The 112,297-nt window shown below is 60.9% G+C and carries 110 protein-coding genes, 1 pseudogene and 2 riboswitches (2 of these 113 running past the window's edge); of the genes and pseudogenes, 54 read left to right on the top strand and 57 right to left on the bottom strand.

The genetic code is table 11. The features are described from left to right. On the bottom strand, nt 1-207 hold the 5' end (the start) of the coding sequence (locus AC25BC_RS11545) for a sensor histidine kinase (RefSeq protein ID WP_128438408.1). The gene continues 1,329 nt to the left of window position 1, outside the view; the window shows 207 of its 1,536 coding nt (coding positions 1-207); the start codon lies at nt 205-207; its stop codon lies off the left edge, out of view. Between the two features lie 106 nt (nt 208-313). Between AC25BC_RS11545 and AC25BC_RS11540 the strand changes: the two genes are divergently transcribed. From AC25BC_RS11540 to AC25BC_RS11525, 4 genes are all read left to right on the top strand, one after another. After that, the gene (locus AC25BC_RS11540; protein WP_012757787.1) at nt 314-871 is read left to right on the top strand and encodes a thermonuclease family protein; all 558 of its coding nucleotides are present in this window, start codon (nt 314-316) and stop codon (nt 869-871) included. 4 nt (nt 872-875) lie between these two features. Continuing rightward, nucleotides 876-1,508 carry a uracil-DNA glycosylase family protein gene (locus tag AC25BC_RS11535; protein WP_128438409.1) on the top strand — a complete coding sequence of 211 codons (633 nt, stop codon included), beginning with the start codon at nt 876-878 and terminating at the stop codon, nt 1,506-1,508. Between the two features lie 69 nt (nt 1,509-1,577). Further along, nucleotides 1,578-2,066, top strand: a complete 489-nt coding sequence (locus AC25BC_RS11530; protein ID WP_003540387.1) for an Lrp/AsnC family transcriptional regulator — start codon at nt 1,578-1,580, stop codon at nt 2,064-2,066. Between the two features lie 706 nt (nt 2,067-2,772). Beyond that, nucleotides 2,773-3,795 (top strand): porin, encoded by a 1,023-nt coding sequence (locus tag AC25BC_RS11525; protein WP_487778555.1) that lies wholly within the window; start codon nt 2,773-2,775, stop codon nt 3,793-3,795. Between the two features lie 72 nt (nt 3,796-3,867). Here AC25BC_RS11525 and AC25BC_RS11520 read toward each other — a convergent pair whose 3' ends face one another. Further along, nucleotides 3,868-4,221 carry a hypothetical protein gene (locus tag AC25BC_RS11520; protein WP_128408013.1) on the bottom strand — a complete coding sequence of 118 codons (354 nt, stop codon included), beginning with the start codon at nt 4,219-4,221 and terminating at the stop codon, nt 3,868-3,870. 25 nt (nt 4,222-4,246) lie between these two features. On the opposite strand from AC25BC_RS11520, the gene AC25BC_RS11515 reads away from it, so the two are divergent. Continuing rightward, nucleotides 4,247-5,143, top strand: coding sequence for a LysR substrate-binding domain-containing protein (locus AC25BC_RS11515; protein WP_017994334.1), 897 nt, complete (start codon nt 4,247-4,249; stop codon nt 5,141-5,143). Between the two features lie 298 nt (nt 5,144-5,441). On the opposite strand, the gene AC25BC_RS11510 is transcribed toward AC25BC_RS11515, so the two are convergent. Together AC25BC_RS11510 and AC25BC_RS11505 are read right to left on the bottom strand one after the other, a co-directional pair. Further along, complete coding sequence (locus AC25BC_RS11510) at nt 5,442-6,125, bottom strand: DNA alkylation repair protein (RefSeq protein WP_128438410.1); 684 nt, start codon at nt 6,123-6,125, stop codon at nt 5,442-5,444. Beyond that, nucleotides 6,122-6,991: an NAD(P)-dependent oxidoreductase gene (locus tag AC25BC_RS11505; RefSeq protein WP_012757782.1), complete on the bottom strand. Its 870-nt coding sequence runs from the start codon at nt 6,989-6,991 to the stop codon at nt 6,122-6,124. The genes AC25BC_RS11510 and AC25BC_RS11505 overlap by 4 nt, the downstream gene beginning before the upstream one ends. Nucleotides 6,992-7,154: 163 nt before the next feature. Between AC25BC_RS11505 and AC25BC_RS11500 the strand changes: the two genes are divergently transcribed. From AC25BC_RS11500 to AC25BC_RS11455, 10 genes are all read left to right on the top strand, one after another. Then, a complete protein-coding gene (locus AC25BC_RS11500; RefSeq protein WP_012757781.1) occupies nt 7,155-7,523 on the top strand; it encodes a hypothetical protein in 369 nt (122 codons plus the stop codon). A gap of 199 nt (nt 7,524-7,722) precedes the next feature. After that, a complete protein-coding gene (locus AC25BC_RS11495) occupies nt 7,723-8,688 on the top strand; it encodes an aliphatic sulfonate ABC transporter substrate-binding protein (protein ID WP_113548310.1) in 966 nt (321 codons plus the stop codon). A 360-nt stretch (nt 8,689-9,048) separates the two neighbouring features. Continuing rightward, on the top strand, nt 9,049-10,236 hold the full coding sequence (ssuD, locus tag AC25BC_RS11490; RefSeq protein WP_128438411.1) for an FMNH2-dependent alkanesulfonate monooxygenase: 1,188 nt from the start codon (nt 9,049-9,051) through the stop codon (nt 10,234-10,236). Between the two features lie 86 nt (nt 10,237-10,322). Next, nucleotides 10,323-11,159: an aliphatic sulfonate ABC transporter permease SsuC gene (gene ssuC, locus AC25BC_RS11485; RefSeq protein ID WP_128438412.1), complete on the top strand. Its 837-nt coding sequence runs from the start codon at nt 10,323-10,325 to the stop codon at nt 11,157-11,159. A 10-nt stretch (nt 11,160-11,169) separates the two neighbouring features. Then, entirely contained in the window at nt 11,170-11,997 is an 828-nt protein-coding gene (locus AC25BC_RS11480) for an ATP-binding cassette domain-containing protein (protein ID WP_128438413.1), read from the top strand. A gap of 249 nt (nt 11,998-12,246) precedes the next feature. Then, nucleotides 12,247-12,570 carry an ArsR/SmtB family transcription factor gene (locus AC25BC_RS11475; protein WP_128438414.1) on the top strand — a complete coding sequence of 108 codons (324 nt, stop codon included), beginning with the start codon at nt 12,247-12,249 and terminating at the stop codon, nt 12,568-12,570. Further along, entirely contained in the window at nt 12,567-12,977 is a 411-nt protein-coding gene (locus AC25BC_RS11470; protein ID WP_012757776.1) for an SRPBCC family protein, read from the top strand. Before AC25BC_RS11475 ends, AC25BC_RS11470 begins: the two co-directional genes overlap by 4 nt. A gap of 57 nt (nt 12,978-13,034) precedes the next feature. Beyond that, complete coding sequence (locus tag AC25BC_RS11465) at nt 13,035-13,256, top strand: hypothetical protein (protein ID WP_128438415.1); 222 nt, start codon at nt 13,035-13,037, stop codon at nt 13,254-13,256. 11 nt (nt 13,257-13,267) lie between these two features. Continuing rightward, a complete protein-coding gene (locus AC25BC_RS11460; protein WP_128438416.1) occupies nt 13,268-13,738 on the top strand; it encodes a DUF1801 domain-containing protein in 471 nt (156 codons plus the stop codon). Nucleotides 13,739-13,837: 99 nt separating this feature from the next. Next, nucleotides 13,838-14,305: a DUF1801 domain-containing protein gene (locus AC25BC_RS11455; protein ID WP_128438417.1), complete on the top strand. Its 468-nt coding sequence runs from the start codon at nt 13,838-13,840 to the stop codon at nt 14,303-14,305. Nucleotides 14,306-14,383: 78 nt separating this feature from the next. Here the strand turns inward: AC25BC_RS11455 and AC25BC_RS11450 are convergent, their stop codons facing one another. The 4 genes from AC25BC_RS11450 to AC25BC_RS11435 all read right to left on the bottom strand — a co-directional run bounded on the left by AC25BC_RS11450 (nt 14,384) and on the right by AC25BC_RS11435 (nt 16,828). Continuing rightward, nucleotides 14,384-14,860, bottom strand: coding sequence for an SRPBCC family protein (locus AC25BC_RS11450; RefSeq protein ID WP_012757772.1), 477 nt, complete (start codon nt 14,858-14,860; stop codon nt 14,384-14,386). Further along, nucleotides 14,857-15,198, bottom strand: coding sequence for an ArsR/SmtB family transcription factor (locus AC25BC_RS11445; protein ID WP_113548316.1), 342 nt, complete (start codon nt 15,196-15,198; stop codon nt 14,857-14,859). Before AC25BC_RS11445 ends, AC25BC_RS11450 begins: the two co-directional genes overlap by 4 nt. Next, nucleotides 15,195-15,881 carry a glutathione S-transferase family protein gene (locus AC25BC_RS11440; RefSeq protein ID WP_012757770.1) on the bottom strand — a complete coding sequence of 229 codons (687 nt, stop codon included), beginning with the start codon at nt 15,879-15,881 and terminating at the stop codon, nt 15,195-15,197. Before AC25BC_RS11440 ends, AC25BC_RS11445 begins: the two co-directional genes overlap by 4 nt. A 128-nt stretch (nt 15,882-16,009) precedes the next feature. Beyond that, nucleotides 16,010-16,828, bottom strand: a complete 819-nt coding sequence (locus AC25BC_RS11435) for a class I SAM-dependent DNA methyltransferase (RefSeq protein ID WP_012757769.1) — start codon at nt 16,826-16,828, stop codon at nt 16,010-16,012. Nucleotides 16,829-16,943: 115 nt separating this feature from the next. Here AC25BC_RS11435 and AC25BC_RS11430 point away from each other — a divergent pair, with 115 nt between their 5' ends. Then, entirely contained in the window at nt 16,944-17,669 is a 726-nt protein-coding gene (locus AC25BC_RS11430) for a DUF2270 domain-containing protein (RefSeq protein ID WP_012757768.1), read from the top strand. Nucleotides 17,670-17,733: 64 nt separating this feature from the next. Here the strand turns inward: AC25BC_RS11430 and AC25BC_RS11425 are convergent, their stop codons facing one another. The 4 genes from AC25BC_RS11425 to AC25BC_RS11410 form a co-directional block, all read right to left on the bottom strand. Continuing rightward, on the bottom strand, nt 17,734-18,000 hold the full coding sequence (locus AC25BC_RS11425; protein WP_012757767.1) for an usg protein: 267 nt from the start codon (nt 17,998-18,000) through the stop codon (nt 17,734-17,736). Nucleotides 18,001-18,162: 162 nt separating this feature from the next. Then, entirely contained in the window at nt 18,163-18,993 is an 831-nt protein-coding gene (locus AC25BC_RS11420; protein WP_012757766.1) for an ABC transporter permease, read from the bottom strand. Beyond that, nucleotides 18,990-19,796 (bottom strand): ABC transporter permease, encoded by an 807-nt coding sequence (locus AC25BC_RS11415; protein ID WP_003560027.1) that lies wholly within the window; start codon nt 19,794-19,796, stop codon nt 18,990-18,992. The genes AC25BC_RS11420 and AC25BC_RS11415 overlap by 4 nt, the downstream gene beginning before the upstream one ends. A 113-nt stretch (nt 19,797-19,909) precedes the next feature. Further along, complete coding sequence (locus AC25BC_RS11410) at nt 19,910-20,683, bottom strand: transporter substrate-binding domain-containing protein (protein WP_003560025.1); 774 nt, start codon at nt 20,681-20,683, stop codon at nt 19,910-19,912. Between the two features lie 331 nt (nt 20,684-21,014). Between AC25BC_RS11410 and AC25BC_RS11405 the strand changes: the two genes are divergently transcribed. Continuing rightward, a complete protein-coding gene (locus AC25BC_RS11405) occupies nt 21,015-23,249 on the top strand; it encodes an OmpA family protein (RefSeq protein WP_128438418.1) in 2,235 nt (744 codons plus the stop codon). Between the two features lie 274 nt (nt 23,250-23,523). On the opposite strand, the gene AC25BC_RS11400 is transcribed toward AC25BC_RS11405, so the two are convergent. The 11 genes from AC25BC_RS11400 to AC25BC_RS11350 all read right to left on the bottom strand — a co-directional run bounded on the left by AC25BC_RS11400 (nt 23,524) and on the right by AC25BC_RS11350 (nt 37,098). Continuing rightward, nucleotides 23,524-24,612, bottom strand: coding sequence for an ABC transporter ATP-binding protein (locus tag AC25BC_RS11400; RefSeq protein ID WP_128438419.1), 1,089 nt, complete (start codon nt 24,610-24,612; stop codon nt 23,524-23,526). 216 nt (nt 24,613-24,828) lie between these two features. Further along, nucleotides 24,829-26,283, bottom strand: coding sequence for an extracellular solute-binding protein (locus tag AC25BC_RS11395; protein WP_128438420.1), 1,455 nt, complete (start codon nt 26,281-26,283; stop codon nt 24,829-24,831). Nucleotides 26,284-26,327: 44 nt separating this feature from the next. Further along, nucleotides 26,328-27,356 carry a carbohydrate ABC transporter permease gene (locus AC25BC_RS11390; protein WP_112846370.1) on the bottom strand — a complete coding sequence of 343 codons (1,029 nt, stop codon included), beginning with the start codon at nt 27,354-27,356 and terminating at the stop codon, nt 26,328-26,330. Then, a complete protein-coding gene (locus tag AC25BC_RS11385) occupies nt 27,353-28,228 on the bottom strand; it encodes a carbohydrate ABC transporter permease (RefSeq protein ID WP_128438421.1) in 876 nt (291 codons plus the stop codon). Before AC25BC_RS11385 ends, AC25BC_RS11390 begins: the two co-directional genes overlap by 4 nt. Beyond that, nucleotides 28,225-29,157 (bottom strand): ribokinase, encoded by a 933-nt coding sequence (rbsK, locus tag AC25BC_RS11380; protein WP_113548320.1) that lies wholly within the window; start codon nt 29,155-29,157, stop codon nt 28,225-28,227. The genes AC25BC_RS11385 and rbsK overlap by 4 nt, the downstream gene beginning before the upstream one ends. 12 nt (nt 29,158-29,169) lie before the next feature. Beyond that, nucleotides 29,170-29,625 (bottom strand): RbsD/FucU family protein, encoded by a 456-nt coding sequence (locus tag AC25BC_RS11375; protein ID WP_113548321.1) that lies wholly within the window; start codon nt 29,623-29,625, stop codon nt 29,170-29,172. 159 nt (nt 29,626-29,784) lie between these two features. Next, on the bottom strand, nt 29,785-32,172 hold the full coding sequence (locus AC25BC_RS11370; RefSeq protein WP_012757758.1) for an aldehyde dehydrogenase family protein: 2,388 nt from the start codon (nt 32,170-32,172) through the stop codon (nt 29,785-29,787). Nucleotides 32,173-32,177: 5 nt separating this feature from the next. After that, a complete protein-coding gene (gene deoC, locus AC25BC_RS11365; RefSeq protein ID WP_041935535.1) occupies nt 32,178-33,206 on the bottom strand; it encodes a deoxyribose-phosphate aldolase in 1,029 nt (342 codons plus the stop codon). 176 nt (nt 33,207-33,382) lie between these two features. After that, nucleotides 33,383-34,105 (bottom strand): DeoR family transcriptional regulator, encoded by a 723-nt coding sequence (locus AC25BC_RS11360; protein WP_012757756.1) that lies wholly within the window; start codon nt 34,103-34,105, stop codon nt 33,383-33,385. A 403-nt stretch (nt 34,106-34,508) separates the two neighbouring features. After that, nucleotides 34,509-35,267, bottom strand: a complete 759-nt coding sequence (locus AC25BC_RS11355) for an alpha/beta fold hydrolase (protein WP_012757755.1) — start codon at nt 35,265-35,267, stop codon at nt 34,509-34,511. Between the two features lie 55 nt (nt 35,268-35,322). After that, the gene (locus tag AC25BC_RS11350) at nt 35,323-37,098 is read right to left on the bottom strand and encodes a cytochrome c biogenesis protein DipZ (RefSeq protein WP_128438446.1); all 1,776 of its coding nucleotides are present in this window, start codon (nt 37,096-37,098) and stop codon (nt 35,323-35,325) included. Nucleotides 37,099-37,448: 350 nt separating this feature from the next. Between AC25BC_RS11350 and AC25BC_RS11345 the strand changes: the two genes are divergently transcribed. The 6 genes from AC25BC_RS11345 to maiA all read left to right on the top strand — a co-directional run bounded on the left by AC25BC_RS11345 (nt 37,449) and on the right by maiA (nt 42,204). Beyond that, on the top strand, nt 37,449-38,498 hold the full coding sequence (locus AC25BC_RS11345) for an alpha/beta fold hydrolase (protein ID WP_012757753.1): 1,050 nt from the start codon (nt 37,449-37,451) through the stop codon (nt 38,496-38,498). Between the two features lie 123 nt (nt 38,499-38,621). Then, entirely contained in the window at nt 38,622-39,362 is a 741-nt protein-coding gene (locus AC25BC_RS11340) for a response regulator (protein ID WP_012757752.1), read from the top strand. After that, on the top strand, nt 39,359-40,681 hold the full coding sequence (locus tag AC25BC_RS11335; RefSeq protein WP_012757751.1) for a sensor histidine kinase: 1,323 nt from the start codon (nt 39,359-39,361) through the stop codon (nt 40,679-40,681). Before AC25BC_RS11340 ends, AC25BC_RS11335 begins: the two co-directional genes overlap by 4 nt. A gap of 191 nt (nt 40,682-40,872) precedes the next feature. Continuing rightward, nucleotides 40,873-41,289: an organic hydroperoxide resistance protein gene (locus AC25BC_RS11330; protein WP_012757750.1), complete on the top strand. Its 417-nt coding sequence runs from the start codon at nt 40,873-40,875 to the stop codon at nt 41,287-41,289. Between the two features lie 103 nt (nt 41,290-41,392). After that, entirely contained in the window at nt 41,393-41,572 is a 180-nt protein-coding gene (locus AC25BC_RS11325) for a hypothetical protein (protein WP_080518574.1), read from the top strand. Further along, entirely contained in the window at nt 41,569-42,204 is a 636-nt protein-coding gene (gene maiA, locus AC25BC_RS11320) for a maleylacetoacetate isomerase (protein ID WP_012757749.1), read from the top strand. Before AC25BC_RS11325 ends, maiA begins: the two co-directional genes overlap by 4 nt. An 88-nt stretch (nt 42,205-42,292) precedes the next feature. Here maiA and AC25BC_RS11315 read toward each other — a convergent pair whose 3' ends face one another. Together AC25BC_RS11315 and AC25BC_RS11310 are read right to left on the bottom strand one after the other, a co-directional pair. Continuing rightward, entirely contained in the window at nt 42,293-43,282 is a 990-nt protein-coding gene (locus AC25BC_RS11315) for an aldo/keto reductase (protein ID WP_012757748.1), read from the bottom strand. 14 nt (nt 43,283-43,296) lie between these two features. Continuing rightward, nucleotides 43,297-43,692, bottom strand: a complete 396-nt coding sequence (locus tag AC25BC_RS11310; RefSeq protein ID WP_128438422.1) for a (R)-mandelonitrile lyase — start codon at nt 43,690-43,692, stop codon at nt 43,297-43,299. 134 nt (nt 43,693-43,826) lie between these two features. On the opposite strand from AC25BC_RS11310, the gene AC25BC_RS11305 reads away from it, so the two are divergent. From AC25BC_RS11305 to AC25BC_RS11295, 3 genes are all read left to right on the top strand, one after another. After that, nucleotides 43,827-44,720, top strand: coding sequence for a LysR family transcriptional regulator (locus AC25BC_RS11305; RefSeq protein WP_012757746.1), 894 nt, complete (start codon nt 43,827-43,829; stop codon nt 44,718-44,720). A 135-nt stretch (nt 44,721-44,855) separates the two neighbouring features. Then, complete coding sequence (locus AC25BC_RS11300; protein ID WP_012757745.1) at nt 44,856-46,367, top strand: ATPase domain-containing protein; 1,512 nt, start codon at nt 44,856-44,858, stop codon at nt 46,365-46,367. Then, nucleotides 46,342-48,507: a PAS domain-containing hybrid sensor histidine kinase/response regulator gene (locus tag AC25BC_RS11295; RefSeq protein WP_128438423.1), complete on the top strand. Its 2,166-nt coding sequence runs from the start codon at nt 46,342-46,344 to the stop codon at nt 48,505-48,507. The genes AC25BC_RS11300 and AC25BC_RS11295 overlap by 26 nt, the downstream gene beginning before the upstream one ends. Here the strand turns inward: AC25BC_RS11295 and mobB are convergent. From mobB to AC25BC_RS11280, 3 genes are read right to left on the bottom strand one after another with little or no spacing between them, the layout of a single operon-like run. After that, nucleotides 48,439-48,960 (bottom strand): molybdopterin-guanine dinucleotide biosynthesis protein B, encoded by a 522-nt coding sequence (mobB, locus tag AC25BC_RS11290; RefSeq protein ID WP_128438424.1) that lies wholly within the window; start codon nt 48,958-48,960, stop codon nt 48,439-48,441. The two genes, AC25BC_RS11295 and mobB, sit on opposite strands and share 69 nt — an antisense overlap. Next, nucleotides 48,957-49,586, bottom strand: coding sequence for a molybdenum cofactor guanylyltransferase MobA (gene mobA, locus AC25BC_RS11285; protein ID WP_012757742.1), 630 nt, complete (start codon nt 49,584-49,586; stop codon nt 48,957-48,959). Before mobA ends, mobB begins: the two co-directional genes overlap by 4 nt. A gap of 9 nt (nt 49,587-49,595) precedes the next feature. Next, nucleotides 49,596-50,504, bottom strand: coding sequence for a DMT family transporter (locus AC25BC_RS11280; RefSeq protein ID WP_012757741.1), 909 nt, complete (start codon nt 50,502-50,504; stop codon nt 49,596-49,598). Nucleotides 50,505-50,832: 328 nt separating this feature from the next. On the opposite strand from AC25BC_RS11280, the gene AC25BC_RS11275 reads away from it, so the two are divergent. Further along, on the top strand, nt 50,833-51,600 hold the full coding sequence (locus tag AC25BC_RS11275) for an SDR family oxidoreductase (protein WP_128438425.1): 768 nt from the start codon (nt 50,833-50,835) through the stop codon (nt 51,598-51,600). Nucleotides 51,601-51,829: 229 nt separating this feature from the next. Here the strand turns inward: AC25BC_RS11275 and ribB are convergent, their stop codons facing one another. From ribB to AC25BC_RS11240, 7 genes are all read right to left on the bottom strand, one after another. Further along, a complete protein-coding gene (gene ribB, locus AC25BC_RS11270) occupies nt 51,830-52,465 on the bottom strand; it encodes a 3,4-dihydroxy-2-butanone-4-phosphate synthase (protein ID WP_128438426.1) in 636 nt (211 codons plus the stop codon). Nucleotides 52,466-52,591: 126 nt separating this feature from the next. Further along, nucleotides 52,592-52,742, bottom strand: a riboswitch (FMN riboswitch). A gap of 192 nt (nt 52,743-52,934) precedes the next feature. Beyond that, a complete protein-coding gene (locus AC25BC_RS11265) occupies nt 52,935-53,717 on the bottom strand; it encodes a glucose 1-dehydrogenase (RefSeq protein WP_128438427.1) in 783 nt (260 codons plus the stop codon). A 57-nt stretch (nt 53,718-53,774) separates the two neighbouring features. Next, complete coding sequence (locus AC25BC_RS11260; RefSeq protein ID WP_128438428.1) at nt 53,775-53,966, bottom strand: triose-phosphate isomerase; 192 nt, start codon at nt 53,964-53,966, stop codon at nt 53,775-53,777. A gap of 28 nt (nt 53,967-53,994) precedes the next feature. After that, nucleotides 53,995-54,783 carry an SDR family oxidoreductase gene (locus AC25BC_RS11255; RefSeq protein ID WP_128438429.1) on the bottom strand — a complete coding sequence of 263 codons (789 nt, stop codon included), beginning with the start codon at nt 54,781-54,783 and terminating at the stop codon, nt 53,995-53,997. A 22-nt stretch (nt 54,784-54,805) separates the two neighbouring features. Beyond that, nucleotides 54,806-56,284, bottom strand: coding sequence for a sugar ABC transporter ATP-binding protein (locus tag AC25BC_RS11250; RefSeq protein ID WP_128438430.1), 1,479 nt, complete (start codon nt 56,282-56,284; stop codon nt 54,806-54,808). A 28-nt stretch (nt 56,285-56,312) separates the two neighbouring features. Further along, entirely contained in the window at nt 56,313-57,242 is a 930-nt protein-coding gene (locus tag AC25BC_RS11245; RefSeq protein ID WP_003540275.1) for a sugar ABC transporter substrate-binding protein, read from the bottom strand. A 117-nt stretch (nt 57,243-57,359) separates the two neighbouring features. Continuing rightward, on the bottom strand, nt 57,360-58,340 hold the full coding sequence (locus AC25BC_RS11240; protein ID WP_003540274.1) for an ABC transporter permease: 981 nt from the start codon (nt 58,338-58,340) through the stop codon (nt 57,360-57,362). Nucleotides 58,341-58,545: 205 nt separating this feature from the next. Between AC25BC_RS11240 and AC25BC_RS11235 the strand changes: the two genes are divergently transcribed. From AC25BC_RS11235 to AC25BC_RS11220, 4 genes are all read left to right on the top strand, one after another. Beyond that, complete coding sequence (locus AC25BC_RS11235; protein ID WP_029870790.1) at nt 58,546-59,355, top strand: transketolase; 810 nt, start codon at nt 58,546-58,548, stop codon at nt 59,353-59,355. Continuing rightward, nucleotides 59,355-60,311, top strand: a complete 957-nt coding sequence (locus AC25BC_RS11230) for a transketolase family protein (RefSeq protein ID WP_128438431.1) — start codon at nt 59,355-59,357, stop codon at nt 60,309-60,311. Before AC25BC_RS11235 ends, AC25BC_RS11230 begins: the two co-directional genes overlap by 1 nt. A gap of 68 nt (nt 60,312-60,379) precedes the next feature. Beyond that, nucleotides 60,380-61,846 (top strand): FGGY family carbohydrate kinase, encoded by a 1,467-nt coding sequence (locus AC25BC_RS11225; protein WP_128438432.1) that lies wholly within the window; start codon nt 60,380-60,382, stop codon nt 61,844-61,846. Nucleotides 61,847-61,867: 21 nt separating this feature from the next. Further along, a complete protein-coding gene (locus tag AC25BC_RS11220) occupies nt 61,868-62,818 on the top strand; it encodes a sugar-binding transcriptional regulator (protein ID WP_003540269.1) in 951 nt (316 codons plus the stop codon). Nucleotides 62,819-62,839: 21 nt separating this feature from the next. Here the strand turns inward: AC25BC_RS11220 and AC25BC_RS11215 are convergent, their stop codons facing one another. From AC25BC_RS11215 to AC25BC_RS11205, 3 genes are read right to left on the bottom strand one after another with little or no spacing between them, the layout of a single operon-like run. After that, nucleotides 62,840-63,592, bottom strand: a complete 753-nt coding sequence (locus AC25BC_RS11215; RefSeq protein WP_128438433.1) for an ABC transporter ATP-binding protein — start codon at nt 63,590-63,592, stop codon at nt 62,840-62,842. Beyond that, nucleotides 63,586-64,656: a FecCD family ABC transporter permease gene (locus AC25BC_RS11210; RefSeq protein WP_029870793.1), complete on the bottom strand. Its 1,071-nt coding sequence runs from the start codon at nt 64,654-64,656 to the stop codon at nt 63,586-63,588. Before AC25BC_RS11210 ends, AC25BC_RS11215 begins: the two co-directional genes overlap by 7 nt. A 6-nt stretch (nt 64,657-64,662) precedes the next feature. Further along, nucleotides 64,663-65,799 carry an ABC transporter substrate-binding protein gene (locus AC25BC_RS11205; RefSeq protein ID WP_128438434.1) on the bottom strand — a complete coding sequence of 379 codons (1,137 nt, stop codon included), beginning with the start codon at nt 65,797-65,799 and terminating at the stop codon, nt 64,663-64,665. A 115-nt stretch (nt 65,800-65,914) separates the two neighbouring features. Here AC25BC_RS11205 and AC25BC_RS11200 point away from each other — a divergent pair, with 115 nt between their 5' ends. Next, nucleotides 65,915-66,700 carry a class I SAM-dependent methyltransferase gene (locus AC25BC_RS11200; RefSeq protein ID WP_012757727.1) on the top strand — a complete coding sequence of 262 codons (786 nt, stop codon included), beginning with the start codon at nt 65,915-65,917 and terminating at the stop codon, nt 66,698-66,700. Nucleotides 66,701-66,852: 152 nt separating this feature from the next. Here the strand turns inward: AC25BC_RS11200 and moaA are convergent, their stop codons facing one another. After that, nucleotides 66,853-67,899: a GTP 3',8-cyclase MoaA gene (gene moaA, locus AC25BC_RS11195; RefSeq protein WP_012757726.1), complete on the bottom strand. Its 1,047-nt coding sequence runs from the start codon at nt 67,897-67,899 to the stop codon at nt 66,853-66,855. Nucleotides 67,900-68,035: 136 nt separating this feature from the next. Between moaA and AC25BC_RS11190 the strand changes: the two genes are divergently transcribed. Continuing rightward, nucleotides 68,036-68,410, top strand: a complete 375-nt coding sequence (locus AC25BC_RS11190) for a gamma-butyrobetaine hydroxylase family protein (protein ID WP_032996649.1) — start codon at nt 68,036-68,038, stop codon at nt 68,408-68,410. Nucleotides 68,411-68,469: 59 nt separating this feature from the next. After that, on the top strand, nt 68,470-69,660 hold the full coding sequence (locus AC25BC_RS11185; protein WP_128438435.1) for a low temperature requirement protein A: 1,191 nt from the start codon (nt 68,470-68,472) through the stop codon (nt 69,658-69,660). Nucleotides 69,661-69,663: 3 nt separating this feature from the next. On the opposite strand, the gene AC25BC_RS11180 is transcribed toward AC25BC_RS11185, so the two are convergent. After that, complete coding sequence (locus AC25BC_RS11180; protein WP_011652244.1) at nt 69,664-70,131, bottom strand: MarR family winged helix-turn-helix transcriptional regulator; 468 nt, start codon at nt 70,129-70,131, stop codon at nt 69,664-69,666. Between the two features lie 47 nt (nt 70,132-70,178). Between AC25BC_RS11180 and AC25BC_RS11175 the strand changes: the two genes are divergently transcribed. Then, the gene (locus AC25BC_RS11175; protein ID WP_017994279.1) at nt 70,179-71,159 is read left to right on the top strand and encodes an alpha/beta hydrolase; all 981 of its coding nucleotides are present in this window, start codon (nt 70,179-70,181) and stop codon (nt 71,157-71,159) included. Between the two features lie 37 nt (nt 71,160-71,196). Further along, nucleotides 71,197-71,808 (top strand): pyridoxamine 5'-phosphate oxidase family protein, encoded by a 612-nt coding sequence (locus AC25BC_RS11170; protein WP_017994278.1) that lies wholly within the window; start codon nt 71,197-71,199, stop codon nt 71,806-71,808. A gap of 295 nt (nt 71,809-72,103) precedes the next feature. On the opposite strand, the gene AC25BC_RS11165 is transcribed toward AC25BC_RS11170, so the two are convergent. Continuing rightward, nucleotides 72,104-73,171: a GGDEF domain-containing protein gene (locus AC25BC_RS11165; protein ID WP_128407319.1), complete on the bottom strand. Its 1,068-nt coding sequence runs from the start codon at nt 73,169-73,171 to the stop codon at nt 72,104-72,106. 347 nt (nt 73,172-73,518) lie between these two features. Here AC25BC_RS11165 and AC25BC_RS11160 point away from each other — a divergent pair, with 347 nt between their 5' ends. Then, nucleotides 73,519-73,725: a hypothetical protein gene (locus AC25BC_RS11160; RefSeq protein ID WP_128438436.1), complete on the top strand. Its 207-nt coding sequence runs from the start codon at nt 73,519-73,521 to the stop codon at nt 73,723-73,725. A 20-nt stretch (nt 73,726-73,745) separates the two neighbouring features. On the opposite strand, the gene AC25BC_RS11155 is transcribed toward AC25BC_RS11160, so the two are convergent. Then, the gene (locus tag AC25BC_RS11155; protein ID WP_113548339.1) at nt 73,746-75,353 is read right to left on the bottom strand and encodes a fumarate hydratase; all 1,608 of its coding nucleotides are present in this window, start codon (nt 75,351-75,353) and stop codon (nt 73,746-73,748) included. 255 nt (nt 75,354-75,608) lie between these two features. Here AC25BC_RS11155 and AC25BC_RS11150 point away from each other — a divergent pair, with 255 nt between their 5' ends. Continuing rightward, on the top strand, nt 75,609-76,442 hold the full coding sequence (locus AC25BC_RS11150) for a VCBS domain-containing protein (protein ID WP_128438437.1): 834 nt from the start codon (nt 75,609-75,611) through the stop codon (nt 76,440-76,442). Between the two features lie 91 nt (nt 76,443-76,533). Here the strand turns inward: AC25BC_RS11150 and fumC are convergent, their stop codons facing one another. Further along, the gene (gene fumC / locus AC25BC_RS11145; RefSeq protein ID WP_047621340.1) at nt 76,534-77,925 is read right to left on the bottom strand and encodes a class II fumarate hydratase; all 1,392 of its coding nucleotides are present in this window, start codon (nt 77,923-77,925) and stop codon (nt 76,534-76,536) included. Between the two features lie 61 nt (nt 77,926-77,986). Here fumC and AC25BC_RS11140 point away from each other — a divergent pair, with 61 nt between their 5' ends. The 3 genes from AC25BC_RS11140 to AC25BC_RS11130 all read left to right on the top strand — a co-directional run bounded on the left by AC25BC_RS11140 (nt 77,987) and on the right by AC25BC_RS11130 (nt 81,810). Next, the gene (locus AC25BC_RS11140) at nt 77,987-78,253 is read left to right on the top strand and encodes a hypothetical protein (RefSeq protein ID WP_128438438.1); all 267 of its coding nucleotides are present in this window, start codon (nt 77,987-77,989) and stop codon (nt 78,251-78,253) included. 94 nt (nt 78,254-78,347) lie between these two features. Further along, nucleotides 78,348-80,261 (top strand): L,D-transpeptidase family protein, encoded by a 1,914-nt coding sequence (locus tag AC25BC_RS11135; protein ID WP_128438439.1) that lies wholly within the window; start codon nt 78,348-78,350, stop codon nt 80,259-80,261. A gap of 340 nt (nt 80,262-80,601) precedes the next feature. Further along, complete coding sequence (locus AC25BC_RS11130) at nt 80,602-81,810, top strand: helix-turn-helix domain-containing protein (protein ID WP_487778554.1); 1,209 nt, start codon at nt 80,602-80,604, stop codon at nt 81,808-81,810. Between the two features lie 101 nt (nt 81,811-81,911). Here AC25BC_RS11130 and AC25BC_RS11125 read toward each other — a convergent pair whose 3' ends face one another. Further along, the gene (locus tag AC25BC_RS11125) at nt 81,912-82,628 is read right to left on the bottom strand and encodes an HAD family hydrolase (protein WP_206642410.1); all 717 of its coding nucleotides are present in this window, start codon (nt 82,626-82,628) and stop codon (nt 81,912-81,914) included. Nucleotides 82,629-82,853: 225 nt separating this feature from the next. On the opposite strand from AC25BC_RS11125, the gene rpiA reads away from it, so the two are divergent. The 3 genes from rpiA to AC25BC_RS11110 all read left to right on the top strand — a co-directional run bounded on the left by rpiA (nt 82,854) and on the right by AC25BC_RS11110 (nt 84,512). After that, nucleotides 82,854-83,552, top strand: a complete 699-nt coding sequence (gene rpiA, locus AC25BC_RS11120; protein ID WP_012757713.1) for a ribose-5-phosphate isomerase RpiA — start codon at nt 82,854-82,856, stop codon at nt 83,550-83,552. A 15-nt stretch (nt 83,553-83,567) separates the two neighbouring features. Next, nucleotides 83,568-84,131, top strand: coding sequence for a DUF2059 domain-containing protein (locus tag AC25BC_RS11115; protein WP_012757712.1), 564 nt, complete (start codon nt 83,568-83,570; stop codon nt 84,129-84,131). Between the two features lie 96 nt (nt 84,132-84,227). Then, the gene (locus AC25BC_RS11110; RefSeq protein WP_041935664.1) at nt 84,228-84,512 is read left to right on the top strand and encodes an acylphosphatase; all 285 of its coding nucleotides are present in this window, start codon (nt 84,228-84,230) and stop codon (nt 84,510-84,512) included. Between the two features lie 57 nt (nt 84,513-84,569). On the opposite strand, the gene AC25BC_RS11105 is transcribed toward AC25BC_RS11110, so the two are convergent. Then, nucleotides 84,570-84,782 carry a hypothetical protein gene (locus AC25BC_RS11105; RefSeq protein ID WP_003540246.1) on the bottom strand — a complete coding sequence of 71 codons (213 nt, stop codon included), beginning with the start codon at nt 84,780-84,782 and terminating at the stop codon, nt 84,570-84,572. A 291-nt stretch (nt 84,783-85,073) separates the two neighbouring features. Here AC25BC_RS11105 and gor point away from each other — a divergent pair, with 291 nt between their 5' ends. Next, nucleotides 85,074-86,459 carry a glutathione-disulfide reductase gene (gor, locus tag AC25BC_RS11100; RefSeq protein WP_012757710.1) on the top strand — a complete coding sequence of 462 codons (1,386 nt, stop codon included), beginning with the start codon at nt 85,074-85,076 and terminating at the stop codon, nt 86,457-86,459. Between the two features lie 170 nt (nt 86,460-86,629). Here gor and AC25BC_RS11095 read toward each other — a convergent pair whose 3' ends face one another. Continuing rightward, nucleotides 86,630-87,919: a TadE/TadG family type IV pilus assembly protein gene (locus AC25BC_RS11095; RefSeq protein ID WP_128440204.1), complete on the bottom strand. Its 1,290-nt coding sequence runs from the start codon at nt 87,917-87,919 to the stop codon at nt 86,630-86,632. A gap of 219 nt (nt 87,920-88,138) precedes the next feature. Here AC25BC_RS11095 and AC25BC_RS11090 point away from each other — a divergent pair, with 219 nt between their 5' ends. After that, nucleotides 88,139-89,512, top strand: coding sequence for a class II 3-deoxy-7-phosphoheptulonate synthase (locus AC25BC_RS11090; RefSeq protein ID WP_003540243.1), 1,374 nt, complete (start codon nt 88,139-88,141; stop codon nt 89,510-89,512). 73 nt (nt 89,513-89,585) lie between these two features. Here the strand turns inward: AC25BC_RS11090 and AC25BC_RS11085 are convergent, their stop codons facing one another. After that, nucleotides 89,586-91,424 carry an ABC transporter ATP-binding protein gene (locus AC25BC_RS11085; RefSeq protein WP_012757708.1) on the bottom strand — a complete coding sequence of 613 codons (1,839 nt, stop codon included), beginning with the start codon at nt 91,422-91,424 and terminating at the stop codon, nt 89,586-89,588. A gap of 295 nt (nt 91,425-91,719) precedes the next feature. Between AC25BC_RS11085 and AC25BC_RS11080 the strand changes: the two genes are divergently transcribed. Continuing rightward, entirely contained in the window at nt 91,720-92,142 is a 423-nt protein-coding gene (locus AC25BC_RS11080) for a GFA family protein (protein ID WP_012757707.1), read from the top strand. A 101-nt stretch (nt 92,143-92,243) separates the two neighbouring features. Then, nucleotides 92,244-92,891 carry a VOC family protein gene (locus AC25BC_RS11075; protein WP_012757706.1) on the top strand — a complete coding sequence of 216 codons (648 nt, stop codon included), beginning with the start codon at nt 92,244-92,246 and terminating at the stop codon, nt 92,889-92,891. 22 nt (nt 92,892-92,913) lie between these two features. On the opposite strand, the gene AC25BC_RS11070 is transcribed toward AC25BC_RS11075, so the two are convergent. Continuing rightward, the gene (locus AC25BC_RS11070; RefSeq protein WP_003540234.1) at nt 92,914-93,444 is read right to left on the bottom strand and encodes a DUF1003 domain-containing protein; all 531 of its coding nucleotides are present in this window, start codon (nt 93,442-93,444) and stop codon (nt 92,914-92,916) included. Nucleotides 93,445-93,636: 192 nt separating this feature from the next. On the opposite strand from AC25BC_RS11070, the gene AC25BC_RS11065 reads away from it, so the two are divergent. Together AC25BC_RS11065 and AC25BC_RS11060 are read left to right on the top strand one after the other, a co-directional pair. Further along, nucleotides 93,637-95,316, top strand: coding sequence for an NAD+ synthase (locus AC25BC_RS11065; protein ID WP_128440205.1), 1,680 nt, complete (start codon nt 93,637-93,639; stop codon nt 95,314-95,316). 42 nt (nt 95,317-95,358) lie between these two features. Beyond that, complete coding sequence (locus tag AC25BC_RS11060) at nt 95,359-96,186, top strand: TolB family protein (RefSeq protein WP_012757704.1); 828 nt, start codon at nt 95,359-95,361, stop codon at nt 96,184-96,186. Here AC25BC_RS11060 and AC25BC_RS11055 read toward each other — a convergent pair. The 6 genes and pseudogenes from AC25BC_RS11055 to AC25BC_RS11030 all read right to left on the bottom strand — a co-directional run bounded on the left by AC25BC_RS11055 (nt 96,183) and on the right by AC25BC_RS11030 (nt 104,352). Then, entirely contained in the window at nt 96,183-97,244 is a 1,062-nt protein-coding gene (locus AC25BC_RS11055) for a 3-deoxy-7-phosphoheptulonate synthase (RefSeq protein ID WP_128440206.1), read from the bottom strand. The genes AC25BC_RS11060 and AC25BC_RS11055 overlap by 4 nt on opposite strands. Nucleotides 97,245-97,331: 87 nt before the next feature. After that, complete coding sequence (locus tag AC25BC_RS11050; RefSeq protein WP_245459907.1) at nt 97,332-98,210, bottom strand: hypothetical protein; 879 nt, start codon at nt 98,208-98,210, stop codon at nt 97,332-97,334. Between the two features lie 175 nt (nt 98,211-98,385). Next, nucleotides 98,386-98,967 (bottom strand): hypothetical protein, encoded by a 582-nt coding sequence (locus AC25BC_RS11045; protein ID WP_012757701.1) that lies wholly within the window; start codon nt 98,965-98,967, stop codon nt 98,386-98,388. A gap of 60 nt (nt 98,968-99,027) precedes the next feature. Further along, nucleotides 99,028-100,902, bottom strand: coding sequence for a methyl-accepting chemotaxis protein (locus AC25BC_RS11040; RefSeq protein ID WP_128440207.1), 1,875 nt, complete (start codon nt 100,900-100,902; stop codon nt 99,028-99,030). Nucleotides 100,903-101,183: 281 nt separating this feature from the next. Then, nucleotides 101,184-102,587, bottom strand: a complete 1,404-nt coding sequence (locus tag AC25BC_RS11035) for an MFS transporter (protein WP_017994254.1) — start codon at nt 102,585-102,587, stop codon at nt 101,184-101,186. A 218-nt stretch (nt 102,588-102,805) separates the two neighbouring features. Further along, nucleotides 102,806-104,352: pseudogene (locus AC25BC_RS11030) on the bottom strand (MFS transporter). Between the two features lie 148 nt (nt 104,353-104,500). On the opposite strand from AC25BC_RS11030, the gene AC25BC_RS11025 reads away from it, so the two are divergent. The 3 genes from AC25BC_RS11025 (at nt 104,501) to AC25BC_RS11015 (ending at nt 107,263) form a co-directional block, all read left to right on the top strand. Beyond that, nucleotides 104,501-105,412 (top strand): LysR family transcriptional regulator, encoded by a 912-nt coding sequence (locus AC25BC_RS11025; RefSeq protein WP_162770403.1) that lies wholly within the window; start codon nt 104,501-104,503, stop codon nt 105,410-105,412. Continuing rightward, nucleotides 105,411-105,597: riboswitch (cobalamin riboswitch) on the top strand. It overlaps the preceding gene by 2 nt. Before the next feature lie 42 nt (nt 105,598-105,639). Beyond that, nucleotides 105,640-106,326, top strand: a complete 687-nt coding sequence (gene bluB, locus AC25BC_RS11020) for a 5,6-dimethylbenzimidazole synthase (protein ID WP_017994251.1) — start codon at nt 105,640-105,642, stop codon at nt 106,324-106,326. 190 nt (nt 106,327-106,516) lie between these two features. Then, a complete protein-coding gene (locus AC25BC_RS11015; protein WP_128440208.1) occupies nt 106,517-107,263 on the top strand; it encodes an SDR family NAD(P)-dependent oxidoreductase in 747 nt (248 codons plus the stop codon). A 114-nt stretch (nt 107,264-107,377) separates the two neighbouring features. Here AC25BC_RS11015 and AC25BC_RS11010 read toward each other — a convergent pair whose 3' ends face one another. Further along, complete coding sequence (locus tag AC25BC_RS11010) at nt 107,378-108,478, bottom strand: DUF2865 domain-containing protein (protein WP_128440209.1); 1,101 nt, start codon at nt 108,476-108,478, stop codon at nt 107,378-107,380. Between the two features lie 250 nt (nt 108,479-108,728). On the opposite strand from AC25BC_RS11010, the gene AC25BC_RS11005 reads away from it, so the two are divergent. Continuing rightward, a complete protein-coding gene (locus AC25BC_RS11005; protein ID WP_128440217.1) occupies nt 108,729-109,262 on the top strand; it encodes a ribonuclease H family protein in 534 nt (177 codons plus the stop codon). 63 nt (nt 109,263-109,325) lie between these two features. On the opposite strand, the gene AC25BC_RS11000 is transcribed toward AC25BC_RS11005, so the two are convergent. Both AC25BC_RS11000 and AC25BC_RS10995 read right to left on the bottom strand, forming a co-directional pair. Further along, nucleotides 109,326-111,638, bottom strand: coding sequence for an NADP-dependent malic enzyme (locus AC25BC_RS11000; protein ID WP_487778553.1), 2,313 nt, complete (start codon nt 111,636-111,638; stop codon nt 109,326-109,328). A 155-nt stretch (nt 111,639-111,793) separates the two neighbouring features. Further along, nucleotides 111,794-112,297 carry the 3' portion of an NADPH-dependent F420 reductase gene (locus tag AC25BC_RS10995; RefSeq protein WP_128440210.1) on the bottom strand. 117 nt of this gene lie beyond the right edge of the window, so only the last 504 of its 621 coding nucleotides appear in the window; its start codon lies off the right edge, out of view; the stop codon is at nt 111,794-111,796.

Here is a 112,297-nt window from a genome sequence, read left to right as displayed (position 1 = left end):
GACGAAGAGCGGCATGAGCGACGCGCTCTGCAGCACCGATGCCACATACATGTTGAGCACGTCACGATCGAAGGAGGAATTTGACGCATGACCGGACTGAAGACGTTCGCGCGTCTGCCGCACGGCCTTGGAAACGGCCTTGTTGCGGTGGCTGCGCGACCTGTCGACGATGATCTTGTCGGTCGATGTGCTTACGCCGGTACTCATGTGCACGTTGAAACTTCATCCCAGGGTGGATAAGAGCTTAACCGACAATTCTTAAGAAGATGTTTGCCATCTTTGCCAAGGATTTGTTTTTTAAGGAGGCGAAAGCGTGACACGGGGCCTGCGCCTGATTCGCGACGGCGTGACCGCTTTTGCCCTGCTGGTGCTCGTGGCGCTGATCGCCGCCAAGCTCAACGATGCAGCAAAAATCGAGCATGCCGGCGCCTTTCATGCTGCCGACGGTGACAGTCTGGCGTTGGGAGGCGAACGGTTGCGCCTCGAAGGCATCGATGCGCCGGAGCTCAACCAAAGCTGCGAGCGGGCGGGGAAGGCCTGGGCCTGCGGGCGCGCGGCGCGCGAGGCGCTGCAGGATATGGTGCTGGCATCGGGAACTGTTTGTCAGGGCAGCCGGCGCGACCGCTACGACAGGCTGCTCGTCGTCTGCCGGAGCGGGGCGGGCGGCGACATCAATGCCGCCATGGTGCGCCGGGGCATGGCCATTTCTTATGGCGATTATGGCAAAGAGGAGGCCGAGGCAAAGGGCCAGAAGGCGGGCCTCTGGGCCGGGACTTTCGAGCGGCCACGCGATGTGCGCGACCATGCGCGCCAGAGTTCCGGTTTCGACGGCGTCCTGCGCTTTATCGGGCAGGCTGTCGGATGGGAGTAAAGTCATGAGCGACGAAGCCATGCTGGAGATGCTGCGGCAGGAGATCGGCTCCTGTCGCATCTGTCGAGACGCACCGGGAAAAGGCCTCGAACACCGGCTGCCGCACGAGCCGGGGCCAGTGGTGGTGATCTCATCGAACGCGCGCATCCTGATCGCCGGGCAGGCGCCCGGGCTTCGGGTGCATGAGAGCGGCCTGCCGTTCGACGATGCATCGGGAGACCGCCTGCGATCATGGCTCGGTGTTGACAGGGCAAGCTTCTACGACCGCGACCGATTCGCTATCGTGCCGATGGGCTTCTGCTTTCCCGGCTACGACGACAAGGGCGCGGATCTGCCGCCGCGGCGTGAATGCGCGCCGTTCTGGCGGCAAAGGGTGATCTCGGCCATGCCGCAGATCGAACTGGTGCTGGTCATCGGCCAATATGCGCAGGCCTGGCATATGGCCGGTGAAAGGCGGGACAATATGACCGAGACGGTGCGGGCATGGCGTGACTGTTTTCTGTCCAACCGATCGCCGGCGGTGCTGCCGCTGCCGCACCCGAGCTGGCGCAACAGCGGCTGGCTGAAGCGCAATCCTTGGTTCGAGGAAGAATTGCTCCCGGTCTTGCAGGAACGGACGAAAATGCTGCTTTCCTGAAACAAAATTCTTTTAGTTGCACGGAATCGAGTTATACAAAGAAAATAATTCGAAAGGACTGTTGTGCGCATGGACCGCCTCGACCGAAAAATACTGCGTCTTCTGCAAGAAGATTCGACGCTTGCCGTTGCCGATCTCGCCAAGAAAGTGGGGCTTTCGACGACGCCATGCTGGCGGCGCATCCAGAAAATGGAAGAAGACGGCGTCATCAAGCGCCGAGTCGCCATCCTTGATCCGGAGAAGGTCAACACCAAGGTCACCGTCTTCGTGTCGATTCGCACCGCCACCCATTCGATTGAATGGCTGCGCCGCTTTTCCGAGGTGGTCGCCGAATTCCCCGAAGTGGTCGAATTCTACCGGATGAGCGGCGATGTCGATTATCTCCTGCGAGTCGTCGTGCCTGATATTGCCGCCTATGACGCTTTTTATAAGCGGATGATCGCCAAGATTGAGATTCGCGACGTTTCCTCCGCCTTTGCGATGGAGCAGATCAAGTATTCGACGCAGCTGCCGCTCGACTACATGATTCTCGACAATGCCAAATCCAACGAGGATTGAGGTCAAGCGTGCGGTCATGACCGCACGCGATAATGCCAAATCCGAAGACTGGGACCACGCGTGAGTCTGACCGGGGATATACCTATTGGGTGTGTTCTGGCCGCAAGCGGGAATGCCGGTTCCGCAAAACCAAGTTTTGGCCAGTGCGGTCGGCGATTGCAAAAAAAGCCTCAAAAATAGCAAAAAAACGCTCAAATCGCCCCAAATTCCTGGAAAAGTGAATAGCCTGGTAAGGATTCCGGGGTTATGGTTGATGAAACCACGGGGCGATATGTCATAATTTCGTCTCATTGGTATCGAATTCAGAACACCATGTTCTAAACCGCTGCCTTGTTTGTGCTTGTTAGCCGGCGGTAGAGTTTATGCGCTTCACCAGTATGTTCGACGGGGGTCGAGCGGTGGAGAATTTGACAGATGGGGTGTAGCGTTTTGCGGCTTGCGATGGAGGATTTCCGTCGCGGAGCCGTTTGTCGTGTTTTTCGCCTAAATATTTGAAGTTGTTGTATAAAAATCACGTCACCGGGGAAAGTTGCTCGAAGGAGCCCACCTGGCGTGTATCGAGAATTGCTTGATAGGTCCTTGTATGTGATGACGGTTTGGCGGTTCGATCGATCCGCACGCCGAGATGGCTGTTCAAACTGGGCCGGCTTCAAATCGACTACCCGATCTGAAGCTAGCCCCGATCGACAAAGGAATGGATTGGTAAATGAACATCAGAATGGTTTTGCTTGCATCAGCAGCAGCATTTGCTGCATCGACGCCGGTTCTTGCAGCTGACGCTATTGTTGCTGCTGAGCCGGAACCGGTTGAATATGTTCGCGTCTGCGACGCTTACGGCACCGGCTACTTCTACATCCCGGGCACCGAAACCTGCCTCAAGATCGAAGGCTACATCCGTTTCCAGGTTAACGTTGGCGAAGATGTCGGCGGCGATTCGGACTGGGATGCCGTCACCCGCGGTCAGGTTCAGTTCACGGCCAAGAGCGACACCGAGTATGGTCCGCTGACCGGCGTCATCGTCATGCAGTTCAATGCTGACAACGCCACCGATCAGGACGCCATTCTCGACTCCGCTTACCTCGACGTCGCGGGCTTCCGCGCCGGTCTGTTCTACAGCTGGTGGGACGATGGTCTCTCCGGCGAAACCGACGACATCGGCTCGGTTGTAACGCTGCACAACTCCATCCGTTATCAGTATGAAAGCGGCACCTTCTACGCTGGCCTCAGCGTCGACGAACTGGAAGACGGCGTCTACAAGGCCGACGAAGAAGCCAACAACGTTGGCGTTGCCTTCGGCGTTGGTGGCACTGCCGGTGCGTTCAGCTACCAGATCACCGGTGGCTATGACGTCGACAACGAAGACGGTGCTGTCCGTGCAATGGGCACGGTTGACATCGGTCCCGGTACGCTCGGCCTCGCCGGCGTATACTCTTCCGGCCCGAACTCCTACTACTCTTCGGCTGAATGGGCTGTTGCTGCCGAATACGCAATCAAGGCAACTGACAAGCTGAAGATCACGCCGGCCGTTCAGTACTACGGCAACTACTTCGGCGGCGACAAGGCCGTTCCGGATGACTTCGACGGTCTCGGCGATGCCTGGAAGGTCGGTCTGACGGTTGATTACCAGATCGTCGACAACTTCTACGCCAAGGCTTCGGTTCAGTACCTCGATCCGGATGATGGTGACAACTCCACGACGGGCTACTTCCGTCTGCAGCGTTCGTTCTAATCCACTTAGTGGATGCTCCCGGTCTTCGGACCGGGAGCACTTAAATCAGTTTCTGATCCGAGTGACCTCCGATCAGCTACGGGGACGGGTCCGGTCTTCCCTGCCGGACCGTCCTTGCAGCGTTTTTGAAGCGCCGTCTTCAATGCCGTTTTTCAGAATCGCCTTTTGAGGTGAACCCAACAGGTACGTTGCGTATCGCACGTCGGCATCTGCAAGCCTCGCCTCTCGAGGCACTCCGTTTTTCAATCTTTCAAACGAGCTGGATCCACCGATAGAATTATCGTGCGGACGGCTGTTGGTCTGTCTGCCTATGCGGCGTCGGCTGGCTTTGCCGCAATAGGTCGCGAAAAGAAAATCCAATGCCGACAATGTGATCACAGCTTTTTGGGAGAGAGGATACAACCCTTGCTGGGGGCCGGCATTCATTCCTACTCTCGGATAGCTTGTTCTTATGGACGATCTCAACGACTACTATTATTTCGCCGCTGTCGTCTCCAGCGGCGGTTTCGCTTCTGCAAGTCGCGATCTAAAAATACCACGTTCGAAGCTCAGCAGGCGGGTCAGCCGGCTTGAGGAAGGGCTTGGCGCAAGGCTCATAGAACGCTCGACTCGCCACTTCCGGGTGACTGAGATCGGCCAGGCTTTCTACGAAAGATGCCAGACCATCCTGCAGGAGGCCGATCGCGCCAAATCGATCGTCAGCGAGGCTCAGTCCGACCCGCAAGGTGTGGTGCGTATGGGCTGCCCGCTCGGTCTCGTCGACATATCGGTCGGGGGGATCCTGCCCGAATTCCTGGAACGTTATCCGAAGATCAAGCTGCAGATCATCGGCTCCGAGCGGCGCGCCGATCTCATCAACGAACGGATCGACCTCGAGGTGAGGGCGACCAACGAGCCGGAGACGCAGACGAGCCTGACGATGCGTAAGCTCGACCGTATCAGGCGTATCCTGGTCGCAAGTCCGTCGCTCGTCGAACGTACCGGCAACTTGCATTGTGTGGACGAACTCGCGGACCTGCCGACGCTGGCGATGACGTCATGGGTGTCGTTCCACACCTGGGAACTGGTCGGTCCGAATGACGCCAAGCAGGTGATTCGGCATCAGCCGCGGCTCACCTGCCGCAGTATGACCGCCATCCTCGACGCAGCCCGTGCCGGCCTCGGCTTCGGGCTTTTGCTCGAAAGTGCCTGCGAGGCCGATCTCCAGGCCGGCAAGCTGGTGCGGGTGCTGCCGGAATGGCAGTCGGAGGAGAGCCAGTTCTACATCGTCTTCACGACAGCGAAGGGCATGCCGCCGGCGGTGCGGGTCCTGATCGATTTCCTGGTCGAAAAATCCAGGCAGCATTGATTTAGAGCCTTTCCGGGTTAGATTGAAGCATTCTGCCGGAGCAGGTTTTCGTCAGGGCAAAGGCGATTGGCGACGGGCATACCCCAGGGTACGTCCGAGCCGATCGCCTCTGATCCTGGCGCAAAGATGCCCGGCCCTTCGGGTTGGCTGAAACGGGCCGGCTGATCGACCGGCCGGCTTGGCCGTAGAGCTTGGCTACGACGCGCGCCGGCCGGCCAACCATCCGACTCCGTTTGAGCCAACAGAATGCTTCAATCTAACCCGGAAAGGCTCTAGTTATTCGAGCCGGCATCCCGCCTCATCTCAACCGTGCCAACAGCTTTTCGTCGGCCAGTTCCCTGGCGGCATCCTTGCCGATCCAGTGGGCGGTTTTATCAGGGCTTTCCGCCAGGATCCTTGCGAGTGCCAGGGCCGGCGCATGGCAGGCGAGATTGCGCTTGCCGATACTGCGCAGGGCCCAATTCACGGCCTTGCGCACGAAGTTTCGCGGGTCGTCGGCATGGGCCTCGATCAGCGGCAACCAAGCGAGGATGGTCGCATCAGGTTCCTTCTTCAAGTGAACCGCGGCACCGGCAATCATGGCGAAGGCGGTGCGCCTGATAAATTCACGCTCGTCGGCGGCGAAGTCTGAGATGAGTTCATCCAGCCGGGCTTCAACGAAGAGATCGGCGGCGCAATCGACGATCTCCCAGGAGTTGAAATCAGCGGCCCAATTTCGGGCTTCTTCAGACGTCAACCGCTTCGGCTCGGCTGTGTAGAGGGCAAGCAGGCGGGTTTCGCGGATATCGCTTCGCCAGAGCTGCATTGCCCTGAGGTGATCCTTCTTCGCCAGTCTGGCGACCGCCCTGATATCGGGATTGGAGATACCGAGGGCGTGATCGGTAACGATGCCGAAGCGCGCCATGGCGGCGACATTCTCCTCCGAACGCAGGGTTTCGAGATGCGCGATCAGTTCGGCCGCATCGGAGGAGGGGTCGATCATTTTTCGAGGCGGGCAAGCAGCGAGGATGTGTCCCAGCGATTGCCGCCCATTGCCTGCACGTCGCCGTAGAACTGGTCGACGACGGCGGTGACCGGTAGCTTGGCGCCATTGCGGCGGGCTTCGGTGAGCACGATGCCGAGATCCTTGCGCATCCAGTCGACCGCAAAGCCGAAGTCATATTTGCCTGCGTTCATGGTCTTGTGGCGGTTTTCCATCTGCCAGGAACCGGCCGCACCCTTGGAAATCACCTCGACGACCTTTTCAATATCCAGGCCGGCGCGCTTGCCGAAATGCAGCGCTTCGGCAAGTCCCTGGACGAGGCCGGCGATGCAGATCTGGTTGACCATCTTGGTCAGCTGGCCCGAGCCTGCCGGCCCCATCAGGCCAACCATGCGGGCATAGGCGTCGATGACAGGCCTGGCGCGTTCGAAGACGGCCTCGTCGCCGCCGCACATGACGGTCAGGACACCGTTTTCGGCGCCGGCCTGGCCGCCGGAGACGGGCGCATCGATGAAATCGACACCTTTTTCCTTTGCCGCGGCATGAAGCTCGCGGGCGATCTCAGCGCTGGCGGTGGTGTTGTCGATCAGCACCGAACCCGGCTTCATGCCGTGCAGGGCGCCGTTTTCACCCAATGTCACCGAGCGGAGATCTTCGTCATTGCCGACGCAGACGAAGACGAAATCGGCTCCAGTGGCTGCCTTGGCCGGAGTGGGAGCGGCGTGGCCCGAAAATTTCTCGGCCCAGGCGGCGGCTTTTGCCGGCGTGCGGTTATAGACGGTGACATCGTGGCCGCCTTTCGTCTTCAGATGGCCCGCCATGGGAAACCCCATGACGCCGAGACCGATGAACGCGACTTTTGCCATATGTCCTATCCTTTTCCTGAAGTGCAGGCCCGAGGATTAACCGAAACGGCGGGAGCAGAAAAGCCCGTGAAGACGGACTTCCCTCCGATTGCGCATATGAGGCTGGCCGCCGTTCGGCCGAGCCCTAGATTAGCGACAGGGCATTATGTTTCCGGGAGGTGACATGAGCGAAATTCCGACGATCAAGCCGCGGCGCAAAGGCCGCAGCGGAATGCAGGCGATGCTTATTCCATCGCAGCAGATGGTCGCAGAGCAAATTCGATCGGCACCGGAAGGTGTCCTCACCGACGTCGGCCTTCTCCGTCGCCGTCTCGCTGCTCAATACGGGGCAGACGCCTGTTGCCCGGTGACCATGCAGCGGCATTTGCGTGCGATCGCCGAGCTATCCTTCGGGGCACTGGAGAAGGGCGAGCCGGTGTCGACGGTTACGCCCTATTGGCGCATGGTCGATCCCGCAAGTCTGCTTGCGAAGCGTCTCACAGGTGGCCCCACCTTCATCCGGGAGCGGCTGGCCGCGGAAGGTCGGGAGTGAGCCGGGATGGTAGGCAGCATATGGCGCGCGAAAAAAATCCGCTCAAGGGCGATTTCCGAGCTGCAAAATTTCAGCAAAGGCGGAAACTTGCAAATAAAATTGTCGATATAAATTATAGATTTCATCATCATGGAATTCACCACTGACGGGGTCGACCAGCCGAAAGACAGGCCCGACACCATAAAAAATGGGGAAAGTCATGATTTCACGTCGACAAACGCTCGGGCTTTTCGCAGCAGCTGCGGCCACGGCAATCCTGCCGGCTGTCAGGCCGGCACGCGCTGCCGCCAGCGAGTTCCGTATCGGCTGGCAGAAGAACGGCGTGCTGGCGCTCGCCAAGCGTCGCAGTGCACTTGAAAAGCGGCTTGCCGATCACGGCATTACCGTCAGCTGGTCGGAATTCACCTCCGGCCCGCCGCTTCTCGAAGCGTTAGGCGCAGGCGCTCTCGATTTCGGCGCGACCGGCGATGTACCGCCGCTCTTTGCCCAGGCGGCCGGCGGGCAGCTCTATTATGTCGGTCTCTACAAGGGTAGCCCGGCAGCCTCGGCCATCCTCGTGCGCAAGGATTCGTCGATCAAGACACTTGAAGACCTCAAGGGAAAAAAGGTCGCTTTCAAGCGCGGCTCCAGCGCGCATAATGTAACGGTCAAGGTTCTGCGCAAGGCAGGCCTGAAGCCCGAAGATGTCGAGCAGCTCGACCTTTCGCCGCCGGATGCTGCCGCCGCTTTCAAGAATGGCAGTATCGACGCCTGGTCGATCTGGGATCCATATCTGGCGATTGCCGAAGCTGATCCGGAGACTCGTATCATCACGACCGCTGAAGGCATCGTCGACTCCTACAGTTTCTTCCTCGCCAATCGCGATTTTACCGATGCTAATGGGCAAGTGATCGTCGACGTGATCGATGAGCTTGCCAAGGTCGGTAAGTCGGCACAGAGCAATCTCGACGAAACGGTGAAGGAGCTTTCCGAAATTACCGGTGTGCCGGCTGACGTGACGCGCGTGACATTGACACGCAAGGGCGCCGATCTCGGCAGCGTCTCGACCATCACCGATGCCGCCGCCGCCTATCAGCAAGCACTCGCAGACGAGTTCTACGGGCTCGGCATCCTGCCGAAGAAGCTCGTGACCGGCGATATCGTCTGGCGTCCCAAGGCGAGCTGATTTTCCGGCCGAGCCAAGATTTCCGCGAGGCGGCATGGAGAGGGCCTCCATGCCGCTGAACCGGAAAAATATTCTCCAAAACGGATTAGAATAGCAAATTGATATTGTCGATCTAATTGATAGTCTATGTCACTATCCTCGCGATCGAGCGGACACCGAAAGGCATCTGCCTGCTGCCATCCGATCGACAGGGATATTTCAGATGCTCGCGCATAGACAGACAGCCGGCCTTCTTGCCGCCCCGCCCACTACGATCCTCCCAAGCATCTGTGCGGCGGCGGCGCTACGCAAGGCAGACAGAGAGCTATCTCGACCACGCGAGTTGATTTTCGAATTCCGCAGCTAAAGGACCGTCTTCCAATGACCACCTCCCATACAGGCACATCCGAGCCCATCAATTTCCTCTGGTTCATCCCGACATCGGGCGACGGCACCTATCTCGGCTCCTCTGATCTCAACCGCGCGCCCGAGATCGGCTATCTCACGCAGATCGCTCAGGCCGTCGACCGGCTCGGCTATTCCGGCGTGCTGCTGCCGACCGGGGTTGCCTGCGAAGAATCCTTCGTGACGGCGGCAGCCCTTGCCGCCAAAACCGAGAAGCTGCAGTTCCTGGTGGCGATCCGTCCCGGCACCGCATCGCCTGCCTATTACGCGCGTCTTGCGACGACGCTCGACCGCATCTCCAACGGCCGCCTGCTGCTCAACATCGTCGTCGGCGGTAGCCCGGCGGAGCTAGCCGGCGATGGCATCCATCTCGAGCATGACGAGCGCTATGCCCATGCCGAAGAGTTCTTCACCATCTTCGAGGAACTGCTGGAAAAGGGAACGGCAAGCTTCGACGGCAAATACATCAAGGCGACCAATGCGCGCCTCGGCTTTCCCTCGGTGCAGAACCCGCGCCCGCCGCTCTATTTCGGCGGCTCGTCGGATGCCGGCATCGATTTCTCCGTCGGCCGTGTCGACAAGTACCTGACCTGGGGCGAGCCGCCGGCACAGGTTGCCGAGAAGGTCACCAAGGTGCGCAAGGCTGCCGGCGAACGCGGCCGCGAGGTGAGCTTCGGCATTCGTCTGCACTTCATCGTGCGCGAAACCGATGATGAAGCATGGGAGGCGGCCGAGCGACTGATCCGCCATCTCGACGACGATACGATCCGCGAGGCGCAGGAGCGCTTCGTCCACGAGTCCGACTCGGTCGGCCAGAAGCGAATGGCTGCCCTTCATGGCGGGCGCCGCGACAAGCTCGAAGTCTCGCCGAACCTCTGGGCCGGCGTCGGCTTGGTGCGCGCCGGTGCGGGCACGGCACTTGTGGGATCGCCGAAGACGGTGGCCGCGCGCCTTCGCGAATATCAGGAGATCGGCATCGATACGGTCATCGGCTCCGGCTATCCGCATCTCGAAGAGGCCTATCGCGTCGCCGAACTGCTTTTCCCCGAACTCGGCATCACCCGCGAGCAGCAGCGCCTGGGCTTCAACAACGAGTTCGGCCGCAAACAGGTCTTCGCAGGCGGCAGCCATGGCGGCAATCTGAAAGTCGTCTCCGGCTCCTGAGCTCGAACGAAGACGCCGAGCGTGACACCGTCGCGAGCCGCTTACGGCTTGCGAGATCCTGCTCCCGATAAGCGCGAGGACAATGCATGTCGACTTTCGATACTCCGTTCGTACGGTCGGTCGCTTCCGAAAAGGCCGGGAAGGCGGGTTTGCGCCTGCCGCTGCCCGGCCTGGACAAGCTGACCCCCTATCTGGTGCCGGTGGCGATCGTGGCGTTGTGGCAGCTTGCCTCCTCAGCCGGCTGGATCTCATCGCGCATTATGCCGTCGCCGGCCGATGTCGGCTTCGCCTTCTGGTCAACGACGGTTTCCGGCCAGTTGCCGAACGACGTGCTGGTGAGCGCCGGCCGCGCCTTTGCCGGCCTTCTCGTCGGCGGTTCGATCGGCTTCCTGCTCGGCATTGCCAATGGCGTATCGCGCATTTCCGAGCAGTTGACCGATACGACGCTGCAGATGCTGCGCACCATTCCGCATCTGGCGATGATCCCGCTTGTCATCCTGTGGTTCGGAATCGGCGAGGAATCGAAGCTGTTTCTCACCTCGCTCGGCGTGCTCTTCCCCGTTTATCTCAACACCTATCACGGGGTGCGCAATGTCGATCGCGACCTGATCGAAATGGGCAAGGTCTATGGCATGGGCAACTGGACGCTCTTCCGCAAGGTGATTTTTCCAGGCGCGCTGCCGTCGATCTTCGTCGGTCTCAGATATGCGCTCGGCATCATGTGGCTGACGCTGATCGTATCGGAATCGATCGCCGCATCGTCAGGCATCGGCCACATGGCCAACAATGCCCGCGAATTCATGATGACTGACGTCGTCGTGCTCGCCCTTGTCATCTATGCCGTGCTCGGCAAGCTTGCCGATGTCATCGCCCGGGTTCTGGAGAGGCGGCTGCTCGCCTGGAACCCGGTCTATCAGAAATAGGAGAGACGCCATGACATCGATCGCGCATGAGCGTTTTCACGCCGTCGCCGAAGAGCCAGCTTATGCGCGTGAAAACGCGCCCGCGGTAGGCCATAGTGCGCCCGCGGCGATCAGCCTGACGGGACTTGAAAAGAGTTTTGGGGCCAACCGCGTACTGCGCGGCATCAACCTGCATATTCCGGCCGGCCAGTTCGTTGCCGTGATTGGCAAGAGCGGCTGTGGAAAGAGCACGCTGCTGCGCATCCTGATGGGCCTTGACGAGCCGAGTGCCGGCGAATTGCATTTCGAGGATGCCGGCGGCGCGCAGGCGAGTCCGAACGCGCGCATCGTCTTTCAGGAGCCGCGGCTGCTGCCCTGGCTTAGTGTTGCCGACAATGTGGTTGTTGGGCTGGGTGACGGCATCGACAGGCGGGCGGCGCTGAAGGCGACCGACGCCGTGCTTGCCGAAGTCCAGCTTGGCGAAAAGACCGGGGAATGGCCGGCGCGGCTTTCCGGCGGGCAACGGCAGCGCGTGGCGCTGGCGCGGGCGTTGGTCAGCCGGCCGGGCGTGCTGGCACTCGACGAACCGCTCGGCGCACTCGATGCGCTGACGCGGATCAGCATGCAGGAACTCATCAACCGTGTCTGGCGCGAACTCGGCTTCACCGCAGTGCTCGTCACCCATGATGTCAGCGAGGCGGTGCATCTCGCCGACCGGGTCATCGTGCTCGACGAGGGGCGGATCGCACTCGATCTTCCCATTCCCTATCCGCGTCCGCGCCGGCACGGCCATCCCGGCCTCGCCGAGCTGGAAGGCCGGCTGCTTGCCGCGATTCTCGGCACCGACGGCGGCCATTGATCCCAAGGCTATTCGCAACGCTAAATGACCTCGGCACAGGCGAGGCGTGTCCGCGCGAGCATACATGACCAATGGCGAAAATGCATAGCCTCTTGGGTATGTGAAGTTCACCCTACCTCTGCCACGCGCGCTGCCATGCGCACCAAATTCAGCAATACTATTTTCCTCAAGTTGTTTTACGTTCAGCTTGACTCATTCATATCTCCATGGCTATACGTTAATCCATAGCCAACGAGGTATGGATTGTAGATGTCGGACACCCAGGACGTGCTCTTCAGAACGCTCGCCGATCCGACCCGGCGGGCTCTTTTCGAACGGCTGTGCCGCGAAGGAGAAAAGACGGTCGGGGCTCTGACGGCTCGGGCCGGGGTCTCGCAACCAGTCGTCTCGAAACATCTTGGAATCCTGAAGCAGGCCGGATTGGTGCGCGACCGCCATGAAGGGCGGCAGACGCATTATAGCGCCCAGCTCGGCGCGCTGTCGCCGCTGGTCGACTGGACAAGCGAGATGGCTGGCTTTTGGCAAAACCGGTTCGACCAGCTGGAAGATCTATTGAAAAGGATGGACCAATGACCGAAATTTCAAACGAAACCCGTTCCGTCATCGTCGAACGAGAGATCCCTTTTCCGCCGGAAAAGATCTGGCGCGCGCTCACGCAGCCGCATCTGATTGCGGACTGGCTGATGAAAAACGACTTCGTGCCGATCGTGGATCAGCGTTTCAAGCTGAGCGCGGATTGGGGCTCGGTCGACTGCCAGGTCCTGGAAGTCGAGCCGAATAAAACCCTGTCTTACACCTGGGCTGCCTATGATCTCGAAAGTGTCGTCACCTGGACTCTCACGCCCACGGGCGCGGGCACGCAGTTACGCATGGAGCAGTCGGGCTTCCGGCCGGATCAGCGGCAGGCCTACGGGGGCGCCAAAAGCGGTTGGCCGCAGTTCTTCGCAAATCTCGAGCAGGTGCTGACGCGGATCGAGTGAGGCCGCGGCCAAAACGGATCACACCATCCGCTTCGCTTGTTTTCGCAGGAGGTTCCCTTGAATTGGAATAACTGGCTTCGGCAGATCCACCGTTGGCTGTCCATTGCCTTTACGCTGGCCGTCATAATTAATATCATCGCAATGGTGCAGGAGAAATCGTCCGTCTGGGTAGGCCTCACGGCGCTGCTGCCGCTGACCTTGCTGCTGCTCACCGGTCTCTACCTGTTCGCGCTGCCATATGCCACCCGGTGGCGCGGCGCGGGACGCAGCGGAGGGTAGGAGTGAAGGCAATGTCCGGGAAGACATCCAAGGCCGTGGCAAAGGTCACGAAGAAGACAGCCGCCAAGCCTGATACCGCGGAGCCGACCCTTCTCTCGGGCGGCAACCCTCAGATCGCCAAGGGTTACGGCGACGCTCCCGTGCAAGCCTACATCGCCGCCATGCCGGGCTGGAAAAGCGACGTCGGGCGCCGTCTCGACGCGCTCATCACCCGTACCGTTCCCGACGTACACAAGGCAGTCAAATGGAACTCGCCCCTTTATGGCATGGAAGGGCAGGGCTGGTTTCTCGGTGTCCATTGCTTCGCAAAATACATCAAGGTTGCTTTCTTCCGCGGCACGTCGCTCAGTCCCGTTCCGCCCGGCGAGTCCAAACAAAAGGAAGTGCGTTACTTCCACATTCATGAGGAAGACCGACTCGACGAGGCCCAGCTCGCCGCCTGGGTGGAACAGGCAAGCCAATTGCCCGGCGAACGAATGTGAGCGGACGCGTAGATTTAAGCGTTAGAGCGTCCTTTGTTCGTTCGAAAAGACGCACGGCGCTTAGGCCATCAGCATTTAAGGGATGAAGGGGAGATATCGATGAATAAAGCCACGGCAACCCTGAAGAAGAGCGGCTCCAGCGAAGAGAAGGACGGAGACTCTCCTTCTCGTTTGATCGATGCGAGAATCGAGGAGTTGAGCGATTGGCGCGGCGAGATGCTCGCTCGGGTCCGAACTATCATCAAGCAGGCCGTGCCCGACGTGGTCGAGGAATGGAAGTGGAGAGGCGTTCCGGTGTGGGAGCGCGCCGGGATCATCTGCACCGGCGAGACCTACAAGAGCGTGGTGAAACTGACCTTCGCCCAGGGCGCCTCGCTGGAGGACCCTTCAAGCCTCTTCAACTCCAGCCTTGACGGCAATACCAGGCGCGCCATCGATTTCCACGAAGGCGATGAGGTTGACGAGGAGGCGTTGAAGGCGCTCATTCGCGGTGCTGTCACACTCAACACTTCAAAGCGGGCCGCGGCTCGTCCTGCCGGCTCGCGGAAGAAAGCAAGCAACGCTTGAGGCTTGGCTTATTTCGCCTGAAACGCATCGCGTCAAACTTGATTCATGCGAGACGATTCAGTTTTGTGCGCCATGCGATCAGTGGATCGGGCTTTCCTCGCGCTCGAGGAAGAGTTCCAGATTGTCGAGGCCGATCTCGGTGCCCTGGAGGCGGGCACCGTTATCGGCGTAGCCGTCGAGGAATACCACCTGTTCGGTGAAGATCATTTTCGTGCCGCCGGGTGCGGCTTCGAAGGCAACGGTTGTGAGAGACGCGGAGATGCGGCTTTCCCCAAGCTTCATCTCATAGGCATAGACGATGCGGGCATCGGGCACGATATCGATATAATGGGCGTCATAGGCGTGCAGAAGGCCGTCAGTATCGGCGACGTAGTTCCTTTCCGTGCCGCCGGGGCGGAAATCGAGCCCGTAGTCCAGCGGCACCCACTCGCCATGGCATGCGAACCATTGGCGTTTGGCCTCTGGCACCGACCAGGCGCGGAAGACGCGGGCGACGGGCGCCTTCAGGTGACGCTCGATGACGAGAGTGGCGTGTTCGGCGGATCGTGTCGTCATTCGGGAAGGCTCTCCGTTTCATTGGCGAGAAAGTGGTCCAGCCTGTCGAAGGTGGTCGTCCATTGGATCTTCCGCTGTTCCACCCAGCGCTCGACGGCGGCAAACGCGTCCTGCTGCAGGCGGTAGGTTCGCACCCGGCCTGATTTTTCGGAGAGAACGAGACCGCTCTCCTCCAGCACCTGCAGATGTTTCATCACCGTCGGCAGGGCAACCGCGAGCGGTGCGGCCAGTTCGGTGACGGAGGCTGGGCCACGGCCGAGGCGGTCGATCATGCCGCGGCGGCTGCGGTCGGAAAGCGCATGGAACATGCGGTCGAGATTTGCCTGGCTTTCGATCATCCCGCCGCATCCCGGAAGCGGGCCGGCAGCCTCTCTTTGTAGGGATAGAACTTGAAGTAGGGGCTGGCCTCATCCAACGCCCTTGCAAAGGACGGGCGTGCCAGCAGCCGATCGTAATAGCCGCGAAGGTTCGGGTGTTCCGATGAAAACGGAACCAGCGTTTCGGCATAGAAAAGGGCGGGGGCGGCGGCGCAATCGGCCATGGTGAAGCCGTCACCTGATATCCATTGCTTGTCGGCGAGCTGCTTTTCGATCATTGCATAGGCGGTGGCGAGTGTCGCCCTGGCGGCGGCTACCTCAATCTCGTCCGCCGTGCCGTCGGGGCGCCGGCGATTGCTGACGATGGTCTGCATCGGCGCCTGGACATAGTGGTCGAAAAAGCGATCCCAGAGACGAACCTGCAGCGCCCGGTCGATCTCCGGCGGCAGCAGGCGAACGGGGCCGGCATAATATTGCTCGAGATATTCGATAATGATCGATGTCTCGGGAATGGTGCTGTCGCGCGCCTCGTCCCGCAGCAGCGGCATCTTGCCGATCGGCCAGAAGCGAAAGAGATCGGCGCGCGAGCTTTCGTCGGAAAGATCGACGATGCGATTCTCGAAGGGAGTGCCGTTTTCATAAAGCGCGATAAGTACTTTGTGGCAGAAAGAGGCGAGCGGATGCCCATAGAGCACGAGCGACATGCGGCGACCTTTCCTATCGTTGCGGTAAACTTTACCGATCGACTAACTATCAGGTCATGACACATTTCGCAACAGATACTTCGCCAACCGTGCAAGTATTCCGTCAGCCGATCTACCAGGTGTTGGCGTCAGCCATTATACCGGGCGATCACCAAATGGCCTGGTGTCGGCCGGCCTTCTTCCATGCGCACGTTGATATCCGATATCTCGACGAGTTCGAAACCCGTGGCCGTCAGGCGTTCTCTGACATAGGCGTCGGCATGAGCGAAGCGCTGGTGCGGGCCGACCATATAGGCGCGGCCGGCGAGAATTTCCTCAGGCAGGGTTTCCGAGGAGAAGATGAACAATCCGCCCGGCATTATGTTCTCGGCGGCGCCGAAGAACAGCGGTTCGAGTGCGCCGAGATAGGGCAGCACGTCGGTGGCGGCGATGATGTCGAAGGCTTCCTCGTCGTTGTCGTCGAGGAAATCCTCGACCTCGGCGACGAAGAGCGTCTCGTAGAGATCCTTCTCATGGGCGATCTCGACCATTTTCTCCGATATGTCGATGCCGGTCATATCAGCGCAGAGGTCGCGTAGCGCGCCGCCGGTGAGGCCCGTGCCGCAGCCGAGATCGAGCAGCCGCTTGAACGGTCCGAGCTTCAGCGCCTGCAGGCGCTGGCGCACCAGCATCGGCACGTGATAGCCGAGCTGCTCGACGAGCACGTCCTCGAAAACCTCGGCATGCTGGTCGAACAAGGTCTCGACATAGGCATCGGGCGCCTTGACCGGCGTTTCGCCGCGGCCCATCGCGGCGATGCGTACGGCCGCACCACCGTGATCGTCGGGATCGAGTGCCAGGACTTCCTCATAGGCTGCAACGGCCGCATCAACATCTCCGGCCTTTTCCAGCTCCAGCGCGCGGTTGTAGGCCTCGCCAAGGGCATCTTCGTCGATCTTCTTTGCCATCACAGTCCATCGTCCTTTTGTTTCAGGCATGCGTCTAAGACGGCTTTCGATGTTTTGCAATGGCGCGATTGCGGGCGCAGAATGGCCGAAAAGAAGACGAAGGGAGGAATGAGCCATGAAAATGGAGGAAGACGGGACTTCATCGGCAAGGGAAGGAGAGGGCGGGTGGCCATTGCTGCTGCCTAGCACACCAGGCGAGGTCACCAATACGCTCTGCCATTATTACCGCGGTGAACTCGGGCGGATGACGAGCTGGCGCGACCGCATCGACCGGACGTCCAACTGGGCGATCACGGTGGTCGCCGCACTCCTCTCGGTGTCGCTGTCGACGCCGACCTCGCATCACGGAGTGCTGTTGTTCGGGATGATGCTGGTGACGCTGCTTCTGATGATCGAGGCGCGGCGCTACCGCTTCTTCGATATCTATCGCGCTCGCATTCGCCAGATCGAGCGCTGCTATTTCGCACAGATTCTGGCGCCCGACCCCAATGCCGGCAGCGAATGGGCAGTGGTGGTCGCCAGTAGCCTGCGCAAGCCGCGCTTTCTGCTCAGCTATCAAGAGGCGATGCACCGCCGGCTTAAACGCAATTACGGCTGGATGTATTTCATCCTGTTGCTCGCCTGGTGCCTGAAGATCTCGACGCCGAAACTGCAGACGGAGGGAATGCCGGCGCTGCAGGCGCAGTCATGGGCCTATGTCATCGACAATGCCGTGCTCGGGCCGGTTCCCGGCCTTGCGGTCATTGCAATCGTCATCGCCTTCTATGTCGGCATGCTCGGTTTCGCCCTGCGCTCGGATCGCGACGAAGGCGAATTCGGCCATGGCGAAGCACATGTCTGATCTGGTGAGCATGATGTTCTACGAAAAGCCGTTCACACTTTTCGGCATCATGCTCCAGAACCGATCAGTGCAGGATCAACTCGCCCTTCAGTGCCCGCCACTCGGTTGCCGAGATCAGCTTGCGGTGGATGTAGCGCACCGAATGCAGCGGTCCGTCGAGCTTCTCTTCCCAGAATTTCAGGAAGCCGCGCATTTCGGGAAAATCGGGGGCGAGGTCGTAATCCTGCCAGACATAGGTTTGTAGGATCACCGGGTGGTCCGGCAGGCGGTAGAGGATCTGGGCGGTCGTCAGACCATAGCCCTTCAGTTGTTTTTCCATTTCCTTGTGCATCGTATTCCGCTTCTTCTTGTTCCCACTCGCGCGCTTATTAGCACTGCATGATATGGAAACATGCGAGTGGTTAACGGAAGCTTTACAGATACTTCGTAAAAGGGCAATTTATTTTTAATATCAATGGTTTGGCAGCATCGTCCCGAGAGTGCTGCCAAAGGCTCAGCGCTTGAGATGCCGGGTCAGGCGGCGCTCGAACCAGGCCCAGAGATGGCGTAAGGCTTCGACGATGGTGAGGTAGAAGATCGCCGCCCAGAGATAGGTCTGGTAGTCGAAAGTGCGGGAGAAGGCGTAACGGGTTTCGCCCATCAGGTCGAGTACGGTGATGATGGCGACGACCGCCGAGCCCTTGATCAGCAGGATGATTTCGTTGCCATAAGGGCGAAGTGCGACGATGAGAGCCTGCGGCAGGATGATCTTGCGGAAGGCGATGAACTTGTGAATGCCGAGTGCGGCGGCCGCCTCGTGCTGGCCATGCGACACGCTTTCGATGGCGCCGCGCAGGATTTCCGCCTGGTAGGCCGCGGTGTTGATGGTCATGGCAAAGAGGCCGCAATACCAGGCTTCGCGGAAGAACCACCAGATGCCGACGGCCTCAAGCTGCGGCCGGAATATGCCGAGGCCGTAATAGACCAGGAACAGCTGGGCAAGCAGTGGCGTGCCGCGGAAGAAATAGATGTAGCCGTAGGCCAGCGCATTCAGCACCCGGTTCTTTGACATGCGCGCCACGGCGAGCGGCAGCGACAGGATGGCGCCGCAGATAACGGAAATGAAAACGAGGCTCAGCGTTATCCAGAGGCCATGGAGATAACGCGGCCCGTAGCGGGTGAATTTTTCCGGATCCCAGCCATTGATGACGGAGATCACCAGGAGCACCCCAAGCAGAGCCCAGAGAGCGACGAGGATATAGCCGGCCATGCGCGCCGGTGTCATCGGCTTCATCACTTCCCGGGGTGCGGGCTGCGGCGGGATCAGTGTTTCGGCGTAGCTCATCGGCGGATCTCCGAACGCTTGGCCCAGCGCTCGACATAGACGAGCAGAAAGGAGGAAAGGATGGCGAGCACCAGATAGAGGCAGCAGGCCAGACCATAGAAAAAGAAGGGTTCCTTGGTCACGCGTACGGCGACACTCGTCTGGCGCAGGATATCGGCAAGGCTGATGATCGAGACGTAGGACGTGTCCTTCAGGAGGACCATCCAGAGGTTCGTCAGTCCCGGCAGCGCGATGCGCACGAGCTGCGGCAGGACGATGAGGCGCAGCGTGCGGCCGCGATGCAGCCCCAGCGCGTCGCCCGCCTCATATTGTCCCTTGGGAATGGCGCGGAAGGCCGAGAGCAGCACTTCCGAGCAGTAGGCGGAGAAGACGACCGAAAGCGCGATGACGCCGGCGAGGAAGGCGTTGATCTCGATCGGCGGTCCGTCATAACCGACGAAGGTCAGCAGAGACTGGATTAGCATCTGCATGCCGTAATAGATGATGAAGAGCGTCAAAAGCTCCGGCAGGCCGCGGAAGATCGTGGTGTAAATACCGGCCGCCAGGCGCAGCGGCTTTTCCTCCGACTGCTGGCCGAGCGCCACCAGGAAGCCGATGGCGAGGCCGATCGGCAGGGTGACGATCGCCACTGAAATGGTGACCTGCAGGCCAAGTGCAATCTCGTCGCCCCAGCCGGTATCGCCACAGGCAAGGATCGTCGACTGACCTAACCACGTGAAGATGCCAACGGGTCCGCACAGCGGATCGAATATGTGCACAATCCAGCTCCAGAAGGAGCTCAGCGCGGAAAATAATCCGCCCATGCGAGAATTCCCCTCACGGCTTTTGCCGTTTTAATCTTGCAATCCTTGTCAAACAAAAATGGCGGAAGAGCAAGCCTTCCGCCATTACCTTCGTCGGCCAGATAACGAATTTCTTATTGGCCGTAAACGTCGAAGTCGAAGTACTTGTCCTGGATCTTCTTATATTCACCGCTGGCGCGGATCGCAGCGATCGCCGTGTTCAGCTTTTCCCTGAGCGGATCGCCCTGGCGGATAGCAATGCCTGCGCCGTTGCCATTGATTTCCTTGTCGACCGGCAGGGTCGTCAGGATCTTGCAGCAAGCGCCGGCGTCGGACTTGACCCATTCGGAAAGAACGACGACGTCGTCGATGACGGCGTCGACACGGCCGCTGGCAACGTCGAGCTTGTATTCGTCAGCGGTCGGATAGAGCTTGAGCTCGGTGTCGGCGAGATGCTTTTCGGCGTAGTTGGCGTGCGTCGTGGAGGTCTGCGCGCCAATCACCTTGCCTTTGAGGCCGGCGACGTCTGATATCGTCGAATCCTTCGGCACGGCAATGGCCGGCGGGGTGTTGTAGTACTTGTTTGAGAAGTCGACGAGCTTCAGACGCTCCGGCGTGATCGACATGGAGGAGACGATCATGTCGAACTTCTTGGCGTTGAGCGCCGGGATGATGCCATCCCAGTCGGTGCTGACGAAGGTGCATTCAGCCTTCATCTCGGCACAAAGCGCCTTGGTGATATCGATGTCGAAGCCTTGGATGGTGCCGCTGGCATCGACGAATTCGAAGGGCGGATAGGTCGAATCGGTGCCGATCACATATTTCTCGCCATCGGCCATGGCCGATCCGGCAAAAAGGGACATCGCCGCGATCGAGGCTGCCGCGAAAATACGGGTAGAATTAAGCATGAGGATCCTCTCTGTTGGTAGCCGTCGCTCCTTATTTCTGTTGGGCTGACGGCCGCAGTTCAACGGTGCTGAGACCGCCTTGCGGCGATAATCAGACTTTTTCTCATGGAATTGCAACACAAATCCCATCGCAATTGTGCGGTGCAAATAGCAGGCGAGATGAACGTCGGCAGACTGCAACAATCACGCGAGGTTAATCCCCAACTTCTTAGAACCGGAACAAATCGGCGGCTCGGCAATTGCCATTCCGCCGTTTCGCCTCAATGCGAAGCTAGGGGCGGAACCAGGGCCTGGCGGCCTCAAGAAGCTCAAACAGGATCGAGGAAACCCGATGGGCATGAAATCAAGATTGTTCGCAAGCGCGGCTTTTCCGTTGCTTTCTCTTTCGCTGGCTTTGCAGCCGGCAGCGGCGATGGCGGCCGTACGTGACGTCGCGACGCAGGCTTCGCCCGTGCGGCAGGCCGAGCAGGGCAGCTTCCAGGTGGCGCAAGATGCGCCAGCCGAGGTGGCGCAGGATGCGCCTTCCGAAGAGGAGTTGCTGAAGAAGAAGCGCAAGCAGAAGGAGGAAGCCCCGGCCGAACAGGCGCCCGCCGCCGAGAAGCCGGCGCAGCAGGAAGCGCCCGCGGAAAAGCCGAAGGCTGAGCGCAAGGAAGCTCCGGCGCCGGAACCCAAGGCAGAGCCGGAGGCGCCCAAGGCCGAAGCAGCGCCGAAAGAAGAGCCTGCTCAGCAGCCGGAAAGCAAGCCCCAGCGGAAAGCCAAATCAGAAGCGCAGCCCGAGGCCGAGCAGCCGGTAACCCAGGAAAAGCCGAAAAAGCCGAAGAAGACGGAGGCGCAGCAGGCCGAACCAGAACAGCAGCCGGCAGCAAAGGAAGCTCAGCCGGAAGCGGAGCAGGCACAGCCCGAAGCCAAGCCGGAAGGCGGCAAACGGGATAAAGGACAGGACAAGGCCCAGGGCCGGGATAAAGGCAAGGGCAAGGCTGAAAAAGAAGCTCAGCCTGCCGCTCCCGAAGCCGTGAAGCCGACTGCGGAATCGGCCAAGCCCGAAGCCACGCCTGAAGCAAAACCCGCCGCCGAGGCGCCGGCCGAGAAAAAGCCGGCAAAGGGTGAGACTGCAGCACCAGCAGACAAAGCACCAGCAGACAAAGCACCCACAGACAAGGCGACCGAAGGCAAGGCAACCGAAGGCAAGGCGACCGAAGACAAGGCGGCGGCACCGGAAGCTGCCCCCGCCGAAAAGCCCAAAGATGGCACGGCAGCAAAGCCTGCCGGTGAACAGCCCGCCGGCGCACAGCCGACCGCGCCCGCAACTGACACTGCCCAGCCGCTGCCGGATGCCAGCGGCGGCCAGCAGGCGGAGCAGGCTATTCCGGCGCCGGAAAAGGCTTCGCCCGAGGAGCTGGAACGCCGCAAGAAGATCGCCGCAGATCCGGCCAAGAGCAGCGAGACCGTCGTGCTGCCCGTGGAGAACGGTGCGGCCGTGCTCGACAGCGACAAGGATGCCGACCGCAGCAAGGGCCGGGAAGGCCGCCGCGACCGCGACAGGCAGCGCGCCGACAGCCAGGAGGTGAAGGTGCCGACCTCGGATGCCGATGCACAGGCCGCCACCGGCGGCAAGGCGCCGGCGCCGGTCAAACTCGAGGCGGTGACGCGCGAGAAGGGCAGGAAGCTCGACGAGCGGCCACGATTCGTCCGTCCCGACGGTGCGCGCTTCGACGACCGTGGGAGCGACGACAGCCGGGTGATCATCCAGTACGACAACAGGACGATCGTGCGCGGCGACGATGACAGGCGCTTCCTGCGCGACGGCGAACGGCCGAGCTACGAAGAGCTGTCCGGCGACCGCTACCGCGAGACGATCACGCGGCCGGAAGGCTATCGCATCGTGACGATCCGCAACCGCTACGGCGACATCATCCAGCGGTCGCGCGTCGATGCCCGCGGACGCGAGAACGTGCTCTATTATTCGCAGGATCTCTATGACGATCCGGACCGCGACTATTTCGAGGATCCGGGTGCCGACCTGCCGCCGATGCGGCTGCGTGTGCCGCTCAGCGATTACATCATCGACACCCGCAGCGACCCGAACCGGGACTATTACGAGTTCCTGAGCGAGCCGCCAGTCGAGCCGGTCGAGCGCGTCTATTCGCTGGATGAGGTGAAGTACTCGGCCCGTATCCGCGACAAGGTACGTCGCATCGACCTCGACACGATCACCTTCGCGACCGGCAGCGCCGATATCCCGATGACCCAGGCGCGCACCTTGCGCAAGGTCGCCGACGCGATCAGCCAGGTACTCGAGAAGGATCCGAGCGAAACCTTCCTGATCGAAGGTCATACCGATGCCGTCGGCTCTGACCAGAGCAACCTGATCCTCTCCGACCAGCGGGCGGAATCGGTCGCCAACGTGCTCTCCGACGTCTACGGCATCGCGCCGGAGAATCTGGCGACGCAGGGCTATGGTGAGAGCTACCTGAAGGTCAACACGTCGGCCCCTGAGCAGGAAAACCGCCGCGTCACCATCCGCCGCGTCACGGCACTGGTCCGCCCGGTCGCTGCCAACAAGTAACGATGTTGCCCCTCCCCATTTTCGGGGAGGGGCATTTCGGTCTTGCTTCTTCTTTCCAAGTGGCTTGAAGGATGGTTGAGAAGTGCGGCTCGCTCTTCTCCCCGGCGGGGCGGTGCCGGCAGGAGAGCGGATTGTCGTCGACTATCGAGGCATTGCCACGCCCTTTAGCGCCTATGCGGCGCTGCCGACGCCACGTATCTTTGAATTCATACGGCGCAGATCGCGATGTCCGACTGTCCTCTTCGTGGATTGCCGTATAAGTTCACGATGCTTCTTAGCCCACCGTGTCTCCGGTACTTTTAAGGAAAAAGTGCATTTTTTGAGTATCAATTGGAACGCTAATCCTGTCATCCGGTCCAACGCGCGATGACGCGTGGATCTGGGCAGTAAAGGGTGCTGACCCGACCTTGCCGATCGCCAGTGTGTATGGACCGAGAGGCTCGATATCGGCGACCTGAAGGCTCACAGTTGGAACGTTGGGATCCCCAGCCATAGTATGCTCCGGTCGAATTCCGAGAACCACTGACTGTCCCACTGCCGCCGAAAGGCGCTCCGCTTTTTGCGTAGGAACTGCAATGTCGACGCCACCTTCAGCTTGGAAGGCAATTCCACCGGAGTTTTGCACAAGTCGCCCTTCGATGAAATTCATGCTTGGCGAGCCGATGAAGGCAGCGACAAAGAGATTCTTCGGGGATTCATAAAGGGTGATCGGATCAGCGGCCTGCTCGATCCGCCCTTGATTCATAACCACGACCCGATCTGCCATCGTCATCGCCTCTACCTGATCGTGTGTAACGTACACGATCGTGGTTTTGAGTCTGCGGTGTAAGAGCTTGATTTCTGTTCGCATTTCAATGCGCAATTTAGCGTCGAGGTTGGACAGTGGTTCGTCGAACAGGAACACATCCGGCTGGCGAACGATCGCTCGGCCAATTGCCACTCGTTGGCGTTGGCCACCTGAGAGCGCGTTCGGCTTGCGTTTCAAATAGGCACCGAGATTGAGAATGCGCGCCGCATTTGCAACGGCGGCATCGATGTCCTGCTTCGGCGTTCCGCGCACCTTCATGCCGTAGCCGATGTTTTCGGCGACTGTCATATGCGGATAGAGCGCGTAATTCTGAAACACCATCGAGCAATTGCGCAGACCCGGGCGCAGCGCAGTAACGTCCCGCTCGCCAATACGTATTTCCCCTGATGTCGTCTGTTCCAGCCCCGCGATCATCCGCAGGGTGGTTGTCTTCCCGCAGCCGGAAGGCCCGACAAGAACCACGAATTCCTTGTCGGCAATTGCCAAATCGAGCGGAGGAATGACCTCAACGCTACCAAAGGATTTGGTGACCTGATCCAAACGCACCTGGGACATGCTGTAACCTTTTCATGAGAATTCCATCGCCTGGCCCAGCGCATCGGCCCGAAAATCGGAATCGATTTTCGGAAAGCACGATGCGAGGATTGAAAGAGTTAGAGCGTCCTTCGTCCGAAAGGACGCACGGCACTCTAAGCGGCGATGGTTTGCTTCTTCTTTCCACGATGTCTGATCTCATCCCGGCACCGCCGGGATGAGATGTTGAGGATGGGCTTACTTCGCAGGCAGGCCCATCGACGAACGATAGGCTGCCAGTTGCTTGTCGCGGCCGAACTCGTCCGTCAGCTTGTTCCATCCGGCAGCCACGGTATCCAGCGCCTGCTGCGGCGTCACCTCTCCAGCCAATGCCTTGGAAAGCTCGATTTCGAGAATTTCCGTATAGGAGAAATAGCCCGGCAGGCGCATGTCGAGCGCCGTGTTCTTGGCGGTCACCGCGTCCTTCTGGCTTCCAAGATATTCCTTGGCCTCACGCTCGGAAAAGATCTTCGACCACAACGCTGTATTCGTCGTGTGCGAAAGACGGTATGGATTGACGCCTGTGCCGCCGGTAATCGCCGCCTGACCGGAAACCTCCGGGCTCGTCAGGAACTGGATATAGTTCCAAGCGGCCTCCTGGTTCTTGGAGGACGACGGTACGGCTGCCTGCCAACCGCCGAAGGCCATGAAGGAAGTCTGGACGACCTCGGGCTGCTTGTCCCACTTTTTGGTCTTGTAGTTCCAGATCTCGTCGGATCCCGGCAGCGATGCCGAACCGACATTGCCAGCAACCTTGGACTGCTTCGGGTCGGCGGCGATGACGCCGGTATCGCCCCAGCCGATCGATTCCGCGACCTGGCCACCGGCAAAGGCTGCGTTCACTTCGCCGAACGAGAAGTTCAGCGCATTTGGCGGTGCCAGTTTGGAGGCGCGAATATATTCCTCCAGGCCGCGCACCCAGCCTGGATTGTTGACCTGCGCATCCATCGTGTCAGGATCGAAGAACATGCCGCCGGGATTGTCGGGATGGCTGGTGTATCCCGCCACGTGACTGAACAGGAACCAGAATTGCTGGCCACCACGGCGGAAGGCTTCCGCCGTGCCCCAAAGGCCCTTGTCCGGCTGCTGGAAGAATTCAGCGATGTCGAGATACTGCTTCCATGTCTTCGGTGGGGCCAGATCGTAGCCATACTTCGCCTTGAAGGCGCTCTGGTTTTCCGCGTTTTCAAACAGATCAATGCGGTAGGTATAGGTATGGGCGTCACCGTCCATGGTCTGCGACAGGACCTTGCCGTTCCAAACCATCAGTTGCTCGCGGTAAACCGGCGCGATGTCCTCCCAGTCGGCACCTGATTGCATCGCCTTGGGCATTTCCGAGAGAAAATCGGTGAAGTCCGGTGCCCAGGCCGGCGCAAAGGCGACCACGTCGAACGTGTCTTCGCCCGAGGTCAACGAGGTTACGATTTTCGGATAGAGTTCCGACCACGGAAATTCGACGACATTCACCTTGCCGCAGGTCTTTTCTTCCCAGCCCTTGGCCGCGAGTTGTAGCGCAGAGGCGATATAGGGGCCTGTCTGCGTCGTGGCGGTGAGCGTGACACCGGTGTAGTCCGGTTCGCACGCGAGCGCGGATGTGACGCCCGCCGCAGCAAGTAGTCCTGCGGCCGTTGAACTCAATAGGAATCTTCTCATGTTTTCCTCCCCGGAATTGAACAATGACTAGGCTTGTCGAACGGTCACTTTATTGCTCCTAAAAGCAGGCCAGACCGCATCAGCCTGCTCAAAATGCCCGCCATGACGACCATGGGTATGATCGCGACCAGGGCGGCTGCCGATATCGACCACCACTCGTCGCCGCGCTGGCTGTTTTGCCCTGCGACGAGAATGGGAAGGGTCTGCCATTTGGAACTGGTCAGGAAGAGTGCGAACAGGAACTCGTTCCAGACGAAGGCGAGCGTGATCATGAATGTCGCGATCAGGCCCGGCTTGGACATGGGCAGGACGATACCAAAGAAAATTCTCCACGACGGCACATTGTCGACCATCGCCGCCTCTTCGACTTCCACCGGCAGTGCCGCAAAGAAATCGCGCATCAGCCAGATCACGATCGGCAGCGAGAAGGCGACATAGGCGAAGGTGAGGCCCGTATAGGTGTCCACCAGCTTGAACCCCAACTTGCCCATTTCCGTGTACATCAGGAACAAGGCAAAGGCGGCGACGATCGGCGGAAACATGCGCTGGCTGACAAACCAGAAGACGATATCATCATTGCCAAGAAGCGGCCCTGGAAGCTTCATTCGGCTGGAGCCGATGGCGAGCGCAAGCGCTGCAACAAAGGCAAAGATCAGCGAAATAGCCTGCCCGTAGCCCAGCACGTGACGGCCGAGAAGATATCCGCCAAAGGCAACAACGACGAAAATCACGCCGGACAGCAGCTTTACCTCGAAGGTGAAGCGCACCAGCGCATAGGCTGCCATGGATCCGATGAAGGTGGCCAGCACCGATGCGGAAAGCCCGATGATCGTCGAGGCGATGAAGGTGTTGTAGAACTGGCCGCGCGCGCCCGACAGAAGCTCGCTCCAGGCTGTCAGCGTCGGGTCGAAGTCGACGAATGGTATATAGGTCGGCCCGCCGACGACGCCGAGCGGCGACTTGAACGAGGTGATCGCGACCCAGTAAAGCGGAAAGAAGGTGAAGGCCAGCCAGAGCAGGCAGCCTGCGAGCGCCCACCAGCGGCCGGATCCTTTGAGGTCACGCACACTCATTTGTGCTTCTCCAGATAGGGCTTCAGGATGGCGAGATAGACGAGCCCGATCACGGTGATGACGATCAGGAACAGGAAGGACAGGGCGGAGGTGTAGCCGAGGTTGAACTTCTTGAAGCCCTCCTGATACGCGAACAAGGTCAGCGTTTCGGTCGAAATGCCGGGCCCTCCGCCTGTCATGACAAACACCGTGTCGATGATCTTGTAGCTCTCGATGAGGCGGATGAAGACCACCGCCACCGAAATCGGCAGCATGATCGGGAAAGTGATCCCCCAGAACTGCTGCCAGGGACTGGCATTTTCAAGCGCGGCAGCCTCGTAGACGTCCTCCGGCAGGGTTTGCAGCCCGGCAAGAAGCATCAGGATGACGAAGGGTGTCCACTGCCACACTTCGACGGAAATGATGGCGCCGATAGCCCATCTGGTCTGCGTCAGAAACGGCAGATTGGGAAAGCCGAAGGCGGTCATCAACTCATTGAGAGGGCCCATCGTCGGGTTGAGGATCTGGCGGGCAATGAGTGCAACGGCGACGGGCGCCACCAGCATTGGCACGAGGAAGCTGACCCGGAACAAACCTTCGCCAGGCACCCGACGGCTGAGCGCCAGCGCCACGGAAAAACCGATGACATACTGCAGCGACACCGCAACAAAAGCGATGATCGTCGTCGTCCAGGTGACACTCCAGAAGCGAGGGTTCTGAAGCAGTTCCGCATAGTTGCCGAAGCCGACGAAATGCGCGGGGATCGGCGGCACGAGCCGTAGGCTCATGAAGCTGGTGGTCAGCGAATAGATCAGCGGGAAGATCGAGATCACCAGCACGATCAGCAGCGCCGGCCAGATGAAGAAGTGTTTGACCGGATCGTTGCGGGTCATGCTGCGCCTCCTTTCTGCAGAAGCGCCTCGATTTCCTCGATCGTCGGCATTGCAGGCGCGGTACCCCGCCGCGTCACAGCGATACCGGCGGTCGCGCAGCCGAAACGCACGGCCTCGACCGGACTGGAGCCCCGCGAGAGCGCTGCCGAGAAGCCACCGACAAATGCGTCGCCGGCGCCGGTGGTATCAATGACTGCGCCCGCCGAGATCGCCGGAACATGAACCGATTGCCCGGCCTTATGATAGAGCACACCGCGACCACCCAGTGTGATCAGCGCGGCTTTCACGCCCTTGGCAAGAAAGGCGTCGCCAGCCCGTCTGGCGTCGTCGAGCGTGTCGAGCGGAAAACCGACGATGGCGGCTGCCTCGGTTTCGTTTGGCACGATATAGTCACAGAGCGGATAGATCGTCTCCGGAAACGGCTCGGCCGGCGCTGGATTGAAAACAGTGGTAACGCCGGCCGCATGGGCGATTTCGAGGGCGCGCTGTGCCGCTTCGGCCGGTTGTTCGAGCTGGGTCACGAAAACGGCTGATTGCTCGATGGTTTCGCGTGCCGCCTCGACATCACCAAGGCCGATGGTGCCTGCGGCGCCTGGATAGACGATGATCGCATTGTCGCCGTTACCGTCATTGACGTAGATGAAGGCAGCGCCGGTCGGCATATCGTCCATCTGCACAACCTTCGGCGTCACCCCTGCTTCCGCATAGGTCTTCAGCGCCATGTCGCCGAACGTGTCGCGGCCGATCTTCGAGATGAAGGAGACTGTTCCACCGGCGCGGGCAGCAGCGACAGCCTGGTTGGATCCCTTGCCGCCCGGGCCTACTGCAAAACCGGTCCCGGTGATGGTCTCGCCAATGTTTGGCATGCGCTTGGCCAGATAGGCCGTGTCGGCGACGAAAATCCCGAGGATCGAAACACCCACCTTCATTATCGTTTCCTCTCAAACAGTTTCCGGCGGAATCACGCCTTTGGTGAAGAGGAAGCAGCCGTAGAAGCGGTTTTCGCCCGTGGTGATGACGCAATAGGCCTTTTTGGCTTCCTCATAGAAGGCGAAACGCTCGATGCCGTACATCGGCGCCGGATTGCCCTCGGCGCCGTCGATAACGGCCTGGACTTCCTGCTGCACTGAAGGGATCTCGTCCGGCGCGCCCATGATTTCCATTCGCCCGGCGGACGGCTGCAGCGGCGTATCCAGCGGCATTACCGAAAGAATAGCTTCGATGGCGCGGGCAGAGGACACATTGTCTATGCGCAACAGCTTGCCGAGCACCGTTTGCCGGGCAATGGAATCCGAAGGAAAATTGGTGTCGGAAACGACGACCGTGTCACCATGTCCCATGGACCGGAGCGCGTGCAGCACATCCGCATTCAGAGCCGGATCGATATTCTTCAGCATGGAAATCCTCCCTTAGTTGCACCATTTCGCAGCACCTCGTGCCGCAAAACAGAACCCGATAACCGCAGCTCCGTTACAGCTCTGCGATTCCCTCAAATTCCATTGTTCTCGCCTGCCGGTGCGGTTCTCCTCCCGCCCGAATGACCAGGGTTGGAGCCCTTATTCTCCGTAGGGGATCCAGATATTCTTCACATCCACGGCGCGGCGAAGGTATAGCGCGCCTTCGGCAGCGGCTTTGTCCATCCAGTCCGTCGCCTTGCCATTGTCCACGAAGGTTCGCTTGAGATTGCCCGAAGACAGCTTCTCCACCGTCGTCGAAAGTTCAGCCGAGCCGAAGGCCCACAACGCATCAACGTCATTGTGCGCGGCAAGGATCTTTGCCAGTTCGATCGCCGACCCGGTGACGATATTGACGACACCGGCAGGCACATCCGACGTTTCCAGAACGGAATAGAAATCCGTGGCCGAAAGCGGGAAGGCCTCACTCGGCACGGCGACGACACGATTGCCGGTGGCAATCAACGGCGCAATCAGACTGATAAAGCCGAGCAGCGGCGCTTCCGGCGGGCAAATGACGCCAACGACGCCGATGGCTTCCGGCATGGCCAGGGCAACGCCGCGAAGCGGTGGCTGGTGAATGCCGCCTTCATATTTGTCCGCCCAGGCTGCGTAGGTGAAGAGACGGGAAATCGCGGCGTCGACCTCGGCATTTGCATTGGCTGCGGAAGCTCCGGTCATCGCTGTTATCCGCGAGGCGAACTCGTCGGCGCGGCCACTGAGGTTTTCGGCGATGTAATAGAGAATCTGGGCGCGGTTATGAGTGGTCGCATTCGACCAGGCGGAGGCGGCCTGTGCGGCAACCACCGCATTGCGGATGTCCTTGCGGTTGCTTTCGCCGACCTCCCCGATCGCCTTGCCCTTGGGTGAGGCGATGACACGGGAATAATTGCCGTCCGGGCGTGCCTGCTTGCCGCCGATGAAGAGCTTTGCCGTCCGGTCGATGCTTGGCAGGGCAAAATCGCCGGCAACCGGCTTCGCCTGCGAAAGTGCAGGCATGGCTGCGCGCGCCTTGCGACCGACCCAAGCCTTCGGCTTCAGATATTCGTAGCAACCTTCGCGTCCGCCTTCGCGGCCGAATCCGGATTCGCGCTTGCCGCCAAAACCGACGGCGGCATCAAAAAGATTGGTGGCATTCACCCAGACCACGCCGGCTGCGAGCTTTGCCGCAACGTTCAGCGCCAAGCCGATCGTCTCGCTCCAGACGCTGGCGGCGAGGCCGTAGCGGGTGTGATTGGCAAGCTGGATCGCCTCTTCCGGTGTGCGAAAAGTCATGGAGACCGCGACCGGCCCGAAGATTTCCTCGGTCGCGACGATCGATGTCGGCTGCACGCCGCTGAGAAGCGTCGGCGGGTAGAAGCTGCCGCCCTTCGGCAGGTCGATCTTGGCCTGATGCAGCGTCGCGCCTTCTGAAACTCCCTTTTTCACCAGCGCTTCGATCCGCGTCAATTGCACAGGCGCTATGATCGCACCCATATCGATGCACTTGTCCAAAGGCTGACCGACCCGCAATGTCTCCATCCGGCGCTTCAGCCGCTCGTGGAAAAGATCGGCAATGCCTTCCTGGACCAGAAGCCGCGAACCGGCGCAGCAGACCTGTCCCTGGTTGAACCAGATCGCGTCGACCACGCCTTCCACGGCGCCGTCGATATCGGCGTCGTCAAAAACGACGAAAGGGGACTTGCCGCCGAGTTCCAGCGTCAAGGATTTGCCGCTACCCGCGGTACGCTCGCGAATAACGCGCCCGACTTCGGTCGATCCGGTAAAGGCAATCTTGTCGATATCCGCATGCCCGACGAGCAGCGCGCCTGTTTCGCCTTCTCCCGTCACGATATTGAGTACGCCCGGCGGAAGGCCCGCCGCGGATGCCAGTTCGGCAAAGAGAAGCGCCGTCAGCGAGGTGAATTCGGCAGGCTTCAGGATGACGGTGTTGCCGAGTGCCAAAGCCGGCGCCACTTTCCAGGCCAGCATCAGGAATGGGAAATTCCACGGGATGATCTGGCCGACGACGCCGACCGGCACATGATCGGCAAATTCCGTGTCCTGGATTTGCGCCCATCCGGCGTGATGATAGAAATGACGAGCCGCCAGGGGCACGTCGAGATCGCGGGTTTCGCGGATCGGCTTGCCGTTGTCGATTGCCTCGACCACAGCAATCAGACGCGCATGGCGCTGGATCATCCGGGCAAGCGCATAGAGATGGCGCGCCCGCGCGTGGCCCGGCAGCCGCGCCCATGACGCCTGTGCCTTGCGGGCCGCAGCAACCGCATTGTCCACATCGGCCGCGCCGCCATTCGCAAGCTTGGCCAGGACCTTGCCGGTGGCCGGCTCGAACGTGTCGAAGTTCTTGACCGACGCGGAGGGCACGAACGCGCCATTGATGAAGTGACCGAAACCGGAAGCGTGGCGCGCCAGCCAGTCGCGAGCTTCGATATCGGATTCAGGGGCGGGGCCGTAGGACATTTCGTCGAAATACTTTGCAACAGTCATCTGGATCATCCAATCGGGTGTCTGTTGAGGGCCGAATAGGCACCGGTGACGTGATGCTCCAGCTGCCGCTCGATATCCGCAAGCAAGCTTGATGCACCGATGCGGAAGAGATCGGACTCCAGCCATTCGCGCCCCAGTTCGTCCTTCATCAGGAACTGGTAGTTCAACACGTCCTTCGCCGCGGAAATGCCTCCGGCCGGCTTGTAGCCGATCTTGATACCGGTGCGCTCCTGATATGCGCGGATCGCCCGCAGCATGGTCAATGTCACGGCCAGCGTCGCATTGACGCCTTCCTTGCCGGTCGAGGTCTTGATGAAATCGGCTCCGGCCATCATGCAGACCAGCGAGGCCCTGGCGACATTGCGGAGCGTCTTCAGGTCGCCGGTCGCCAGAATGGCTTTGACATGCGCATCACCGCAGGCTGCGCGATATTCTTTCATTTCCTCGTAAAGTGCTGTCCAGTTGCCGGTCAGCACATGCTCGCGGGTGATGACGATGTCGATTTCCTTCGCGCCATCGGCAACTGACGCCTCGATTTCCTTGACCTTGAGGTGGTGCGGGCTGAGGCCGGCAGGGAAACCGGTCGAAACCGCGGCGACCGGAATGCCGGAATCTCCGAGCGCCTCGACGGCCGTTGCAACAAAACGATGGTAGACGCAGATGGCGCCGGTGGTGATCGAACGGCCGCTCATGCCGAGAGAATCCAGAATGTCGGCGCGTATCGGATTCATCGCCTTCGCGCACAACCGCTTGACGCGTTCAGGGGTATCGTCGCCGTTCAACGTTGTCAGGTCGATGCAGGTCACCGCCTTCAGGAGCCAAGCAGCCTGTGCGTCCTTTTTGACGGTGCGGCGCCCAGGAAGCGAGGCTACGCGGCGCTCGGTTGCAGACAGGTTGACCCGGGTATCAAGCACCCACGACAGATCGAGTCCCATACCGGTATTGCGCGGCCGGTTATGGGTGCCGTCCGGCAATCGCGAAGGGCCTCCATGATGCGCCGCGTTTGCCGCATTGTGAACAGCAACGGTTTCCAACTAGAATCCTCCCGATCCGAGCGTGAAGATCCTGTTGCCATCAGTGAAGAGGCACGCAGACGAAGTTTCACGACTGGCTCAAATGTGATTTTTTTTTCACTGTTTGTGAAGTTTGCATCACCGCGCCGCTGCGTCAAGTTTAGATTTCGCCAGACGCAGAAAAAATGCGGGATTTCTCAGTCGAAATCGTCCATGCCGTTTTCGGTGATGACCACGTCGAACGACTTCATGTCGCTGAAAAAGGCTGGCTTGAGCTTGCCGATTTTGCTGCTGTCGGCGAGAAGAATATTCTTTCGTGCCCGGGACATCGCCTTTTTCTTGATCTCCGCTTCGTGAAAATGCGCGCAGGTCGCGCCACGCCGGGCATCGACACCGGCTGCTGAAAGAAATGCCACGTTGATCACAAGCTGATCGAGCATTTCCAGCCCCGAGGCACCGGAAAAGCTCGCCGATGCTGGGTGATAAAGACCACCGAGCATAACAAGGCGAACGTTGGGTTTTCGCGTCAGACGATCGGCGACATTCATGGCGTAACAGATCGCCGTTATATGAATCTGGTCTGGGAGGAGATCGACCAGATAGGGTAACGTGGTGCCGCAATCGAAAAACACCGTATCATCATGGTGAATGTAATCAATGGCTTGTATGCAAACTTGCCGTTTTGCAGCGGCATGACTGTCGGCTGCCTTGGAAATTTCATAGGGATCGTTTTCCGCTTCGATAGCCGGAACGATATGGCCGCCGAGAAACGCGAATTGGTCTGCATTGGCGCCGACATCACGCCGAACCGTCATCTCTGAGACGCCCAGGATCTCCGCAGCATTCTTGATGTGCAGAATGCGATGTTGTGAAAGGGCCTCGGATAAGACTGCGATGCGCCGGCCCTTGCGACTATCCATATCGCATCTCTCCCTTATCGTTTACACCTGGAATAGTGTTCTGATCAAAATTTAACAAGGGACTGCCATTCTCATCTTGTCTGTCCCTCGAGCTACGACTCGGCATTTGCGCCGAGCTACAGCTTCTGCACCAGCCAGTTGCGCGCAACATGGCATATCGTCACAATTTTACAGGGAAACCCCGCAATTTGAAATGAGAATTTGTGACAAATCTTCCATTTTCGTGATGAAATAATCACAAAACTGCATAGATGGTGCCTCACTTCGGCTGCGGGGAAGCGGGTGACGACGAGATCGACATTCTCGGCCGGCAGGGGCGAGTTCGTCACGCCTCTGGTCGGGGTGGCCTTCCGACCAGAGGCTTCATCCTCGCGGCTGCTTAGGACATTCCTGGCTGCGCGCGCTACTCGCCGGCTTTCCTTGCTGCCGTTTCGATCGCATCGGCAACCTTTTCCGGTTGGGATGCGAAGACGGCGTGGCTTGCCTTTATTTCAGTCACGTTGCTTCCGGCACGTTTTGCCATGTCGCGTTCAAGCTCGGGGTTGATGGAGCGATCCTCGGTGGCGACGATCGACCAGCTTTTCTTTGTCCGCCATGCCGGCTGAGTGATCTTGGCGGAGAATGCCTGCTTTGCGGCGAAGACCTGTGACTTTGCCATGAAATCGGCGTCGGCTTGCGGAAGGTCGGCTGCGAAATCCGCGGCGAAGGCGCCTGGATCGAGATAGAGATATTTGCCGTCCTTCGTTTCCTTTATATCCATGCTGCCGGCGGGCTTCGAGCTGGCGAGGCTCAGCAGGCTTTCGCCCTTGTCGGGCTGGAATGCGGCGACATAGACCAGGCCCGCGACCGCGGGATCGTTGCCGGCTTCGGTGATGACCATGCCGCCATAGCTGTGGCCGACGAGCAGGACCGGTCCGTCCTGAAGGTCGAGAACGCGCTTGGTCGCCGCCACATCGTCATCGAGCGAGGTGATGGGCTGCTGGACGATGGTGACGTTGAAGCCGCGCTTCTCGAGAATGTCAGTCGCCTTGCGCCATCCCGAGCCATCGGCCAGCGCGCCGTGGACGATCACGATGTTCTTGACCTCGGCAGCCTCCGCCGCGAATGCGATGGCGGTGGTGGCAAAGGCAAGGGCTGCAGTGAAAAGAAGACGTTTGTTCATGACTATCACTCCTTGGGGTCGTTGTTGATGATTGGGATCGTGATGCGTTTCAGGTTCAGCCGAATGTGAAGGCGTAAGCCTGCACGCCGGGATCGAGAAAGCGGATCTCGAAGTTGCGGGCGGCGACCGTGTCGGACTGGCGGACGAGTTGATAAAGCCTCGTCGCGGTCACCGTACCGTTGCCGTCGGCATCGATGTCGGAGCCGTGGTCAAGCCCTGGCGCCTTGCCGTCGACCTTCACCTGGAAGCGGACCGGTTTGCCGCTGCCGCCAGGCCCGAGAACGAGATGCAGATCGCGGGCGCTGAAGCGATAGGTGATGCCGCCGCCCGACTGATCAAGCGTCGCCTGATCCCGGCCGACGGTCCAGGTTCCGGACAGGCCCCAGCCATTGAGGCCGGGTTCGGCGATCGAATAGCTTTTCGCCGTATCGGCCTGCAGCCCTTCGGGAGAGGCGAAGTTCGCCGCCTGTTCGTAGCCGAGATAGGTTTCGCCCGAGCGGATATTGCCGAGATCAGGACCTGCTTCCACACCCCTGGCATCCGGCGCGACCGGCGCACTTGCCGTCGTTTGGCTACCGGCCTCGCGCAGCAGGTCCTGAATAGCCTGTTCGGTCCTGTCGTAATTGCCTTCGCCAAAATGGTGGTAACGGATCTGGCCTTTGGCATCGATCAGATAGGCGGCAGGCCAATAGCTGTTTTCGAAGGCGCGCCAGATGCTGTAGTCATTGTCGATCGCAACGGGATAACCGATCTGGAAGCCGCCGATCGCCTTCTTGACGTTGTCGATCTTCTTCTCGAAGGCAAATTCCGGGGCATGGACGCCGATCACCACGAGGCCCTGATCCGCATATTTTTCGGCCCAGGCCCTGACATAGGGGATGGTACGAATGCAGTTGATGCAGGAATAGGTCCAGAAATCGACGAGCACGACCTTGCCGCGCAGCTGCTCGGTGGTGAGAGGCTGAGAGTTCAGCCATTCGACCGCGCCATCGAGCGAAGGGGCGTGGCCTTCGACGGGCAAGTCGCTACGGAAGGGGGTCTTCGCATCGGCTGCGGCGATCATCACCTCGTTGCTCGCCAGCTCGGAAGATGCGCCGCTGAGCGGCTTTGCATGCAGCCTGTCGAGCACGGCCTGTTCCAGCGATGCGGTGCTGGCGTAGGAGAGCCGGGCGAGCAGGCTGGTGTCGAGGCCGAGCGCGATGACGGCGACGCCCGCCAGCACGGCAGCGCCGAGCCCCTGACGAATCCTGTCGCCAACGCCGAGCGAACGCTTCATGGCGGTGAATATCCGGCCGCCGACCAGCAGGGCGACGGCAAGCGAACTTGCAGCGCCGGCGGCATAAGCGATCAGCAGGAAGGTCGTCTGCAGATTGGCGCCCTGCAATGCGGCTCCGGTCAGCACAAGGCCGAGGATCGGACCGGCGCAGGGCGCCCAGAGCAGTCCGGTGGCGACGCCGAGAAGAAGCGCGCTCTTCACTGTCGTGGTGCCGCGCCCGCCGCCGGTGGCGTTCATAAGATTGTTGCCAAGGTCGACGACCGGCCGGGCAAGCGTACTTGCGATTCGCGGTGAAAGCAGGCTTGCTCCAAAGAGCGCAAGCAGGACGATGGCGGCAAGTCGGCCATATTCATTGGCGCGAATGGCCCAGCTGCCACCGACTGCGGCCAGTGTGGCGACCAGCGCGAAGGTGGCGGCCATGCCCGCCAGCATCGGCAGCGTGCTCCTGACGAAGGGCTGTCCGGCGCGGGCGAAGACGAAGGGGAGGATGGGGAGGATACAAGGGCTGAGGATCGTCAGCGCGCCTCCGAGATAGGCAATGATCAGAAGTGTCATCATCGTTTCCTTTGAAACCGATTGATCGGGCTCTGGGCGGCGATGGGGCCTGAACCAGCAACGGCGGGGATATGGCCGGTGTGAAGTATCCCCGATGTGTCCGGCTTTGCGGGAAAATGTACCGAAGTGTCGGGGTAGGGCGGCGGCGATACAAAGCGATACAAACTGCCGCAGTGGCGAGGAAACGGCTGCGGCCAATGCGACCGCTTGCTGAGGCAGTGCGATTGTATCGGAATGTATCCAGGCGGCCGGAAGCTACATCCGCATTCAAAAAACGGTTGCTTACGACATATCGGGGATACAAGTAGAACGCCTTTTCGCGACCGTGATCCATTCGACAGGAGTGACCGATGTCAGAGCAAATCAACCATCACCGCCGCCGTTTCTTCGGCATGACTGCAATCGCCCTTGCGGCGGTCGAATTCGGCGTGGCCGGCACGGCCGCCGCCCAGTCGTCTGCGACTGCCGCATCGGTGCCAGCTATAAAGCCCGGAACCAACACGTCCTTCGAAGCGCTGAAACAGGTCAAGGCAGGCGTGCTCGACATCGGTTATGCCGAGGCGGGAAAGCCGGATGCCCCGGTCGTATTGCTGCTGCATGGCTGGCCCTATGACATCTATAGTTTCGTCGATGTCGCGCCCCTGCTTGCCGCGGCGGGCAACAGAGTGATTGTGCCTTATCTGCGCGGTTACGGGACGACCCGCTTCCTGGACGATCAGACGCCTCGCAACGGCCAGCCGTCAGCGCTCGCCGCCGACATGATCGCGCTGCTCGATGCGCTGGATATCGAGAAAGCTGTCATTGCCGGATACGACTGGGGCGGGCGGACCGCCAACATCATGGCGGCGCTCTGGCCCGAGCGCTGCAAGGCGATGGTATCTGTAAGCGGCTACCTGATCGGTAGCCAGGAGGCCAACAAGAAGCCGCTTCCGCCGAAAGCCGAACTCGCTTGGTGGTACCAGTTCTATTTCGCCACTGAACGCGGTCGTCAGGGATACGAGAGCAACACCCATGATTTCGCAAAGCTTATCTGGCAAACGGCATCGCCGAAGTGGAACTTCGACGATGCGACGTTCGACAGATCGGCCGCTGCCTTCGACAATCCTGACCACGTCGCGATCGTCATTCACAATTATCGCTGGCGCCTGGGGCTTGTCGAAGGCGAGGCCAAGTACGATGCCTACGAGACGACGCTCGCCGCAACGCCTGTCATTTCGGTGCCGACCATCACCATGGAGGGCGATGCGAACGGTGCGCCGCATCCGCAGCCTTCCGCTTATGCCGGAAAATTCTCCGGCAGATACGAGCATCGCACGATCGGCGGCGGCATCGGCCACAATCTGCCTCAGGAAGCGCCGCAGGCTTTTGCGCAGGCGGTCATAGACGTCGATCGCTTCTGAGAGCGGCGCCGCCGGTCGCAGAGCCTCGTTGCTCCGACCGGCGGAATATGCGTAGCTCCATCAACCGTCTCGACATCGAGGCGGAGGGTGGGGGCCGCTTCTATCGGTAAGGAATAGGGAAATATGGATCATGTCGATCACATCCTGATCGTCGATGACGATCGCGAAATCCGCGAGCTGGTCTCGGGTTATCTGCAGAAGAACGGCCTGCGCACGAGCGTTGCTGCCGACGGACGGCAGATGCGCAGTTTTGTCGAGGCCAATGCCGTCGACCTGATCGTGCTCGATGTGATGATGCCCGGCGATGACGGGCTGGTGCTGTGCCGCGAACTGCGCGCCGGCCGGCACAAGGCGATCCCTATCCTGATGCTGACGGCCCGCACCGACGAGATGGACAGGATCCTCGGGCTGGAAATGGGCGCCGACGACTATCTTCCCAAGCCCTTTGCTGCGCGTGAGCTTCTCGCCCGCATCAAGGCGGTGCTGCGGCGCACGCGGATGCTGCCGCCCAACCTGCAGATCAGCGAAGCTGGACAGTTGCTGACCTTCGGCGACTGGCGGCTCGATACGGTGGCCCGGCACCTTCTCGACAAGGAGGGGACCGCGATTGCGCTGAGTGGCGCCGAATACCGTCTGCTTCGCGTCTTCATCGACCATCCGCAGCGAGTGCTCAATCGTGACCAGCTTTTGAGCCTGACGCAGGGCCGCGACGCCGATCTCTTCGATCGTTCGATCGATCTTCTGGTCAGTCGCCTGCGTCAAAGGCTGGGCGACGATGCGCGCGAACCGACCTATATCAAGACGGTGCGCAGCGAAGGCTATGTGTTTTCGGTTCCGGTCGAAATATCGGAGCCGCGCCAATGAAGGCGGCAATCCCCTTGCGTTCGGGCCTGACGTGGCCGAGCACATTGCGGTCGCGGATCTTCCTGATCCTGCTGATCGGATTGGCCTTGGCCTACGGTCTGTCTTTCAGTGTGCTCTATATGGAGCGGTACATGTCGGCCAAAGCTGTGATGCTCGGCACGCTGGAAAACGATGTGGCAACGTCGATTGCGGTTCTCGATCGGCTTCCGCCCGGCGAACGTGGCGATCTGCTCGACCGGTTGAGCCGCGGCAATTATCGTTTCGAGCTCGGGCCCGGTCTTCCCGGCGTGCCTGACACATCAAGCAAAGGGGCGGAAATCTCGGGAAAGATCGAGGAGGCCATCGGACACCGCTTTCCGATCCGGATCGAACGAATTCCTGGCGATGTGAATCGGCTGCAGGCGCATCTGACGCTGAGCGACGGAAGCCCATTGACGATCGACGTCACGCCAAAGGGCGTCATGCCGATCGCCGCATGGCTGCCCTACGTCTTCGTCGTCCAGATGGTGCTGCTCATCCTCTGCACCTGGTTTGCCGTTCGCCAGGCGATCCGGCCGCTCGGCGAGCTTGCCGCCGCCGCCGATGCTCTTGACCCGAACAAGGACGGCCCGGCTTTGAGTGAGGCGGGCCCGAGCGAGGTCGCGCATGCGGCAAGGGCGTTCAACGCGATGCGGGAGAGGATCGCCCATTACCTCGAAGAGCGCGTCCAGATACTGGCGGCAATCTCGCATGACCTGCAGACACCGATCACCCGCATGCGGCTGCGTGCCGACATGGCGGAGGATTCGCCTGACAAAGACAAGCTGGTGCATGATCTCGGCGAGATCCAGCGCCTCGTTCAGGACGGCATTGCCTATGCACGCAGCGCGCATGGCAATGGCGAGAAGAGCGCCCGCATCGATCTCGCCTCGTTCATCGACAGCATAGCCTACGACTACCAGGATACTGGAAAGGCCGTCACCGTCGTCGGTCTGGTTCAGGGCGCTGCCTTCACCAAGCCGCATGCTCTTCGCCGTATCCTGTCGAACTTCATCGACAATGCGCTGAAGTTTGCCGGTGCTGCCGAGATCAGCGTCGAGCGCAGCGCCGAGAACGATATCGTCATATCAGTCATGGATCGCGGGCCGGGAATTCCGGACGATATGCTGGAAGCCGCCATGCAGCCTTTCTTCCGGCTGGAGCAATCCCGCAACCGGGAGACCGGCGGCACCGGTCTCGGTCTTGCGATCGCCCAGCAACTGACGGCCAAGATTGGCGGGTCGCTCCGGCTCTACAATCGCGCCGGTGGCGGACTGGCCGCGGAAGTCACCATCCGCTGACATTCGGGCGCGCCGCAAAATTTCGAGATGTTTTGTATGCGAAGATGTCCTTGATATCGGATGCTACGCTTTGTGACATTTCGGGCGTTTTCGGAAACATGGCGGATATATCCGTCGGTCAAACCACACTCCGTCAACCCGGCCGCGCACCGCGGCCAGTCGCCTTTAGCGACGCAACAAAGGAGTGTTCCATGACAAAGATCGACAAGGTTCTCTATACCGGCAAGACCCACACGACAGGCGGGCGCGACGGCGCTTCGCACAGCGACGACGGCCAGCTTGATATCAAGCTTTCGCCTGCGGGCAGCAACCGCGGCGGCACCAATCCCGAACAGCTTTTCGCCGCCGGCTGGTCTGCCTGCTTCATCGGCGCGATCGGTTTCGCCGCGGCTAATCAAAAGGTCAAGCTTCCAGCCGATCTTGCCGTCGACACCGAGGTTGATCTCGGAACCGCCGATGGCGGCTATTTCCTGCAAGCCCGCCTCAAGGTCAGCTTGCGGGGGATCGAAGCGGAGGTCGCAAAGGCGCTGATCGACGAAGCCCACCAGACCTGCCCTTACTCGAAGGCCACGCGCGGTAACATCCATGTCGAATTGACGGTTGCCTAACGAGTGGAATTGCCCACCGAAAGCCATTGGCTGCGGTGGTCAGAAAGACAGAGCCGAAATCAAGCGAGACGGGGCCGATCGGGCCTCGCCGATGGAGGATTTGATGAGATTGATGATCATCTGTTTTTTGGGAGCGGTGGTCTTCGCCGCACCCTGCATCTACGACGTAAGCTCGCAGGAGCCTTCGCCGCTTGCGGGCCTCGTGACGGCGGCATCCGCAGCTTCTTCCTCAGGGGAACAGCCGCCGTTTCAGCCGCTTGGATCACCAGGAGAAAGACAGTGAAACTCTATCAGAACGAAATTTCTTCGGCGACGTCGAGAGTCCGTATCGCGCTCGCTCTGAAGGGACTGACGGCAGAAGCGCTGCCGGTTGGCATCCTCGGCGAAGATTCCGAGAGCCGGCAGGCCGGATATCGCAGCGTCAATCCGCAGGGGCTGGTGCCGGCCTTGCTGACGGATAGCGGCGTCCTCATCACCCAGTCGCTGGCGATCGTCGAATATCTCGACGAGATAAAGCCTGAACCGCCGCTATTACCTGACACCGCGGAAGGCCGGGCGCTGGCGCGGTCGATCGCGCTTGCGATAGCAGCCGAGATCCACGCGCTGCTGCCGCCGCGGATCGGTCTGCATCTCGGCAAGGTCTTCCAGGCGGATGCCGATGCCATTACTGCCTGGAATCGTCATTGGGTCGGTGAAGGAATGGCCGCGGTCGAGGCGATGATCGCCGGCCGCCGGCAGGGAGCTTTTGCTTTTGCGGATCAGCCTGGTATTGCCGAGATCTTCCTCTTCCCGCAGGCGATAAGCGCCCGGCGCCTCGGCTTCGATCTCGCCCGCTGGCCCAATATCGCGGAGATCGTCGCCAGACTGGAGGCGATACCGGCTTTCCAGGAGAACGCACCGGCGCCGAGACGATGATCCAATCTATGAAGAATCGGCTGCAAGTGGCTGCGGCCGATTCTCTTCTGGTGTTCTAGTGACGCGCCTCAATGGCCCGTCGGTGCTTTTAGCGGTTGACCCTGGCTTGCAGGTGCGCGGGATAACGATCGCCTTCCACCTTGATCGTGGCCAGCGCGCTTTCGATGCTGGCAAGATCCTCGGCCGTCAGTTCGACCTCGGCGGCCTGGATGTTCTCCTCGAGGCGGTGCAGCTTGGTGGTGCCGGGGATCGGCACGATCCAGGGCTTCTGCGCCAGCAGCCATGCGAGAGCCACTTGGGCGGAGGTAGCCTTCTTGCGGGCGGCGATTTCTCCGAGACGATCTACGAGCGCTTGGTTGGCTTTTCGCGCCTCCTGAGAAAAGCGGGGCACGACGTTGCGGAAATCCTTGCTGTCGAAGGTGGTCGTTTCGCTGATCGCGCCAGTCAGAAAGCCCTTACCGAGCGGGCTGAAGGGCACGAAGCCGATGCCGAGTTCTTCAAGCGTCGGCAGGATTTCCTGCTCTGGTTCGCGCCACCACAGCGAATATTCGCTCTGCAACGCCGCCACCGGCTGGACGGCATGGGCGCGGCGGATCGTCCGGGCGCCCGCTTCCGAGAGGCCGAAATGCCTGACCTTGCCTTCCGCGATCAGCGCCTTGACCGTGCCGGCGACATCCTCGATCGGAACATCGGGATCGACGCGATGCTGGTAAAAGAGATCGATGACATCAGTCTTCAAACGCTTCAGCGCCTGGTCGGCCACCGCGCGGATCTGCTTGGGCCGGCTGTTCATGCCGCTCTGGCCGCCATTGGCATCGAAGTTGAAACCGAATTTCGTGGCGATCACCACCTCGTTGCGGAAGGGGGCGAGCGCCTCTCCCAGAAGCTCTTCGTTCTTATAGGGGCCATAGGCCTCGGCCGTGTCGAAGAAGGTCACGCCGCGTTCAAATGCCCGCCGGATCAGTACGGTCGCTTCCTGAATATCTGTCGCCGGGCCATACCCGTAACTCAGCCCCATGCAGCCGAGACCGACGGCCGAGACTTGAAGTCCGCTCTTTCCAAGTTCACGCTTCTGCATAGAAGTTTCCTTTTCTAACCTTGGTATTGTGTGTCGGTGACATGCTCCATCCAGTCGACGACCTTGCCGTCGAGCTGTTCCTGGATGGCGATATGGGTCACTGCCGTCGTCGGCGCTGCGCCGTGCCAATGTCGTTCACGCGGTGCGAAGCAGACGACGTCGCCGGCGCGGATCTCCTCGACGGGGCACCCCTCGCGCTGCACGCGACCGCAGCCCGATGTGACGATCAACGTCTGGCCGAGCGGATGGGTGTGCCAGGCAGTGCGGGCTCCGGGCTCGAAGGTGACGTTGGCACCAGCCGCACGTGCGGGGCTGGTCACGGCAAACAGCGGGTCGACACGCACGCTGCCGGTAAACCAATCGGCTGGTCCCTTGGCCGAAGGCTGCGAACCGCTTCGCTTGATCTCCATCTTTGTCTTCCTTTTGATGTCGGGCTTTCGATGTCGGGGTGGACATGTCCACTCGAGTGACACGGTATTTAGGGCGTGCGCTTGGTTGCGATTAGATGGTATAAACGGCAAGAACCCATGAGAAAGTTTCATAAATGCCGCGCCCCGCCGTCAACGACCTCATCGCCTTCCTTGCCGTCGCGCGTGCGCAGAGTTTCACCAAGGCGGCGGGCAAGCTCGGTGTGTCGCAATCGGCGCTCAGCCACACCATCCGCGGGCTCGAGGAGCGGCTTGGACTGCGATTGCTGACACGCACGACCCGCAGCGTCGCGCCGACGGAGGCCGGTGAACGCCTGCTCGTCTCCATCGGACCGCGGCTCGACGAGATCGAGAGCGAGCTGGCTGCCTTGAGCGCGTTCCGGGAGAAGCCGGCAGGCACCATCCGCATCAATGCCGGCGAGCATGCGGCCGATGCCGTCCTCTGGCCCGCCTTGGAAAAGCTGCTGCCCGATTATCCTGATATCAATGTCGAGATCATCGTCGACTACGGCCTGACCGACATCGTCGCCGAGCGTTACGATGCTGGGGTGCGGCTTGGCGAACAGGTGGCGAAAGACATGATCGCGGTGCGCATTGGCCCCGACATGCGCATGGCCGTGGTCGGTTCTCCCGCATATTTCGGCACCAGGCCGAAACCACTGACGCCACAGGAGCTTACGGATCACAATTGCATCAATCTGCGCCTACCGACCTATGGCAGCGTTTATGCATGGGAGTTCGAGAAGGATGGGCGCGAACTCAGGGTTCGGGTCGAAGGGCAATTGGTATTCAACAATATAGCGCTGCGGCTGAACGCAGTACTGGCAGGTCTGGGGCTGGCATACATGCCGGAGAACTTGGTCGACGCGCATCTAGCCGATGGACGGCTGGTGCGCGTCCTCGAGGATTGGTGCCTGCCGTTTTCCGGTTACCATCTCTACTATCCGAGCCGCCGGCATACGTCGCCGGCATTTGCTCTGCTCGTCGATGCACTTCGCTATCGACCATAACGCCCACCGTTTCGAGTCGCCCGGACAGGCAGCCACCAGTGACCGGCTCTTGTCGGAAGCGAAATCATGCCTGCCAGTGATTTGACATTCCATCACTCGCCGCTAATTCACACTTGAAATCGAAGGAAACAGTGAATGAATACTGCGGCACCTGCCACGAAAGCTCGGACCGGCGTGTCCGGTTTGGATACAGTTCTGGCGGGGGGCCTTTCGCCGGGCCACGTGTTTCTCCTGGAAGGAAACCCGGGAGCGGGGAAGACGACGATCGCGCTGCAGTTTCTGATCGAAGGTGCACGGCTCGGCGAGCAGGGGCTCTACATAACCCTTTCAGAGACCGAGAGCGAACTCCGAGCCGGGGCCGCATCGCATGGCATGGTGATCGATGGCAATATCGAGATCTTCGAGGTCGTGCCTCCGGAAAGCCTGCTGGATGCCGACCAGCAGCAAAGCCTGCTTTATTCATCAGATCTTGAACTCGGAGAGACGACAAAGGAAATCTTTGCCGCTTTCGAGCGGGTCAAGCCACGTCGCGTGGTTCTCGACAGTCTGTCGGAGATCAGGCTGCTCGCACAAAGCTCACTACGCTACCGCCGGCAGATCCTTGCGCTCAAGCACTATTTTGCCCGGCAGGGCGCGACAGTCCTTCTGCTCGATGATCTGACCTCCGACGTGCTCGACAAGACGGTGCACAGCGTTGTTCACGGCGTGATCCATCTCGAAGAGATGGCGCCGAACTACGGCTCCGAACGCCGACGTCTAAGGGTCATAAAATATCGCGGTCAGGCCTTCCGAGGCGGTTATCACGATTTCATCATCCAGACTGGCGGCGTTATCGTCTTTCCGCGGCTCGTCGCCGCCGAACACAGGTCGAGCTACACCCGCGATCAGATTTCCTGCAATATTGCGGAACTGGACCTTCTTCTGGGAGGTGGCCTCGAGCGAGGTTCCAGCACACTCATCCTTGGTCCTGCCGGCACCGGCAAAAGCACTTTCTCGTTTCAATTCCTGGTGGCTGCGGTCGCGCGCGGCGAGAAAGTGGCGGCCTTCATTTTTGACGAGGAGCTGGGCCTGCTCTTCACGCGGCTGAAGGCGCTCGGAATAGATCTCGAGGCAATGCGGGACGCCGGTCATATCCACATCGAACAGCTCGATGCCGCCGAACTGTCGCCGGGCGAATTTGCCCACCGCGTGCGCAGCTGCGTCGACAAGTCGGATGCGAAAACCGTTATCATCGACAGTATCAATGGTTATCAGGCTTCGATGCCGGATGAGAATTCGCTGATCCTTCATATGCATGAGCTGCTGCAATATTTGAACAGGCAAGGCGCCAACACCTTTCTCACCGTTGCCCAGCACGGGCTGGTCGGTGACATGAAGGCACCTGTCGACGTCACCTATCTCGCAGATACCGTCATTCTGCTGCGTTACTTCGAGGCTGCGGGAAAGGTGCGGCGGGCAGTCTCGGTGATCAAGAAGAGGACCGGCTTTCACGAGGATACCATCCGCGAGTATCGTATCGACGCCTCCGGGTTGAGGTTTGGAGATCCTCTCGTCGGGTTCCAGGGCGTGCTTCGCGGCGTTCCCGAATTTATCGCGACCTCAACGCCGCTCCTAAAGACCGATGGCGGGGATAGCGGCAATTCCTAATTCCGGAAAACCGAAAGCATTGATCTACACCCCCGCCGGTCGCGACGCCTGGGTGGCGAGATCGTTGGTCGATGAAGCCGGATTGGCATCGATTGCTGCCACCGACCTGTCTATGTTCGCGTCATCGCTCAGCGATGACATCGCGCTTGGCGTCTTGACGGAAGAGGCCGTTCGCTCGAGCGATCTCAAGCCGATTGCCGCCTGGGTTTCGGCCCAGCCGAGCTGGTCGGATCTTCCCTTCATCGTACTCACCACACGTGGCGGCGGGCCTGAACGAAATCCGGGCGCTGCAAGGCTTTCCGAGGTTCTTGGTAACGTCACCTTCCTGGAAAGGCCATTCCATGCGACCTCCTTCATCAGCGTTGCCCGGACCGCATTAAAGGGACGCCTGCGCCAATACGAAGCGCAAGCCAGGCTTGAAGCTCTGGGCGAGGGAGAGCGACGGTTGCAGACGGCGCTCGCCGCCGGTCGTCTCGGGGCGTGGGAGCTGGAGCTGTCCTCGATGGCCTTGTCGGCCTCGGCGACCTGCAAGGCAATCTTCGGCCGAGGGCCGGATGACGATGTCACGCGCGACGATCTGATCGCAAGCATCCACCCCGACGACCAGGATCTTGTGCTGGCACGCCTGCGCCAGACGATCGATACCGGACGCGACTATTCGATCGAGCACAGGACGATCTGGCCGGATGGATCACTGCATTGGACCGAGGTCCATGCGCAGCTTTATTCCGACAGATATGGTTCCGCCAGGAAACTTGTCGGTGTCTGTTCCGATACCACCGTCCGAAAGACCATCGAGGAAAATCTGAGACGGCTCAATGAAAACCTCGAAGAGCGCGTGAGGGAACGAACCAAAGAGGTCAACGCCGCTCACCAGACCCTGCTCGAGGAAGTCGCCCAACGTGAAAGAGCCGAGGAGCAGCTTCGCCAATCGCAAAAGATGGAGGCGATCGGCCAACTGACCGGCGGCGTCGCCCACGATTTCAACAATCTGCTGATGGTCGTTCTCGGAAATCTGGAGCTGCTCGGCAAACACGTTGGCGGAGATGCCAAAGCGACGCGTCTGGTCGACGGGGCGATTCAGGGCGCGCGGCGCGGGGCGGCGCTGACGCAGCGGCTGCTGGCTTTTGCCAGACAGCAGGATCTGCAGGTCAAGCCCATCGATCTGGCCGAGCTGGTCTCCGGCATGAACGACCTGTTGCGGCGCTCGGTCGGATCCTCGATCAGCATCGAAACCATCCTGCCGGCGACGCTGCCGCCGGCGCTGATCGACGCGAACCAACTCGAATTGGCGCTGCTCAACCTCGCGGTCAATGCCCGCGATGCGATGCCGGATGGCGGGACCCTGTCCATATCGCTGCGCGAGGAGCAGGTGCCTGGCGATGACGGCGCTCTCGGCGAGGGGGCCTATCTGGTGCTGGCGGTGGCCGACAGTGGCACCGGCATGGATGCGGAGACGCTGAAGAAGGCGGTCGATCCGTTTTTCTCGACCAAGGAACTCGGAAAGGGCACGGGCCTAGGCTTATCGATGATCCACGGACTGGCCGTTCAGCTCAATGGTGCACTTCGTCTGACCAGCGAGCTTGGAGTGGGAACGACCGCCGAGCTGTGGCTTCCGGCGACGGAACGGCGCGCCGAGCGGGCGATCGAAGCGGAATTGCCCGTTCCGCAAGCTGCGTCCAGACTGAAGATAATTCTGGTCGACGACGATGCCTTGATCGCCATGAGTTCGGTCGACATGCTTGAAGATCTAGGCCACGAGGTCGTCGAAGCAAACTCCGGCTCGCAGGCGCTGGAACTGATCAGCAGCGGCCAGCATTTCGACCTTGTCATCACCGACTATTCGATGCCTGGCATGACCGGCGCACAGCTTGCCCAGGCCGCGCGGGACATTTGTCCGGGGTTGCCGATCGTGCTGGCGACAGGTTACGCCGATCTTCCTGCCGGCACCGATATCGATCTTCCGAGATTGGCAAAGCCCTACGATCAGGCTCAGCTCGCCAAGGAAATCGCCAAGGCGATGGCAAGCGAAACGGTTCCGCTTCTGAGGTCCGGCGGCAACGCAGGTGGTTCAAAGCTTCGCCTGTCCAAGGCCAACGATGTCAGCGATGAAATCGGCGATGGCGCCTGTGTCGTTTAGATCGAAGACCGGCAGGGCCGTATCCGTGACTGCATGATCGGCGGCGATGGCGCAGATATGGGGATCGCTCGGCGCCAACGGTTCGCGATTTGCCGCTTCCAGGCGGCGGGCCTCGATCTTCGGGATCGGCTCGCGCTTGTAACCTTCGATCAGCACGAGATCGCAGGGGGCGAGGCGGGCGAGGATCTCTTCGAACTCAGGTTCGGGGGCGCCGCGCAGCTCGTGCATGATGGCGTAGCGGGTGCCGGAGACGATGGTGACCTCGTGGGCGCCGGCCTGGCGATGGCGGTAGCTGTCGGCCCCGACCTTGTCGATGTCGAAATCATGATGGGCGTGCTTGATCGTCGAGATCCTGTAACCGCGGCGGGTGAACTCCGTCACTAGCCGGACGGCGAGACCCGTCTTGCCCGAGTTCTTCCAGCCGGCGATGCCGAAGATTTTCGGTGCAGTCATACGCGAAGGGCCTCCAGCCAGCGTTCCGCCTCGACGAGATCGTCGGGCGTGTTGATGTTGAAGAAGGGATCGAGCAGGCTGGCGCGGGTCGGATGCAGCGGAAACGCCACTTCCGTAACGTCATGCCGCAACAGGAAGTCGCGCACACGGCGCTTCTCGTCGGTGGCGATCCAGGCTTCGAGATCGGCGGCCAGCGTCACCGGCCAGAGCCCGAAGACCGGATGGCTACGGCCTTCGGAGGTGGCAATTGCGATCTGCGACGCGTGCTCGACCGCGGCCGCCAGCCGGGCGACGAGATCGGCCGGGAAGAACGGGCAATCCACCGAGACGGTGACGACATGGGTGATCGAGGGCAGACCGGCGGCATAGACCATGGTGGCATGGATACCGGCCATCGGCCCGGCCTTGCCGGGAAAACGGTCGGGAATGACAGGCACACCCTCGGCGGCGGCATCGGCATTGACGGCAACGTGGAAAGTTTGCTGCGAGAGGCGGGTCAGCACATGGCGGAGCAGGCTCTCGGCCCCAAGCATCACGCCTGCCTTGTCGCGGCCCATGCGCTGCGAACGGCCGCCGGCCAATACGACGCCCGCTATATGAGATTTATCCAACGAGAATTGAGCCATCATCCTTCCTCAAACCGGCGCACGCGGCGCGGATTCCTGCGCAATCGGCGACACACGGCGCTTGGCCTCACGATAGAACGTATAGAGGCCGGAGGCGATGACGATCGCAGCCCCGACGAGCGTCCAGCTGTCAGGCACTTCCGCGAAGAAAAAGAAGCCGAGCACAGAAGAGAAGATCAGGCTGGTATAGCGAAACGGCGCGACGAAAGAGATTTCGCCGGTGCGCATGGCGAGGATGACCGACTGGTAGCCGACGAGCACCAGCACCGATGCGAGTACGAGATGCCCAAGTGCTGCGGCGCTGACCGGCTGCCAGCCGCCGAGCACCGGGATGAGCAGCGCGCCGAAGAAGGAGGCTGATATGGCGGTGATGACGGTTATCATCAGCGAGGGAATCTCCGGACTGATGCTCCGGGTGGCGAGATCGCGGCCGGCCGTCGTCAGCACCGCAGCGACGCAGAGGAGGGCGGCGGCGGTGAATCCCTCAGGGCCGGGACGGATAATGATCATCACGCCGACGAGGCCGACAAGGATCGCCGACCAGCGCCGCCAGCCGACCGGCTCGCCGAAGAAGAGGGCAGCGCCGAAGGTGACGACCAGCGGCAGCGACTGCAGGATCGCCGAGGCATTGGCGATCGGCATCATGCCGAGCGCGGTGATATAGGTGACGGCGGAGAGCGTCTCACAGATGATCCTGAAGATGATCATCGGCTGCAGCATGATGCGCCAGGAGCGCAGCGCGCCCATTTTCCAGGCGATCAGATAGACGAGCAGGCTGGTGAAGAGGCCGCGCAGGAACATGATCTCGCCGGCGTTCATATAGGCGATCACCGATTTGGATAGAGCGTCGCTTGCGGAAAAGCCGGCCATCGCCATGCTCATATAGATGGCGCCCTCAGTATTGCGTGACCGCGGCATGAAGAGATTCCCGTTACCTGTGCGCTCCTTTTAATCGCGAAGACGCATGAAGGGAATCGGATGAATGCCACACCAGGCATAAATCGATGATGCGGTGCACAACGGCACTGACCTCAATGCAGGCGTGTGGATGAAGGTCTCGGCAAATCTCGGTTTTATAAGGCGAATTCCGATGTTTCCGACGCCGTGATCAAGGCGTCGATGAGGACGCGCCGTCGCGCTGCCGGTTCGGCCATAGGCGTTTTTCTCGTCCTGCGCGGGAAACGGGTGGCTGCATCGCATGATGTTTGAGCATGTCAAATCTGGCAACAAACCAGGAGAGAACGATATGACACTTCTCAACGACAAGATCGCCATCATCACCGGCGCAAGCTCAGGCATCGGCCGCGCAGCGGCGAAACTCTTTGCACGGCAAGGTGCCAAGCTCGTGGTCACCGGCCGGCGACAAGACGCGCTCGACGCCGTCATCGCGGAAATTGAGGCGGAGGGTGGGCAGGCCGTCGCCATATCAGGCGATGTCAGGGACGAGGCGCTCCAGGAAAGGCTTGTCGAAACGGCAGTCTCGCGTTTCGGCCGGCTCGACATCGCCTTCAACAATGCCGGCATCATCGGTGAGATGGGGCCGGTCGCCGGGCTGTCGGTGGAGGGCTGGCGCGAGACGATCGAGACCAATCTCACCGCCGCCTTCCTCGGCGCCAAACACCAGTCGGCGGCGATGGGAAAAGGCGGCGGATCGCTGATCTTCACCTCGACCTTTGTCGGCCATACCGTCGGCATGCCTGGCATGGCCGCCTATGCGGCGAGCAAGGCGGGTTTGATCGGCTTCGTGCAGGTGCTCGCCGCTGAACTCGGAGCGCAGAAGATCCGCGTCAACGCACTGCTTCCCGGCGGCACCGACACACCCGCCAGCATTACCAACGCGCCCGATGCCACGCCGGAAGTGCTCGCCTTCGTGGAGGGATTGCATGCGCTGAAACGCATGGCGCAACCCGAAGAGATCGCCAATGCAGCGCTTTTCCTTGCCTCCGACATGTCGAGCTTCGTGACCGGCACGGCGATGCTGGCGGATGGCGGCGTTTCGATCAACCGGACATAGGGGCAGGAAATAGGGTGTGCTGTGGCAACCAGCCGTGCGCGTCTGGGACCCAGCCACCCGCCCTCGTCCTTCGAGGCTCCGGCCTGCGGCCTGCGCGCCTCAGGATGAGGGCTGGTCGGTGTGCCTTGCCGCTGCGCTTCCCGTTGAACCAAGCCGCAACCTCTCTCCAGCCTCATCCTGAGGCGCCCCGAAGGGGCCTCGAAGGACGGGGCTGGCCGCTTTGCGCCGATCAGGCGACTTCGCGTATGTCTCTTTCCGCCTGGCGGTCGAGATAGGCGACCAAATCCGCGATGGTGACGAGGGGGAGGTTGTGGCGTTCGGCAAAGAGCGTGAGTTCGGGCAGGCGGGACATGGTTCCGTCGTCGTTGGCGACTTCGCAGATGACGCCGGCGGGGATCCTTCCGGCGAGGCGGGCGAGATCGACTGCGGCTTCGGTGTGGCCAGGGCGGCCGAGCACGCCGCGGGGGTTGGCGCGCAGCGGAAAGATATGGCCGGGGCGGGCGAATTCGTCGGGCTTTGTGCGATCGTCGACGAGGGCGCGGACGGTGGCGGCGCGGTCCGCCGCAGAGATGCCCGTCGTCGTGCCCTTGAGATAATCGACCGAGACCGTGAAGGCGGTTTTGTGCGATTCCGTATTGTTGGGCACCATCAGCGGAATATCGAGCGCATCGAGGCGCTCGCCTTCCATGGCGATGCAGACGAGTCCACGGGCGTGGGTCATCATGAAGGCGATTGCCTCAGGGGTGACGGCATCGGCCGCGACCACGATATCGCCTTCGTTTTCCCGGTTCTGGTCGTCGACGACGACGACCATCTTGCCGCTGGCAATGGCTGATATGGCATCTTCAATTCTTGCGATAGTCATGCTGTCTGGCCTTTCAAGGGTTATGTCAGCGGGCTGACATGGTCTGCTCGGCTCAATCCGTGAGCGAGCCTTCTGCCCTTGGGCGAACAAACGTCAGCCGACTCCGGGATGGAGTGCAACTGCCCGTGTTGTCCTCTTCCATCCGGACTATACCGTCGGCTCCGGCATCTCACCGGATCTGCTGACCTTCCGACAGGAGGTGCCGGAAGCGCTCGCGGGCTCCAAGATTGCTCCTGATACCGCCGGTGGGGAATTACACCCCGCCCTGAGAACATTTCAAAGATAGGATCAAAAACAGGCAGATGGCAAGGTCACTCGACCGGGCAAAAATGCAAAGCTGCCCTGACGCCGATGGACACACTGTTCACACGGAGGCGACAACCGTGTCGCCTTCCGCGCTTCGTTGGTGCTTTGATCCTTCCATGCATGTCGTTGTCCCAAAACCACTGCGCAATTTTGGGCGCCTGCATCAGGACATGATCAGGCCGCCGTCGACATTGATCGTCTGGCCGGTGATATAGGCGGCATCCTCGCTGGCGAGGAAGGTCACCAGGCCGGCGACGTCTTCGCCGGAGCCGGCCCGTTTCATCGGGATGCCCTCGACCCATTCCTTCATCAACTCGCCGGGGGCGTAGTTGCCGAGCAGCTTGCCCCAGGCCTGGTCGTTATAGGCCCACATGTCGGTTTCGATGATGCCGGGGCAGAAGGCGTTGACGGTGATCTTCTCGGTCGCGACTTCCTTGGCCAGGCTCTGGGTGATGCCGACGACGCCCATTTTCGAGGCGGCATAATGCGGCGTGTAGATGAAGCCGTCGCGGGCCTGGCCGGAGGCGGTGTTGATGATGCGGCCGCCGCGCTTGTGCCTGCGCATTCTCGATATCGCCTCCTGGGCGCAGAGGAAGACGCCCTTGGTGTTGACGGCCATCACCTTGTCCCACTCGTTTTCGGTCAGGTCCTCGACGCGGGCAATGGTGATGACGCCGGCGTTCTGGATCGAGACGTCGACCGAGCCGAATTCCTTCTCGGCGGCATCATAGAGGGCGGTGACGCTCGCCTTGTCGGTGACGTCGCCGATGAAGGAGATCGCCTTGCCGCCTTCGGCCCGGATCTGTTCGGCAACGCCGTGAACCAGCTCCTCGTTGGCCGAGACGACGAGATTGGCGCCTTCTTTCGCAAAGCGTCTGGCGATCGCCGCTCCGATGCCGCGGCTGCCCCCGGTAATGACGACGGTCTTCTGCTCGAAGCGTTTCATGCTCTTTCCTTGTCCATCGATAAACAATAAATCTGGGTGCGACCTACCATGCGATCATTATTGGAGATCAACCGGTTGTCGCGAATTCAGGCAGTGTTGAGCGCCGGTGACGACGTCCGCGCCTTCCATCCGTTCGACAGCCCGTTCGATCGGCGTGAAGGGCGGGCAGACGACGATATCGCACGCCGTCATGCCCGTTAGTCCCTTCAGCGCCTCGATCTCAGCCAGGGAGGAAGCGAGATCGGTCACTTTTCAGCAGCGGGAATGAGCTTTCTCATCACCAGCAGCAGAAACCGCCGTCGACGAGAAGATCGACGCCGGTCACGAAACTTGCTGCATTCGACAGCAGAAACACCGCCGGACCCACCATCTCGTCCACCGCTGCCATGCGCTGCATCGGCGTCTGCTCTTCGAAGAGCTTGGTCTGGTGGACCATCTCCGGACGGGTGTTCATGGGCGTTGCCGTGTATCCGGGGGAGATGGTGTTGACGCGAATGCCGCGGTCGACCCATTCCATGGCCATGGACTTCGACATATGGATCACGCCCGCCTTGGAGGCGTTATAGTGCGCTTGGCTCAGCCCCCGGTTCACGATCACACCCGACATGGAAGCGATGTTGACGATGGAGCCGCGTCCATTCTTCAGCATGGCGCGAGCCTCTGCCTGGCAGGAAAGAAAGACGCCTTTCAGGTTGATATCCATCAACGTCTGATATTGGTCCTCCTCCATTTCTTCCGCTGCGTTCGCGTTAGCGATGCCTGCAGCGTTGACTGCAAGCGTCAGCGCGCCGAGATCGGCTTCGGTACGTGCTACGGCATCTCCAAGGGAAGATTTGCTCGTGACATCCGCCGCGATCTGGATCGAGCGGCGGCCGGCGGCGCGAATATGTTCGGCCGTCTTGACCAGCCCGTCGTCGGTTCGGCGGTCGAGCAGCGCCACGTCGGCGCCGCATTGCGCAAGGCCGATGGCAATGCGCTGACCAATACCGCTGCCGGCACCGGTAACGATGGCAACCTGGCCGCTGAGATCGAAAAGCTTCGGGGCGTTCAGAGTGATGTCGGACACCGCTCTTCCTTTCTCTGTCTGTTTAGATGGTGGCCAGTTCCATGACCGAAACGTCATTTGCCTGGTCACGATTGAGAATCCCCGCCTGCTTGCCTTGCGCAAGCACGACAATGCGATTGGAGACTCCGAGAACTTCTTCGAGGTCCGAGCTTACGACGATGACCGCCACGCCCCGTTTGGCAAGATTGACGATGATGTCGTAGATACCGGCTCGGGCGCCGACGTCGATGCCTCTCGTCGGTTCGTCGAGCACGACGACCTTAGGATCGCGCATCAGCCATTTCGCGATGACCACCTTCTGCTGGTTGCCGCCGGACAGGTCCGAGGCATATTGCTCCGCACGGCCCTTCACGCCGAACTTGGCCACTGCCTTCTCCGCAAACGAGCGCTTGACGCTCGGCGTAATCCAACGCCCGCCCAGCTTGTCGAGATTGGCGTAGATAATGTTCTCGCCGATCCGGTGCCCGACAACGAGGCCTTGCTCCTTGCGGTCTTCCGGAACCATCACGATGCCCTTGGCGATCGCGTCCGCCGGATCGCGCAGCCTGAGTTCTTCGCATTCCAGCTTGATCGAACCTGCACTGATTGGGTCCGCGCCCGAAATGGCGCGGACAAGTTCGGTGCGGCCGGCGCCGACCAGTCCGGCGATTCCGAGAATTTCCCCGGCGCGCACATCGAAGGTAACGTCGCGGAATGAGTTGTCCGGCGAGCACAGCCCCGACACCTGGAGTACTGGATGCTCTGTCGGAACCGGCAGGGCAGGGAACAAGCGGTCAAGCGGGCGTCCGACCATGCTCTCGACGATCGTTCGCACCGGTGTCGCGCTGTCGGAGAATTCCTGCACGCGCTCGCCATCGCGAAGAACGACGATCCGATCGGTTATTCGCTTGATCTCTTCCATGCGGTGGGAAATGTAGACGATGCCGACACCTTCTGAGCGAAGCTTCCGAACCTGTTCGAAAAGAGCTTCCGTCTCCGCGCCGCCAAGGGCGGCCGTCGGCTCATCGAGGATCAGGAGCTTTGCGTTGAGAGCCAGCGCCTTGGCGATCTCGATGAGTTGCTGATTTGCCGTGGAAAGGCCGGCGACCGTCCGCGTTGCAGGGATGTGAAGGTTCAAGCGAGCGAGCTGGTCCTGGGCCCGGCGAACCATCTGGGCGCGGTCGACGACGCCGTTCTTCATCGGCCAACGTCCGATGAAGACGTTTTCCGCGATCGACAGCTGCGGCAGAAGCTGCAGCTCCTGATGGATCAGGACAACGCCCTTGTCGATCGCTTCCCTTGGGGTGGCCGGGGCATAAGGCTGCCCCAGCCATGTCATTGATCCTTCGGACGGCGTGCGTGACCCGGCGATAATGCCCGATAGCGTTGACTTGCCTGCGCCGTTTTCACCGAGAAGTGCAACCACTTCGCCGGGATAAACGTCCAAGCTGACATTCTTCAGAACCTGGAGCGGCCCATACCATTTGGATATGCCCCTCAGGGAAAGAGCTGGATCAGTCACGGCACACCTCCTCAAGACCTCAACTTCATTACGGATGGTTGGCGATGAAGCCTGCGACGTTTTCCTTGGTTGTCAGCGTGGCATCCAGGAGCTGGACCGGCGGCACCTTTTCTCCGGCGACAAGCTTGGCGGCGTTTTCAACCGCGTCGCGGCCCATCTTCTGCGTCTGCTGGGTCGCCGTTACGTTGAAGACACCCTTGCTGAGCGCTTCGAGAGCTGCGGTGTCACCATCGAAGCCGCCAACCACGATCTTCTGGGAAGGATTGGCGACCTTGATCGCCTGCGCGGCGCCAAGGGCAAGGCCGTCGGCCTGGGCGAACACGATCGAAACGTCCGGATTTGCCTGCAGCATATTCTGCATGATCTGGAATCCTTCGTCCTGGCTCCAGATGTTCGAGAACTGCTCGGCGACAACCTTGACGTCCGGATATGCCTTGAGAGATTCAGCGCAACCCTTCGAACGATCGACTTCCGGCGTTGTGCCCTTCTGGCCGTGGATGATGACCATCTTCCCCTTGCCGCCGGCTTCCTTCAGAATGTAGTCGCACACGGCCTTGGCAGACGCGACGGAATCCGTTGCAAGGAAGGTATCGCCCGGTGCTCCCTCGGCGTTGCGGTCAACGTTCACGACCGGAATACCAGCGCTCTTGGCGAGCTTGACCGGAACGGTCGCAGCCGCCGCACCTGCCGGAATGTAGATCAGCGCGTCGATCTTCTGGGTCAGGAGGTCCTGAATCTGGTTGACCTGCGTCGGCCCGTCGCCCTTTGCGTCGACCGTGATGACTTCGATGCCGCGCTTCTTGGCTTCGGCCTCGACCGATTGCTTGATCTGGTTGAAGAAGTTTGCCTGAAGGTTGGCAACGGCCAGGCCGAGCTTCTTCAGTTCCGCCGCGTGTACGGGGCCGAGCATGAGGCCGAGCAGTGCAGCAGATGCGAGCATGGTGCGCGCTATTTTCATTGTATTTCCTCCGTTGTTTGATGGAACCCTCGGGTATGTCCTCCCCCTCGGGGTATTGATCCGACCCAAATTTTTGGAGCGGAATTCCGGGTTCGCCAACGCGGCGGACCCCGCTCGTCAGGCGCGACGCCGACGAATGGTCTCCGCGCCGACCGCGAGCACGATGACGATGCCGATGATCACCTGCTGCAGGAAGGGCGAGACGTTGAGAAGGTTGAGACCGTTGCGAAGCACACCGATGATAAGAACGCCGATCAGCGTTCCACCGATGCCGCCCGCGCCGCCGGAGAGCGAAGTTCCGCCGATGACGACCGCAGCGATGGTGTCCAGTTCATAGCCCAGACCACTGGACGGCTGGACGGAATCCAGCCGCGCGGCGAGCACGATGCCGGCGAGCCCCGCAAGGACGGCACTCACGACATAAACGGCTATCGTCACGAGCGGGACGTTGATACCGGCCAGGCGTGCGACTTCGGGATTTCCTCCCACCGCGTAGAGCATGCGACCTTCGGAGCGGAAGTGCAGGAAAAGCCACGCGGCAAGAACAACCGCAAGCATGAGAAACACAGTGGCTGTCAACACGCCGAAATGGCGATCGATTGCCAGCATCATGAACCAGTCGGGGAATCCAACGATCTGCTGGCCGTCCGTGATCATATTCGCGACGCCGCGAGCCGCGGACATCATCGCAAGAGTGGCAATAAACGCTGGAACCCTGAACTGCGTAACCAGAAGTCCGACGATCAGCCCCGAAAGGCCCGCTGCGACCAGAGCAAAAGCGATCCCGACCGGCAGCGGCAGGCCGGCGACATTCGCAGTCCAGCCCATGACCATCATCGCAAGAGCGAGTGCCGAGCCGACGGAGAGATCGATGCCGCCGATCAGAATGACAAAGGTCATTCCGACGGCCATGATGCCGAGGACAGTGATCTGATCGAGGATGTTGAGACCGTTCCGAACCGAAAGAAACGTGTCGGTGCTGAGGCTCAGGAAGACGCAAAGCGCGAGCAGCCCCACGAGCGGGCCGGTGGCGCCCTTGAGTTTGCTCAACCAGGCCCCGGACGAAAGCCCGTGTTCATTGATATCGAGCGCCACCATTGTTCCTCCCTATGCCTAGGCTGATTGCTAATTCATTCTGCGAATAAATATTCACTGATGCTGGAAAATTCATTAACAAGTTGCTTTCCGGCTGTCAACAGGATTTCTAGACTTACAACTGTCGGTGTTCCACTTAAAGGGCTTGACTAATCGGTGTCTTGTGCAAAAATATTGACAACTGAATATTTATGCATGAGAGGAATCCATGAATACGACAGAACTCGAGCGGGTCGCTCGCGAGATCCGATTGCGCGATCTCCAGGCGGTCTTTGAAGCGGGCGCCGGCCATATTGGCGGGGAAATGTCGGTCATCGACATTTTGACTGCCCTCTATTTTCGTGTGCTGAATGTTTGGCCCGATCAGCCGAAGCACCCCGACCGCGACAGGTTCGTTCTTTCGAAGGGACATACTGCATGCGCGCTGTATGTGACGCTCGCAAAACGCGGCTTCATCCCGGAGGAAGAGATTTCCACCTTTTTGCAGCCGCATTCGAGGCTGAACGGGCATCCAAATTGCAACAAGGTTCCTGGCGTCGAAACGAATACCGGGCCGCTCGGCCACGGTCTTCCTGTCGCAATAGGAATGGCAAAAGCCGCCAAGCTCTCAGGCGCGAAATATCACACCTATGTCGTCACCGGCGACGGTGAGATGCAGGAGGGCTCCAACTGGGAAGCGATCATGGCGGCCGCTCAGTTCAAGCTCGATAACCTGACGCTGGTCATCGACCACAACAGGTTCCAGCAGGGCGCCGCCCTGGCGGAAACCAACGATCTCGCCCCGCTTCGTCCGAAGCTTGAAGCTTTCGATTGGGAAGTCACCGAGATCAATGGGAACAATATGAGCGAAGTCGTTTCAGCCCTCGAATACCGGGGGTCGAGACCGCATTGCATCGTGGCCCACACCAACAAGGGGCATGGAATCTCGTTCATGCAAGACCGAGTCGACTGGCACCACAAGGTACCGAGCAAGGAACAATACGAAATCGCATTGGCAGAATTGTCGGAGGCACTGTAATGAACGCGCCAATAAACGCACCCAAGCTCTACGATTGCCGCGACGCATTCGCCACTACGCTTGAGCGGCTGGCAGCCGAAAACGAAACGATCGTTGCCGTCTGCAACGACTCCGTGGGCTCCTCCAAGCTCGGCGGCTTCAAGGCGAAGTTTGGAGAGCGCCTCGTAAATGTCGGCATCGCTGAGCAGAACATGGTGGGGGTTGCAGCAGGCCTCGCCAATGGCGGACGCCTTCCGTTCGTGTGCGCCGCCGCTCCGTTTCTAACGGGACGGTCGCTGGAGCAGATCAAGGCCGATATTTCGTATTCGAATGCCAACGTCAAGCTGGTCGGCATTTCTTCTGGAATGGCGTATGGCGAACTCGGCCCGACCCATCACTCGATCGAGGACTTTGCCTGGACGCGGGTTCTGCCCAATCTTCCGGTCATCGCGCCTTGTGACCGCATCGAAACAGCTGCTGCAGTCGAGTGGGCCGCGGCCTATAACGGCCCCTGTTTCCTGCGTCTGTCTCGCGTAAGTGTGCCTGATCTCCTTCCGGAGGGTCACAAGTTCGAACTTGGCAAGGCAAACCTCCTTCGCCAGGGTTCCGACGTCACCCTTATCGCAAACGGCACTTTGACTCATCGAATCTTAAAGGCTGCCGAGATCCTCGCAGAACGCGGTATCAACGCCAGAGTGCTCAACCTTGCAACGGTTCGTCCGATCGACGAGGAGGCTATCATCGCCGCGGCGAAGGAAACCGGAGCGATCGTCACAGCCGAAGAGCATTCGATCTTTGGCGGGCTCGGTTCCGCGGTAGCCGAAGTGGTGGTCGACAATGCTCCAGTCCCGATGAAACGTCTCGGAGTTCCCGGCGTCTACGCTCCGACCGGTTCGGCAGAGTTCCTGCTCGACGAATTCGGGATGGCGCCGTCCGCAATCGCCGACGCCGCGCAGTCGCTGATCAGGCGCAAGTAACTGGGATGACGTGATCAGCCCGGACGCTTTTTGTCGTCCCGGCTGCCGTCTGATCTGGGGAGGATAGAATGCGGGCAATTCTGGCAATTGACCAGGGAACCACCAATTCAAAGGCAGTTCTGGTTTCCGAAAAGGGAGAAATTGTTGGCAGAGGTTCGGCTCCAGTCGGCATCACCTATCCGAAACCCGGCTGGGTCGAACAAGATCCACGCCGGCTCTACGCATCCGTCTGCGAGGCGATCGACGCCTGCCTGAAGGCCACTCCCGACGTGGCTGTCGAGGCCGTGGCGATTTCCAACCAGCGCGAGTCTGTCACTGCCTGGGATGCCGAAACGGGAGACGCGCTTGGACCGGTGGTAAGCTGGCAGTGCCGTCGAACGGCACAGGATTGCGAACGTCTCATCGTCGAAGGCCGCCTTGACCGTGTGCAGGCGCTCACAGGCCTGCCATTGGATCCGATGTTCCCGGGTTCGAAATTCCGATGGCTGCTCGACCGTATTCGGGCCGGGCGACCGGTGCGGCTGGGAACGGTCGACAGTTGGCTCGTCCACTGCCTGACGGGCGGGCGCCGGCATGTTTGCGACGCTTCGAATGCCGCCAGGAGCCAGTTGTTCGATCTCCGGGAGCAGAGATGGAGCGAGGAACTTGGCGAGATTTTCGGGGTGGATATCGCGCTCCTGCCCGAGGTACTCGACAGCTCTGCCGACTTCGGCAGGACGCAAGGGTTGCCAGGCGTGCCGGATGGAACTCCGATAATGGCCGTGATCGGAGACAGTCATGCTGCGCTGTTCGGTCATGGAGCATTCAAGCCGGGTGATGGCAAGGTAACCTTCGGAACCGGCTCGTCGGTGATGACGACGCTTCCACGATTTATTCCCCCACGCAATGGCGTCACTACGACCGTCGCATGGCGTCTCCATGGAAAGCCGACCTTCGCTTTCGAAGGCAATATTCTCGTCTGCGCCGCCAGTCTCCCCTGGATGGCAGACATTCTCGGCCTTTCGGACGTGGCGGCCCTTGTCGAACTTGCGGCGAGCGCCGAACCGGGCGGACCGGGCTTCGTGCCAGCATTCGTGGGACTGGGCGCACCCTATTGGAACTCCGACGCCCGTGCCCTGTTCTCCCAGATCAACTTCAATACGACACGTGCGCAAATGGCGCGGTCGGTCACCGACTCGATCGCCTTCCAGGTGCACGACGTGATCGCCGCCATGCGAGCACAAAGCGGCGGCGAGCTCGGGGCCCTCTATGTGGACGGCGGACCGAGCCAGAACCGTTTCCTGATGCAGTGTGTCTCGAATCTCATCGAACATCGCGTGATCCAATGCGAAGCACCCGAGGCGTCGGCTTTGGGAGCCGCATATCTCGCGGGTCTCTCGCTTGGCCTGTGGAGCGATCTTCAGGTTATCGCGGAGCTGCCCCGGAGCTCACATATCATTGACCCGGAACCCGTCGATCGAGCGGTGCTTCTGAATACCTGGAATGATGCACTTGCCCGCTCGACGGCACGCGAAACAACGGCTAATGATGAATAAAAATTCACCCTAGGATTAGCGATGACTCGCCTCAATGAACTCCGCCTCATCTCGAGGGTCGCCCAGATGTACCACTTGGAGGGGCGGCGACAGGCGGAGATCGCACAGCACCTTCGCCTGTCGCAGGCGACAGTGTCGCGCATGCTCAAGCGTGCCGAGGCCGAAGATATTGTGCGAACCAGCGTGACCCCCCCCGTTGGCACCTACAGCGAGCTTGAGAGCGCGCTTCGCGAGAAATATGATTTGCCGGAGGCGATCGTCGTTGAGTGTACGGAAGATCGGGACGGAGCCATCATGGCCCGTATCGGAGAGGCAGCGGCTCATCTCTTGGAGGTAACGCTTGCGCCAGGGGAGATCATCGGCGTCTCGAGTTGGAGCCAGACCATTTCCAAGATGGTCGAGAACATTCATCCCCTGAAGAGCGCTCAGGCGAAATACGTCGTCCAAACCCTTGGAGGCATGGGCGATCCTTCAGTGCAGACGCATGCGACGCAGCTTACCACGCGGCTTGCTCGGCTGACCGGCGCAGAGCCAAAACTGCTCGCTGTGCAGGGCGTTACGACGTCCAGAGAGGCAAAATTTCTTATGCAGGCCGATCCATACGTTCGGGAGACGATGGACTTGTTCGGCAGCATAACGCTTGCGATTGTCGGAATCGGAGCAGTCGAACCGTCCGAACTTCTCGCACGGTCAGGCAACATCTTTTCGTCTCGCGAACTGTCTGATCTCGCGGAAGCGGGAGCCGTCGGCGATATCTCGCTTCGCTTCTTCGATAAAAACGGCAAGCCGGTCAAGACGCCCCTGGACGACCGGGTCATAGGGCTTCCACTCGAGGATCTCGAACGGGTGGACCGGGTCATTGCTCTTGCCGGCGGGTCTAAAAAGACCGACGCAATCGCAGGGGCGCTCCGCGTGGGAGTCATCCACATGCTTGTTACGGACAAGTTTACCGCGCAGCGACTGATCAACTGATGAGTTAGGCTGATTGCCACCTCAATGCGCCGTCCCATCCACAATCACGTGGTCATGGTCCAGCGAGCATCTCTCCACCCGGGCCTCGACCCTGTAGATCTCCCGCAGCATCTCGGCGGTGACGACGTCGCGGGGGGTGCCGCAGGCATGCATGCGGCCGTTGGCGATGACGATGACCTTGTCGGCGAAGCGGAGCGCCTGGTTGAGATCGTGGATGGCGATCAGCACGATCATGCCCTTGGTGCGGGCCTGTCGGCGCATGAAGTCGAGGACCTCGACCTGGCGGTGGAGATCGAGCGCACTGGTCGGCTCGTCCATCAGCATGATCTCGGGTTCGCGGACGAGCGCCTGGGCGATCGAGACGAGCTGGCGCTGGCCGCCGGAAAGCGCGCCGAGGTCGCGGAAGGCGATGGAGGTAATGTTCAGCGCCTTCATGATCTCGTCGATGAAGCGCAGGTCGCTGTCGCTGACGGCCCAGGACTGGCCCTGCTTGCGGGCGAGCAGGATGGATTCGTAGACCGTCAGCACGGCGTTTGCCGAGGTATCCTGCGGCATGTAGCCGATGGCGTTTTTCGCCTTCGAGCCTTCGACGACGACATGGCCCGGCCCTTTGAGGAGGCCGGTGATGCGCTTGAAGAGGGTCGACTTGCCGGCAGCGTTCGGGCCGATCACTGCCACGACCTCGCCCGATGTCATCACCGGCGTCGTCACATCTTCGACGAAGAGCTTGCGGCCGTGATAGGCGCCGACCGACTGCAACTGAAGCGCTACCACGACCGGCTCCTGTTCGAGAGGATGAGGGAGAAGAAGAAGGGCACGCCGACCAGGGCGGTTATGATGCCGATCGGAAAGACGACGCCCGGAATGATCGACTTCGAGACGATCGAGGTCAGCGACAGGAGCAGCGCACCCGACAGGATCGAGCCCGGCAGGAAGAAGCGCTGATCCTCGCCGAGGATCATGCGGGCGATATGCGGCCCGACGAGGCCGACGAAACCGATCGTGCCGACGAAGCTGACGGGTATTGCGGCGAGTAGCGAGACCACAAGCATGGTTTCCAGCCGGATGCGGCGGACATTGACGCCGAAGCTTGCGGCCTTGTCCTCGCCGAGGCGGATGGCCGTCAGCGCCCAGGCATTGCGGGCAAAGAGGGGAAGTGCTGCCAGCAGAACCGCGAGCGTCACCCAGATCTTCGGCCAGGTGGCCTTGGTAAGGCTGCCCATCGTCCAGAAGACGACAGCCGACAGCGCCTGTTCTGAGGCGAGATATTGCAGGAAGGCGAGCAAGGCATTGAAGGTGAAGACCAGCGCGATGCCGAGCAGCACAACGGTCTGCACCGAGACGCCGCGGGCCTGCGAGACGAAATGGATGAAGAGCGTGGCGATCAGCGCCATGATGAAGGCGTTGACCGGCACCAGCAGGCCGGCTGCAACAGGCAGAAGCGGAACGCTGGTGACGATCGCCAGGGCGGCACCGAAGCTTGCCGCCGCCGAAATGCCGAGCGTGAAGGGGCTGGCGAGCGGATTGGCGAGGATCGTCTGCATCTGTGCGCCGGCGACGGAGAGCGATGCGCCGACGACGATCGCCATCACCGCAACCGGCATGCGGATGTCCCAGACGACGGCCCGCACCTGATCCGAAACGGAGGAGGGGTCTAGGAGGGCGGCGACGACTTCACTGAGACTATAGCGGGCCGGACCCCAGGCGAGATCGACCGCAAAGGACAGGCAGAGCGCTGCCGTCATGGCGGCAAGGATCAGCAGCTTGCGCCGGGCAAGGGCGCGGTAGCGCTCCCTCCCGGCTTCGGCTTCTATCGATATGGCGGCGATCTCGGCCATTTTGGATTATTGACCCGCCTTGGCGTCGACCCAGTAACCCGGCTGGTAGGCGACCGGCAGGAATTTTTCGTGGAATTCCTTGAAGGTGGCATCGGGATCGAGATCGGCAAAGAGGTTCGGATGGAACCACTTGGCCAGCTGCTGGACGGCGACGAACTGGTAGGGGCTGGTATAGAACTGGTGCCAGATCGCATGGACATTGCCGCCGGCAACCGCTCTGGAGCCGGTGAAGGCAGGGTTTTCCACCAACGTGTTCAGCGCCTTGCGGCTGTCGTCGAAGGTGACGGCGGCATTCGGGCCGACATTCACATAATCCTTGGCATTCTTGGTCTGGCTCCAATTGGATCCGGTGACGACGATGACATCGGGATTGGAGGCGACGACCTGCTCTGCATTGATCGAGCCGGTATAGCCCGGCAGGAAATCGGAGCCGAGATTGTGGCCGCCGGCCCAATCGACCATCAGGCCGAAATTATCGGGGCCGAAGGTGCCGCAGCATTCGACCAGGCCTGCGGCGCGGTACATGAAGACATTCGGCTTCGGCGGATTGGCGGCCTTCAGCCTGTCGGTGACACGCGCCATCTGCTCTTTCCAGAAGCTGGCGACGGCTTCGGCGCGGTCTTCATGGCCGAAAATCTGGCCGAGGATCTTCAGGCTCGGCTCGGTGTTGGCAAGGATGTGCTCGCGGAAATCGATATAGACGATCTTTACGCCGATGCCGTTCAGCATCTCCTCCAGCTTCACCTCGTCGGCGGCCGCCTTGTTGCCGATCGGCAGCAGCAGCACGTCGGGATGAAGCTTGACGACCGTCTCGGTCTGCAGCGTGCCGTCGGTCAGGTTGCCGAGGAAGGGCAGGTCCTTGCCCTTTGGAAACTTCTCGACATAGGCGTTGAAGCCGTCCTTGTCGGTGGTCCAGAGATCGTTGCGCCAGCCGACGATTTTGGCGAAGGGATCTTCCTTCTCGATCGGCGCGACGGCGTAGAGCATGCGGCCTTCTCCGAGGATCACACGCTCGACCGGCTTGTCGAAGGTCACTTCGCGACCCGCGACATCCTTGACGGTGAAGGACTGCGCCCAGGCCGAAAGCGGCATCAGGCTCGCAATCGCCGCTGCGGAGACTGCGAGTATTTTCACGAAATTCATCTGGAAATTCCCCCGAGGTCTGAATAATGTCCGCAGGCATAAGAAATATGACTTTATGAATCAAGTTATATGTTTTAGAGCCTTTCCAAACTGATCCGATGCCGGGGTGCCTCAGATGAATTCCATGAACACGAACTACTCGATCCGCGACGAAATCCGCGACTTCTGGTCGGAACGGGCGGCGACCTTCGACCAGAGCGTCGGCCATGAAATCTTTTCGGAAGCGGAGCGGAAAGGCTGGCAGCGGCTGATCAGAAAACATCTGGGCGAAGGGCAGGGGCGCGCGGCACTTGATCTCGCCTGCGGCACCGCCGTCATCTCGCATCTGATGCATGGTGCCGGCTTTGCGGTCACCGGCCTCGACTGGTCGGATGCGATGCTGGCGCAGGCACGCGCCAAGGCGAAGAAGCGCGGCACCGATATCCGCTTCGTCTCCGGCGACGCCGAAAACACCATGGAGCCACGGGAAAGCTACGACGTCATTACCAACCGGCATCTCGTCTGGACGCTGGTGGATCCGGCTTCTGCCTTCAAGGAATGGTTCGCGGTGCTGAAGCCGGGCGGCAAAGTGCTGATCCTCGACGGCAATATGGGCAAGGAAACCTGGGTCAAAGGCCTGCAGAAGCTCTGGACAAAAGTGACCGGCAAGCCGGCGGCAAGCCACATGACGCCGGAGATGATGGCGCGGCACCAGAAGATCCGCTCACGCGTGCATTTCTCCAGCCAGATGCCTGCTGAAGCAGTCGTCGATCTTCTGCGCCAAGCCGGCTTTACGGATATTGTCGTCGACCGCAAACTCGCCGATATCCATTGGGCGCAGGCGCGCAAGATGCCGTTTCTGCGCGGGCTCGAGCGCATGGTGCAGGACCGGTTTGCGATTTGTGCGCGTAAGCCTGAGTGATGGGTTGGCGCTTGGGGACGGTCGGCCCTGCAGCAGGCAACGTTCCATCTACCTACGGCAGAAAATCTAGCGCGAGGATCAACCCAGCCTCCCTCATTCCTGTGACGTGCACAGGAATGAGGGTGGTGCGGGTAGGCGTACGGCCCTATTTTTCACCCACCAGTAACACTCATATGCCGCGCTACCGCTGGACGGTTATGCGTGCGGTCGATGATGAAGTCGTGGCCTTTGGGTTTGCGGGTGATGGCCTCGTCGATGGCGGCGTGGAGGAGGGCGTCGTCTTCGGTGGCGCGGAGTGCGGCGCGTAGATCGGCGGCGTCGTTCTGGCCGAGGCACATGTAGAGCGTGCCGGTGCAGGTGAGGCGGACGCGGTTGCAGCTCTCGCAGAAATTATGCGTCATCGGCGTGATGAAGCCGAGGCGGCCGCCGGTTTCTTCGACCCTGACGTAACGCGCCGGGCCGCCGGTCTGGTAATCGATGTCAGCAAGGGTGAACTGGTCTTCGAGATCGGCGCGCAGTTTCGAAAGCGGCAGGTACTGATCGGTGCGGTCTTCTTCGATCTCGCCCATCGGCATGGTTTCGATGACGGTCAAATCCATGCCGCGGCCGTGGGCGAAGCGCAGCAGCTCCGGCATCTCGGCATCGTTGAAATCCTTCAGCGCCACGGCGTTGAGCTTGATCTTCAACCCTGCCTTTTGAGCAGCGTCGATGCCTTCCATGACCTTGGCGATATCGCCCCAGCGGGTGATCTTGCGGAACTTGTCGGGGTCGAGCGTATCCAGCGAAACGTTGATCCGGCGCACGCCGCAATCATAAAGCTCCTCGGCGTGGCGAGAAAGCTGTGAGCCGTTGGTGGTCAGCGTCAATTCGTCGAGGCCGGCGCCGATCTTCTGGCCGAGTTGGCGAACCAGATACATGATGTTCTTGCGCACCAAAGGCTCGCCGCCGGTCAGCCTGATCTTGCTGACACCCCTGGCGATGAAGGCGGAACAGAGCCGGTCGAGCTCTTCCAGCGTCAGCAGATCCTTCTTCGGCAGAAAGGTCATATTCTCCGCCATGCAATAGGTGCAGCGGAAATCGCAGCGGTCGGTGACGGAGACGCGGAGATAGGTGACCGCCCGCCCGAAGGGGTCGATCATCGGGTCCGCACCTGCCACCAGCGGCGATGCATTGCCTATCGTTCCAACTCTAGTGTTCACCTGTATCTCCGTACTCTCGTCAATGTGGGCATATGCTATTGTCGCGTCAAGGGAAACCGCCCGCGCGAGCATGCCAATTTCAGCTTGCGCCGAAAAAGATCAACGCCTACTTCTCGCATGAGAAGAGGACAAAATGATGAGCGATATCTGGCCGAGCGAACTTCGCGTCTCCAAAGACAGGCAGCGGCTGGTGGTGACCTTCAACGACGGCCAGAGCTTCGACCTGTCGGCCGAGCTCTTGCGCGTGCTGTCGCCCTCGGCCGAGGTGCAGGGCCATGGGCCGGGGCAGAAGGTGACGGTGCCCGGTAAGCGCAACGTCGCGATCATCTCGATGATGCCGACCGGCAATTACGCGGTCCGCATCGGTTTCGACGACATGCACGATACCGGCATCTACACCTGGACCTATCTGCGCGAGCTCGGCGAACAGGGACCTGAGCTGTTTTCGGCCTACGAAGCCGAGCTGAGCGAAAAGGGCATGAACCGCGACACGGCGGAGAAGCCGCGCTGACACTCACCTGAGCCGCTATCACTTTCAATCCATGCATAATCCAGCCATCGGGGGGCCATATGGCGAAAACGAACGGAAAGAACTGGCTGCGCGCCAAGGGCAGCGCCAGCAGCAACAAGGTGACCTTCCTCGAACTGTTCTTCGACCTGGTCTTCGTCTTTTCGATCTCGCAGCTCTCGCATGCGCTCGCCGCCCACTACACGCCGCTCGGTGCCGCCGAAGCGGCGCTGATGACCTTCGCCGTCTGGTGGGTGTGGATTTTCACCGCCTGGGTGACGAACTGGCTCGATCCGGACAAGATGCCGGTGCGCGGGATGCTGGTGGTGCTGATGATGCTCGGGCTGCTGCTGTCTGCCTCCATCCCCGAGGCTTTCGGCGACAAGGGCCTGCTGTTTGCCGGCGCCTATGTGGCGATGCAGGTCGGGCGCTCGCTGTTTACGACCTATGCGATGACGCGCGTCGACCGCGCCAATACGCTGAATTTCGTCCGCATCACCGCCTGGCTCGTGGCAGCAGGCGTCTTCTGGATCGCCGGCGGGCTGCTCGAGCATGAAGCCCGGCTGATCGCCTGGGTGATAGCGCTTGCGATCGAATATGCCGGGCCCGCCGCGGGCTTTGCCGTGCCGGGGCTCGGCCGCTCGACGGCGCGGGACTGGGATGTTTCTGGCGCGCACATGGCGGAGCGCTGCGCACTCTTCGTGATCATCTGCCTCGGCGAAGCGATCCTTGTTTCCGGCCGCACCTTTGCGGAGCTGCCGTTCTCAGGGCTGACCAGCGTCGTCTTCGTCACCGCCTTCATCGGCACGGTCGCCATGTGGTGGCTCTACTTCCGCTTCGGCCACGGGCGCGCCGCCCACCGCATCGAGCATGAGGAGACGCCGGGAAGCTTGGCGCGGCAGGCCTTCACCTATGGACATATCCCAATTCTTGCCGGCATCATCGTCCATGCGGTCGCGGTCGAGTTCATGTTCTCGCATCCGCATGAAACCGGTGATCTCGGCATCGCCGCAGCCGTGCTCGGCGGCTCCGGCCTATTCCTGATCGGCAATCTCTGGTTCAAGGGCGCGACCAGCGGGCGGATGCCGCTCTCGCATCTCGCCGGCCTGGTGTTTTTGATCCTGCTTGCCTTTGTCGCGCCTTTCATCGAGGTCTATCTGATGGGCATTCTGGCGACGCTGGTGCTGATCGTCGTCGCCGCCTGGGAATACCGCTCGCTGACGGGCACGGAGGCGGCGCCGACGCTGCATTGAACATCAGTCCTCGTCGCGCAGATCTTTCAGCAGCACAGTGATGATCCGCTCCATCGAATCGGCAGTCGCCATGCATTGCTCTATCGGCTCGTCCGACAGCACGCGGTCGATGAGGCCGGTCTGGATGGCCATGGCTTCCTCACTCAGTTTCCGACCCTCTGGCGTCAAATAGAGGCGCAGCACGCGCTTGTCGCGCTCGTCATCGCGGCGAAGGATCAGGCCGCGCTTCTCCATCTGCGGCAAGAGCATGCTCATATTGGAGCGGCCGACCAGCAGTTTGCGCGCCAGCTCCTGCTGCGAGATGCCTTCGAAACGATAGAGATTGACCAGGATATCGAGGTGCGGCGGCTTGATATCGAGATCGGCAAGCGAGCGGGCCAGGGATTGTTGCATCAGCTGGCAGGCGCGAGCCACCGCGATCCAGCTGCGAAAACGCGGATGATCCCAGGGAAGGGATTGATTTTTGTTCATCGTTGTACTTTATTGTTCAGTGTTGAACAGTCTTTTGGAATCCCACTATGGCAAACTTTGCGCTTGACGTCACCCGCCTCGGGTTTTCGGTTCTGCAGGCGGTTTCTCCTGATCTGGCAGGCAAAGCGGCGTTCCAGCTGTTCTGCCGGACGCCATCGACAAAGCCGAAGGGAGCAAAGGCGAAAGCGGTGCATGCAGCGGGTGCGCTCCGGCTTGCCGGTGCCGAACGCTTCACCCTCCGGCTTGCCGGCGGGCGCCAAGCGCATGCCTATCGGCTGAACGGCGGGGCGAGGGGTAAACGCAAGCGCTATCTGGTGACACATGGCTGGGGATCGAGCGCGGCATATATGGCCGAACTCGTCTCGATGCTTGCGGCAATGGGCGCGGAGGTCGTGGCGCTCGATTTTCCCGGCCACGGCCGTTCCGGCGGACGCTTCCTGCATATGGGGCTTGCGGTCGAGACGATCGCGGCGGCCGAGGCGCGCTTCGGCGCATTCGATGCGGCTATCGGCCATTCCTTCGGCGGTGCGGCGCTGATGGTCTCGGCGGCGGGGCTGCTGCCTGGTGTGGCGCCTGTCACCGGCGAGAGACTGGTGCTGATCGGCGCGCCGAGCGAGATGGGCTCGCTGTTTACCGATTTCGGCGGGATGATCGGCCTTCGCCCTACAGCGCAAGCGGCACTGGAGAACGAGGTCCATCGCATCACCGGACGGAGACTTGAGGATTTCGACGTCGGCGGGGCTGCGGGCGGCATCGGCCGGCCGGTGCTCGTCATCCATGCCGAGGACGACAAGGAGGTGTCGTCTCTCCATGCCAGGCGCTATGGCGCAGCGGGGAAGGGCGTTCGGCTGTTCTGGGCGAACGGCTTCGGCCACCGGCGCATCATCGGCGCCGAGCCGGTTCTTGCCGCGATCGCGGCGTTTCTCGACGGCGATCGAGGCGTGGTTGAAGTGCCCGATGAAAGCATCAAAAAAGATGCGGAGATCATTCCGTTTTTTGAGCTTCCGGCAAGGCGCGCGGCATTGTAGCGTCCGTCGCGAAGATCAAGCCGCGGCGGGACGCCTCATGAAAATCATCAGCAGCATCGAAGAGCTCAATACGATCTACGGCGCCGGGCTTTCGCCGGCCTCCGTCGCCAAGGTGACGAAGCAATTGACCCCCCTCTATCGCGAGATGATCGAGATCTCACCGTTTGCGGCGCTTGCGACCGTCGGCCCGGAGGGTCTCGACTGTTCGCCGCGCGGTGATCTTGGCGGCGTGGTGCGCGTCGCCGACGACGAGACGCTGCATCTGCCGGATTGGCGCGGCAACAACCGGGTCGATTCGCTCTCCAACATCGTGCGCGATCCGCGCCTGGCGCTGATGTTTCTGATCCCCGGCTCGAACACGACGATGCGCATCAACGGCCGCGGCGTCGTTTCCGACGATGAGGCGCTGCTTTCAAGCTTCGAGATGGACGGCAAACATCCGCGCACCGTCGTCGTGATTTCGATCGACGAGGTCTATTTCCAATGCGCGCGCGCCGTGATGCGGGCCGAGCTGTGGAATGGAGAACACTTCGCCGATCCGGCAAAGCTGCCGACGCCCGGGCAGATGCTGAAGGCCGCAACCGGCGATTTCGACCAGGAAACCTACGATCGGGAATGGCCGGGGCGGGCGGCGAAGACGATGTGGTAGGGTGTGGTGCCGAGAAGCGGACACCCACCTCTCTTCCCTCATTCCTGTGCTTGTCACAGGAATCCAGTGCCCAAGTGCTTGGGCGCGGAAGATATTTTCACGGTCGCAAAGAGTTATTCACCGCGCAGACGCGTGGTGGCTGGATTCCTGTGACAGGCACAGGAATGAGGGAGCAAGCGGCTACCTCGTCCGTTCCCTCGGACTCCTGGCGGACAAGGGAGCCATCGGCGCGAACCGGACAACAGTCTAAGCCGTCACGTTGTGGTGACAGCGTGCGCACGGCGACCGATTACCCTCACGTCTTATAAATCAGCCAGCTCTTGGTGAAATCCTTCTGCATGCCGTCCTGATAGAGGATGGTGCAGTTGCGGCCGGCATTCTTGGCGCCGTAGAGCGCGATGTCGGTCTTGCTGTAGAGTTCGCCGGCATCCTCGGCATTGGAGGCCATGCAGATGCCGATCGAGACGGTGACCGGGCCGTAATTCACCCGCGTGCGGGAATTCTTGAAGGGCGTCGTCTCTAGCGTGCGGCGGATGCGCTCGGCGATGCCGGTGACTTCCTCAGGCGTGTTGCCGTCGATGATGAGGGCGAACTCCTCACCGCCGGTGCGGGCGACGAAGATGTCGCGACGGACATTGCTGCGGATGACGGAGGCGACGGTGGCGAGCACCTTGTCGCCGACCGGATGGCCGTAGGTGTCGTTGATCTTCTTGAAATTGTCGATGTCGCAGAGCAGCAGCGCCGTCACCGGCCGCATGCTCGAATTGTCGAATATGGCGGCGAGGCGGTCGTCGAAGGCGCGGCGGTTGGAAAGGCGGGTCAGCGAGTCGGTGTTGGCGATGCGCTTGTATTCGTCGAGTTCCTTGCGGACCTGATCCATCTCCTGCGAGCGCTGGACGACGTCCTCGACGGTGCGTTCACCATGCGCCATTGTGTCTCCGGTTGCCTGGCTCAGCAGATCGATGGCGTTTTCGATCAGTTCGACGCTGGCATTGCTCTTTGAGGTAATGCGCTTGTGGGTTTCGCCGAGCAGCTTGGTATAACTTTCGAGCGAGCTCTGCTCCTGCTTGAGAATGCGCAGCAGGCCATCGAGTTCGCCTGATATGCGCGTATGGGCATCGTCGAAGACACGGGCCGGGCTGTGGGTGAAGTGCTGCGCGCCGAGCGCATCGAGTTCGGCCTGGGTCACCTGGCCGCCGAGGGCCGCGAGCTCACGGGTCAGGGCCGGATTGGAGCCGATATAGGCCTCGTAGAAGAGTTCGTAATTGCGCGGTATCGGCGCAACGCCCATGGAGCGCATGGCATAGGTGATCTGACCCGCAACGTCGGGAACCTGCACCTTCGGCGCGACAGCCGTATTCATCCGGCGAACTCCTCATATATTCAAAGGCAATATTCCATTTGTTAGCTTAAATTTCTTGGGAAAAGATTAAAGCGATATATACCAAAGATTACATACGACAAATGCCCCATGGGTCAATACTTCGATCAGGCCTATGATTTTCCACGGGAAAAAGTATCTTTAGCGGCACAGTGCGTACTCGCTGAGCGGGAGCGTTGTCTGGAAAACTTACAGTTCTTCTCTGCCGGAGACCGTATTCATCTTGTCGACAGTTGGTTTTGGCCGTTTCGTATTGCAGTGGCAGTATTTCGGGTTGATATTTCTTGGTGGCAAACCCGATCGTAGCCTGCAAGCCAGGGCGTGAGATCGTGGAAACCTCCCGCCATATTTCTTTTGCCATCCTTGCCTTCACCGTCTTCGCCGCCGGCACCTTGTTGCTGGAGCACACCAGCTTCTTCGCCGGCGCGTTCCGCACGGAGATCCTGGCGAGGGTCGATGCCTGGGATGTGGTGAGTGCGAGCGAGGCGGTGACGGCGCGGAACATCGGCGCGTCGGATAAGGCGTCGGCACGGTAGAGCAGGCGCAGCCTGCCCCGTCACCCCAAATTCAGCTCCTGGAAGAAATCATTGCCCTTGTCGTCGATGACGATGAAGGCGGGGAAGTCTTCGACTTCGATCTTCCAGACCGCTTCCATGCCGAGTTCGGGATATTCGAATACTTCGACCTTGCGGATACAGTCCTGAGCAAGACGGGCGGCGGGTCCGCCGATCGAGCCGAGATAGAAGCCGCCGTGCTTCTTGCAGGCTTCGCGCACGGCGCGCGAACGATTGCCCTTGGCGAGCATCACCATCGAGCCGCCGAAGGACTGGAACTGGTCGACATAGCTGTCCATGCGGCCGGCCGTGGTCGGGCCGAAGGAGCCGGAGGCGTAGCCGGCGGGCGTCTTGGCGGGACCGGCATAATAGACCGGGTGGTTTTTCAGGTAATCGGGCATGCCTTCGCCCTTTTCCAGCCGCTCGCGGATCTTGGCATGGGCGAGGTCGCGAGCGACAATGATGGTGCCCGACAGCGACAGGCGCGTCTTGACCGGATGCCTGGAGAGTTCGGCAAGCACGTCTGCCATCGGCCGGTTGAGATCTATGCGCACTGTCGATTCCGACAGTTTCGCCTCGTCGATCTCGGGCATGTATTTCGACGGATCGGTTTCGAGCTGCTCGATGAAGATGCCATCGCGGGTGATGCGGCCCTTGGCTTGGCGATCGGCGGAACAGGAGACGCCGAGGCCGATCGGCAGCGAGGCGCCGTGGCGGGGCAGGCGGATGACACGCACGTCATGACAGAAATACTTGCCGCCGAACTGGGCGCCGACGCCCATCTGCTGGGTCAGCTTGTGGATTTCCGTCTCCATCTCGATGTCGCGAAAAGCGTGGCCGCTCTCGGACCCTTCGGTCGGCAGCTCGTCGAGATAGCGGGTAGAGGCGAGCTTGACAGTTTTGAGGTTCATCTCGGCCGAGGTGCCGCCGATGACGATCGCCAAATGGTAGGGGGGACAGGCTGCCGTCCCTAACGTCAGGATCTTCTCCTTAAGGAAGTCGATCATTCGGTCATGGGTCAAGAGCGAAGGCGTGCCCTGGTAGAGAAAGGTCTTGTTGGCCGAGCCGCCGCCCTTGGCGACGAAGAGGAATTCGTAGGCATCGGTGCCTTCCTCGTAGATGTCGATCTGGGCCGGCAGATTGTTCCTGGTATTCTTTTCCTCGAACATTTTGATCGGCGCGAGCTGCGAATAACGCAGGTTCTTCTTCTCATAGGCATCCATGACGCCGCGGGCGAGTGCGGCGGTATCCTCCCCCTCCGTCCAGACCCTGCGGCCTTTCTTGCCCATGATGATCGCCGTGCCGGTATCCTGGCACATCGGCAGCACGCCGCCGGCGGCGATATTGGCGTTCTTCAGCAGGTCGTAGGCGACGAAACGGTCATTGTCCGTTGCCTCGGGGTCATCGAGGATCGAGGCGAGCTGCTTCAGATGGCCGGGACGCAGCAGGTGGTTGATGTCGGCAAAGGCGGTTTCGGCCAGCAGCCGGATCCCCTCCGGCTCGACGGTCAGGATCTCCTGGCCCTTGAACGTGTCGACCGAGACATGGTCGCCGCTGAGCTTGCGATAGGGGGTGGCATCCTTGCCGAGGGGAAAGAGATCGTCAGCCATCGAAGTGACCTTTCTGGTAGGGCGTCGCTAGATTGGAAGCGGTCTAAATCCACCACGGGGCAAATGCAATCGGGATGCGGCGGACTCTGGAGTGGGGGGCATGTCGTGCCGCGTTTTGCAGTCGGCACGTCACACGCGGTAAGCGAGTGAAAGAACAGGCGAAATCGACATTTGTCGCGAAACAGACGACTTCAGGTTGCCTTCGGTCCGCGGCCAGTTCATATTCCCGGCAGCGTTAACCTGCCGGGGCTTCCAATGACAAATGCAAAGCCAACTGCTGTCGACGACCTTCTCTTTTTTTTCGAAGACAATTGGATCCGCGGGAATCTGCTGCGCCTCTCCAGCGATCCCGAGGGAGCGGACATGTATGTTCGCTTCGTCAATGGCGTGCGTATCGACGCCAAACATGGACCTGACCACGAAACGATCATAAGGGGCGAATACGGAACCTTCAGACTGAAACCTGACGGTCACTTCGAGTACGAGCTGGACTACACGCTCGACGTCGTGAAAAATTTAACGAAATACGATCAGCTCATCGAGAAGCTGAGCTTCAAGATGTCCGATGGCTCAGGAGGCACGGACCTCGGCGTGCTGACGCTCGCGATCGACGGCGTCAACGAAGGCGACAAATACCACGAAATCCTGGATTTCGACGATTTGGGCGTCACGTCGAGGGCCGATAATTTCTCTCTGCCTGATTATCGCAACTTTGCGCTCTCGGTGAATGGAAGCCACGAGGTGACGCTTCTGAACGGGTATGTCTATGATACCATCCCGGGTGTCGACGCCATCACCGAGGACGGTTTCAGCGATACCGTTCTATCGCCGGGTTCTGCGCCCGTAAGCTTGAAAATGCTCGATGGCGGGGAATTCACCTTTCAGAGCGTTTCGATTGCCGAATTGTCGGCAGCGCCCTTTCACCTGACGCTCACCGCGCTGAACGACGGCCAGATCGTTTATCAGCAGGAGCTCGAGGTCACCGGCCCCACTCTCGAGGTCAATCTCGAAGACATCGAAGAAATCCGTTTCGACTTCATGGGCAATTCCGTCGTGATGGACAATTTTTCGCTGTTTGCCTTGCTATAGGCTTGAGGGAGTTGCGGCATATCACCTTCTCCCCGCGAGCGGGAAGAAGGTGGCGGCAGCCGGATCAGGGGCTGTGGCCTATGCGACCTTCCTACTTCGGCCCGATCATCGTTTCCGGGCGCACGATCTCGTCGTACTCTTCCGATGTCACCAGGCCGCTGGCGAGGGCCTCTTCCTTCAGCGTCGTGCCGTTCTTGTGCGCCGTCTTGGCGATCTTCGCGGCTGCGTCGTAGCCGATCTTCGGGGCGAGTGCGGTCACCAGCATCAGCGAGCGTTCGAGGCCTGCCTTGATATTGTCCTCGCGCGCCTCGATGCCGACGACGCAATTGTCGGTGAAGGAGACGGCGGCGTCGGCGAGCAGTTGCACCGACTGCAGGAAATTATAGGCCATCATCGGATTGTAGACGTTGAGTTCGAAATGGCCCTGGCTGTCGGCGAAGGTCAAAGCCGCGTTGTTGCCGAAGATATGGATGCAGACCTGGGTCAGCGCCTCGCACTGGGTCGGGTTGACCTTGCCGGGCATGATCGAGGAGCCGGGCTCGTTTTCCGGCAGCGCCAGCTCGCCGAGGCCGGCGCGCGGGCCGGAACCGAGCAAGCGGATATCGTTGGCGATCTTGAAGAGGGCGGCGGCTGCCGCATTGATGGCGCCATGGGAAAAGACCATGCTGTCATGCGAGGCGAGCGCCTCGAACTTGTTCGGCGCGGTGACGAAAGGCATGCCTGTGATGGCGGCGATCTCCTCGGCGACCTTTTCGGCAAAGCCCACCGGCGCGTTGAGGCCGGTGCCGACGGCAGTACCGCCCTGGGCGAGCTCGCAAAGGCCGGGCAGGGTCATTTCGATGCGCTTGATGGCGGAGCCGACCTGGGCGGCATAACCCGAAAATTCCTGGCCGAGCGTCAGCGGCGTCGCATCCTGGGTGTGGGTGCGGCCGATCTTGATGATGTGACTGAATTCGGTGACCTTCATGTCGAGGGCGGCATGCAGGTGCTTCAGGGCCGGCAGCAAGTGATGGGCGATCTGCTCGGCGCAGGCGATGTGCATGGCCGTCGGATAGGTGTCATTCGACGACTGGCTCATATTGACGTGATCGTTCGGATGCACCGGTTTTTTGGAACCCATGACGCCGCCGAGCATTTCTATCGCACGATTGGAGATCACTTCGTTGGCATTCATATTGGACTGCGTGCCTGAGCCGGTCTGCCAGACGACCAGCGGAAAATGGTCGTTCAGCTTGCCCTCGATCACCTCCTGGGCGGCGTCGACGATCGCTTTGCCGAGGCCAGGATCGAGCTGGTCGAGCGACATGTTGGCGCGGGCGGCGGCCTGCTTGACGATTCCGAGCGCACGCACGATCGACAGCGGCTGCTTTTCCCAGCCGATTTTGAAATTGCCGAGCGAACGTTCGGCCTGGGCGCCCCAATATCGGTCGGCGGCGACGTCGATCGGGCCAAAAGTATCGGTTTCGGTGCGGGTTGCGGTCATCAGCCTTGCCTTCCCTTTACATGCTGTTTTCGGGCATCTTCGAAAGATGAGGTCTTATAGGTTGGAAAGTCCGACAAGAAAACTGGATGCCGTGCGAAATATTGAAACCGGAAGTCATGTTTGCGCAGGCTTGTCGGCGTGCCTTTTAAGCCACTTTGGAAATTTTATGCATCCTGGCGTTTTCGCCGCACTGGTCTGGCGGCGAAAATTCGGTAAAAAATTAACCAATAATTTCATAATTTTGTGTGAACTGCTGGGCGGCGCCGTGCAGGATCTCCGTCACACAAAATTGAGTCCGCCGGCGCTGGCGGCGCAGGCCGGTTTCTGATCAATGAGGCCCTACGCTGCTTGAGTTTCGCGGGATTTGAGCTTGAGCCTTGCGCTCGTGACAAGAACAGCAGGACACCGGGACTGGAAGATATATGACGTTCGTTTTGAAAAGCGCGGCATCCGCATTGGCAATTTCCTGCGGCGTGGCAGTAATGAGTGCCTCACCCGCGCATGCTTATACATTGATGGATATGCTGCGCGGCGACAGGCAGCGGACCCAGAGCACTATCTTCATGGACCAGATGCCGCCCGGCCGTGTGGGTCCGCGCGGCGGCGTCGGCGGATCGCTCGGCGGGCTCGATCCGGAAGCGCCGCTGCCGAAGGTGAGCGGTCCTCGTTATTATACTTATAAAACCGAGACGCTGCAGTTCGTCGATACCGGCAGGTTCGCCGATCCCGTCGTCACCGGCGCGGTCGCCGATGTTTCGGGTAGCGGCGATGCCAGCGCCGAGCCGGCCGTGCAGCGCCGTTTCCTGGCGCAGGCCAAGGTGCGCGCCAATGCCGACGTCGCAAAGGCGCTCGAAGCCTATTACGGCGACAGCCGCAATCCGCTCGTCTGGGTCGAGGGCAATCAGGTCAACGACCGCGCCAAGTCGGCGATGCTGGTACTTGCCGATGCGGCCTCCGTCGGCCTCGACCCGGCGGATTACGCCGTCCAGACGCCTGATATCGACCCGGCCAATCCCGATCCCGCCTTTCGCGATCGGGCGCTGACGCAGTTTGAACTCGATCTCTCCGCCAAGGTGCTGGCTTTCGCGCAGGACACGGTGCGCGGCCGCATCGATCCGAACAATATCTCCGGCTATCACGACTTCCAGCGCAAGGTGGTCAATCTGACCCCGGTGCTGAAGCTTGCCCGCCTGAGCCCCGATGTCGGCGCCTATATCGCCAGCCGCTCGCCTGATAGTTCGCAATTCCAGGCGCTGAAGGCGGAGCTTGCCAAGCTTCGCGCCGCCGACGGCGGCAATGAGGAGCGAATCGTCGTTTCGCTCGACAGGCTGCTGAGGCCTGGCGACAGCTCGCCGGAGATCGCCAATATTGTCAAGGCGATCGGCAAGCACGGTTCCGAAACGCTGAGGACAGATCATGCGGCAACGCTTGCTGCTTACGCCGGCAGCATCGATTATTCGCCTGACATCGTTTCGCTGGTCGAGGAATTCCAGAAGGAGCGTGGGCTGAAGGCCGATGGCGTCATCGGCCAGGCGACCGTGCGCGCCATGACCGGCGGCGACACCAATGCCTCGAAGATCGACAAGCTCATCGTCGCCATGGAGCAGGCGCGCTGGCTGCCGGAAGATCTCGGTTCCCGTTATGTCATGATCAACCAGCCGGCCTACATGGTCTACTACCACAATGACGGCAAGGAACAGCTGTCGATGCGCGTGGTCGTCGGCGGCAAGAACAACCAGACCTATTTCTTCGACGACGAAATCGAGACGGTCGAGTTCAACCCTTTCTGGGGCGTGCCGCAGTCGATCATCATCAACGAGATGCTGCCGAAGCTGCGCTCGGATCCGAACTATCTCGACCAGCTCGGTTATGAGGTCGAGGTGAACGGCCACGCTGTCGCCTCCTCGAGCGTCGACTGGTACGGCTCGACCAACAATGTTTCGGTGCGCCAGCCGCCAAGCAGCGACAATGCGCTCGGCGAACTGAAGATCCTGTTCCCGAACAGCCACGCGATCTACATGCATGACACGCCGTCGAAGAGCTTCTTCAAGCGCGACATGCGGGCGCTGAGCCACGGTTGCGTACGCCTTGCCGATCCGCGGGCGATGGCGGCGGCCGTGCTCGGCACGACGGTCGACGACGTCGCCAAGCAGATCGCCAGCGGCCAGAACCATGCGGTGCGCGTGCCGCAGAAGATCCCGGTCTACGTCTCCTACTTCACCGCCTGGCCGAACAAGGACGGCGTGGTGGAATATTTCGACGACGTCTACGGCCGCGACGCCTATGTCGACAAGGCCTTCGACGCGACGACCAAGGCGCGTGGAGCGCAGATCTGATAATTGGATTTGATTAGTGATGCCGGCGGGCAGTCTTTGGGCTGCCCGTTTTTGTTTTTTTCCGCGCGCAGGGAATGAGAGTAAAGTGGAGAGGGCTTGCCGCGTGGTACCCCCCTCTGCCCTGCCGGGCATCTCCCCCACAAGTGGCAAGCGGCCCGACCTTCCGGCCCATGTTCCGCTTTGCCGGCTGCCACGATGATTGTTTGGGGAAGCCGTCGCGCCCAGCCAATCTCCCCACCTGTGGGGGAGATGGCCGGCAGGTGTCGGACCCGGATAGATAGGTAACAGAACGGACCGTTTACATAGGTGACAGTTCTCTAGCAGCCGGGAGGGCCCGGCGATGGTTTGGAGAGAGACTGGCATCATGGACGAGCGGCTGCGCTTTGTTGGGGAATGTCTTGCGGGCGAGGAGACGATGACGGCGCTGTGTGCGGCCTACGGGATATCGCGCAAGACGGGCTACAAATGGTTGGAGCGGTATCGGGCGCTCGGCCCTGCGGGGCTTATCGACCTGCCGCGGGCGCCGCTTGAGCACGGGCGGGCAACGGCGGCGGAGCTGGTGGCGCGGATCGTGGCGGAGAAGGAGGCGAATCCGCAGTGGGGGCCGAAGAAGGTGCTGGCGCGGCTGAAGCGGTCGGCGCCGCAGCTTTGCTGGCCGGCGGCCTCGACGATAGGCGAGATCCTGAAGCGACACGGGCTGGTCGGGCGCCGGCGGCATCGCTGGCGGGCGGCTGGTTGCGGCCCGTTCGCGCCGGCCAACGGGCCCAATGCGGTGTGGAGCGCCGATTACAAGGGCTGGTTCAGGACCCGCGATGGGCGGCGCTGCGAGCCACTGACGGTGATGGATACGGCGAGCCGCTTTCTGCTGGCGCTGGAAGCCTGCGCGACGCCGGCCGAGGTAGAGGCCTGGCCGGTGTTCGAGCGGCTGTTTGCCGAGCACGGACTGCCGGAGCGCTTTCGCAGCGACAACGGTTCGCCCTTCGCGGCGATCGGCGTCACCGGGCTGACGACGCTTGCTGTACGGTTCATCAAGCTCGGCATCGGCCTGGAGCGCATCCAGCCGGGCAAACCGCAGCAGAACGGCCGCCACGAACGCTTCCATCTGACGATGCTGCCGCTGGCCATGGCGCCGGAGGTCGACCATGCCGCGCAGCAGGCGGTCTTTGACGCATTTCGCCAGAATTACAACGCCGAGCGTCCACACGAGGCGCTCGCTATGGACGTGCCTGCTGATCATTACCGACCATCACTGCGGCGCCTGCCCGACCGCCTGCCTGAACCGGACTATCCGGCCGAGGCGGCGGTGCGCCGGGTGCGCTCCAGTGGCGAGATCAAATGGAACGGTGACCTCGTCTATGTCGCAGCAGCGCTGGCCGGCGAGGTCGTGGCGATCGAGGAGAGTGAAGCGGGCATCTGGACGCTACGCTTCCATGCCCATCCGCTCGGCATCATCGACAAGAAGACCAAGCGGCTTGTCCGCCCCAGCGCCCTGCAACCCCGACCAGCCGGCGCAGGGGCGGACACTGGTTTACAAGGGGGAGAACTGTAACCCATCTATCCGGTTCAATCTGTTACCCATCTATCGGCTGGACAAGGACAGAGGGGGGGGTGCCCACGGTACGCCAGCAGAAAGTAAGGAACGGCTCCGCCTCAGACGGCAACCTTCTCCGCATATTCCCGCAGCAGCGTTTCCACCAGCTCCGGGGTCAACTCATCGAAATGGGTGATGATAACATCCGGATCGAGGCTCGAAACCGGCACGTCGGAATAACCGAAAGGCACGGCGATCGAGGGTACGCCGGCGTTTCTCGCAACGGCGATATCGTTGACGCTGTCACCGATCATCACGGTGCGGGCGATGTCGCCGCCGGCGCGTTCGATGGTGCCGGTGAGGTGGCGGGCGTCGGGCTTGCGGTATTCGAAGCTGTCGCCGCCGGTGATGGTGTCGAAATATCTGACGAGGTCGAGCTTGTCGAGCAGGCGGACTGCCAGGCTTTCCATCTTGTTGGTGCAGACGGCGAGGCGGTAACCCTGAGATTTCAGCCGGTCCATGGCGGCGACCAGGCCGGGATAGGGTTCGGTCCGGCCGGGCATGTTGCCGGCATAATGAGCGACGAAGCGCTCGACCAGCGGCGGCAGGGCGTCGCTTTCGAGCGGATGGCCGCGCAGCCGGCAGGCGCGCTCGATCATGACGCGCGCGCCCTGACCGACGAGATGGGTGAGGTCGTCGTAGCTGACCGGCTCGAGGTCAAGGGCCGCGATCGTGTGGTTCAGGCTCTCGACCAGGTCCACATGCGTATCGAGAAGGGTGCCGTCGAGATCGAAGACGACGAGCGCCGGGCGAGTGGGGGCAGGGGTCAAGGGCATGTCTCTTTGAGCGATGGTCGTTTTGAGGAGCGATGTATCGTTCTGAGGAACGATGGATCGTCCCTGAGGTAGGCGATCGTGCGGCGGAAAGCAACGTCCGGCGATGGCCGGGAAGGCCGCAGGCCTCTGTTTCGGCTTTTCATTTTCCGTGATGATTTTGACTTTCGTTTGCCAGGCGAGCCGTGTAAACAGCACATCCAACGCAATATCAGGAGCTGGCGGCGCATGGATGCCCGCGAAATGAAGATCAAGGCCGCCGAGGCCGCACTCGCGCATGTCGAAAGCGGGATGCGTCTCGGGATCGGCACCGGCAGCACGGCGGAAGAATTCGTTCGCCTGCTGGCGGAGAAGGTTGCTGGCGGCTTCAGGGTCGAAGGCGTCCCGACGTCCGAACGAACCGCGCGGCTCTGCGTCGAACTCGGTGTGCCGCTGAAGTCGCTCGACGAACTGCCGGCACTCGATCTGACGATCGATGGCGCCGACGAGGTCGATCAGGCGCTCAGGCTGATCAAGGGTGGCGGCGGTGCGCTGCTGCGCGAAAAGATCGTCGCGGCCGCGTCAGAGCGAATGATCGTCATTGCCGACGAGAGCAAGCTGGTCGATACGCTCGGTGCCTTCGCGCTGCCGATCGAGGTCAATCCGTTCGGGCTCGTCTCGACGCGGATCGCGATCGAAAAGGTCGCGGCCCGGCTCGGCCTCTCGGGTGAACTCGCTCTGCGCCAGTCGGGTGACGGAGAGTTTACCACGGATGGCGGCCATCACATCATCGATGCATCTTTTGGCCGCATTCCTGATGCAGAGGCGCTTTCGAGCGAGCTGAATTCCATACCCGGCGTCGTTGAACACGGGCTCTTTATCAATATGGCGGCACTTGCGATCATTGCCGGTCCTGCGGGTGCGCGCACGCTGCAGGCAAACAGATAACAGGAGCATATACTCATGATGAACATTGCAGGTCTTGGCCGTCTCGCCGCTGCCACCGTCGTTCTTTCCGGGCTTGCCTTCGGCTCCGCCGTCAAGGCGCAGGAAGTCTCCGAGGATCAGCTGAAGGCGTCTCGCGCGGCGATCGACGCCATTGGCGCCACCGCCCAGTTCGACAACATCCTGCCTGGTCTCGCCGAGCGCCTGAAGGCCGGACTGATCCAGGATTCGCCGAACTACCAGGACATCATTTCGTCCACGGTCGACGCGCAGGCGCTGGCGCTGGCGCCGCGCCGCGGCGATCTGGAGAAGGAGGCGGCACTCACCTATGCCAAGACCTTCACCGTCGACGAGCTGAAGGCGATCGCCGACTTCTATAATTCCGACGTCGGCAAGAAGCTGCTGCGCGACGGCCCGGTCGCCTCGCGCGAGACGGCGAAGGCTGCCGACATCTGGGCGCAGGGCATTTCCCGCGACCTGGAAAAGCAGAGCAACGTCGAGCTTTCCAAGGTCATCAAGGCACCGCCGCCGGCAACCGACAGCCCGACCGCTCCGGCTCCGGCACCGGCTGCCCAGCAGTAAGGCTGCCCCATCTAATTTGCGAAAGCCCGGCATCGTCCGGGCTTTTTTGCTATGATACGGCAAATGCCGCCGGCGAGGCTTCAGGTGACCGCAGACATGTTTGATCATGACAAGGCCGTCCGAGTGCGGATATCCGGCAAGGTCCAGGGTGTCGGTTTTCGCTATTGGACGCGCGATGAGGCCGTACGGCTCGGTTTGACGGGTTGGGTTCGCAATGAAGAGGACGGGGCCGTGGTCGCTGTGATCGCAGGACCCGACAGCGCCATCTCGACGATGATCGAGCGTTTCAGGCGCGGGCCTTTGGGGGCGTCGGTTTCGGGCGTCGAGACGGAAGCAGCCCAGCTTGAGAAGAACCCGACGGATTTCCGCATTACCCGCTGACAGCGCTAATCGCTAAGCAGATGCAATTGGCATCGCATATGCGCCGCACCTCAGCCCCTATGGGTTCGGGTTCTTTGCAAGTTGCCACACACCCTCTTCATCCGGCTCCACGCGCTTGTTGCCGCGGTAGAAGATCGGCAGTCGCGTCTTCTTGTCGATCGAGAAACGGCTCGGCGTGTATTTTTCGTCCTCGTGGCCCTGAATGGCGAGGCCGAGCGCTTCCTTGAACTTGCCAGCCTTGCACAGGTTGCTGAAGAGAGTTTGATCCATCTTTTGCTCCGCCATTCTTTTCCATCCCATGGATTGCCTGCCAGCCTCGGCCGACCGGGTCAACCGTAAACGGTGACTGGTCAACCGAAGTCGGTGTCTGGGCCAACCTAGACGGTGACCGGGTCAACCGTAGACGGTGACTGGGTCAACCGTAGACGGTGACTGGGGTCAGCCCTTTACAATGAAGATTCGGCGATGGGAACCGGATGATGCAGGAGCGGGCTTTTGTTTTCATGATGATCGCCCCTATATCAGGAACATCCTTCCTGCGATTCCCTTCCGGAGCTCCTCATGTCTTCCTACGACTACGACCTCTTCGTCATCGGTGGCGGTTCAGGAGGTGTGCGCGGCGCCCGTGTCGCCGCCTCGCTCGGCAAGAAAGTGGCGATCGCCGAGGAGTATCGCTACGGCGGCACCTGCGTCATCCGCGGCTGCGTGCCAAAAAAGCTCTTCGTCTACGCCTCGCAGTTCCATGAGCATTTCGAGGATGCGGCGGGCTTCGGCTGGACGGTCGGCGAAACCAGCTTCGACTGGAAGAAGCTGGTGGCGGCCAAGGATGTTGAAATCGCCCGGCTCGAAGGCCTCTACAAGAAAGGTCTCGCCGGCGCCAATGCCGAGATCCTGGAAACGCGCGCGGAACTCGTCGATGCCCATACGGTCCGGCTGCTGAAAACCGGACAGACGGTGACGGCAAAGACGATCGTGATCGCCACCGGCGGACGGCCGAACCCGCATGCGGCCCTTCCCGGTCACGAACTCTGCATCTCCTCCAACGAGGCCTTTCATCTTGAAGAACTGCCGAAATCGATCGTCATCGCCGGCGGCGGCTATATTGCCGTCGAATTCGCCAATATCTTCCATGGCCTCGGCGTCGAGACGACGCTGATCTATCGCGGTGCCGAGATCCTGTCGCGCTTCGACGAAGATTTGAGGCGCGGGCTGCACGAGGCGATGGTCGCCAAGGGTATCCGCATCCTCTGCCACGATACGCTGCAGAAGGTTTCGAAGGGTGCGGACGGGCTCGTTCTGGAGACGCTGAACAACGGCACGCTGCAAGCCGGCGTCGTCATGCTGGCGCTCGGGCGCGATCCGAACACCGAAGGCCTCGGTCTTGAGGCGGCCGGCGTCGCCGTCGACGAGCGTGGCGCCGTTATCGTCGATGAATATTCCCGTACCAATGTCGAAAACATCTATGCGCTCGGCGATGTCACCAACCGGGTACAGCTGACGCCGGTGGCGATCCACGAGGCGATGTGTTTCATCGAGACCGAGTACAAGAACAATCCGACCCGGCCGGATTACGAGCTGATCCCGACCGCCGTGTTCTCGCAGCCGGAGATCGGCACCGTCGGCCTTTCGGAAGAGGAGGCGGGCAGGCGTTATCCCGAACTCGAGGTCTACCGCGCCCAGTTCCGGCCGTTGAAGGCCACGCTTTCCGGGCGGGCCGAGCGGATGATCATGAAGCTGATCGTCGATGCGGCGAGCCGCAAGGTGGTGGGTGCCCATATCCTCGGCCACGATGCCGGCGAGATGGCGCAGCTGCTCGGCGTCACGCTGAAGGCCGGCTGCACCAAGGACGATTTCGACCGAACGATGGCGCTGCATCCGACGGCGGCCGAAGAGCTCGTCACCATGTATGCGCCGAGCTATCGGATCCGCGACGGTAAGCGCATTTGAGCCGCAACGTGCTTTTGCCTTGCATGTCGTTGACCCGGAACCGCTGCGCACTTCCGGGCGACATGCATTAGAGCGCCCTGCGTCCTTTCGGACGCACAAAGGACGCTCTAACTCTTTGAGCCTACGCATCGTGCTTTCCGAAAACCGATTTCGATTTTCCGGCCGATGCGCTAGCTGGTGATGCGCGGTGCCCGGATGACCTTGAGGAAAAGCGCCTTCATCGCATCGGCGATGCCTTCGGTCGGCGTCACTTCGAAATAGAGGCCGGGCGAGGCGCATGCCTGCATCTTCGTCGGGATCTCGCCCTGGAAAGGCTTGATCCACGTATTGTACCAGCTGTTTTTCGGCAGCGGCAGATAGGTGGTGTAGAGCACCGCGATCCTGATACCCTTGTCCTTCAGTGGCTGACAGAAGGACGTGTCGATCGGCTCCTGGCAACGGTTGCCGGTGAGTTTCTTGGTGCAGCCTTTCGGTTTTTCGCTGTCGCCGACGCCGTCCGAGACGAAGAAAAGAATCTTCTGCGGTGTCGTGGCGGTGCTGCCGTCGCCGGGGGTGGTGATAATGGTTTTCATCTGCGTCAGCGCGCTGTCGAAGCTCGTCTGCTGGTCGTTGTTATAGCCCTGAAACGGAATGGTCATGAGATCGACGGCGTCGGTATAGCTGCGCACCTTGTCGAGATCGTCCGTCGGGTCGGATATGGTGGTCAGCTTTGCATCCTCGGCCTTGGTGCCGAACGTATAGACGCCCATGCGGAACTGATTGCTGGAAACACGCGTGGACTTGGCGGTCACCGTCAGTTCCTTGGTCGCCTGGCGCACGACGTCGATGCGCATGCTGACGCCGAGCTTCTTGGCGAGATTGTAATAATTGTTGTTGTTCTGCGTTTCATGGCACGCGAAAGCGCAGGTATCGCTGGTGTTTTTTTCCATCGTCGAGACGTCTGTCGCGGTGGCGCCAACGCCCATCGAAGGGGTGTTGTCGAGGAGAATGTAGAAATCCATAAAAGACGCGGTCTGGTATTCGGCCGTCGCTGTACCAGAGATCGTGATCGAATCCCGGCCAAGAACGCGCATGAAGGTGGTAGGCACAGTCGCACTGAAGGAAACCTGCGAATTCAGCTTGTTGGCGGTCTTGGTGACATCGATTCCGAGATCGACCTGAACGTCGGTCAGCTCCCCGGATATTTGAGACATGAAGATGCTGCGGGCGTCGTCCTTGCCGAGCGAGATCGTGCCGTTGCCGCTCATGGTCATGGCGGCTGCGACGGCGCCGGATTTTTCGGCGATCGAACCGACGGCGGCAGCATCGGCAGCGGCGTAGAGCTGCGTCCTCAGGCTGAGCGCGTGGGCGAAATCCACCGCCATGCCGGCCGCACCGAAGAGCGGCACCACCAGCAGTGCCGTCATGATGCCGAAATTGCCCGAGCGGTCTGATATGAAACCGGGCGGAAGGATCGCCATGCCATGTCCCCGAAGTTGAAACTCTCTCCGGTTCTACATTGAAAGTCTAAAGTATGGGAAAATCGACATGGTATACGCTGGTTTAACTAGAGCAGGGCGGGCGGCGGCGATGAGGCGACAACTGTCGGCGAATGGTCTTTGCAAGCCTGACCTAAAGGTCTATAAGCCGCCGCATATTGAGGGCATCCTGAGGTATGGATGTGAGAACAGGTGAGTGAGATGGCAGACAATTGGACCCCGAGCAGCTGGCGGCAAAAACCGATCCTGCAGGTTCCCGAATATCCCGACGCAGCCGCTTTGGCGGCAACGGAAGCCACGCTCGCCAGCTATCCGCCGCTTGTCTTTGCAGGTGAGGCGCGCCGCCTGAAGAAACATCTCGCCAATGTCGCCGAAGGCAACGGCTTCCTGCTGCAGGGCGGCGACTGCGCCGAGAGCTTCGCCGAACACGGTGCCGACAATATCCGCGACTTCTTCCGCGCCTTCCTGCAGATGGCCGTGGTGCTGACCTTCGGGGCTCAGCTGCCGGTCGTCAAGGTCGGCCGCATCGCCGGCCAGTTCGCCAAGCCGCGGTCGTCGAATGTCGAGAAGCAGGGCGATGTGACGCTGCCGGCCTATCGCGGCGACATCATCAACGGTATCGAGTTCACCGAGGAATCGCGCATTCCGAACCCGGAACGCCAGGCCATGGCCTATCGCCAGTCGGCTGCGACGCTGAACCTATTGCGTGCCTTTGCGATGGGCGGTTATGCCAATCTCGAAAACGTGCATCAGTGGATGCTCGGCTTCGTCAAGGACAGCCCGCAGGGCGAGCGCTACCGCAAGCTTGCCGACCGCATCAGCGAAACCATGGATTTCATGAAGGCGATCGGTATCACCTCGGAAAACCAGCCGGCGCTGCGCGAGACCGATTTCTTCACCAGTCACGAGGCGCTGCTGCTCGGCTACGAGGAAGCGCTGACCCGCGTCGATTCCACCTCGGGCGACTGGTATGCAACCTCTGGCCACATGATCTGGATCGGCGACCGCACGCGCCAGGCCGACCATGCGCATGTCGAATATTGCCGCGGCATCAAGAACCCGATCGGCCTGAAATGCGGCCCTTCGCTGCAGGCCGACGACCTGCTGCAACTGATTGACATCCTGAATCCTGCCAACGAGGCCGGGCGCCTGACGCTGATCTGCCGCTTCGGCCATGAGAAGGTCGCCGACAGCCTGCCGAAACTCATTCGCGCCGTTGAGCGCGAGGGCCGCAAGGTCGTCTGGTCCTGCGATCCGATGCACGGCAACACGATCACGCTCAATAACTACAAGACCCGTCCCTTCGAGCGGATCTTGTCGGAAGTCGAAAGCTTCTTCCAGATCCACCGCGCCGAAGGCTCGCATCCGGGTGGCATCCATATCGAGATGACTGGCAAGGACGTGACCGAGTGCACCGGCGGCGCCCGCGCGGTCTCCGCCGAAGACCTGCAGGACCGCTATCACACCCATTGCGATCCGCGCCTCAACGCCGACCAGGCGCTCGAGCTGGCCTTCCTGCTTGCCGAGCGCATGAAGGGTGGTCGCGACGAAAAGCGCATGGTCGCCAACGGCTGATCGCAGCCCCAAATGGATGAAGAAAAGCCCGGCGATGCCGGGCTTTTTTATGCTGCGAAGGTGGAACAGGCAGTCAGATGCTGGCCTGGACGCTGTGCAGATTGGCGTAGACGCCCTCTTGCGCCATGAGCTCATCATGGGTGCCTTGTTCGACGATGCCATCAGCTGTCAGGACCAGGATGCGGTCGGCATGGCGGACGGTCGACAGGCGGTGGGCGATCACCAGGGTGGTTCGGCCGTTTGCCAGGCTCAGCAGCGCCTGCTGCACCGCCCGTTCGCTCTCGTTGTCGAGCGCGCTGGTTGCTTCGTCGAAGATCAGGATTTCCGGATTCTTGAGGAAGGCGCGAGCGATGGTGATGCGCTGGCGCTGGCCGCCCGAGAGCTTGACGCCCCGTTGGCCGATATCGGTGTCATAGCCATGCGGCAGGGCGATGATGAAGTCGTGTGCATTGGCCGCGCGCGCGGCCGCTTCCAGCTCGGCATCGCTGGCGTCGGGCCGGCCGTAGCGCAGGTTTTCCGCCACCGTACCGGCAAACAGGTAGACATCCTGCTGCACCACCCCGACATGGCGCCGGAGCGAGGCCAGCGTCACATCGCGGATATCGATGCCATCGATCCGGATTGCCCCAGCCGCGACATCGTAGAAACGCGGTATCAGCGCGCAAAGCGTGCTCTTGCCGACCCCAGACGGGCCGACCAGGGCGACGAACTCACCGGGCGCGATGGTGAGCGACAGCTGCTCGAGCACCCGCGGGCCATCGGCCTCGTAACCGAAGGCGACGTTGGAAAAACAGATCTCGCCCCTTGGTGCCAGCATCGGACGCGCGGCCGGTCGATCGGTGATATCGGGGGCTATCTCCAGGATCTCCATGGCCCTGCTGAAGCCGGTGTAGCCCTCCTGCCAAAGGCGCACGAAATTGGCGAGCCGCTGCACCGGATCGACCAGCACGGCGACGCAGAGCAGGAAGGTCAGCATGTCGGGCACAGTCAGTTCCGCCGCCAGGATGCGCAGGCCGCCGATGATGATCACCAATATGGTGACGAGTTGGGCGAAAGTTTCGGTGCCGACCGAAAACCAGGCTTCGCTGCGGTAGCCCTCGGCACGGCTTTGCAGGAAACGCCGGTTCTGCTCGGCGAAGCGTTCCTTTTCCAGCGCTTCATTGGCGAAGGACTGGACCACGCGGATGCCCGCAAGAGCATCCTCCACCCGCTCGTTGACGGCGGCGATCTGCCGTTTGCTGGCTTCGAGCGCGCGGTTCATGCGCCGGTTGAAATAGAGCGCATAAGCCACCGCTACCGGGGTGAGCAGCAGGATGAGCCCGGCCAATGGCGGATCGATGAAGAACAATACCAACATGGCGCCGCCATATTTCAGCACGGCGATGGAAAGATCCTCGGGGCCGTGATGGAAGAGCTCGCCCAGCCACAGGCTGTCATTGGTGATGCGGCTCATCAGCTGGCCGGTGCGCTGGCGGTCGTGGAAGCTGAACGAGAGCTTCTGGCAATGCTCGAAGAGTTCCTGCCGCACCGTCGCTTCGATGCGCGCGCCCATCACGTGGCCGCGATAATCGACGAAGAAGATGGCGACGATCTGGACCGCCAGAACGACCAGCATGACGCCGCCCATCGTCAGGATTTGTGCGAAGGCCTGCGGTATGTCGGGCAGAGCCAGAAGGCGGCTCGTGACGATGTTGGCGCAGAGCGGGAGGGCGACCGCCGTGCCGGCGACCAGGATGGCGCAAAGCAGATCCGCCAGCAGCAAAGGCAGATGCGGACGGTAGTAGGAGAGGAATTTGCGCATACGCGACCAGCGCCGCTCGCGGTCGGCGGCATTCGCATCGTCGCGGAAGAATCTCGGGAAGACGTTATGGCGTCGCGAGCTTTTCCTCGCGCGGGAGAACCGAATGTTCATGAAGCTGAATGTCCTTGTGGGGGATGTTTCCTTTCTGTTCGGACAGGGTCGCTCTCATGTCAGTCTCCCGAGGGTCGAGTGAATTGGACCTTAAGTATCACCGACAACAGCCGGCGATTCAATGCCGGGATGAGATGAGGTTGGCAGCTGTTGTCGTCGAGCAACACGTGCTCGCGCCGACCAAGCATGGATAAGGCTGGCGATTTTCAAGATTTCTGATGATTTCGTTGAGCGGAATGGATTTGACGCCAAGGGCGATCGGCGGCAACGTTCCGTCGTAAACGGGAGAGCAATCATGACCGAACGGCATACAGGCGGCTGCCTTTGCGGCGCCGTACGATTTTCAACGACGGCGAAGCCAGGACCTGTCGTCGGCTGCCATTGCTCGCAGTGCCGCCGGCAGACCGGGTTTTATTACGCCGCGGTCAACGTGGCCCGCGCGGCTCTTTCGGTTGATGGCACTGAGGCGGTCCGCTGGTACCGGTCAAGCGAAGAGGCGCAGCGCGGCTTCTGCTCGAATTGTGGCTCCGCGCTGTTCTGGCAGGCGGATGGATCGGCGGAGATTTCGGTGATGGCCGGCGCCTTCGACGCGCCGAGCGGCCTGACCTTCGGCCATCATATCTACTGTGCCGACAAGGGCGATTTCTACGAGATATCGGACGGCCTGCCGCAATACGCCGTGAATCCCCCATCGTCATCCTCGCCGGCCCGTGATTGACAAAGGTTGATCGCCGAGGCTAGGTTTACCGTGCTGCGTAGGGCGCTTCGTCGAATGTCGAAAGGGCAATGCCCGCCTACAATGTATCAACAGTTGCGCCCATGCCGAATCTCGAAAACCTCAAAAAGCAGGCCAAGCAGTATTTGCGATGGCACAGCGAAAGATACTATCCTGTTGCAGCCGAGATCAGAGCTGCGTTGCCGCGCTTCCGTCATCTCGATGACAGCCAGGTGCTGGAGGCGCGCTTCAAGCTTAGCGACGCGCAGGACCTGATCGCACGTCAAATGGGTTTCGAGGGATGGCAGGCGCTCAAGACAGGAGCCGCAGCCATGACAGATCCGAAAAAACAGCCAGCACCACAAGCCATCCTGAGTTCGCTATCCGCGCAGTTGTTCGTCACCGATATCAAAGCGTCGTGCGAATTCTTCACCGGCAAACTCGGCTTCAGGGTCGACTTCGTCTATGGCGACCCGCCGTTTTACGGACAGGTCATCCGCGACAATGCTCAACTCGCTCTGAGGCTGGTATGCGAGCCCGTGTTCGTCGGCGATATCAGGCAACGGGAGCATCTGCTTTCAGCCTCGATCACCGTCGGTACATCAGACGAGATCAAGCGCCTGTTCCTGGATTTCCAGACCGCAGGCGTATCCTTCCATCAGCCCCTCAGGAAGGAGCCGTGGGGCGCCAGAAACTTCATCGTGCTGGATCCGGACGGAAATCTCATCCTGTTTGCTGGTCCGGGCGGCTGATAATTGCGCAATAAGCGCTGCCTCAGCTTCTGGCGGAAAGTTCGGCGCTGAGGCGGGCCACATCCTCGCGCAGCGCCGTCAGTTCGGTCAGCACGCTCATATCGATCTTCTGGTGCAGGGAGAGCACTTCGAGCTCGGCCTTGAGATTGACCTCATAATCCTTGGCGGCCTCGAAGCGGTCGCGCTCGGCCTGCCGGTTCTGGGACATCATGATGATCGGCGCCTGGATGGCGGCGATCATCGACAGGATCAGATTCAGAAAAATGAAGGGGTATGGGTCGAAGGGATTCGCCACCAGACCGATGGTGTTCATCAGTGTCCAGACGGCGAGAAAGGCGAGGAAGGCGAGTATGAAGGACCAGGAGCCGCCGACGCGGGCGATGCCATCGGCGATACGCTCGCCGAAGGATGACTCGGCGGATAAGGCGGCATTGACGTCGGTCGAGATGATCTTGCGCGCGTGCGTTTTCGCCAGCACGCGCTTCTCGATGTCGCCGAGTTCATCGGCCGGCTTGTCGAAATGATGGTGCACGAAATTCGAAAGATTAGACATTGTCTGTTTCCGATACCGGTTATCGATGCGGTCGCTTTCGGCGCCAGTATTCCGCTCCAGAGGCAAATTGCAATGCGTATCAGTGCCGCGCGGGAGCACGCGCGATCCGTTCACAAAAATTTCGTCGTTGCGAGGTGCCGCTTTCGGCCCGAACGTGTTGCGGTCGTGAAAGGTGCAGTCTAAATAAATGACATGACACAGGAAAACGCTCTTTCTGATATCTTCCGCATCGCCATCGGCCAGCTCAACCCGACGGTCGGCGATGTCGCCGGCAATCTTGCCAAGGCGCGCGAGGCGCGCACGGATGCTGCCCGGGAGGGCGCGCATCTGCTCGTGCTGACCGAGCTTTTCATTTCCGGTTATCCGCCTGAAGATCTGGTGCTGAAGCCCGCCTTCATCCGCGCCTGCTGGAAGGCGGTCGAAAACCTGGCCGCCGATACCGCCGATGGCGGGCCGGGCGTGATCATCGGCTTTCCCCGGCAGGACGAGACCGGGCGCTACAATTCGGTCGCGGTGCTCGACGCAGGCAAGGTGATCGCGGTGCGCGACAAGATCGACCTGCCGAATTACGGCGAGTTCGACGAGAAGCGCGTCTTCGACCAGGGCGCCATGCCGGGGCCGGTGAATTTTCGTGGCGTGCGCATCGGCATTCCGATCTGCGAGGATATCTGGGGCGATCTCGGCGTCTGCGAGACGCTGGCCGAAAGCGGGGCCGAGATCCTGCTGTCGCCGAACGGTTCGCCCTATTATCGCGGCAAGGTCGATATCCGCCATCAGGTGGTGCTGAAGCAGGTGATCGAGACCGGTCTGCCGCTGATCTATGCCGCCCAGCTCGGCGGCCAGGACGAACTGGTTTTCGACGGTGCGAGTTTCGCCTTCAATGCCGACAAGTCGCTCGCCTTCCAGATGAGCCAGTTCGAAACGGCGCTGGCGGTGACCACGTGGAAGCGCGGCGAAGATGGTTGGCATTGCGCCGAAGGGCCGATGGCGCATATTCCTGAAAGCGAGGAGGCCGATTACCGCGCCTGCCTGCTCGGCTTCCGCGACTACGTCAATAAGAACGGCTTCAAGACCGTGGTGCTCGGCCTTTCCGGCGGCATCGATTCTGCGATCTGCGCAGCAATCGCTGTCGATGCGCTCGGCGAAGAGCGGGTGCGCACCGTCATGCTGCCCTATCGATACACCTCTGAGGATTCGCTGAAGGATGCGGCCGATTGCGCGAGGGCGCTCGGCTGCCGCTACGATATCGTGCCGATCGAACAGCCGGTGACGGGTTTCAGCAGCGCGCTCGCCAGCCTTTTCGAAGGCACGGACAGCGGCATCACCGAGGAGAACCTGCAGAGCCGGGCGCGCGGCGTTATCCTGATGGCGATCTCCAACAAGTTTGGCTCGATGGTGGTGACGACGGGCAACAAGTCGGAAATGTCGGTCGGCTACGCCACGCTCTACGGCGACATGAATGGCGGCTTCAACCCGATCAAGGATCTCTACAAGATGCAGGTCTATGCGCTTTCCCGCTGGCGCAATGAAAACGTGCCGCCGGGCGCGCTGGGGCCGTCGGGCGAGGTAATCCCGCAGAATATCATCGACAAGGCGCCTTCGGCCGAGCTTCGTCCCGACCAGAAGGACCAGGATTCGCTGCCGCCCTATCCCGTTCTCGACGATATCCTTGAATGCCTGGTGGAAAAGGAAATGGCGGTCGAGGAGATCGTCGCGCGCGGCCATGATGTTGCGACCGTCCACCGGGTCGAGCACCTGCTCTATCTCGCCGAATACAAGCGCCGGCAATCGGCGCCCGGCGTGAAGATCACCAAGAAGAATTTCGGACGCGACCGGCGCTATCCGATCACCAACCGTTTCCGGGATCGATGACGCAATCGAGATTGCTGACGGCATCAAGCTTTGGGAGGAATCATGCGCAGCTCGGTTGAGATCTACAATGTCCGAACGGGCAGGGCCCGCGAGGTCTGGCAGACGGACAAGCTGGTGGAGGCGCCGAATTTCTCGCCGGATGGTTCCTACCTGCTCTTGAACGGCGATGGGCTGCTTTACCGGTTGCCGCTCGATGGCGGCGAGGTGGTCAAGGTTGATACCGGCTTTGCCGTCAACTGCAATAATGATCACGGCATTTCGCCCAATGGCAGTGAGATCGTCATTTCCGACAAGACCGAATTCGGCAAGTCGGCGATCTATATTCTGCCGATCGAAGGCGGCACGCCGAGGCTGATCACCGAGAACCTGCCATCCTACTGGCATGGCTGGTCGCCGGACGGGCGCCAACTCGCCTATTGCGGCATCCGCGACGACCTCTTCGATATCTACACCATCTCCGTCGACGGCGGCGCCGAGACGCGGCTGACGCATGGCGAGGGCCGCAACGACGGACCGGATTATTCCGCCGACGGCCAATGGATCTATTTCAATTCCAGCCGCACCGGGCTGATGCAGATCTGGCGCGTCCATCCCGACGGCACGGGTCTCCAGCAGGTGACATCAGACGATTACGGCAACTGGTTCGCCCATCCGTCGCCCAACAACGACATGGTGCTGCTCTTGTCCTACGACCCGTCGGTATTCGACCATCCGCGCGACCTCGACGTACGGCTGCGGCTGATGGATATGGATGGCGGCAATCTGAAGACGCTGTTCGAGCTCTTCGGGGGGCAGGGCACGATCAACGTGCCCTGCTGGTCTCCTGACGGCGAAGAGTTCGCCTATGTCCGCTATTTCCCGGCGGCTTAAGCGCGGGTCTGGCGGCGCTCGCGGGCGGATTTTGCCAGGTCTTCCAGCACCGCGACCGACATCGCCCAGTCGATGCAGCCGTCGGTGATAGACTGGCCATAGACCAGCGGCTTGCCGGGAACGAGATCCTGGCGGCCGGCGACGAGGTTGCTTTCGATCATCATGCCCTTGATGTCGTTGTTCCCGGCGGCAATCTGTGCGGCCACCGATTTGACGACGAGCGGCTGGTTCATCGGATCCTTGCCGCTGTTGGCGTGGCTGGCATCGATGAGGATGCGCCGGGCGACGCCGAGCTTGAGGGCTTCGCCGGTGACCGCTTCGACGTCGGCCGCTTCATAGTTCGGCCGCTTGCCGCCGCGTAGGATGATGTGGCAGTCCTCATTACCCGTCGTCGAGGCGATGGCCGCCTGTCCGTCCTTGGTCACGGCGGGGAAGTGATGCGGCTGCGAGGCGGCGAGGATGGCGTCCAGCGCCACACGCACGCCGCCGTCGGTGCCGTTCTTGAAGCCGATCGGGCAGGAAAGGCCGGAGGCAAGCTGACGATGGACCTGGCTTTCGGTGGTGCGTGCGCCGATCGCTCCCCAACTGACGAGATCGGCAATGTATTGCGGCGTGATCGTGTCTAGGAATTCGACGCCGGCCGGAAGACCCATCGCATTGATATCGAGCAGCAGGCGTCTGGCAATCCTCAGCCCCTCCTCGATGCGGTAGCTGCCGTCGAGATGCGGGTCGTTCATCAGACCCTTCCAGCCGACGGTGGTGCGGGGCTTTTCGAAATAGACGCGCATGACGATCTCAAGATCGCCGGCGAAGCGCTGCCGCTGTTCCGTGAGCCGAGCGGCATAGTCCCTGGCGGCAACGGGATCATGGATCGAGCAGGGGCCGATGACGACGATCAGCCGATCGTCTTCGCCCTGGAGAATTTTATGGATCGCCTCACGATTGATGGTCACGGTCTTGCTGACATCCGCATTGCGGGAAATTTCCGCGATGATATCGGCAGGCTTGGTCAGGGGGGTAATTTCGACGATACGCAGATCGTCAATGGTATCAGACACGGTATGGCTCCTGTTTGGTCATACCCGCGCGGAACAAAAAAGCCGCCAGGTAGACTAGCGGCTGTTCGGGTTGTCGTCGCGTCGAATTCAGTTACGCATGGACCCGCATCCGCTGTGAGCAGCGGTACCAATAAAATCGCGAGGCGTTGATTGATGTGATCGACATGGCGCGTATGTAGCGTCACGCCCAGGCGTTGTCACGCAGAATTTGCTGTTTTGAAGCTGGTGCTCTTGCGGGAGGGAGGCGCAAAGGAGATGAGATCGAGAACGCTCTACAGAGGGCGCGGCGAGCTTCTCGTTTAGGTGAGGAGCGGCGGTCGAACAAGCTACGATCTGTTGCGCTTTACGGATGTGCTCGGCGGGACGCTCCGCCGCAGGCTCCGTCTTGCTCACCAGAGCCCGTTTGAAGAAATGACGGAAGTTGGATTGGGTGTCAATGAACAGGAGAGAGACCACACGGCAGCCATTCACATTGTTCCCTGCCAGCCGAATACCAAGATTGGTGGAAAATATGGGGTCGGGGCTCCAGTGCTCATAGCGTCCAGTATCAAGGAGTTTATCGCGTTCGGCAAGGAAAGCCGCTCTCAGGAGACTCTCCTCGTCAGCAGAGATTGGCTTCGCCTGTGGAGCAAGTTCCAGATTGCAGGAACGTCTTGTTTTGCCGCCATGAGGTGGATACTCCGTTTCGACCACGACAAAACGATCCCCTGGAATTCCCCAACGCTGTTCGGCCATGTCGTAGCCTGGCATGATGGCCTTGGTAGATCCGGCCATCATCGGCGGCGCTGCGATCCTTAGGCTTTGTCCCAAGTCGCGTAATCCCATTGCATCGAAGTCTTTGCCTGTCTCCACGGCAACTCGGCACCGTGTAAATAAGTCACGCCAAACGCCGGAAATGTCTTCGCCAGCGTTGGCACAGGCTATCAGAGCCAAATTCAGAAGCACTGACAAGGTGATACGGCGCAAGCAGAGTTTCCTTTACACTGGCATCGCTGCGGTAGCCGATGATATTGGTCCCGGGGGGAGGCACGAAGCACGTCGCACTCGATCTCACTCATGCGACGTGCGTGCCAAGTCGTAGTCCATGCATATTGTCCGCGCTTGCTTCCGGCCAATATGCATTTGCACTGCTTTAATGAGATTACAGGGCGTCGACGTTCACGCCGACGGTAATGGCGCCGATCGGTGTTCCCGTGTCGTCGGAAATCGTCACACTTGCCTGCGACTGCAGCGTCTGGGTCGACTCATCCTTTTCGATCTCATCGACGAAGACGGCGTCCTTGCCGGCTCCGAAGGACTTCTGGAATTTGCCTTCGTCGCCCTGCCAGTAGTCGGATGTGGTGTCGCTTTGACCGACATTCAGGCCTTTTGCATCCATGACGAAGATTTCCGTGATCTTGCCGCCGGAAGCCTCCTTCTTTCCCTGAAGGAATTTCGACAGTGCATTGTTGAGCACGCCGTCGATCATCGAGTGGTCTGAGCCATCGACTTCGGCACGCCACTTCTTGTCGAGGGCGTCAACATCAGCCGCGCTGAGATTGGCGTTGGCAGTGTTCTGGGCCTTGACAGCCTCGATGATGGCTGGGTCGTTGAGCCAGGGCTTGACGTCGCTCGTCACGTAGTCGGAGATCGGGGCAAGCTTGGCATCTTGCGCCATGGATACGCCCATGGGCATGGCAAATGCGGTGCAGGCCAAAAGAAATGCGGGCACGATTTTCTTCATAAGCGTTTCCTTCCTGATTATAGGTTGCTGAGAACTAAGGCTTATCGGATGCAGACGACGTCAGAACTCCTCCCAGGCACCGGGAGCAGCGGCAACGGCGGCATTTCCTGTATGACGCTGCGCGAAGGCTCTGGGCTCAGGACGAGCTTGGCGGGCGGCTTGAACGGGTTTGGGCTGGCTGGCGGTAGACGCACTGACGACGAACCTGCCGGCCGAGTCCTGTAGAAGGCGTCCTTGCGACAGCAGTTCGTGGCAGGCCGCGTTGGTTTCCTCGACCATTGCCGCGTTCTGCTGTGTCGTCTGATCCATCTGGTTGATCGCGCTGTTGATTTCCTGCAAGCCCGTCGCCTGTTCGCGATAGGATTGGACGATGGAAGCGATGCTATCGCTGATGCGGTTGATCTGCTCCTCGATCTTCAGGAGTGCGTCACCGGTTTCGTTCACCAGCCCGACGCCCGCGGCAACTTCCTGGCCAGATACATTGATCAGGTTCTTGATTTCCTTTGCGGCATTTGCCGACCGCTGGGCGAGTTCACGCACTTCCTGCGCAACGACCGCAAAACCCTTGCCGGCCTCGCCGGCGCGCGCGGCCTCGACGCCGGCATTCAGCGCCAGCAGGTTCGTCTGGAAGGCAATCTCGTCGATGACGCCGATGATGCGGCCGATCTGGCTCGACGAGGTTTGGATCCGGTCCATCGCCCCGATCGCATCGCGCACCACCGTCGCCGACACATGGGCGCTCCGTTTTGTCTCCTCGACCAGCTGCCCGGCATTTTCAGCCCGTTGCGACGATGTTCTGACCGTGGTGGTCACCTCATCCAGTGCGGCGGCGGTTTCTTCCAATGCGGCTGCCTGTTGCTCTGTGCGTCTTGCGAGCTGATCCGCGGAGGTCGCCAGCTCGCTCGAGCCAGTTTCGACAGCCACGGAGGCGGTCTTGATCTCTGTCAGGGCGGCTGCGACCGCATCGACCATGTTGTTGAAGTCCTGCCGCAACTTATCGAATTCAGGACCGACATCGGCCAGATGTATCGAGAAGTCGCCAGCGGCGAGCTGTTCCAAGGCATTTTCAAGAGCGTGCATCACCAGCCGCTGCGTGTTGCTGGCCTCTTCTGTCAACATTGCGTTGCGCGCCCGCTCGGCGTCGAGCGAGGCACTCTGCTCGGCAGCCGCCTGCTCTCTCTCGACCTTCGCAATCGCCTCGTGACGGAAAACTTCCAATGCGCGCGCCAGAAAGCCGATCTCGTCGCCATTTTCCCTGTAGGTAACGGGAGAGACCAGATCGCCTTTCTGCAACGCGCTGATTCGTTCGCTGATCACCCTGATGGGTCGGCCGACCAGGTTGCGCATGGCGAGAAGGAAGGCAACGACGGCCATGGCGGTGATCGCGGACTGCGTGAGCAGCGAAATGAGAACTTTCTGCCTGACTTCGGAAGCGATTTTTTCGACGGACCAGTTCGTGACGATGTAACCGGTGGCCTTGCCCGACTTATCCAGCGGGAGCGGCGCGATGATCGTCACGACGCCGGCAGATATTCTACCGTCATCGATGGTCGTCTTTTCCGGTTTCGCGGTGAGGCTCTTCGCCAGATCGGCTGGTGCGGGCAAACCACTGACGCCATCGCGCGCCCAGGTATCGACGACGGCAGGTTCGGCGTTGAATGCGGCAAACTGCACGAGATCGAGCGAGGGGTCGTCGCGGTAGAGCGAATAAGCCTCTCGAACGGCGTTCGCCTTCCCCCATTTCACGCCGCCCGCAGCCAGAGATGCAAATTGCTCGGCATCCTTGGACCAGTTCGCCTTGGCGCCATCGATCAACGCCCGGGTTTCGTACATCCAGGTATAGGTGGCGAAAGCGGAAATGCCGCAGAGGTTGACGGCAACGATAATCGCCGCCAGCTTGGCGGTCAGAGGCATCGTTTTCAAAAAATGAAACATTCCGCGGCGGCCTAGAATTGCGGCTCAGTCGGACATGTTCCCGACTGGCGTATCAATACGGGCATCGACGCTGACGGTCACATCACGAGCCCTCATGCCCATGTCCTGATAGCAACCCAAAACGCGCAAACGCAGTGTGTATTTGATGTGTGAATAAATCATAAAGTAGAATGGGGTGTTGGGGTACACGTGGGTCATTTCACCCTGGCGCCTGCCGGTGCCGAGTCTTGCGAACCGGCGGGTGAGGAATGCTTCCATCGCGCCAGGCAGATCTGTCTCAATCAGCTATTTTCCGCCACGGCCTCTTCGGGCTCGGCATGCCTGCGCTTGCGACCGCGCGCCGTCAGTTCCGCGCCGGCATCATGCGGCAGGCGCAGGAAGGTGATGCAGGCCAGCGCCGAAATCGCCGAGACGCTGAAGAAGGCGATGTGGAAATCGGAGACCAGCAGCCTACCGTCGTGAAAGCTGCTGGAGATTTCGAGGATGCCGCCGGCGATCGCCACGCCCATCGCCATGGAGATACGCTGGGCAACGGCATTGATCGCGGTCGCCTGGCTGCTGTCGGCGTCGTCGACATCGCCGAAGGCCATGGCGTTGACGCCCGAAAAAGCCATGGAGCGGAACAGGCCGCCGATCAGCAGGCAGGCCATGATCAGGAACAGCGGCGTTTCGGCGGTGAAAAGGCCGTTGATGCCGAGGAAGATCGCCGCCAGCAAGGTCGTGATTGATATGACGGTGCGGAAGCCGAAGGCATTGAAGGTACGCGCGGCGGCGAATTTCGAGCCCATGGAGCCGAGCGCGCTGACGAAGGTGACAGAGCCCGATTGCAGCGGCGTCAGGCCGAAGCCGAGCTGCAGCATCAATGGCATCAGGAAGGGCAAGGCGCCGAGCCCCATGCGGAAATTCGAGGCGCCGAGGATCGCCGCCCGGAACATCGGATAACGGAACATCTTCGGATCGAGAAGCGGATAGGGCGCGCGGCGGGCATGGAGGAGGTAGATGAGGCCGGCAAGGATGCCGATCGCAACCGTGACATAACCGTAAATGACGGGCACGGCCGGCAGGCTGATCACCGACACGCCGAAGACGAAGCCAGAGAAGCCGATGCCGCAAAGGAAAAAGCCCGGGAAGTCCATCGGCCGCGGACTGCGTGGCTCGACGGCCGGCAGGAAACGCGTGACGAGGATGATGCCGAGCACGCCGATCGGGACGTTGATCCAGAAGATCCAGTGCCAGGTGAGGTAGGTGGTGAGGAAGCCGCCGATCGGCGGACCCATGATCGGGCCGATCAGAGCGGGAATGGTGAGCCAGGCCATGGCATCGACGAGTTCGTGGCGCGGTGTTCCCCGGACCAGCAGCAAGCGGCTGACCGGCGTCATCATCGAGCCGCCGGCGCCCTGAATCAGGCGCGAGATGACGAAGGCCGTGATCGAGTTTGAAAAGGCGCAGGCGATCGAGCCGATCATGAAGACGAAGATCGCCATGCGGAAGATGTTGCGCGCACCGAAACGATCGGACATCCAGCCGCTGATCGGGATGAAGATCGCCAGCGCCACGAGATAGCTGGTGACGGCGAGCTTCAGCGCGATCGGCGAGGTGCCGATATCGGCGGCGATTGCCGGCAGGCTGGTGGCGATCACGGTCGAATCCATCTGTTCCATGAACAGGGCGACGGCAAGGATCATGGGTGTGAGGCGGGGCACGGGCAACCGGGATGCTGCGATGGACTGTCTCAGTCCATACGCCTTCGGTGGCGATAAGGCCATAGGAACGATGGGGTGAAGAGGCTTGCCAAGCCGCTTCAAACCGACGCGGGGCGGCTGTCTGTTCGCTGCTGGATAGAGGGGGTGCGCGGTGACGTCTTGCTCCATTCTCACCTCCAGAGCATAGCACTGCCTCATCCTCAAACCACAGTCGAATTGCATGCCTCATCTTCGGCGCAGCGGCGAATCTTTCCTGAGCCGAAGACGAGGAAGCTGGCCGTGGCCAGCAGCCACGCACCGAGGCCACCGTAGAGCATCACCCAGCCGAATCCCTCGACGAGCGCGTCGCGGATGATGTTGGCGGGCAGATCGGGGAGGGAGGCGATGTTTCCGGCTGAGATGCGTTCAGCCATAGCCCGCAGTTGTTCCGGGCCGAGCGTCGCCGGCAGGACGTTTTCTAGATGTGAGAACACGCCGCTGACCAGGATGAAGCCCATCACTGCGATGTTGATCGCGAGTGAGATCATCCGGGCGCTCATATCGATCCCCGATGCCATGCCGGCGCGGTCGCGCGCGACCGCACCTGTCGTCGTGTTGGTGACGGGGGTATTGGTCATTCCGAGGCCGAGGCCGGAAAGCAATGCGCCGGGCAGCATGGTCAGCCAGCTTGCCGCGTCGGAGGCAGCTCCGAGCCGCATCAGCAGGAAACCGAGGCCGATCGTGAACAGGCCGATTGGAATGACGAGACCGGGGCGATAGCGCAGCGATAGCCGCTCAGCCAGCGGCGGGACGATGAGCGTGGGAAGCGTATAGGCGAGCAGCGACAAACCGGCGGCGAGACTACCATAACCAAGGCCTGCCTGAAACCAGATCGGCAGATAGATCATGAAGGGCCAAAAGCTGATATTCATCGCGACCGAGCCGATTATGGCGCCGGAGAAGGCGCGGATGCGAAAGACCGAGACATCAAACATCGGCCGCGAATTGATCTTCTCTGCAACGATGAAGGCTATGAAACTTGCGGCAGAAAGGCCGATGGCTGCAAGTGCCGTCGTATTGTCAAAACCGAGGGCCGGCCCCTGGGTGATGTAGAAGGCAAGGCAGAAGACGGAAAGCGACAGGGTGGCGATGCCCGCGATATCGAGGCTTTTCGCCTCGGGGTCACGCGATTCACAGACACCGAAGACGGCGAGCGTGGCTGTCACGGCCGCCAGCACAACATGGACCAGGAACACCCATTCCCAGGTCGACAAGGCCGCGATCATAACGCCGACCAGCGGCCCGAATCCCAAGCCGATGCCGAAGATAATCCCCCACCAGCCGAAGGCCATGCTGCGCTGCCGCCCCTCTGGAAACTGGTGCGAGAGGACGGCCACCTGGCAGATCAGCATAGCGCCGCCACTCATGCCCTGGAGGAAGCGGGCGACGATCAGAACGGATGCATTGTCCGCGAGCCCGCAGATCAGCGAGGTCAAGCCGAAGGCAATGATGCCGATCAGGAAGACGCGCTTGCGGCCATAACGGTCGGCCAGCGTGCCCGTTGCCATAAGCACCGTTGTCACCGCGATCGTATAGGCATTCATGATCCATTGAAGTTGCTGGAATCGGCATGCAGCACCGCCTCCAGCGTCGGCAATATCGCGGGTACGCTTGAGATCTCCAGGCCGAACATCAGGGATGAAAGGCAAGCAGCTGCCAAGGCGACGATGCCCTGCAGCCTGGATGAGATGATGGAAGCGGGTGACATGGTTATCCTTTCAGCACGGGATGAGCGACGGCGAAATCCCGATGACAGGTGAAATCGATGCGCTGCCGGGAGCCACCATAATCGTCACTTGACCATAACTGAATTGGATGATTTTCTATTTCAGAAACAACAATTTTGGATGATTGATATGACGATGCTCGATGTGGATGCGGTCCGGGCGTTCGTGACTATTGCCGAGCTGCAGAGCTTCACCCGCGCCGCTGAGGCGTTAGGCAGCACCCAGGCCGCAATTAGCGTCAAGTTGAAGCGGTTGGAGGAGCGGCTCGGCCACAGGCTGATCGAGCGGACCCCGCGTTTGGTGCGCCTGTCGGCGCAGGGCGCGGTCTTTCTTCAATCCGCGCGGGATTTCATCGGCGCTCATGATCGTGCGGTCGCAGCTCTTTCCTCGACAAGCCGGCACTTCACGCTCGGCATAGCCGCGCATGTGGCGGGGCCGGAGGTTCCGACGATTCTGGCGCGTCTCAGCGCTCACGATCCAGGGCTGACGATCGAGGTGCGGCTCGACAATTCTCGAGTGTTGCTCGATGCATTCGATCGCGGTGAGCTGGATGCGGCGATCATTCGCCGGGAGGAGGACCGGCGTGACGGCGAGGTGCTTGGGCCGGAGCATTTCGGGTGGTTCGCGGCACCGCAGTTCGAGTATCGCCGCGGCGAGCCGCTGCGTCTTGCTGCGCTGTCACCGTCCTGTGGCGTCCACAACATCGCCACCCACGCGCTCGATGGTGCAGGAATCGCGTGGAACGAGGTTTTCCTCGGCGGGGGCTCGCTGGTGATGACGGCGGCGGTGTCGGCTGGACTTGCGGTCGCGGCATTCTCCCACCGTCTTGCGCCGGTGGGCTCGATTGAAGTGAGTCAGCGCTTCAGCCTGCCGCCGCTGCCCTCGTCGGAGATTGTCCTGCATTCGACACTAACGGATGCAAGATCGCGCTCGGCGCTCAGAACGCTGGCTGCGGCGTTCAGGGAACATCGCGCCGCTGCCAAACCGAACGCGGCTTCAACGCCACATCGGGTCCAGCTTGCCGCCGCGCCGGTTTCCTGAAATAGATGCGCCGTCAGGTGCCCGCCGGTAAGGCGGGAGAATCGGGAATCCGGTGCAAGACCGGAACGTGCCCAACGCTGTAAGGCCGACGCCTGCCGCTTCATCACGCCACTGGCTTTTGCCGGGAAGGCTGCGGCAGACGGATGACGCCGAGTCAGAAGACCGGCCTGGCAAGATAGACCGATCCGCGCGGACGGCGGGGCGGTCGCGTTGTTGGGGATTTGACGATGCGACCCTTTGATGAGGATGCCCTTTCGGCGGCATCCGGTTTTTCCTTGATCGAACGCGAGGCCGTCTATCACGCGATCATGACGCGGCGTGACGTTCGCAGTCAGTTCCTCCCCGACCCTTTGCCCGACGATGTCGTGAAGCGGTTGCTGACGGCAGCGCATCACGCGCCGTCGGTTGGTTTCATGCAGCCGTGGAATTTCATTCTGGTGAAAAGCCCAACTGTGCGGGCGCGCGTCCGGGACGCCTTTGCGAGCGCCAACGAGGAGGCGGCGCAGATGTTTGCCGGCGAGCGGCGGCAGGCCTACCGCGCCCTCAAGCTCGAAGGCATCGTGGAGGCGCCGCTCGGCATATGCGTGACCTGCGATCCCACGCGTAGTGGCAGCGTGGTGCTGGGGCGCACCCACAATCCGAAGATGGATTCATATTCGACCGTCTGCGCCATCCAAAATCTCTGGCTGGCGGCGCGGGCGGAAGGGGTCGGCATCGGTTGGGTCAGCATTTTTCGCGAAGGCGATCTAAAGAGCATTCTCGGCATACCCGAGCATATCGAGGTGGTCGCCTGGCTCTGTGCCGGTTTCGTCGACCGGCTCTATGACGAGCCGGAACTCTCCGTCAAAGGCTGGCGGCAGCGGCTACCGCTCGAGGAACTCGTCTTTCATGATGGATGGGGACTGAACGCCTAGGGCAGTGCGGTGGAGCATCGCCTCAATCGCACAGTCACGCCATTGACAGTCAAGGTGAGCAAACCGGTATCGCCGACGCCGTGCGAGGCCGAGATGTCTTTATTCCTGACCGTCATATCGATACGCTGAAGGCGAAGTCCCGGAATTGGATATTCGGCTATCGGCGGCTCAATCGGAGGATAACGGCCCAATGAACATGATCGACTTGAAGGAACGCATCATCGTGATCACAGGCGGTGCGCGCGGCATCGGCTATGCTATCGCAGAGCGCGTCATCCAGTCTGGTGGCAAGGTGGCCATCTGGGACTTGAACGAAAACATGGCGAAGGACAGCGCTTCCGCTCTCGGATCCGGCACCGTCGCTTTCGGCGTCAACGTCGCAGATCCCGTATCAGTGGAAAATGCGGCGGCGGCGACCGAGGAGATTTTTGGCCGTATCGACGGGCTCGTCAATTCCGCCGGGATTACCGGCCCGGTAAAACCTGCGGTCGAATACGATGTCAGCGAGTGGAAAGACGTCGTCGATGTCTGCCTCACGGGAACCTTCAATTGTTGCCGGCACGTCGTTCCGGTCATGTTAAAGCGCGACTACGGGCGGATCGTGAACATTTCCTCGGTTGCGGGCAAGGAAGGAAATCCGAACATCGCCGCCTACAGCGCAGCGAAAGCCGGGGTGCTGGGCTTCACCAAGTCTCTTGGCAAGGAACTCGCAAAGACAGGGATCGCCGTGAACGCGGTAACGCCGACCACCGCAAAGACACCCATATTGGACGGGCTGACACCCGAGTTTATCGAATATATGCGCGTCCGCATTCCGCGCGACCGTTTTGCCGAACTTCATGAGATCGCTTCGATGGTCGTCTGGCTGCTCTCTGAAGAGAACTCCTTCACGACCGCATCGACGTTCGACTTGAGCGGCGGTCGTACGACCTACTGACCATGCTCCAGCGACCCGCATTCACCTCCCGCCGCACGTTCACCTGACTCGCGGTCATCTCATGCCCCCTGGCACAACGGCGCTATGGCTCGGCCACCGCATCCAGCTGTTCGATCACTGCTGCTGTTGCGGCTGCGGACCTGACGTTGCCGGGTTGGCGAGATCAATCGAGCCCTGATCACCGGCCAGAAATTGCGGGCCGACCTGACGGACGCGGTTCTGCGCCGGATCGTAGGGGCGCTCGGGAACGGACGGCTGCGGTGCGATCTGCGCTGCAGCATCCTTTGCCGGGGGATTGGTGCGGATGGTGGTGATCGAGCCCTGCTGCGGCGGCTCGCTCACCGCCTGCTTGCCGCGCATCTCCTCATAATAGGCTGTCAGATTGCAGGCGCAGGAGGACTTTTCCCCGGGCGTGCGGTTCTTGTAGGCAAAGGCATTTTTCATGGCGCTGTAGGGCGTGCCCGTTGCGACCGAGATCATGTTCGAGGCTTCGGTGCTCGTCACGTCACGATAGAACAGTTCGGTCTCGATGCCCGGGCACATCTTGGCGCAGGTCTGGGCGTCGCGGCCGAAATCGACCGACGTGGCGTTCGAGCTGATCGGGAAGAAGCCGCCGTCGCAGCTGCGCACGCACATGGTGCTGACCGGCGAGAGCATCTCTGCCCGCGGCACGCCGTAACGCGGATCGATCTCTTCACCGCCGCCGAGCGGAATGAAGGTATCGGTGCGCATCGCCTGTTCCTCGACGCTCGGAGCCGGTTCGTTGGCGCTGCGGTCGCTCGGAGCATAGAAGTTTTCGCTGTTGCATCCGTTGCGGTCGAGAGCCGCGACCAGTTCGCGGCGCGCGTCGTCATCGGCGCCATTCTGGCCGGCCAGCTCGTTGCGGCGGTCCTGGAGATAGCGGATATTGTCGATCATGCGGGCTTCGGACTGCGCGAGTTCGGCGCAATAATCGGCATTCTCGCCACCGATCACGACCATGCTGCCCGAGGTGCAGTCATTGCTGCGGAGCTCGTTGCGAACCTTGCGCAGCTCGAGGTTCTGCTCGGCCATGGCGCTGGAATATTGGCGCGCTTCCGGGCCGTTGCCATTGCCGATCGATCGCGGCAAGTCGGCGAGGCGGCCGCGCAGGTCCTCACAGACGGCGCTGCTTTGCGCGGCGGCAGGCGCCGCAAAGGCAAGGAGAAGGGCAAGAGACAGGTTTCGGCGTTTCACGGCGTCGTCCCGGAATGAGCAAAGAATCGATCGGTCGATTGCGGCCTCGATCGCCGCGCGTTGTCTCTTAACGTGTTTCTCTTAATAAGCTTGGAGAAATTCCTAGCGCATTTTCGCGATTTTATCCAGTGGACCGCCAGAGACCCAGTGTTCGATTGTGAAGAAGCTGCCGATGGCAATCAACGAGGCCAGTGCTCCACTCCAATCTCCAGGGTCGCTTGGGGAACGTACTCATATCAGGACGTCGAAAATGACAGGTATTGCCAACGAACTCAGCTCCCCCGCAACGACAGTCGGTCTGCCGGAAACCCAAGACGGCTTCCACGTCTTCGTGGACGGTTGTTATGAACCGGGTTCTGGGCACGGAGGCTGGGCATTCGTCGTTTATCGCGATACCGCGGAAATCGCGTCCGGCTTCGGTGGCGCCGAAGATTCCGCCAATAATTCGATGGAATTGACCGCCGTGCTCAGGGCGGCAATCTGGATCAACAGCGAGGCAAGCGGCGAGCCTGTCACCATCTGGTCCGATTCCGTCTACGCCGTCAAAGGCTGCAACAGCTGGCGACATATCTGGAAGAACAACGGCTGGAAGAAGGGCAGCCCGAATGGGAATGCGCGAAGGCGAACGATCGCCAATGCGGAACTCTGGAAAGCGGTCGATCTTCAATTATCCCAGAATGCGCTCATGACCATTGCCTGGTGCAAGGGCCATTCCGGCATTGCCGGTAACGAACGCGCCGATGTGCTCGCGGATAAAGGGCGCCTGTCGATACGGAGTGCCTGAGACGGCATCAGGACATGTGTCGGGACGACTTCAGGGTCTTTACGCTGTGTTGCGGCAACCGGCTCAAGCCGGTTGCGATGCCTCGACGACGGCGAGTGCCGCCATGTTGACGACGCCGCGGGAGGTGACCGAGGGGGCGAGGATGTGGGCGGGCAGGGCGGTGCCGAGCAGGATCGGGCCGACATGCAGGCCGTCGGTCATCGACTTCACCACACCGAGGGTGATGTTGGCGGCATCGAGGTTCGGGAAGACCAAAAGGTTGGCCTCATCGTGCAGCGTCGTGTCCGGCATGACGCGCTTGCGCAGCGCTTCGGTGATCGCGCTTTCGCCGTGCATCTCGCCATCGACCTCGAGGTCGGGTGCTGCCTCGCGCACGAGCTGCAGGGCGTTGCGCATCTTCGTGGCGCTTTCGGATTCACGCGAGCCGAAGTTAGAATGCGAGACCAGGGCGGCGCGCGGCGTGAGGCCGAACCGGCGGATTTCCTCGGCCGCCAGCACCGTCGCCTCGGCGACCTCTTCGGCGGTCGGATTGAAGGTGACGTAAGTGTCGGTGAAGAAGGTGGCGCCGCGCTGCGAGATCATCAGGCTGAGGGCTGAGAAATCGCGGACATTCTTGCGCTTGCCGATGATCTGGCGAACATCGCGCAGATGCTTCTCGTAGCGGCCTTCGAGGCCGCAGATCAGAGCATCGGCCTCGCCGCGCCTCAGCGCCAGCGCGCCGATGACGGTGGTGTTGGTGCGCACGATCGTGCGAGCGGCTTCCGGGATGACGCCGCGGCGGCCGACGAGGGAGAAATAGAGATCGACATATTCGCGGAAGCGCGGATCGTCTTCCGGATTGATGACTTCGAAATCCTGCAGCGGCCGAATGCGCAGGCCGTAGCGCTTCAGACGCGTCTCGATGACTTGCGGGCGTCCGATCAGGATGGGTTCGGCAAGGCCTTCTTCGAGCAGCACCTGGGCAGCGCGCAGCACGCGCTCGTCCTCGCCTTCGGAGAAGATGACGCGTTTGCGCTCGGCGGCCTTGGCGGCGGTGAAGATCGGCTTCATGACGAAGCCGGAGCGGAAGACAAACCGGTTCAACTGGTCGAGATAGGCGTCGAAATCCTGGATTGGGCGGCGCGCCACGCCGCTCTGCTCGGCGGCCTTGGCGACCGCAGGTGCGATGCGCAGGATCAGGCGCGGATCGAAGGGCGAGGGGATGAGGTAGTCAGGGCCGAAGACCGGGGTCTTACCGGAATAGGCGCGGGCGGCGACGTCGGACGGCTCTTCGCGCGCAAGGGCTGCGATGGCGCGCACGGCCGCCATCTTCATTTCCTCATTGATCGTCTCGGCGCCGCAATCGAGCGCGCCGCGGAAGATATAGGGGAAGCAGAGGACGTTGTTGACCTGGTTGGCGAAATCCGAGCGGCCGGTGCAGATCATCGCGTCGGGACGGGCAGCGCGGGCGAGATCGGGCATGATCTCCGGCGTCGGATTGGCGAGCGCCATGATCAGCGGCTTGTCAGCCATCTGCGCCAGCAGCTCGGGCTTCAGCACGCCGGCGGCCGAAAGGCCAAGGAAGACGTCGGCGCCGCCGATATTTTCGGCGAGCGTGCGCGTATCGCTCTTCTGGGCATAGATGGATTTCCATTCGTCCATCAGCTCGACACGGCCCTCATAGACGAGGCCTTCAAGATCGTGGACCCAGATGTTTTCGCGTTTTGCCCCGAGAATGACCAGCAGGTTGAGGCAGGCAAGGGCGGCAGCACCGGCGCCGGAGGCGACGATCTTGATGTCGGCGATGTTCTTGCCGGCGAGTTCCAGCCCGTTCAGGATCGCGGCGGCGACGATGATCGCCGTGCCGTGCTGATCGTCGTGGAAGACGGGGATCTTCATCTTCTCGCGCAGGCGCCGCTCGACCTCGAAACATTCCGGCGCCTTGATGTCTTCGAGGTTGATACCACCGAAGGTCGGCTCCAGCGAGGCAATGGTCGAGACCATCTGGTCGACGCCTGGGGCATCGATCTCGATATCGAATACGTCGATGCCGGCGAATTTCTTGAAGAGCACGGCCTTGCCCTCCATGACCGGTTTGGAGGCAAGCGGGCCGATATTGCCGAGGCCAAGCACGGCGGTGCCGTTGGAGATAACGGCGACGAGATTGGCGCGCGAGGTATATTCTGCCGCCATTTCGGGATTGTCGCGGATGGCAAGGCAAGGGGCGGCAACGCCGGGCGAATAAGCGAGCGCCAGGTCGCGCTGGTTGCCGAGCGGCTTTGTCGCCTGGATCTCAAGCTTGCCGGGGCGGGGATAGCGGTGGAAGAAAAGCGCCTGTTCGTCGAGATCGCCGCTCGTCAGGTTCTTTTCTGTCTTCGATTTTTCCGGGTGATCCATCGCCGCCTCCGTGCACGTCTTTTGAGCTCCCTCCATACATCAATCGGATACGCACGACAGTATGGAAATGGCGGAGTTGGCGAGTTTTTGTCTGGGCAATAAAAACATCCCGCCCTCACGGACGGGATGTCGCTCCTGCCGATCGATGAGAGACCTCAGGCGGCGATGTTCATCCAGGCCGGGGCGATGGCGGTTCCGCGGCCGAGCCCGTAGCCGAGGCGGATATTGAGCATGCCCAGCGGTTCCAGGAGCTTGGCAGCGTCGAGGCCTCCGGTCTTTTCGACGGCAAATCCTGCGTCGACGACTAGTCTGGAAACCTTTTCCACCGCGTCTGCGTCATTTCCGGCGACAAATACCGGCACCTTGGCCGTGGCATCGTGGGACGCGTTGAAGAGCTCGGCGAAGATGGTGTTGAAAGCTTTGACCACCCTGGCGCCGGTCGCGGCATTCTGGATTTTGTCGGCGGCGGAGGTTTCGTGACCGAAGAGCAGACCGGAGAAATCGGGCTTCAGGGGATTGCTGATGTCGACGACAATCTTGCCCGAGAGCGACGGCGAGGCGGCGATCTCAAGAGCGCTGGCATAGGGAACGGCGAGGATGACGATCCCCGCGGCGGCGATCGCCTCCGCAATAGTAGCGCTTTCAACGCCGAGGCTTTC

The sequence above is a fragment of the Rhizobium sp. WSM409 genome, from assembly GCF_057653825.1.
The sequence above is the reverse complement of the archived record's forward strand: the minus strand, read 5'-3'. Positions and strand labels throughout refer to the sequence as shown.

Excerpts from the sequence above, each read along its gene's own strand:
- AC25BC_RS11535 (WP_128438409.1), top strand. The coding sequence starts at position 876 with ATGAGCGACGAAGCCATGCTGGAGATGCTGCGGCAGGAGATCGGCTCC.
- AC25BC_RS11530 (WP_003540387.1), top strand. The coding sequence starts at position 1,578 with ATGGACCGCCTCGACCGAAAAATACTGCGTCTTCTGCAAGAAGATTCG.
- AC25BC_RS11525 (WP_487778555.1), top strand. The coding sequence starts at position 2,773 with ATGAACATCAGAATGGTTTTGCTTGCATCAGCAGCAGCATTTGCTGCA.
- AC25BC_RS11520 (WP_128408013.1), bottom strand. The coding sequence starts at position 4,221 with ATGAATGCCGGCCCCCAGCAAGGGTTGTATCCTCTCTCCCAAAAAGCT.
- AC25BC_RS11515 (WP_017994334.1), top strand. The coding sequence starts at position 4,247 with ATGGACGATCTCAACGACTACTATTATTTCGCCGCTGTCGTCTCCAGC.
- AC25BC_RS11510 (WP_128438410.1), bottom strand. The coding sequence starts at position 6,125 with ATGATCGACCCCTCCTCCGATGCGGCCGAACTGATCGCGCATCTCGAA.
- AC25BC_RS11505 (WP_012757782.1), bottom strand. The coding sequence starts at position 6,991 with ATGGCAAAAGTCGCGTTCATCGGTCTCGGCGTCATGGGGTTTCCCATG.
- AC25BC_RS11500 (WP_012757781.1), top strand. The coding sequence starts at position 7,155 with ATGAGCGAAATTCCGACGATCAAGCCGCGGCGCAAAGGCCGCAGCGGA.
- AC25BC_RS11495 (WP_113548310.1), top strand. The coding sequence starts at position 7,723 with ATGATTTCACGTCGACAAACGCTCGGGCTTTTCGCAGCAGCTGCGGCC.
- ssuD (WP_128438411.1), top strand. The coding sequence starts at position 9,049 with ATGACCACCTCCCATACAGGCACATCCGAGCCCATCAATTTCCTCTGG.
- ssuC (WP_128438412.1), top strand. The coding sequence starts at position 10,323 with ATGTCGACTTTCGATACTCCGTTCGTACGGTCGGTCGCTTCCGAAAAG.
- AC25BC_RS11480 (WP_128438413.1), top strand. The coding sequence starts at position 11,170 with ATGACATCGATCGCGCATGAGCGTTTTCACGCCGTCGCCGAAGAGCCA.
- AC25BC_RS11475 (WP_128438414.1), top strand. The coding sequence starts at position 12,247 with ATGTCGGACACCCAGGACGTGCTCTTCAGAACGCTCGCCGATCCGACC.
- AC25BC_RS11470 (WP_012757776.1), top strand. The coding sequence starts at position 12,567 with ATGACCGAAATTTCAAACGAAACCCGTTCCGTCATCGTCGAACGAGAG.
- AC25BC_RS11460 (WP_128438416.1), top strand. The coding sequence starts at position 13,268 with ATGTCCGGGAAGACATCCAAGGCCGTGGCAAAGGTCACGAAGAAGACA.
- AC25BC_RS11455 (WP_128438417.1), top strand. The coding sequence starts at position 13,838 with ATGAATAAAGCCACGGCAACCCTGAAGAAGAGCGGCTCCAGCGAAGAG.
- AC25BC_RS11450 (WP_012757772.1), bottom strand. The coding sequence starts at position 14,860 with ATGACGACACGATCCGCCGAACACGCCACTCTCGTCATCGAGCGTCAC.
- AC25BC_RS11445 (WP_113548316.1), bottom strand. The coding sequence starts at position 15,198 with ATGATCGAAAGCCAGGCAAATCTCGACCGCATGTTCCATGCGCTTTCC.
- AC25BC_RS11440 (WP_012757770.1), bottom strand. The coding sequence starts at position 15,881 with ATGTCGCTCGTGCTCTATGGGCATCCGCTCGCCTCTTTCTGCCACAAA.
- AC25BC_RS11435 (WP_012757769.1), bottom strand. The coding sequence starts at position 16,828 with ATGGCAAAGAAGATCGACGAAGATGCCCTTGGCGAGGCCTACAACCGC.
- AC25BC_RS11430 (WP_012757768.1), top strand. The coding sequence starts at position 16,944 with ATGAAAATGGAGGAAGACGGGACTTCATCGGCAAGGGAAGGAGAGGGC.
- AC25BC_RS11425 (WP_012757767.1), bottom strand. The coding sequence starts at position 18,000 with ATGCACAAGGAAATGGAAAAACAACTGAAGGGCTATGGTCTGACGACC.
- AC25BC_RS11420 (WP_012757766.1), bottom strand. The coding sequence starts at position 18,993 with ATGAGCTACGCCGAAACACTGATCCCGCCGCAGCCCGCACCCCGGGAA.
- AC25BC_RS11415 (WP_003560027.1), bottom strand. The coding sequence starts at position 19,796 with ATGGGCGGATTATTTTCCGCGCTGAGCTCCTTCTGGAGCTGGATTGTG.
- AC25BC_RS11410 (WP_003560025.1), bottom strand. The coding sequence starts at position 20,683 with ATGCTTAATTCTACCCGTATTTTCGCGGCAGCCTCGATCGCGGCGATG.
- AC25BC_RS11405 (WP_128438418.1), top strand. The coding sequence starts at position 21,015 with ATGGGCATGAAATCAAGATTGTTCGCAAGCGCGGCTTTTCCGTTGCTT.
- AC25BC_RS11400 (WP_128438419.1), bottom strand. The coding sequence starts at position 24,612 with ATGTCCCAGGTGCGTTTGGATCAGGTCACCAAATCCTTTGGTAGCGTT.
- AC25BC_RS11395 (WP_128438420.1), bottom strand. The coding sequence starts at position 26,283 with ATGAGAAGATTCCTATTGAGTTCAACGGCCGCAGGACTACTTGCTGCG.
- AC25BC_RS11390 (WP_112846370.1), bottom strand. The coding sequence starts at position 27,356 with ATGAGTGTGCGTGACCTCAAAGGATCCGGCCGCTGGTGGGCGCTCGCA.
- AC25BC_RS11385 (WP_128438421.1), bottom strand. The coding sequence starts at position 28,228 with ATGACCCGCAACGATCCGGTCAAACACTTCTTCATCTGGCCGGCGCTG.
- rbsK (WP_113548320.1), bottom strand. The coding sequence starts at position 29,157 with ATGAAGGTGGGTGTTTCGATCCTCGGGATTTTCGTCGCCGACACGGCC.
- AC25BC_RS11375 (WP_113548321.1), bottom strand. The coding sequence starts at position 29,625 with ATGCTGAAGAATATCGATCCGGCTCTGAATGCGGATGTGCTGCACGCG.
- AC25BC_RS11370 (WP_012757758.1), bottom strand. The coding sequence starts at position 32,172 with ATGACTGTTGCAAAGTATTTCGACGAAATGTCCTACGGCCCCGCCCCT.
- AC25BC_RS11360 (WP_012757756.1), bottom strand. The coding sequence starts at position 34,105 with ATGGATAGTCGCAAGGGCCGGCGCATCGCAGTCTTATCCGAGGCCCTT.
- AC25BC_RS11355 (WP_012757755.1), bottom strand. The coding sequence starts at position 35,267 with ATGAACAAACGTCTTCTTTTCACTGCAGCCCTTGCCTTTGCCACCACC.
- AC25BC_RS11350 (WP_128438446.1), bottom strand. The coding sequence starts at position 37,098 with ATGACACTTCTGATCATTGCCTATCTCGGAGGCGCGCTGACGATCCTC.
- AC25BC_RS11345 (WP_012757753.1), top strand. The coding sequence starts at position 37,449 with ATGTCAGAGCAAATCAACCATCACCGCCGCCGTTTCTTCGGCATGACT.
- AC25BC_RS11340 (WP_012757752.1), top strand. The coding sequence starts at position 38,622 with ATGGATCATGTCGATCACATCCTGATCGTCGATGACGATCGCGAAATC.
- AC25BC_RS11335 (WP_012757751.1), top strand. The coding sequence starts at position 39,359 with ATGAAGGCGGCAATCCCCTTGCGTTCGGGCCTGACGTGGCCGAGCACA.
- AC25BC_RS11330 (WP_012757750.1), top strand. The coding sequence starts at position 40,873 with ATGACAAAGATCGACAAGGTTCTCTATACCGGCAAGACCCACACGACA.
- AC25BC_RS11325 (WP_080518574.1), top strand. The coding sequence starts at position 41,393 with ATGAGATTGATGATCATCTGTTTTTTGGGAGCGGTGGTCTTCGCCGCA.
- AC25BC_RS11315 (WP_012757748.1), bottom strand. The coding sequence starts at position 43,282 with ATGCAGAAGCGTGAACTTGGAAAGAGCGGACTTCAAGTCTCGGCCGTC.
- AC25BC_RS11310 (WP_128438422.1), bottom strand. The coding sequence starts at position 43,692 with ATGGAGATCAAGCGAAGCGGTTCGCAGCCTTCGGCCAAGGGACCAGCC.
- AC25BC_RS11305 (WP_012757746.1), top strand. The coding sequence starts at position 43,827 with ATGCCGCGCCCCGCCGTCAACGACCTCATCGCCTTCCTTGCCGTCGCG.
- AC25BC_RS11300 (WP_012757745.1), top strand. The coding sequence starts at position 44,856 with ATGAATACTGCGGCACCTGCCACGAAAGCTCGGACCGGCGTGTCCGGT.
- AC25BC_RS11295 (WP_128438423.1), top strand. The coding sequence starts at position 46,342 with ATGGCGGGGATAGCGGCAATTCCTAATTCCGGAAAACCGAAAGCATTG.
- mobB (WP_128438424.1), bottom strand. The coding sequence starts at position 48,960 with ATGACTGCACCGAAAATCTTCGGCATCGCCGGCTGGAAGAACTCGGGC.
- mobA (WP_012757742.1), bottom strand. The coding sequence starts at position 49,586 with ATGGCTCAATTCTCGTTGGATAAATCTCATATAGCGGGCGTCGTATTG.
- AC25BC_RS11280 (WP_012757741.1), bottom strand. The coding sequence starts at position 50,504 with ATGCCGCGGTCACGCAATACTGAGGGCGCCATCTATATGAGCATGGCG.
- AC25BC_RS11275 (WP_128438425.1), top strand. The coding sequence starts at position 50,833 with ATGACACTTCTCAACGACAAGATCGCCATCATCACCGGCGCAAGCTCA.
- ribB (WP_128438426.1), bottom strand. The coding sequence starts at position 52,465 with ATGACTATCGCAAGAATTGAAGATGCCATATCAGCCATTGCCAGCGGC.
- AC25BC_RS11265 (WP_128438427.1), bottom strand. The coding sequence starts at position 53,717 with ATGAAACGCTTCGAGCAGAAGACCGTCGTCATTACCGGGGGCAGCCGC.
- AC25BC_RS11245 (WP_003540275.1), bottom strand. The coding sequence starts at position 57,242 with ATGAAAATAGCGCGCACCATGCTCGCATCTGCTGCACTGCTCGGCCTC.
- AC25BC_RS11240 (WP_003540274.1), bottom strand. The coding sequence starts at position 58,340 with ATGGTGGCGCTCGATATCAATGAACACGGGCTTTCGTCCGGGGCCTGG.
- AC25BC_RS11235 (WP_029870790.1), top strand. The coding sequence starts at position 58,546 with ATGAATACGACAGAACTCGAGCGGGTCGCTCGCGAGATCCGATTGCGC.
- AC25BC_RS11230 (WP_128438431.1), top strand. The coding sequence starts at position 59,355 with ATGAACGCGCCAATAAACGCACCCAAGCTCTACGATTGCCGCGACGCA.
- AC25BC_RS11225 (WP_128438432.1), top strand. The coding sequence starts at position 60,380 with ATGCGGGCAATTCTGGCAATTGACCAGGGAACCACCAATTCAAAGGCA.
- AC25BC_RS11220 (WP_003540269.1), top strand. The coding sequence starts at position 61,868 with ATGACTCGCCTCAATGAACTCCGCCTCATCTCGAGGGTCGCCCAGATG.
- AC25BC_RS11210 (WP_029870793.1), bottom strand. The coding sequence starts at position 64,656 with ATGGCCGAGATCGCCGCCATATCGATAGAAGCCGAAGCCGGGAGGGAG.
- AC25BC_RS11205 (WP_128438434.1), bottom strand. The coding sequence starts at position 65,799 with ATGAATTTCGTGAAAATACTCGCAGTCTCCGCAGCGGCGATTGCGAGC.
- AC25BC_RS11200 (WP_012757727.1), top strand. The coding sequence starts at position 65,915 with ATGAATTCCATGAACACGAACTACTCGATCCGCGACGAAATCCGCGAC.
- AC25BC_RS11190 (WP_032996649.1), top strand. The coding sequence starts at position 68,036 with ATGAGCGATATCTGGCCGAGCGAACTTCGCGTCTCCAAAGACAGGCAG.
- AC25BC_RS11185 (WP_128438435.1), top strand. The coding sequence starts at position 68,470 with ATGGCGAAAACGAACGGAAAGAACTGGCTGCGCGCCAAGGGCAGCGCC.
- AC25BC_RS11180 (WP_011652244.1), bottom strand. The coding sequence starts at position 70,131 with ATGAACAAAAATCAATCCCTTCCCTGGGATCATCCGCGTTTTCGCAGC.
- AC25BC_RS11175 (WP_017994279.1), top strand. The coding sequence starts at position 70,179 with ATGGCAAACTTTGCGCTTGACGTCACCCGCCTCGGGTTTTCGGTTCTG.
- AC25BC_RS11170 (WP_017994278.1), top strand. The coding sequence starts at position 71,197 with ATGAAAATCATCAGCAGCATCGAAGAGCTCAATACGATCTACGGCGCC.
- AC25BC_RS11165 (WP_128407319.1), bottom strand. The coding sequence starts at position 73,171 with ATGAATACGGCTGTCGCGCCGAAGGTGCAGGTTCCCGACGTTGCGGGT.
- AC25BC_RS11155 (WP_113548339.1), bottom strand. The coding sequence starts at position 75,353 with ATGGCTGACGATCTCTTTCCCCTCGGCAAGGATGCCACCCCCTATCGC.
- AC25BC_RS11150 (WP_128438437.1), top strand. The coding sequence starts at position 75,609 with ATGACAAATGCAAAGCCAACTGCTGTCGACGACCTTCTCTTTTTTTTC.
- fumC (WP_047621340.1), bottom strand. The coding sequence starts at position 77,925 with ATGACCGCAACCCGCACCGAAACCGATACTTTTGGCCCGATCGACGTC.
- AC25BC_RS11135 (WP_128438439.1), top strand. The coding sequence starts at position 78,348 with ATGACGTTCGTTTTGAAAAGCGCGGCATCCGCATTGGCAATTTCCTGC.
- AC25BC_RS11130 (WP_487778554.1), top strand. The coding sequence starts at position 80,602 with ATGGTTTGGAGAGAGACTGGCATCATGGACGAGCGGCTGCGCTTTGTT.
- AC25BC_RS11125 (WP_206642410.1), bottom strand. The coding sequence starts at position 82,628 with ATGCCCTTGACCCCTGCCCCCACTCGCCCGGCGCTCGTCGTCTTCGAT.
- rpiA (WP_012757713.1), top strand. The coding sequence starts at position 82,854 with ATGGATGCCCGCGAAATGAAGATCAAGGCCGCCGAGGCCGCACTCGCG.
- AC25BC_RS11115 (WP_012757712.1), top strand. The coding sequence starts at position 83,568 with ATGATGAACATTGCAGGTCTTGGCCGTCTCGCCGCTGCCACCGTCGTT.
- AC25BC_RS11110 (WP_041935664.1), top strand. The coding sequence starts at position 84,228 with ATGTTTGATCATGACAAGGCCGTCCGAGTGCGGATATCCGGCAAGGTC.
- AC25BC_RS11105 (WP_003540246.1), bottom strand. The coding sequence starts at position 84,782 with ATGGATCAAACTCTCTTCAGCAACCTGTGCAAGGCTGGCAAGTTCAAG.
- gor (WP_012757710.1), top strand. The coding sequence starts at position 85,074 with ATGTCTTCCTACGACTACGACCTCTTCGTCATCGGTGGCGGTTCAGGA.
- AC25BC_RS11095 (WP_128440204.1), bottom strand. The coding sequence starts at position 87,919 with ATGGCGATCCTTCCGCCCGGTTTCATATCAGACCGCTCGGGCAATTTC.
- AC25BC_RS11090 (WP_003540243.1), top strand. The coding sequence starts at position 88,139 with ATGGCAGACAATTGGACCCCGAGCAGCTGGCGGCAAAAACCGATCCTG.
- AC25BC_RS11085 (WP_012757708.1), bottom strand. The coding sequence starts at position 91,424 with ATGAACATTCGGTTCTCCCGCGCGAGGAAAAGCTCGCGACGCCATAAC.
- AC25BC_RS11080 (WP_012757707.1), top strand. The coding sequence starts at position 91,720 with ATGACCGAACGGCATACAGGCGGCTGCCTTTGCGGCGCCGTACGATTT.
- AC25BC_RS11075 (WP_012757706.1), top strand. The coding sequence starts at position 92,244 with ATGCCGAATCTCGAAAACCTCAAAAAGCAGGCCAAGCAGTATTTGCGA.
- AC25BC_RS11070 (WP_003540234.1), bottom strand. The coding sequence starts at position 93,444 with ATGTCTAATCTTTCGAATTTCGTGCACCATCATTTCGACAAGCCGGCC.
- AC25BC_RS11065 (WP_128440205.1), top strand. The coding sequence starts at position 93,637 with ATGACACAGGAAAACGCTCTTTCTGATATCTTCCGCATCGCCATCGGC.
- AC25BC_RS11060 (WP_012757704.1), top strand. The coding sequence starts at position 95,359 with ATGCGCAGCTCGGTTGAGATCTACAATGTCCGAACGGGCAGGGCCCGC.
- AC25BC_RS11045 (WP_012757701.1), bottom strand. The coding sequence starts at position 98,967 with ATGAAGAAAATCGTGCCCGCATTTCTTTTGGCCTGCACCGCATTTGCC.
- AC25BC_RS11040 (WP_128440207.1), bottom strand. The coding sequence starts at position 100,902 with ATGTTTCATTTTTTGAAAACGATGCCTCTGACCGCCAAGCTGGCGGCG.
- AC25BC_RS11035 (WP_017994254.1), bottom strand. The coding sequence starts at position 102,587 with ATGATCCTTGCCGTCGCCCTGTTCATGGAACAGATGGATTCGACCGTG.
- AC25BC_RS11025 (WP_162770403.1), top strand. The coding sequence starts at position 104,501 with ATGACGATGCTCGATGTGGATGCGGTCCGGGCGTTCGTGACTATTGCC.
- bluB (WP_017994251.1), top strand. The coding sequence starts at position 105,640 with ATGCGACCCTTTGATGAGGATGCCCTTTCGGCGGCATCCGGTTTTTCC.
- AC25BC_RS11015 (WP_128440208.1), top strand. The coding sequence starts at position 106,517 with ATGAACATGATCGACTTGAAGGAACGCATCATCGTGATCACAGGCGGT.
- AC25BC_RS11005 (WP_128440217.1), top strand. The coding sequence starts at position 108,729 with ATGACAGGTATTGCCAACGAACTCAGCTCCCCCGCAACGACAGTCGGT.
- AC25BC_RS11000 (WP_487778553.1), bottom strand. The coding sequence starts at position 111,638 with ATGGATCACCCGGAAAAATCGAAGACAGAAAAGAACCTGACGAGCGGC.